Annotated in this window: 110 protein-coding genes, 5 tRNA genes and 1 pseudogene (2 of these 116 only partly in view); 46 read left to right on the top strand and 70 right to left on the bottom strand. The window is 61.2% G+C overall.

The features are described from left to right. From M2368_RS13065 to M2368_RS13050, 4 genes are all read right to left on the bottom strand, one after another. On the bottom strand, window positions 1-256 hold the 5' portion of the coding sequence (locus tag M2368_RS13065; RefSeq protein WP_498724562.1) for a hypothetical protein. The gene continues 194 nt to the left of window position 1, outside the view; only the first 256 of its 450 coding nucleotides appear in the window; the start codon lies at window positions 254-256; the stop codon falls past the left edge of the window. 152 nt (window positions 257-408) lie between these two features. Further along, the gene (locus tag M2368_RS13060; protein WP_498724561.1) at window positions 409-600 is read right to left on the bottom strand and encodes a YbdD/YjiX family protein; all 192 of its coding nucleotides are present in this window, start codon (window positions 598-600) and stop codon (window positions 409-411) included. A gap of 2 nt (window positions 601-602) precedes the next feature. Further along, window positions 603-2,837, bottom strand: a complete 2,235-nt coding sequence (locus M2368_RS13055) for a carbon starvation CstA family protein (protein ID WP_388024215.1) — start codon at window positions 2,835-2,837, stop codon at window positions 603-605. Window positions 2,838-2,946: 109 nt separating this feature from the next. Next, window positions 2,947-3,924 (bottom strand): NAD(P)H-quinone oxidoreductase, encoded by a 978-nt coding sequence (locus M2368_RS13050; RefSeq protein WP_402697434.1) that lies wholly within the window; start codon window positions 3,922-3,924, stop codon window positions 2,947-2,949. A gap of 62 nt (window positions 3,925-3,986) precedes the next feature. On the opposite strand from M2368_RS13050, the gene M2368_RS13045 reads away from it, so the two are divergent. Further along, window positions 3,987-4,074 (top strand) — tRNA-Ser (locus tag M2368_RS13045). Window positions 4,075-4,123: 49 nt separating this feature from the next. On the opposite strand, the gene M2368_RS13040 is transcribed toward M2368_RS13045, so the two are convergent. Next, complete coding sequence (locus tag M2368_RS13040; protein WP_332499007.1) at window positions 4,124-6,139, bottom strand: FAD/NAD(P)-binding protein; 2,016 nt, start codon at window positions 6,137-6,139, stop codon at window positions 4,124-4,126. Between the two features lie 56 nt (window positions 6,140-6,195). Here M2368_RS13040 and M2368_RS13035 point away from each other — a divergent pair, with 56 nt between their 5' ends. Further along, a complete protein-coding gene (locus tag M2368_RS13035) occupies window positions 6,196-8,283 on the top strand; it encodes a prolyl oligopeptidase family serine peptidase (protein WP_498724560.1) in 2,088 nt (695 codons plus the stop codon). Window positions 8,284-8,346: 63 nt separating this feature from the next. Beyond that, window positions 8,347-8,438 (top strand) — tRNA-Ser (locus tag M2368_RS13030). A gap of 144 nt (window positions 8,439-8,582) precedes the next feature. Here M2368_RS13030 and M2368_RS13025 read toward each other — a convergent pair. Together M2368_RS13025 and M2368_RS13020 are read right to left on the bottom strand one after the other, a co-directional pair. Beyond that, entirely contained in the window at window positions 8,583-9,500 is a 918-nt protein-coding gene (locus M2368_RS13025; protein ID WP_105658799.1) for a hypothetical protein, read from the bottom strand. Between the two features lie 30 nt (window positions 9,501-9,530). After that, window positions 9,531-11,651 carry a RecQ family ATP-dependent DNA helicase gene (locus M2368_RS13020; RefSeq protein WP_332498832.1) on the bottom strand — a complete coding sequence of 707 codons (2,121 nt, stop codon included), beginning with the start codon at window positions 11,649-11,651 and terminating at the stop codon, window positions 9,531-9,533. Between the two features lie 167 nt (window positions 11,652-11,818). Here M2368_RS13020 and M2368_RS13015 point away from each other — a divergent pair, with 167 nt between their 5' ends. The 4 genes from M2368_RS13015 (at window position 11,819) to M2368_RS13000 (ending at window position 15,594) form a co-directional block, all read left to right on the top strand. Beyond that, window positions 11,819-13,252, top strand: a complete 1,434-nt coding sequence (locus tag M2368_RS13015; RefSeq protein WP_166650881.1) for a phosphomannomutase/phosphoglucomutase — start codon at window positions 11,819-11,821, stop codon at window positions 13,250-13,252. A gap of 12 nt (window positions 13,253-13,264) precedes the next feature. Continuing rightward, complete coding sequence (locus M2368_RS13010) at window positions 13,265-13,735, top strand: hypothetical protein (protein ID WP_105658802.1); 471 nt, start codon at window positions 13,265-13,267, stop codon at window positions 13,733-13,735. Between the two features lie 77 nt (window positions 13,736-13,812). Further along, the gene (locus tag M2368_RS13005) at window positions 13,813-14,271 is read left to right on the top strand and encodes an RrF2 family transcriptional regulator (RefSeq protein ID WP_498724559.1); all 459 of its coding nucleotides are present in this window, start codon (window positions 13,813-13,815) and stop codon (window positions 14,269-14,271) included. A gap of 147 nt (window positions 14,272-14,418) precedes the next feature. Then, window positions 14,419-15,594 carry a globin domain-containing protein gene (locus tag M2368_RS13000; RefSeq protein ID WP_498724558.1) on the top strand — a complete coding sequence of 392 codons (1,176 nt, stop codon included), beginning with the start codon at window positions 14,419-14,421 and terminating at the stop codon, window positions 15,592-15,594. A gap of 67 nt (window positions 15,595-15,661) precedes the next feature. Here M2368_RS13000 and M2368_RS12995 read toward each other — a convergent pair whose 3' ends face one another. From M2368_RS12995 to M2368_RS12985, 3 genes are all read right to left on the bottom strand, one after another. Further along, window positions 15,662-16,744, bottom strand: a complete 1,083-nt coding sequence (locus tag M2368_RS12995; RefSeq protein WP_181148944.1) for an alpha/beta fold hydrolase — start codon at window positions 16,742-16,744, stop codon at window positions 15,662-15,664. Continuing rightward, window positions 16,741-17,268 (bottom strand): PadR family transcriptional regulator, encoded by a 528-nt coding sequence (locus M2368_RS12990; protein ID WP_105658806.1) that lies wholly within the window; start codon window positions 17,266-17,268, stop codon window positions 16,741-16,743. Before M2368_RS12990 ends, M2368_RS12995 begins: the two co-directional genes overlap by 4 nt. 168 nt (window positions 17,269-17,436) lie before the next feature. Then, window positions 17,437-19,269 carry a phosphoenolpyruvate carboxykinase (GTP) gene (locus M2368_RS12985; RefSeq protein ID WP_105658807.1) on the bottom strand — a complete coding sequence of 611 codons (1,833 nt, stop codon included), beginning with the start codon at window positions 19,267-19,269 and terminating at the stop codon, window positions 17,437-17,439. 317 nt (window positions 19,270-19,586) lie between these two features. Between M2368_RS12985 and M2368_RS12980 the strand changes: the two genes are divergently transcribed. The 3 genes from M2368_RS12980 to M2368_RS12970 all read left to right on the top strand — a co-directional run bounded on the left by M2368_RS12980 (window position 19,587) and on the right by M2368_RS12970 (window position 20,476). Continuing rightward, a tRNA-Arg gene (locus M2368_RS12980) sits at window positions 19,587-19,663 on the top strand. 59 nt (window positions 19,664-19,722) lie between these two features. Further along, window positions 19,723-20,298 carry a GNAT family N-acetyltransferase gene (locus M2368_RS12975; RefSeq protein WP_388024329.1) on the top strand — a complete coding sequence of 192 codons (576 nt, stop codon included), beginning with the start codon at window positions 19,723-19,725 and terminating at the stop codon, window positions 20,296-20,298. A gap of 101 nt (window positions 20,299-20,399) precedes the next feature. Beyond that, window positions 20,400-20,476: transfer RNA gene (locus tag M2368_RS12970), tRNA-Arg, on the top strand. Window positions 20,477-20,553: 77 nt separating this feature from the next. Here the strand turns inward: M2368_RS12970 and M2368_RS12965 are convergent. The 6 genes from M2368_RS12965 to M2368_RS12940 all read right to left on the bottom strand — a co-directional run bounded on the left by M2368_RS12965 (window position 20,554) and on the right by M2368_RS12940 (window position 28,798). Next, on the bottom strand, window positions 20,554-21,567 hold the full coding sequence (locus tag M2368_RS12965) for a LacI family DNA-binding transcriptional regulator (protein WP_286134377.1): 1,014 nt from the start codon (window positions 21,565-21,567) through the stop codon (window positions 20,554-20,556). A 100-nt stretch (window positions 21,568-21,667) separates the two neighbouring features. Next, a complete protein-coding gene (locus tag M2368_RS12960; RefSeq protein ID WP_498724557.1) occupies window positions 21,668-23,086 on the bottom strand; it encodes a GH1 family beta-glucosidase in 1,419 nt (472 codons plus the stop codon). After that, entirely contained in the window at window positions 23,086-23,973 is an 888-nt protein-coding gene (locus M2368_RS12955) for a carbohydrate ABC transporter permease (RefSeq protein WP_498724556.1), read from the bottom strand. The genes M2368_RS12960 and M2368_RS12955 overlap by 1 nt, the downstream gene beginning before the upstream one ends. Continuing rightward, window positions 23,966-25,129 carry a carbohydrate ABC transporter permease gene (locus tag M2368_RS12950; RefSeq protein WP_498724555.1) on the bottom strand — a complete coding sequence of 388 codons (1,164 nt, stop codon included), beginning with the start codon at window positions 25,127-25,129 and terminating at the stop codon, window positions 23,966-23,968. Before M2368_RS12950 ends, M2368_RS12955 begins: the two co-directional genes overlap by 8 nt. A gap of 96 nt (window positions 25,130-25,225) precedes the next feature. Next, complete coding sequence (locus M2368_RS12945) at window positions 25,226-26,554, bottom strand: ABC transporter substrate-binding protein (protein WP_133835076.1); 1,329 nt, start codon at window positions 26,552-26,554, stop codon at window positions 25,226-25,228. Between the two features lie 327 nt (window positions 26,555-26,881). Further along, window positions 26,882-28,798: an ExeM/NucH family extracellular endonuclease gene (locus M2368_RS12940; RefSeq protein ID WP_498724554.1), complete on the bottom strand. Its 1,917-nt coding sequence runs from the start codon at window positions 28,796-28,798 to the stop codon at window positions 26,882-26,884. A 221-nt stretch (window positions 28,799-29,019) separates the two neighbouring features. Here M2368_RS12940 and M2368_RS12935 point away from each other — a divergent pair, with 221 nt between their 5' ends. The 3 genes from M2368_RS12935 to M2368_RS12925 are packed head-to-tail and all read left to right on the top strand — an operon-like array spanning window position 29,020 to window position 32,744. After that, window positions 29,020-29,802 (top strand): ABC transporter ATP-binding protein, encoded by a 783-nt coding sequence (locus tag M2368_RS12935; protein ID WP_332503553.1) that lies wholly within the window; start codon window positions 29,020-29,022, stop codon window positions 29,800-29,802. Window positions 29,803-29,805: 3 nt separating this feature from the next. Beyond that, window positions 29,806-32,136: a YhgE/Pip family protein gene (locus tag M2368_RS12930; protein WP_498724553.1), complete on the top strand. Its 2,331-nt coding sequence runs from the start codon at window positions 29,806-29,808 to the stop codon at window positions 32,134-32,136. Next, complete coding sequence (locus tag M2368_RS12925; protein ID WP_332488299.1) at window positions 32,133-32,744, top strand: TetR/AcrR family transcriptional regulator; 612 nt, start codon at window positions 32,133-32,135, stop codon at window positions 32,742-32,744. The genes M2368_RS12930 and M2368_RS12925 overlap by 4 nt, the downstream gene beginning before the upstream one ends. On the opposite strand, the gene M2368_RS12920 is transcribed toward M2368_RS12925, so the two are convergent. From M2368_RS12920 to M2368_RS12905, 4 genes are all read right to left on the bottom strand, one after another. Then, window positions 32,741-34,354: an ABC transporter transmembrane domain-containing protein gene (locus M2368_RS12920; RefSeq protein ID WP_402697398.1), complete on the bottom strand. Its 1,614-nt coding sequence runs from the start codon at window positions 34,352-34,354 to the stop codon at window positions 32,741-32,743. The genes M2368_RS12925 and M2368_RS12920 overlap by 4 nt on opposite strands. A gap of 8 nt (window positions 34,355-34,362) precedes the next feature. Then, window positions 34,363-35,490: a DUF1611 domain-containing protein gene (locus M2368_RS12915; protein WP_105658817.1), complete on the bottom strand. Its 1,128-nt coding sequence runs from the start codon at window positions 35,488-35,490 to the stop codon at window positions 34,363-34,365. A 227-nt stretch (window positions 35,491-35,717) separates the two neighbouring features. Then, window positions 35,718-36,245: a SixA phosphatase family protein gene (locus M2368_RS12910; protein WP_105658818.1), complete on the bottom strand. Its 528-nt coding sequence runs from the start codon at window positions 36,243-36,245 to the stop codon at window positions 35,718-35,720. Window positions 36,246-36,314: 69 nt separating this feature from the next. Beyond that, window positions 36,315-37,100 (bottom strand): winged helix-turn-helix domain-containing protein, encoded by a 786-nt coding sequence (locus M2368_RS12905; protein ID WP_105658819.1) that lies wholly within the window; start codon window positions 37,098-37,100, stop codon window positions 36,315-36,317. A gap of 614 nt (window positions 37,101-37,714) precedes the next feature. On the opposite strand from M2368_RS12905, the gene M2368_RS12900 reads away from it, so the two are divergent. Together M2368_RS12900 and M2368_RS12895 are read left to right on the top strand one after the other, a co-directional pair. Next, a complete protein-coding gene (locus M2368_RS12900; RefSeq protein WP_105658820.1) occupies window positions 37,715-38,455 on the top strand; it encodes a response regulator transcription factor in 741 nt (246 codons plus the stop codon). Then, the gene (locus M2368_RS12895; protein ID WP_332498820.1) at window positions 38,452-39,963 is read left to right on the top strand and encodes a sensor histidine kinase; all 1,512 of its coding nucleotides are present in this window, start codon (window positions 38,452-38,454) and stop codon (window positions 39,961-39,963) included. The genes M2368_RS12900 and M2368_RS12895 overlap by 4 nt, the downstream gene beginning before the upstream one ends. Before the next feature lie 35 nt (window positions 39,964-39,998). On the opposite strand, the gene upp is transcribed toward M2368_RS12895, so the two are convergent. Further along, the gene (upp, locus tag M2368_RS12890) at window positions 39,999-40,646 is read right to left on the bottom strand and encodes a uracil phosphoribosyltransferase (RefSeq protein ID WP_105658822.1); all 648 of its coding nucleotides are present in this window, start codon (window positions 40,644-40,646) and stop codon (window positions 39,999-40,001) included. A gap of 169 nt (window positions 40,647-40,815) precedes the next feature. Here upp and tadA point away from each other — a divergent pair, with 169 nt between their 5' ends. After that, window positions 40,816-41,292, top strand: coding sequence for a tRNA adenosine(34) deaminase TadA (tadA, locus tag M2368_RS12885; protein WP_105658823.1), 477 nt, complete (start codon window positions 40,816-40,818; stop codon window positions 41,290-41,292). Window positions 41,293-41,386: 94 nt separating this feature from the next. Further along, a tRNA-Ser gene (locus M2368_RS12880) sits at window positions 41,387-41,477 on the top strand. 386 nt (window positions 41,478-41,863) lie between these two features. Here the strand turns inward: M2368_RS12880 and M2368_RS12875 are convergent. The 7 genes and pseudogenes from M2368_RS12875 to M2368_RS12845 form a co-directional block, all read right to left on the bottom strand. Further along, complete coding sequence (locus M2368_RS12875; protein WP_146112974.1) at window positions 41,864-42,079, bottom strand: hypothetical protein; 216 nt, start codon at window positions 42,077-42,079, stop codon at window positions 41,864-41,866. 21 nt (window positions 42,080-42,100) lie between these two features. Continuing rightward, window positions 42,101-42,793 (bottom strand): hypothetical protein, encoded by a 693-nt coding sequence (locus M2368_RS12870; RefSeq protein WP_332594996.1) that lies wholly within the window; start codon window positions 42,791-42,793, stop codon window positions 42,101-42,103. A 150-nt stretch (window positions 42,794-42,943) separates the two neighbouring features. Then, window positions 42,944-43,555, bottom strand: a complete 612-nt coding sequence (locus M2368_RS12865; protein ID WP_498724552.1) for a hypothetical protein — start codon at window positions 43,553-43,555, stop codon at window positions 42,944-42,946. Window positions 43,556-43,768: 213 nt separating this feature from the next. Then, a pseudogene (locus tag M2368_RS12860) lies at window positions 43,769-43,879 on the bottom strand (helix-turn-helix domain-containing protein); the annotation flags it as partial. 331 nt (window positions 43,880-44,210) lie between these two features. Beyond that, window positions 44,211-45,413, bottom strand: coding sequence for a glycerophosphodiester phosphodiesterase family protein (locus M2368_RS12855; RefSeq protein WP_426735596.1), 1,203 nt, complete (start codon window positions 45,411-45,413; stop codon window positions 44,211-44,213). 97 nt (window positions 45,414-45,510) lie between these two features. After that, window positions 45,511-46,053 (bottom strand): YaeQ family protein, encoded by a 543-nt coding sequence (locus M2368_RS12850; protein ID WP_332504557.1) that lies wholly within the window; start codon window positions 46,051-46,053, stop codon window positions 45,511-45,513. A 53-nt stretch (window positions 46,054-46,106) separates the two neighbouring features. Next, the gene (locus M2368_RS12845) at window positions 46,107-46,262 is read right to left on the bottom strand and encodes a hypothetical protein (protein WP_332504555.1); all 156 of its coding nucleotides are present in this window, start codon (window positions 46,260-46,262) and stop codon (window positions 46,107-46,109) included. A gap of 567 nt (window positions 46,263-46,829) precedes the next feature. Here M2368_RS12845 and M2368_RS12840 point away from each other — a divergent pair. The 3 genes from M2368_RS12840 (at window position 46,830) to M2368_RS12830 (ending at window position 49,402) form a co-directional block, all read left to right on the top strand. Continuing rightward, complete coding sequence (locus M2368_RS12840) at window positions 46,830-47,774, top strand: sensor histidine kinase (RefSeq protein WP_498724551.1); 945 nt, start codon at window positions 46,830-46,832, stop codon at window positions 47,772-47,774. Continuing rightward, complete coding sequence (locus M2368_RS12835; RefSeq protein ID WP_498724550.1) at window positions 47,771-48,454, top strand: response regulator; 684 nt, start codon at window positions 47,771-47,773, stop codon at window positions 48,452-48,454. The genes M2368_RS12840 and M2368_RS12835 overlap by 4 nt, the downstream gene beginning before the upstream one ends. 117 nt (window positions 48,455-48,571) lie before the next feature. Beyond that, window positions 48,572-49,402, top strand: a complete 831-nt coding sequence (locus M2368_RS12830) for a CPBP family intramembrane glutamic endopeptidase (RefSeq protein ID WP_332595196.1) — start codon at window positions 48,572-48,574, stop codon at window positions 49,400-49,402. 95 nt (window positions 49,403-49,497) lie between these two features. Here the strand turns inward: M2368_RS12830 and M2368_RS12825 are convergent, their stop codons facing one another. The 4 genes from M2368_RS12825 to M2368_RS12810 all read right to left on the bottom strand — a co-directional run bounded on the left by M2368_RS12825 (window position 49,498) and on the right by M2368_RS12810 (window position 52,655). Continuing rightward, window positions 49,498-50,007 carry an immunity protein CdiI family protein gene (locus tag M2368_RS12825; protein WP_332595197.1) on the bottom strand — a complete coding sequence of 170 codons (510 nt, stop codon included), beginning with the start codon at window positions 50,005-50,007 and terminating at the stop codon, window positions 49,498-49,500. Between the two features lie 36 nt (window positions 50,008-50,043). Next, on the bottom strand, window positions 50,044-50,496 hold the full coding sequence (locus tag M2368_RS12820) for an NUDIX domain-containing protein (protein WP_332489273.1): 453 nt from the start codon (window positions 50,494-50,496) through the stop codon (window positions 50,044-50,046). A gap of 283 nt (window positions 50,497-50,779) precedes the next feature. Next, on the bottom strand, window positions 50,780-51,367 hold the full coding sequence (locus M2368_RS12815; RefSeq protein ID WP_332489272.1) for a DinB family protein: 588 nt from the start codon (window positions 51,365-51,367) through the stop codon (window positions 50,780-50,782). Between the two features lie 337 nt (window positions 51,368-51,704). Continuing rightward, window positions 51,705-52,655, bottom strand: coding sequence for a DMT family transporter (locus tag M2368_RS12810; protein WP_332489271.1), 951 nt, complete (start codon window positions 52,653-52,655; stop codon window positions 51,705-51,707). A 71-nt stretch (window positions 52,656-52,726) separates the two neighbouring features. Between M2368_RS12810 and M2368_RS12805 the strand changes: the two genes are divergently transcribed. Continuing rightward, window positions 52,727-53,671 carry a LysR family transcriptional regulator gene (locus M2368_RS12805; protein ID WP_332489270.1) on the top strand — a complete coding sequence of 315 codons (945 nt, stop codon included), beginning with the start codon at window positions 52,727-52,729 and terminating at the stop codon, window positions 53,669-53,671. A gap of 285 nt (window positions 53,672-53,956) precedes the next feature. Here M2368_RS12805 and M2368_RS12800 read toward each other — a convergent pair whose 3' ends face one another. From M2368_RS12800 to modA, 5 genes are read right to left on the bottom strand one after another with little or no spacing between them, the layout of a single operon-like run. Continuing rightward, the gene (locus M2368_RS12800; RefSeq protein WP_332489269.1) at window positions 53,957-54,835 is read right to left on the bottom strand and encodes an NTP transferase domain-containing protein; all 879 of its coding nucleotides are present in this window, start codon (window positions 54,833-54,835) and stop codon (window positions 53,957-53,959) included. After that, complete coding sequence (locus tag M2368_RS12795) at window positions 54,832-56,079, bottom strand: molybdopterin molybdotransferase MoeA (protein ID WP_332489268.1); 1,248 nt, start codon at window positions 56,077-56,079, stop codon at window positions 54,832-54,834. The genes M2368_RS12800 and M2368_RS12795 overlap by 4 nt, the downstream gene beginning before the upstream one ends. Continuing rightward, window positions 56,076-56,828, bottom strand: coding sequence for an ATP-binding cassette domain-containing protein (locus M2368_RS12790; RefSeq protein ID WP_426735602.1), 753 nt, complete (start codon window positions 56,826-56,828; stop codon window positions 56,076-56,078). Before M2368_RS12790 ends, M2368_RS12795 begins: the two co-directional genes overlap by 4 nt. Beyond that, entirely contained in the window at window positions 56,825-57,631 is an 807-nt protein-coding gene (locus tag M2368_RS12785; RefSeq protein ID WP_426735604.1) for an ABC transporter permease, read from the bottom strand. The genes M2368_RS12790 and M2368_RS12785 overlap by 4 nt, the downstream gene beginning before the upstream one ends. Then, entirely contained in the window at window positions 57,624-58,403 is a 780-nt protein-coding gene (gene modA / locus M2368_RS12780) for a molybdate ABC transporter substrate-binding protein (protein WP_426735605.1), read from the bottom strand. Before modA ends, M2368_RS12785 begins: the two co-directional genes overlap by 8 nt. Before the next feature lie 137 nt (window positions 58,404-58,540). Between modA and moaA the strand changes: the two genes are divergently transcribed. After that, window positions 58,541-59,581 (top strand): GTP 3',8-cyclase MoaA, encoded by a 1,041-nt coding sequence (moaA, locus tag M2368_RS12775; protein WP_426735607.1) that lies wholly within the window; start codon window positions 58,541-58,543, stop codon window positions 59,579-59,581. Here the strand turns inward: moaA and M2368_RS12770 are convergent. Genes M2368_RS12770 through M2368_RS12760 form a run of 3 tightly spaced genes read right to left on the bottom strand, consistent with a single transcriptional unit; the run spans window position 59,578 to window position 61,334 of the window. Further along, window positions 59,578-60,138 carry a DUF6036 family nucleotidyltransferase gene (locus M2368_RS12770; RefSeq protein WP_133835083.1) on the bottom strand — a complete coding sequence of 187 codons (561 nt, stop codon included), beginning with the start codon at window positions 60,136-60,138 and terminating at the stop codon, window positions 59,578-59,580. The two genes, moaA and M2368_RS12770, sit on opposite strands and share 4 nt — an antisense overlap. Next, window positions 60,135-60,731, bottom strand: coding sequence for a helix-turn-helix domain-containing protein (locus M2368_RS12765; RefSeq protein ID WP_133835082.1), 597 nt, complete (start codon window positions 60,729-60,731; stop codon window positions 60,135-60,137). Before M2368_RS12765 ends, M2368_RS12770 begins: the two co-directional genes overlap by 4 nt. 57 nt (window positions 60,732-60,788) lie before the next feature. Then, on the bottom strand, window positions 60,789-61,334 hold the full coding sequence (locus M2368_RS12760; RefSeq protein ID WP_166650882.1) for a DinB family protein: 546 nt from the start codon (window positions 61,332-61,334) through the stop codon (window positions 60,789-60,791). A gap of 104 nt (window positions 61,335-61,438) precedes the next feature. Between M2368_RS12760 and M2368_RS12755 the strand changes: the two genes are divergently transcribed. The 4 genes from M2368_RS12755 (at window position 61,439) to M2368_RS12740 (ending at window position 67,372) form a co-directional block, all read left to right on the top strand. Next, on the top strand, window positions 61,439-62,395 hold the full coding sequence (locus M2368_RS12755) for a helix-turn-helix transcriptional regulator (protein WP_332595200.1): 957 nt from the start codon (window positions 61,439-61,441) through the stop codon (window positions 62,393-62,395). A gap of 494 nt (window positions 62,396-62,889) precedes the next feature. Beyond that, window positions 62,890-63,753: a hypothetical protein gene (locus tag M2368_RS12750; RefSeq protein WP_133835080.1), complete on the top strand. Its 864-nt coding sequence runs from the start codon at window positions 62,890-62,892 to the stop codon at window positions 63,751-63,753. Between the two features lie 417 nt (window positions 63,754-64,170). Continuing rightward, a complete protein-coding gene (locus M2368_RS12745; RefSeq protein ID WP_498724549.1) occupies window positions 64,171-65,367 on the top strand; it encodes an IS110 family RNA-guided transposase in 1,197 nt (398 codons plus the stop codon). An 811-nt stretch (window positions 65,368-66,178) separates the two neighbouring features. After that, the gene (locus M2368_RS12740) at window positions 66,179-67,372 is read left to right on the top strand and encodes a M20 metallopeptidase family protein (protein WP_426735618.1); all 1,194 of its coding nucleotides are present in this window, start codon (window positions 66,179-66,181) and stop codon (window positions 67,370-67,372) included. A 16-nt stretch (window positions 67,373-67,388) separates the two neighbouring features. Here M2368_RS12740 and M2368_RS12735 read toward each other — a convergent pair whose 3' ends face one another. The 4 genes from M2368_RS12735 to M2368_RS12720 all read right to left on the bottom strand — a co-directional run bounded on the left by M2368_RS12735 (window position 67,389) and on the right by M2368_RS12720 (window position 70,231). Then, window positions 67,389-68,096 (bottom strand): GNAT family N-acetyltransferase, encoded by a 708-nt coding sequence (locus M2368_RS12735; RefSeq protein ID WP_133834416.1) that lies wholly within the window; start codon window positions 68,094-68,096, stop codon window positions 67,389-67,391. 84 nt (window positions 68,097-68,180) lie between these two features. Beyond that, complete coding sequence (locus tag M2368_RS12730) at window positions 68,181-68,597, bottom strand: hypothetical protein (RefSeq protein ID WP_133834415.1); 417 nt, start codon at window positions 68,595-68,597, stop codon at window positions 68,181-68,183. Window positions 68,598-68,645: 48 nt separating this feature from the next. Beyond that, the gene (locus tag M2368_RS12725; RefSeq protein ID WP_133834414.1) at window positions 68,646-69,053 is read right to left on the bottom strand and encodes a molybdenum cofactor biosynthesis protein MoaE; all 408 of its coding nucleotides are present in this window, start codon (window positions 69,051-69,053) and stop codon (window positions 68,646-68,648) included. After that, window positions 69,050-70,231: a ThiF family adenylyltransferase gene (locus M2368_RS12720; protein ID WP_133834413.1), complete on the bottom strand. Its 1,182-nt coding sequence runs from the start codon at window positions 70,229-70,231 to the stop codon at window positions 69,050-69,052. Before M2368_RS12720 ends, M2368_RS12725 begins: the two co-directional genes overlap by 4 nt. A gap of 37 nt (window positions 70,232-70,268) precedes the next feature. On the opposite strand from M2368_RS12720, the gene M2368_RS12715 reads away from it, so the two are divergent. Genes M2368_RS12715 through M2368_RS12695 form a run of 5 tightly spaced genes read left to right on the top strand, consistent with a single transcriptional unit; the run spans window position 70,269 to window position 72,954 of the window. Beyond that, window positions 70,269-70,520: a MoaD/ThiS family protein gene (locus M2368_RS12715; RefSeq protein WP_133834412.1), complete on the top strand. Its 252-nt coding sequence runs from the start codon at window positions 70,269-70,271 to the stop codon at window positions 70,518-70,520. A gap of 3 nt (window positions 70,521-70,523) precedes the next feature. Continuing rightward, the gene (locus M2368_RS12710) at window positions 70,524-71,756 is read left to right on the top strand and encodes a molybdopterin molybdotransferase MoeA (RefSeq protein ID WP_426735622.1); all 1,233 of its coding nucleotides are present in this window, start codon (window positions 70,524-70,526) and stop codon (window positions 71,754-71,756) included. After that, window positions 71,749-72,225, top strand: a complete 477-nt coding sequence (gene moaC / locus M2368_RS12705) for a cyclic pyranopterin monophosphate synthase MoaC (protein WP_332487502.1) — start codon at window positions 71,749-71,751, stop codon at window positions 72,223-72,225. The genes M2368_RS12710 and moaC overlap by 8 nt, the downstream gene beginning before the upstream one ends. Next, the gene (locus tag M2368_RS12700) at window positions 72,215-72,706 is read left to right on the top strand and encodes a MogA/MoaB family molybdenum cofactor biosynthesis protein (RefSeq protein ID WP_133834409.1); all 492 of its coding nucleotides are present in this window, start codon (window positions 72,215-72,217) and stop codon (window positions 72,704-72,706) included. Before moaC ends, M2368_RS12700 begins: the two co-directional genes overlap by 11 nt. A gap of 38 nt (window positions 72,707-72,744) precedes the next feature. After that, the gene (locus M2368_RS12695) at window positions 72,745-72,954 is read left to right on the top strand and encodes a DUF1653 domain-containing protein (protein WP_013347838.1); all 210 of its coding nucleotides are present in this window, start codon (window positions 72,745-72,747) and stop codon (window positions 72,952-72,954) included. A 24-nt stretch (window positions 72,955-72,978) separates the two neighbouring features. Here M2368_RS12695 and M2368_RS12690 read toward each other — a convergent pair whose 3' ends face one another. Next, entirely contained in the window at window positions 72,979-73,410 is a 432-nt protein-coding gene (locus tag M2368_RS12690; RefSeq protein WP_133834408.1) for a MarR family winged helix-turn-helix transcriptional regulator, read from the bottom strand. 78 nt (window positions 73,411-73,488) lie between these two features. On the opposite strand from M2368_RS12690, the gene M2368_RS12685 reads away from it, so the two are divergent. Next, the gene (locus tag M2368_RS12685; protein WP_426735624.1) at window positions 73,489-74,589 is read left to right on the top strand and encodes a hypothetical protein; all 1,101 of its coding nucleotides are present in this window, start codon (window positions 73,489-73,491) and stop codon (window positions 74,587-74,589) included. 41 nt (window positions 74,590-74,630) lie between these two features. Here M2368_RS12685 and M2368_RS12680 read toward each other — a convergent pair whose 3' ends face one another. Next, on the bottom strand, window positions 74,631-74,924 hold the full coding sequence (locus M2368_RS12680) for a DUF6966 domain-containing protein (RefSeq protein WP_105658559.1): 294 nt from the start codon (window positions 74,922-74,924) through the stop codon (window positions 74,631-74,633). 49 nt (window positions 74,925-74,973) lie between these two features. Continuing rightward, window positions 74,974-75,624 (bottom strand): alpha/beta hydrolase, encoded by a 651-nt coding sequence (locus M2368_RS12675; protein ID WP_426735626.1) that lies wholly within the window; start codon window positions 75,622-75,624, stop codon window positions 74,974-74,976. 652 nt (window positions 75,625-76,276) lie between these two features. Between M2368_RS12675 and M2368_RS12670 the strand changes: the two genes are divergently transcribed. Beyond that, window positions 76,277-76,669, top strand: a complete 393-nt coding sequence (locus M2368_RS12670; RefSeq protein ID WP_105662458.1) for a VOC family protein — start codon at window positions 76,277-76,279, stop codon at window positions 76,667-76,669. Between the two features lie 88 nt (window positions 76,670-76,757). On the opposite strand, the gene M2368_RS12665 is transcribed toward M2368_RS12670, so the two are convergent. From M2368_RS12665 to M2368_RS12645, 5 genes are all read right to left on the bottom strand, one after another. Next, entirely contained in the window at window positions 76,758-77,540 is a 783-nt protein-coding gene (locus M2368_RS12665) for an IclR family transcriptional regulator domain-containing protein (protein ID WP_365943073.1), read from the bottom strand. Window positions 77,541-77,620: 80 nt separating this feature from the next. Next, on the bottom strand, window positions 77,621-78,277 hold the full coding sequence (locus M2368_RS12660) for a 3-oxoacid CoA-transferase subunit B (protein ID WP_105658562.1): 657 nt from the start codon (window positions 78,275-78,277) through the stop codon (window positions 77,621-77,623). Further along, window positions 78,277-78,948: a 3-oxoacid CoA-transferase subunit A gene (locus tag M2368_RS12655; RefSeq protein ID WP_105658563.1), complete on the bottom strand. Its 672-nt coding sequence runs from the start codon at window positions 78,946-78,948 to the stop codon at window positions 78,277-78,279. The genes M2368_RS12660 and M2368_RS12655 overlap by 1 nt, the downstream gene beginning before the upstream one ends. A 66-nt stretch (window positions 78,949-79,014) precedes the next feature. Further along, complete coding sequence (locus tag M2368_RS12650; RefSeq protein WP_498724548.1) at window positions 79,015-80,226, bottom strand: thiolase family protein; 1,212 nt, start codon at window positions 80,224-80,226, stop codon at window positions 79,015-79,017. 175 nt (window positions 80,227-80,401) lie between these two features. After that, complete coding sequence (locus tag M2368_RS12645) at window positions 80,402-81,070, bottom strand: DUF6318 family protein (RefSeq protein ID WP_426735631.1); 669 nt, start codon at window positions 81,068-81,070, stop codon at window positions 80,402-80,404. A 248-nt stretch (window positions 81,071-81,318) separates the two neighbouring features. Here M2368_RS12645 and M2368_RS12640 point away from each other — a divergent pair, with 248 nt between their 5' ends. Next, window positions 81,319-82,068: an IclR family transcriptional regulator gene (locus M2368_RS12640; RefSeq protein ID WP_133834397.1), complete on the top strand. Its 750-nt coding sequence runs from the start codon at window positions 81,319-81,321 to the stop codon at window positions 82,066-82,068. A gap of 830 nt (window positions 82,069-82,898) precedes the next feature. Here M2368_RS12640 and M2368_RS12635 read toward each other — a convergent pair. From M2368_RS12635 to M2368_RS12625, 3 genes are all read right to left on the bottom strand, one after another. Continuing rightward, complete coding sequence (locus tag M2368_RS12635) at window positions 82,899-84,224, bottom strand: MFS transporter (protein WP_426735633.1); 1,326 nt, start codon at window positions 84,222-84,224, stop codon at window positions 82,899-82,901. A 120-nt stretch (window positions 84,225-84,344) separates the two neighbouring features. Continuing rightward, window positions 84,345-85,358 carry a PDR/VanB family oxidoreductase gene (locus tag M2368_RS12630; RefSeq protein WP_332487471.1) on the bottom strand — a complete coding sequence of 338 codons (1,014 nt, stop codon included), beginning with the start codon at window positions 85,356-85,358 and terminating at the stop codon, window positions 84,345-84,347. A 40-nt stretch (window positions 85,359-85,398) separates the two neighbouring features. After that, on the bottom strand, window positions 85,399-86,493 hold the full coding sequence (locus M2368_RS12625; RefSeq protein ID WP_426735635.1) for an aromatic ring-hydroxylating oxygenase subunit alpha: 1,095 nt from the start codon (window positions 86,491-86,493) through the stop codon (window positions 85,399-85,401). Window positions 86,494-86,662: 169 nt separating this feature from the next. Here M2368_RS12625 and M2368_RS12620 point away from each other — a divergent pair, with 169 nt between their 5' ends. After that, window positions 86,663-87,244, top strand: a complete 582-nt coding sequence (locus M2368_RS12620; RefSeq protein WP_102598620.1) for a PadR family transcriptional regulator — start codon at window positions 86,663-86,665, stop codon at window positions 87,242-87,244. A gap of 56 nt (window positions 87,245-87,300) precedes the next feature. Here the strand turns inward: M2368_RS12620 and M2368_RS12615 are convergent, their stop codons facing one another. The 10 genes from M2368_RS12615 to M2368_RS12570 form a co-directional block, all read right to left on the bottom strand. Continuing rightward, a complete protein-coding gene (locus M2368_RS12615) occupies window positions 87,301-88,170 on the bottom strand; it encodes an ABC transporter ATP-binding protein (protein ID WP_102598621.1) in 870 nt (289 codons plus the stop codon). After that, a complete protein-coding gene (locus tag M2368_RS12610; RefSeq protein ID WP_402697430.1) occupies window positions 88,160-88,882 on the bottom strand; it encodes an ABC transporter permease in 723 nt (240 codons plus the stop codon). Before M2368_RS12610 ends, M2368_RS12615 begins: the two co-directional genes overlap by 11 nt. 47 nt (window positions 88,883-88,929) lie before the next feature. Next, window positions 88,930-89,766 (bottom strand): ABC transporter permease, encoded by an 837-nt coding sequence (locus M2368_RS12605; RefSeq protein WP_426735638.1) that lies wholly within the window; start codon window positions 89,764-89,766, stop codon window positions 88,930-88,932. Next, on the bottom strand, window positions 89,763-90,743 hold the full coding sequence (locus M2368_RS12600) for an ABC transporter substrate-binding protein (protein WP_426735640.1): 981 nt from the start codon (window positions 90,741-90,743) through the stop codon (window positions 89,763-89,765). Before M2368_RS12600 ends, M2368_RS12605 begins: the two co-directional genes overlap by 4 nt. Before the next feature lie 83 nt (window positions 90,744-90,826). Further along, window positions 90,827-91,825, bottom strand: coding sequence for an ABC transporter substrate-binding protein (locus M2368_RS12595; RefSeq protein WP_498724547.1), 999 nt, complete (start codon window positions 91,823-91,825; stop codon window positions 90,827-90,829). 200 nt (window positions 91,826-92,025) lie between these two features. Beyond that, window positions 92,026-93,543: an acyl-CoA synthetase gene (locus tag M2368_RS12590; RefSeq protein WP_426735643.1), complete on the bottom strand. Its 1,518-nt coding sequence runs from the start codon at window positions 93,541-93,543 to the stop codon at window positions 92,026-92,028. Between the two features lie 62 nt (window positions 93,544-93,605). Further along, a complete protein-coding gene (locus tag M2368_RS12585) occupies window positions 93,606-94,061 on the bottom strand; it encodes a MaoC family dehydratase (protein WP_105662444.1) in 456 nt (151 codons plus the stop codon). 53 nt (window positions 94,062-94,114) lie between these two features. Beyond that, window positions 94,115-95,305, bottom strand: a complete 1,191-nt coding sequence (locus tag M2368_RS12580; RefSeq protein WP_133834391.1) for an acyl-CoA dehydrogenase family protein — start codon at window positions 95,303-95,305, stop codon at window positions 94,115-94,117. Next, on the bottom strand, window positions 95,302-96,192 hold the full coding sequence (locus M2368_RS12575) for an amidohydrolase family protein (protein WP_402735311.1): 891 nt from the start codon (window positions 96,190-96,192) through the stop codon (window positions 95,302-95,304). The genes M2368_RS12580 and M2368_RS12575 overlap by 4 nt, the downstream gene beginning before the upstream one ends. 18 nt (window positions 96,193-96,210) lie before the next feature. Continuing rightward, window positions 96,211-97,140 carry an SDR family NAD(P)-dependent oxidoreductase gene (locus M2368_RS12570; protein ID WP_426735646.1) on the bottom strand — a complete coding sequence of 310 codons (930 nt, stop codon included), beginning with the start codon at window positions 97,138-97,140 and terminating at the stop codon, window positions 96,211-96,213. Between the two features lie 134 nt (window positions 97,141-97,274). Between M2368_RS12570 and M2368_RS12565 the strand changes: the two genes are divergently transcribed. The 7 genes from M2368_RS12565 to pcaC all read left to right on the top strand — a co-directional run bounded on the left by M2368_RS12565 (window position 97,275) and on the right by pcaC (window position 103,337). Then, entirely contained in the window at window positions 97,275-97,748 is a 474-nt protein-coding gene (locus M2368_RS12565; RefSeq protein WP_105662440.1) for a MarR family winged helix-turn-helix transcriptional regulator, read from the top strand. Between the two features lie 158 nt (window positions 97,749-97,906). Next, window positions 97,907-99,103, top strand: a complete 1,197-nt coding sequence (locus M2368_RS12560) for a 4-hydroxybenzoate 3-monooxygenase (RefSeq protein ID WP_498724546.1) — start codon at window positions 97,907-97,909, stop codon at window positions 99,101-99,103. Window positions 99,104-99,166: 63 nt separating this feature from the next. Then, window positions 99,167-100,000 carry a protocatechuate 3,4-dioxygenase subunit beta gene (gene pcaH, locus M2368_RS12555; protein ID WP_426735650.1) on the top strand — a complete coding sequence of 278 codons (834 nt, stop codon included), beginning with the start codon at window positions 99,167-99,169 and terminating at the stop codon, window positions 99,998-100,000. 1 nt (window position 100,001) lies between these two features. Further along, entirely contained in the window at window positions 100,002-100,580 is a 579-nt protein-coding gene (pcaG, locus tag M2368_RS12550; protein WP_426735651.1) for a protocatechuate 3,4-dioxygenase subunit alpha, read from the top strand. Between the two features lie 145 nt (window positions 100,581-100,725). Further along, window positions 100,726-102,132, top strand: a complete 1,407-nt coding sequence (locus tag M2368_RS12545) for a lyase family protein (RefSeq protein WP_426735652.1) — start codon at window positions 100,726-100,728, stop codon at window positions 102,130-102,132. Further along, window positions 102,114-102,911 carry an alpha/beta fold hydrolase gene (locus tag M2368_RS12540; RefSeq protein ID WP_426735654.1) on the top strand — a complete coding sequence of 266 codons (798 nt, stop codon included), beginning with the start codon at window positions 102,114-102,116 and terminating at the stop codon, window positions 102,909-102,911. The genes M2368_RS12545 and M2368_RS12540 overlap by 19 nt, the downstream gene beginning before the upstream one ends. An 18-nt stretch (window positions 102,912-102,929) precedes the next feature. Next, the gene (gene pcaC, locus M2368_RS12535) at window positions 102,930-103,337 is read left to right on the top strand and encodes a 4-carboxymuconolactone decarboxylase (RefSeq protein WP_426735655.1); all 408 of its coding nucleotides are present in this window, start codon (window positions 102,930-102,932) and stop codon (window positions 103,335-103,337) included. Window positions 103,338-103,353: 16 nt separating this feature from the next. Here the strand turns inward: pcaC and M2368_RS12530 are convergent, their stop codons facing one another. Together M2368_RS12530 and M2368_RS12525 are read right to left on the bottom strand one after the other, a co-directional pair. Then, window positions 103,354-104,145: an aspartate dehydrogenase domain-containing protein gene (locus tag M2368_RS12530; RefSeq protein ID WP_332595435.1), complete on the bottom strand. Its 792-nt coding sequence runs from the start codon at window positions 104,143-104,145 to the stop codon at window positions 103,354-103,356. Window positions 104,146-104,246: 101 nt separating this feature from the next. Continuing rightward, complete coding sequence (locus tag M2368_RS12525) at window positions 104,247-105,542, bottom strand: benzoate/H(+) symporter BenE family transporter (RefSeq protein WP_426735658.1); 1,296 nt, start codon at window positions 105,540-105,542, stop codon at window positions 104,247-104,249. A gap of 244 nt (window positions 105,543-105,786) precedes the next feature. On the opposite strand from M2368_RS12525, the gene M2368_RS12520 reads away from it, so the two are divergent. Then, the gene (locus M2368_RS12520) at window positions 105,787-106,638 is read left to right on the top strand and encodes a helix-turn-helix transcriptional regulator (RefSeq protein ID WP_133834382.1); all 852 of its coding nucleotides are present in this window, start codon (window positions 105,787-105,789) and stop codon (window positions 106,636-106,638) included. Here M2368_RS12520 and M2368_RS12515 read toward each other — a convergent pair. Both M2368_RS12515 and M2368_RS12510 read right to left on the bottom strand, forming a co-directional pair. Then, a complete protein-coding gene (locus M2368_RS12515; protein ID WP_013347817.1) occupies window positions 106,635-107,066 on the bottom strand; it encodes an acyl-CoA thioesterase in 432 nt (143 codons plus the stop codon). The two genes, M2368_RS12520 and M2368_RS12515, sit on opposite strands and share 4 nt — an antisense overlap. A 49-nt stretch (window positions 107,067-107,115) precedes the next feature. Continuing rightward, complete coding sequence (locus M2368_RS12510; protein WP_332487436.1) at window positions 107,116-108,243, bottom strand: hypothetical protein; 1,128 nt, start codon at window positions 108,241-108,243, stop codon at window positions 107,116-107,118. A gap of 179 nt (window positions 108,244-108,422) precedes the next feature. Between M2368_RS12510 and M2368_RS12505 the strand changes: the two genes are divergently transcribed. Together M2368_RS12505 and M2368_RS12500 are read left to right on the top strand one after the other, a co-directional pair. After that, window positions 108,423-110,270: a calcineurin-like phosphoesterase C-terminal domain-containing protein gene (locus M2368_RS12505; protein ID WP_426735662.1), complete on the top strand. Its 1,848-nt coding sequence runs from the start codon at window positions 108,423-108,425 to the stop codon at window positions 110,268-110,270. Window positions 110,271-110,420: 150 nt separating this feature from the next. After that, the gene (locus M2368_RS12500) at window positions 110,421-111,392 is read left to right on the top strand and encodes a D-2-hydroxyacid dehydrogenase family protein (RefSeq protein ID WP_498724545.1); all 972 of its coding nucleotides are present in this window, start codon (window positions 110,421-110,423) and stop codon (window positions 111,390-111,392) included. Here M2368_RS12500 and M2368_RS12495 read toward each other — a convergent pair. Next, on the bottom strand, window positions 111,361-112,074 hold the full coding sequence (locus M2368_RS12495) for a phosphatase PAP2 family protein (RefSeq protein WP_332727251.1): 714 nt from the start codon (window positions 112,072-112,074) through the stop codon (window positions 111,361-111,363). The genes M2368_RS12500 and M2368_RS12495 overlap by 32 nt on opposite strands. A gap of 63 nt (window positions 112,075-112,137) precedes the next feature. Here M2368_RS12495 and M2368_RS12490 point away from each other — a divergent pair, with 63 nt between their 5' ends. After that, window positions 112,138-112,549 carry the 5' portion of a 23S rRNA (pseudouridine(1915)-N(3))-methyltransferase RlmH gene (locus M2368_RS12490; protein WP_208294271.1) on the top strand. 47 nt of this gene lie beyond the right edge of the window, so the window shows 412 of its 459 coding nt (coding positions 1-412); its start codon is at window positions 112,138-112,140; its stop codon lies off the right edge, out of view.

Below are 112,549 nucleotides of genomic sequence, written 5' to 3'. Positions count from 1 at the left end.
GCGGGATCGTGTCGTCATTGCTCGGGGTGATCCGATGCGCCGCACAGCAAAGCTGGCGCACGGTCGGCAACAGCACAGCCATCTCATTGGCTTCTCGGACCAGCTGGTTGTAAACCTGGTCATCGTTGATGCCCTCTACCACCTGGAAGACCCGGTCCAATGACCGCTGGAAACGGTCATGGGCGCGACGCCAGACGCCCTCGCCAAGTTCGCGTGCAGCAGCACGCTCAGCGCGCAGTCGTGAAAAGAACGCCATTACACTTCTCTGCCGGTGGTTTCCGATGAATTACTGGTTCTAGCCTACCGGGATCACCGCAGTGTTCCCGGCAGCGGGGTCGACATAAAACGAAACCGGCCGCGAGCCCCATCCGCTTTCGCCAATGGTTCTCACGCCGGTACCAGTCGCGTTCAGCAGCAACGCCCTTCAGGATTCTTTTCCTGCCAGTCGGTGTAGTCCTTCCAGAATTGGCGCTCGGTCATTGGCTTGGAGCCAGGATGATTGCGTTCATGGTGTTCCAGGTAGTGCTGGTACTTGTCGGCCCCGAGCACCCCGTCGACAAACTTCTTGGCTTGCCCAAGGCGTTCCAACAGCGTCGCCATGGCTAGTGGCCGCCTCGCTGGACTTGGGCTTCGGCAGGGATTTGCTTCCAAGCCTTTTCAAGTTCCTTTTCGGCAGGCGACGAGATCAAGCCGGCGGGTGCGTACATCTTCGATGGCACGGCAGGATCCTCGGTGCTGTTGCCACCACCGCTCTGCTTGGCCTTGGCGGTTGCGACAACCGCCGAAACCAGCACGATGGCGGTCAGTACCAGGAAGACCACGGACAGCCAGCCCTGGACACCGGTGTTGCGGACCACGGCCTCCATGGCTTCGACGCTGCCCGCCGAGCCGAGGGAAGTCTCGCCATTGGCCAGAGCTTCCTTGTAGGCGTTGTGGTTGGCGAAGTAGCCCACCTTGGTATCTGCGGAGAAGATCTTCTGCCAGCTCGCGACGAAGGTGATCACCACGGTGAAGGCCAGCGGCAGAGCCACGACCCACAGGTACTTGAAGTTGTTCTGCTTGGCGATGATGGTCATCACCACGGCCAGCGCTATCGCAGCCAGCAGCTGATTGGCGATGCCGAACAGCGGGAAGAAGGTGTTGATGCCGCCCAGTGGATCTGTCACGCCGAGGATCAGGATGTAGCCCCAGCCGGCAACCATGATCAATGTGCACAGCCACACGCCCGGACGCCACGAGGTGTCCTTGAACTTCGGGAAGAAGTTGCCGATGGTGTCCTGCAGCATGAAGCGTGCAACACGGGTACCGGCGTCAACCGCGGTCAGGATGAACAGTGCTTCGAACATGATCGCGAAGTGGTACCAGAAGCCCATCATCGCGGTGCCGCCGAACCACTGGTGCATGATGTGCGCAATGCCCACAGCCAGGGTCGGAGCGCCACCGGTACGCGAGACAACCGAGCTCTCGCCCACGTTATTGGCAAGTTCGGTCAGCTGGTTTGGATCCAGGCTAACGCCGGCCAAACCCAGCGAGTTCACGAATGCCGCCGCGGTTTCCACCGTGCCACCGGTAGCGGCAGCCGAAGAGTTCATCGCGAAGTAGATGCCGCGGTCGATGGAAATCGCTGCAACCAGCGCCATGATGGCCACCATGGATTCCATGAGCATGCCGCCGTAGCCCAGGAAGCGGGTTTGCTTTTCCTTCTCGACCAGCTTCGGCGTGGTGCCCGAGGCGATCAGTGCGTGGAAGCCCGACAGCGCACCGCAGGCAATGGTCACGAACAGGAATGGGAAGATGTGCCCGGCAACGACCGGGCCATCGGCACGGCCAGCGAACTCGGAGAAGGCCGGAACATCGATTTCCGGGCGGACGACGATGATCGCCACGGCCAGCAGGCCGATGACGCCGATCTTCATGAACGTCGACAGATAGTCGCGAGGAGCCAGCAGCAGCCATACCGGGAGCACCGCGGCGATGATGCCGTAGATGATGATGGCCCAGGCGATGGTGGTGCGATCCAGGTGGAAGAACTCGGCACCCCACGCAGACTCGGCAATCCAGCGGCCGGAAATGATCGCGAACATCAGCAGCACGAAGCCGATGATGGAGATTTCCAGGACCTTGCCCGGGCGGATGAACCGCAGGTAGATGCCCATGAACAAGGCGATAGGGATGGTCAGGCCCACCGAGTAGACACCCCACGCGGACTCGCCCAGTGCATTGACGACCACCAGCGCCAAGATGGCGGTAATGATGATCATGATAGCCAGGGTGGCGATCAGGGCAGCGGTGCCGCCGATCAGGCCCAGCTCTTCGCGGGCCATCTGGCCCAGCGAGCGTCCGCCACGGCGCATGGAGAAGAACATGACGAGATAGTCCTGGACCGCTCCGGCCAGCACCACGCCCACGATAATCCAGATGGTGCCTGGCAAATAGCCCATCTGCGCTGCGAGGATCGGTCCAACCAGCGGACCGGCGCCTGCGATGGCGGCGAAGTGGTGGCCGAAGAGCACGCGGCGATCGGTGGGAACGAAGTCACGGCCGTTATTGACCGATTCGGCCGGGGTGGCCCGGAAATCATCCGGTTTGGCGATCTTGCGCTCGATGAACTTCGAGTAGAAGCGGTAGGCAATCAGGTAGGTCGCAACAGCGGCGAAGACGAACCAGATGGCATTGATGGTTTCCCCGCGCGAGAAGGCGAGAATCGACCATGCGATTCCGCCGACCAGCGCGATGGCAACCCAGATGGCGATCTTGGCGGGGGTCCAACGCTTTTCTTCGCGTTCGGCAACCTCAGGATCGACACCCGCTGGTGGCAAGGTATTTTGGGTACTCAAATCGAGCAACCTCCTAGGAACAGTGCAAGTGATGTGCGCGACCAGCGGTTATTAGGCTAGTCACGCATTAATGACTACTGAGTCACCTTACAACTGGTTTCCCGCTGCTTTAAACCTCTATGACAACTTTTCCCGTATGTTCACCGGAATCGAAGTATTCGTGGGCAGCGGCCAGCTCCGGGAATCCAAAGGCCTTGGTGACGTTCAGTGCCAGTTTCCCCTGTTCCAGCAGCGGCATCACGCGGGTAATGGTCTGGCGAACGATCTCCGCCTTCTCATGCAGCGGGCGGGAACGCAAAGTTGTGCCGATGATCCGCGCCCGCTTGCTCATCAGCAGCCCCAAGTTCAGTTCTCCCTTGGCTCCGCCTTGCAGTCCGATGACTACCATCCGTCCGCCGACGGCGAGCGCCTTGACGTTCTCCCCCAGGTATTTGGCGCCCACGACATCCAGGATCAGATCCACGCCCCTGGCGTCGGTCAGTTCCTTGACGCGTGCAGAAAAGTCCTCTTCCCGGTAGTTGATCCCCTCGTCGGCGCCGAGGGTACGGCAGTAGTCCAATTTCTCTGCCGAGGAAGCGGTGACGATGACGCGGGCGCCAGCGGCTTTGGCGAGCTGTATGGCCATGGAGCCGATGCCGCCGGCTCCGCCATGGATCAACAACGCCTGGTCTTGGCCCAGTCCGCCTTCGATGAAGAGGTTGGAGACCACGGTGGCGGCGACTTCCGGCAACCCGGCGGCTTCGATGCTCGAAACCGTTTCAGGGATTTCGATGAGCAGTTCTGCCGGAACATTGACGTACTGCGCATACCCGCCAGCAGCGAGCAGGGCGGCAACTCGCGCTCCCGGTTTCCATCCGCTGACGCCATCGCCGATCTCCACGATGCTGCCCGAGACTTCCAGCCCGGGGATATCGTTGGCTCCGGGAGGTGGCGGATACACTCCCTTGCGCTGCTGCACATCCGCGCGGTTCAGTCCGAAGGCCTCGACCTTGACCAGCACTTCCCCAGCTGCGGGGACCGGCATTGGCCGTTGGACCAGTTCAAGGACTTCTGGCCCACCGGCACCGTTGTAGATATAGGCGTTCATAACGTCGTTCATGTCCTTCAATTCCTTTCAACAGGGGTTCATGCCGTATACTTTTTCGGGTTGGATGGTTGTCCGAGCGGCCGAAGGAGCTGGTCTTGAAAACCAGTAGGCGGCAACCCCGTCTCATGGGTTCAAATCCCATACCATCCGCGCTTTTCGAGTTTGGCGGGCTGATCCTTGGATCAGCCCGCCAAACTGCTTAATACTGCTCCGCGCTTAATCTTTCGTTGGCGATCAGCCCCGCCAGGCGAGCCACTTCGTTCACTACGTTGGCTGCGTCTTGCAAGGTTCGGGCCGCGGGGTGGCGCAGGTCGCCCGCTTGCGCGGCAATAGCGGTCCCCCACTGCGCTGATGACAATTGCAATCCCAGCACGAATAGCCCGCGGTGCGCCAGCCCATCGCTGTTGACCAGACGGTATGGTTCACCGACCACGTCGAAACCGGATCCAGGCAGGCTTTCGCCTTCCGTGTTCTTCCAAGTGTGCACGCGCGCTACGTGATCTCCCAAGAGCTGCTTTATCAGCGCCGCGTTATTTTGCAGCACGCGGTTACTGGGCATCATCGCTTCGCACATGGTCTTCGCAGTGTGCACCTCCGCATCTACCCAGGGCGAGGATGCGGTGAATTGCTCGGAAACCTCGTCGAAGCCGAACTCCGGGTCCGGACCAAGGAAGGTTACTATCCCGGCGCGCGAAAGCGCCAGCAGCTGTTCAATGCGTTCCAGCGGCGGGCCTGAGGACAGTCCTTCGACCAGTGGCTCGAAGTGCGCTTGGATTTCTTCAATGCGCGACTGCTCGTCGATCACGCCGGAAGCAATCAGCTCCTTGACCAGCATGCGTCCGGCATTCATCGTCATGATGGCGCATGACAACGGGTCTTCTAGCCCGCCGGTGCTGTGCCGGGCATTGCCCACGAGGTAGTCGCGTACTGCCTGCTGGTATTGCTCATCGGAGCTGAACCCGAGTTCTTCAAATGGCCTTGCCAGCTTTGGCACATCGAGCCACTGCAATTGCGGGAACTGCCCGACGAACTTGCGCAGTTCGCTAAGCCACACTTGGCTTCCTTCATGGTGCTCCGCAGAGAGGATCGCTTCGAGCTGATCAACGAATTCTCGCTCATCGAGACCTTCCGGGGCACCATGCGCGCGAGCGCAGGTGCTGTAGTAGGCGAACAAGATGTCCCGGTGCAGTTTGGGCCAAATATGGCGTGAGAACACCAAGGAGGAGGCAGGGTTGGTGGCGCGTGCTTCGGCAAGGCGCCCGATGAGTTCCGGAGCGTCGAAGTAGCGTAGTTCAATTTCATCAGGAATGAACTGCTCCACTACTGGCTTGCCCCAGTAGGGGGTACCTCGGCGCGAAGCTACGATCAGTGCCGGCTCCCGGCCTGAGCCGATGTACTGCAGGCGATGCCCCGGCTCGGTGCTGGCCTCACGGAAAATCCCGCCGCGGCCTGCCGTCAGCTCGGCCATGCCGTCAAAGAAATTCAACCCCAACCCGCGGATCAACGCAGGCTGGCCCTCCTTGAACTGGGAGTAGTCGAGGTCCGCTGGAACATTCGGTGGCAGGTAGGTGGCCCCGGCTTGGGAGGCAGCTTCCTTGAGCTGCTTCTGCCATGGGTTCAGTTCTGCCGGCTGGTGGCCCAAGGCCAGCACCACAGCGTCAGCGGCCAGCTGACGGGTTTCGGCACCCTCCAGGTTACTGCGGAAATCGATCTGATAGGCGTTGCCGACGGGGCGGACCGCAACGACTTCTGCGGCTACATGTTCGATGCTGAAATTCTCGTGGGTGGCAAGTATCGCTGCGCTGCGCTCATACACGTGCTCGAGGTACTCGCCATAGATTGCGCGTGACGGATAGGAGCCGGGTTCAATTTGCCCGATCAGCTTGGCATGCTCATCGGTGAGCTTGCGTCCATCGCCGCGCAGTGCGACGAACTGGCGAAAGCTCAACCCCGGTTCATCGCCCAACCGTTCGGGGGCCACTGTCGGAAATGATGACGGGGTGTTCATCAGGAAATGCTCCGACTGTTTCGGGTTCCACACGTGGCCGGAGCCCGGAGGGAACGGATCAAAGACCGTAACTTTCAGAACGGTGCCTTGGGCCGGGAGTTTCAACGCCAAGTTAGCGAGTCTTTCAACCACGCTCGTGCCGCGTGGGCCTGCCCCGACAAGGGCCAGGCTGAACTCGTTCTTTGGTGTTGCTATCTCGCTGTTCACTCCTCTAGGTTATTACCTTTGGAACAGGGCATGGGCCAGACGCATAGACTATGGCCATGACTGAGCATGATTCTGAGGTTGCAAGCGCTGATCCGTATTCCTGGCTTGAAGGAATTCACGACGAAACGGCACTCGAATGGGTGCGGGATCAGACCCAGCGTACCGAGTCCGAGCTGTACGACGACTCGTTCCATGCCACTGCGGAGCGGATCAAAACGGTCCTGGATGCCCAAGACCGCATTCCCATGGTGACCAAGCGTGGCGATCACTACTACAACTTCTGGCGCGATTCCGCCCATCGTCTTGGACTTTGGCGTCGCACCACTTGGAATTCCTACCTCAGCGACGACCCGCAGTGGGAAATCCTATTGGATCTTGACCTGCATGCGCAGCTGGAAGGCCACGAATGGCATTTCGCTGGTTCAGCACTCCTGCGTCCAGCGGCCGGTGGCGCCTACCAGCGGGCGCTGCTTCGCTTGAGTCCTGACGGCGGCGACCAGGTGCGCATTCGCGAATTCGATCTGGCCTCCAAGAGCTTCGTTGCCGGCGGTTTCGACCTTCCCGTTGCGAAGACCCAAGCCTCGTGGATTGACCACGATACGTTGCTTGTCGGTTCCGCCAGCAGCGAGCAGTTCACAACCCGTTCGACCTACGCGAATACCTTGAGAAGGCTCAGCCGCGGCATGGAGATCGAAGAAGCGCCAATTCTCTTCCAAGTCGATAGAGAACATGTCGCAGCCTTCGGCTACTTCGATTCGACTCCGGGATTCGAACGCGTGGTCACCACTGATGCCATCGACTTCTACAATTCCACTGCCGGTGTCCTCATCGACGGGGAACACCATCTGATCGATGTTCCAACCGATGTGCAGGTCAGCCTGCACCGGCAGTGGGTCCTCTTTGCTCCCCAAACCAATTGGGAACACCAGGGCCAGAAGATCGCTGCGGGTTCATTGGCTATCGCCCGGCTGGATAGATTCCTCGAGTCCGGCAGCCTCGAGAAGGTTCTCTTCGTCCCGGATGCGCACACTGCGCTGGAATCACTGAGCTTTACCGCCAATTATCTGCTGCTCACCGTATTGCATGATGTGGCTTCGCAAGTGCGCATTATTGATCTCGCAGATCATTTCAGCCAGTCGGACATGCCGCTGATGGATCCAATGCTCAGCGTCTCGGTGGGAGCCGTTGATGATGAGGACCCGGAGCATGGCGATGACTATTGGATGACCATCACCGGATTCATTACCCCTACTACCTTGTTGCGCGGCACAGTTGGTTCGGCAGCAAAGGTCGTGAAGAAATCGCCGGATCGCTTTGATGCCGGTGGTTTTGAAGTCACCCAGCATTTTGCGTCCTCTGCGGACGGCACCAGGGTTCCATATTTCCAGGTCGCGGCATCCGACCTGGTCCACGATGGGAAGAACCCGGTGCTGATGGACGGCTACGGCGGTTTCCAGCACAGCATGACTCCTGGCTATGCAGCCGCCATGGGCACCGGTTGGTTATCGCGGCGTACCGTTGAGGGCCGCAAACCGGTATACGTCATGGCCAACATTCGCGGTGGTGGCGAGTACGGGCCAGATTGGCATCGTGCTGCCCTGCGCGAAAAGCGCCATCGTGCCTACGAGGATTTCGCGGCCATCGCCCAGGACCTGGTGGCTCGCCGGGTGACGTCCCGCGCGCATTTGGCCGCGACAGGGCGTTCTAACGGCGGGTTGCTCATGGGCAATATGATCTCTGGCTACCCGCACTTGTTCGGAGCAATTTCCTGCGGCGTCCCGCTATTGGACATGCAGCGCTACACGCAGCTAGCTGCCGGCCATTCCTGGATTGCCGAGTACGGCGACCCGCAGGTTCCCGGGGACTGGGACTTCCTGCGGACTTTCTCCCCCGTGCATCGACTCACCGACCAGCCTCATCCAGCCAATGACTATCCGGCCTCGTTGATTTGGACCACGACTTCTGATGACCGTGTCGGCCCTTCGCAGGCACGCATCATGGCAGCCAAAATGATGGATCTGGGCATTGCCAATGTGCGGTACCACGAGCCACAGGGCGGTGGCCATGCCGGGTCAACGGATAACGAGTCAACCGCCAAAATGCTGGCGACCAGCTACGAATTCCTGTGGCGACAGGTGCGTTAGCTCTCTCGTTTTGGAACACGCGCCCATCTTCGGGTAGGCTAGATTCTGCTGGAAACAGCGGATGGACACGTGCCAGAGCGGCCGAATGGACTTCACTGCTAATGAAGGGTCGGGCTAAAACTCGACCGGGGGTTCAAATCCCCCCGTGTCCGCCAAGAACCCCCTACTCAGGTAGGGGGTTTTTCGTTCATATGGCACTTTTTCGACGAGAACGTTCCGAATACGGAAAATCCCCCGGATTCACCGATTTTTCGGTGAATCCGGGGGATTTTCAAAACTCCAGGACAGCAGTTTCTCCGCTACTGGTCGTCGCGCTTAACGAAGGTCCGCAGCATGTTCTGCACGATATCCTCTGGCAACGAGGTGTGGCGAACAATGATTTCCGACATCCGGTCCAGATCGGTATCGGCGATTGCGTCGAAGAGCGCTTCGCGGTCAGCTTCTGGAAGTTCGGCAGCATCGAAATGCACTGGACCATCCGGGCCCTGGCCTTCAAAGCGGAAGTCTGCAATATTGCCGTTGGCGCTCGCGCCAGACATGGGAGACGTCGCGATCATGCGTTCCAGGTCTTCGACCGGCAGATCCGTATAGCCGTGCAGGATCTTTGCCGCTTCTTCAAAATTGGAATCCCGCAGCATGGAGAATAGCTGGTCGTATTCATTTGCCGGCAGTTGTTCGCTGGAAAATTCGCGGTTCTCGCCATCAAGTTCGAACGCCATCTTGAAGTGCGTAGCACTTGGTTCCTGAAGGGAACTGAACTGCTCGCTCCATTCCTGGGGTACAACCCAAGTGTCATCGGCAGGTGCTGGTGTGGCATCCTCTGCGGCAGTGGCGGCCGCTTCACGATCTTCGCGCTCAACTTGAGCTTCGAGTTTGTCGCTCAAAGCCTTGATCTCGGCATCATCATTCGGCAATTCCTTGGCAGGGGCTGTCTGCGGGTACTTGTCGAGGCTGCGTACGGCAATCACGCAATCCTTGACCGAGTCGCCAGTAGCAGCGCGGAAATCCTTGACCGCGCCCATGACGTCGCCCTTGGCCAGATTGCGGTACACCGAATTGCGTGAAGCATCATCCAGCCTCGCGTTTGCCGCCTGCGCTGCTTCACGGGAAATCGCCTGCGCGATTTGCGCAGTGTTCTTCTTGCGCAGCGCTTGCAGACCGAAGTAGCCCAGGGCAATCACTGCGATGAGGACAACGAGCCAGATGAGAAATTCCATACTTCCAGACTACTTTGTTTAACTGTGCGATTACCCGGCTACGCCCAAAGTGAAAGGCATGACACCCGGTGCGCCGGCGATGCGCAGGGCCCGCCCAGCCATCGCCATGGACCACCGGGAATCAACCAGATCATCAACTAGCAGCACCGGCCCTGGAGCGTCGGCAATGAGCTGTTCGAGCTGCGTTGGAAGTTCAAAAGCATCGGCAACCGCAGCCACACGGAAAGCGGAATTCCCGCCCGGGCCATTCTGTGGTCCAGCACCGCGATATTCGAGCTGCCCCAGGTAGCGCAACCGTCCCACCTCAGCTAGGCCCTGAGCAAGGGAGGTGATCAGCTGGGGACGCTTATTCGATGGCATGGCTACAACGCCCACTGGACGTTCCTCCCAATTCCATTCGGCAAGCACCTTGATGCACGCATCGAACATCGCCTTGTCGATAGGGGAATCGGTGGGGTCAGCAAAGAGCTGGCGCAATCGGTTGCCCCACCCCAGGTCGGTCAGGCGAGCCAGCGCCCGGCCCGTGGCCACCTGCTCGTCAATAGCGATTTTGCCCTTGAGCGTGTACCCCAGCCGGTCCAGTCCCGAAGGGTACAGCTTGCGCGGTTCAATAGGAACTCCCACCCGTCCAAGTGCCGCCTGCGCGCTGTCCTTCGAATCGTCAGGAATATGGTCGTCAAACCAAACGCCAGCGCAGTTGTCGCACCGGCCGCAGGGAGCAGACTGGGGATCATCCAAGGCGTCGGTCAGAAACTGCATGCGGCATCCGCGAGTGTTCTCGTAACTGACCATGAGGTTTTGTTCATGGATTCGGCTCTGCGCCACTCGCTTGTACCGATCGGCATCATAGGTCCATGGCATGTCGGTGCGCATCCAGCCGCCGGCAACACGCTCCACCGCACCATCCACGGCCAGCACCTTCAGCAACAGCTCAAGTGGCGAGCGGCGAAGGTTCACGGCGCTTTCCAGCGCCGGGACACTCATCGCACCGTCGGTCTTGGCCAAGGCCTCGAGCACCTGGGTGGCGCGCACCTGGTCCGGCATGGAGCTGGTGGCGAAGTATTCCCAAATTTCCGAGTCGTCGGGCCCGGGCAGCAGCAGGACATCTGCGTTGATGCTCCCACGCCCGGCACGGCCCACCTGCTGGTAGTAGGCCACGGGCGAGCTGGGGGCACCGATGTGCAAGACGAAACCGAGGTCTGGCTTGTCAAAGCCCATGCCCAAGGCGCTCGTGGCGATCAGCGCTTTCACTTCGTTATTCTTCAACGCTTGTTCAAGGCGTTCGCGTTCTTCCAAATCGGTGCGCCCGGTGTAGGCAGCAACTTCGTGCCCGGCATCCTTGAGCAGGCGAGCAATATCCTCGGCCGCAGAAACCGTCAGGGTGTAGATAATGCCCGAGCCCTTGAAGTCCTCGATGTGGCTGAGCAACCAGGCTAACTGCATGCGCGGCGAAGCCAGACGCAGGACACCTAGGCGCAGCGAGTCGCGAGCCAGGGTGCCGCGCAGCGTGAAGACCTCCTCGGTGCCGCCGGCCAGCTGTTCGGCAACGTCCTGGACTACTCGGCTGTTCGCTGTTGCAGTGGTCGCCAAAACCGGGAGGCCCTGAGGCAATCGGGCGATCAGGTCCCGGATGCGGCGGTAATCCGGGCGGAAATCGTGGCCCCAGTCCGAAATGCAGTGCGCCTCGTCGATGACCAGCAGGCCCAAGCGCTGCATCAGCATCGGCAGCTGCTGCTCGCGGAAGGATGGATTGTTCAAACGCTCCGGGGACACCAGCAGCACATCGAGCTCATTGCGTTGCAGCTTTTCGAGGATTTCACGCCATTCGAGCACATTGGCCGAATTGATGGCCGCAGCGCGGACTCCAGCACGCTCCGCGGCCGCAACCTGGTCGCGCATCAATGCCAGCAACGGGGAAACGATCAGTGTTGGCCCGTAGCCCTGTTCTCGCAGCAGCAGGGAAGCGATGAAGTACACGGCGGACTTGCCCCAGCCGGTACGCTGGACGACCAGTGCGCGGCGCCGCTCGGCCACCAGTGCGCTGATCGCTTCATACTGGCCATCATGGAACTGCGCGTCCGGGTTTTGCACCAGTGCGCGCAGTTTCTGCAGTGCCAGCGTTTTCAGATCCACTTGCGTTGAGCCATCCATGCCTCCAGTATTTCAGTTCCTGCCCACGATTTAGCCCGTGGCGTCCGCTAATTGTGGATGAGCTCTCGCAAGCTGCGGTGCCGGCAGGGGAAAATAGCTGAAATGTTAGGCATTTCCCATCCGCAATCGCCTAGTTCTCAATGATTTGAATCAGTCAAACCGGTAGGCTGAAAGGCGTGAGTGAAGAAATTGATCTTAATCAGAGCTTTAAGGCCTACGACGTACGCGGCGTAGTCGGCGAGAACCTGGATGCCGAAGCAATTGAAGCCATCGGCGCGGCCTTTGTCGACGTCCTGTCCCTGTCCGGCAAGGAAGTACTGGTTGGCGGTGACATGCGCCCGTCTTCCGCAGAATTCGCCCAAGCCTTCGCTCGTGGCGCCACCTACCGCGGCGCCAACGTGATCATGCTCGGATTGATCTCCACCGATGAGCTGTACTTCGCATCGGGCAAGCTCAATGCCGCCGGTGTTGTCTTCACCGCCAGCCACAATCCCGCCCAGTACAACGGCATTAAGATGTCCAAGTCTGGCGCCCGCCCGATTTCTTCGGCTACCGGTCTTTTCGACATTCGCGACCTGGCCCAGCAGTACCTTGACGAGGGACTGCCGGTCTCCGGTGACGCCCCGCAGGGCAGCATCAGCGAGCGCGACGTGCTGGCCGACTATGCAGCATACCTGCGAGAATTGGTGGACTTGTCGGGCATTCGTCCGCTGAAGATCGTGGTGGATGCCGGTAACGGCATGGGCGGCATGACTACCCCTGCAGTTCTTGGGGGTACGGTGCTCGCTGAGCTGCCGCTCGAAATTGTTCCGCTGTATTTCGAGCTGGATGGCACTTTCCCCAACCACCCGGCCAATCCGCTGGAACCGGAAAACCTCAAGGACCTGCAATCCGCAGTACTGGAGCACGGGGCCGATCTCGGCCTGGCTTTCGACGGCGATGCCGACCGCTGCTTCGTGATCGACGAGCGCGGACTGCCGCTGTCCCCTTCGGCTATCACCGCACTGGTCGCGGTGCGCGAAATCGCCCGTGTGCAGGCAGCTGGCGAAGAGTCCCCGGTGATCATCCACAACTTGATCACTTCCAAGGCGGTGCCTGAATTCGTCGCCAAGTCCGGTGGCGTCCCGGTGATGACCCGCGTAGGCCACTCCTTCATCAAGGCTGAAATGGCTTCGCAGGGCGCGGTCTTCGGCGGCGAGCATTCCGCCCACTACTACTTCCGCGACTTCTACAATGCCGATACCGGCATGCTCGCTGCCATGCATGTGCTGGCCGCCTTGGGCGAGCAGGAACTGCCGCTCTCCGAGCTGGGTGCCGAATACGAACCCTACGCTGCCACCGGTGAAATCAATTCAGAGGTCGAGGACAAGGCAGGTGCCACTGCCCGGGTCGTGTCGCATTTCCAAGACCAGCCAGTAGAAGTGATCACCATGGACGGCACGACCATTTCAGCGGCCGATGGCAGCTGGTGGATCAATCTCCGCCCATCGAACACCGAACCATTCCTGCGTTTCAACGGCGAAGGCCGGACCGCAGAAATCATTGAGCCCATCCGCGATGCCGTTCTGGCTATCGTGCGTGAAAAGAACGTCACCAACTAGCAAAGGGAAGACATGAACCTCGAAGAACTGGATGAGGGCGTCAAGGACGCGCTGAACAAGGTCTTGGGCACCGCCCTAGGCGTGGCCCGCGAACAGCTCGAAGAGCAGGGCGTGTTCCTGCCTTTTGCGATCGCGCTGGAGCCGAAGGAAGAGGAAGACGAGCCGGAGCTGCGCTTGATCGCTGTTCCGCCAACGGATGATCCTGAGGATCCGGAAGCCGACATCGACACCGAAGCCATGGTTGCGGACCTGATGCAGGTGCTGAACCAGCAGGGCACCCACTTCCAGGCGATCGCCGTCGCCTCGGATGTGCTGCTCCAGGAAAACGACCAGGATGCCATCCACATTGTGGCCGAGCACCGTGTCGGTGCGGCCTTGGCCATCGTGCAGCCGTACACCATGCCTGCAGAGCCAGGCGGCGAATGGATCTTCGACGAGCCAGCGGCAGAGTCGGCGGAAGCCATTTGGGCCAACGCGCTCTAGACCGCAGTTGGTGATTCCGGGGTCGGCATAGTCACTATGCTGACCCCGGAATGCTTTTCCCACGTAAAGTAGGAATCATGAAACTCAGTGCCTTCACCGACGTATGCTTGCGAACCGTCATGGTCCTTGCAACGCCCGGCACCGGGCAACTGACCAGCCGCCAGATCGCCGAGTCCGTGGGGGTTCCCTACAACCACGTTGCCAAAGCCGTCCTGGAACTGCGCACGCTGGGAATCCTGCAGGTCACCCGCGGCCGCAATGGCGGCGCGCAGCTGAGCGATGGAGCACTGGATTTTTCCCTCGGCTCACTGCTGCGCAAGTTGGACAAGCGCACCGATATTGTGGATTGCTCCGATCATGATGCGCAATCCAACTGCCCGCTTTCGAGCAACTGCCGCTTGCGGGCAGTCTTCCGGCAGGCCCGCGAAGCTTTCTACGCTTCACTGGACCCGCTGACCATCCAGGACATCTGCCCGGCACCATCCGCGATGCCCTTCACGGGGCTCCCCTTCCCGACGGTGCGCGCCCTTTCCTGATTCCCCTGCGTCCCCCCGGGGGTCGCATCGCCGATTTCTGTTACGAATACCGGCCGGTGGATTTGCAATCCTTTTCTACTAGGCGTAGAAATGAATCATAAATCTTGTATCTGGAATACAAGTTATCGCCTACTCCAAGGAGACCCGATGCTGTCCACGAAGTCCTTCCCGGTCGTTGAAGCCACGTTGCCAATCATCGCAGAGCGCATTTCCAGCATTACCCCGAACTTCTACAACCGCCTGTTCACCGCGCACCCGAAACTGCTCGACGGAATCTTCTCCCGTTCGAACCAGAAGAACGGCACCCAGCAGCAGGCCTTGGCGGGATCCATCGCAGTCTTCGCAACCTACTTGGTCAAGTACCCGGGCACCAGCCCGGAAACCATGCTCGCGCGCGTAGCCCACAAGCACGCTTCCCTCGGTGTCGCCGAGGAGCAGTACCCCATCGTCTACAAGCACCTCTTCGACGCCATCGCCGAAGACCTGGGCGAGGCGCTGACTCCGCAGATCGCCGAGGCCTGGACCGAGGTCTACTGGCTGATGGCCCACGCGCTGGTCAAGATCGAGAAAGGCTTGTACGCGCAGCAGGCCAACGCCAAGATCTACACCCCGTGGAAGCTTGTCGAGCGCATCGAAACCGGCGTTGATTCGGTCTGCTTCAGCTTCGAGCCAGCTGACCGGACCCCTGCCACCGTCGCCAAGCCGGGCCAATTCGTTTCGGTCCGCATGCCGATGGCCGACGGCCTGCGCCAGGTTCGCCAGTACACCTTGAGCGGCGACATCGAGCGAACCGACCGCCGCACCGTCACGGTCAAACTGGATGTGAACGGCGAATTCTCCCCCGTGATCCACCATGGCCTGAAACTCGGCGACGTGGTGGAACTATCGAATCCGTATGGCGACCTGGTCATCGATGACGATGGCTCGCCGCTGGTGATCGCCACCGCCGGAATCGGCTGCACCCCGAGTGCGGCCGCGTTGCAGACCCTGGCCGCACGCGGCTCCACCCGCAAGGTGACCGTGCTGCACGCAGACCAAACGGCCACCGCCTGGCCATTGCGTGAGCAGATGCTCGAATCCATCGGCAAGCTGCCAGAAGCCACCATCAGCACCTGGTTCGAACGCGGGGAATTGCCGGAGGGGCTGAACGCCACGTCCGGCTACATGGACCTCGCCGGCGCACTGACCGGGAATGCCCAGGTCTACTTGTGCGGCCCGCTGCCATTCATGCATGCAATGCGCAACCAGGCGCTGGAAGCCGGCATCCCGGCCGAGCGTATCCACTATGAAGTCTTCGGCCCGGATGTATGGCTCGCTGCCTAGCTTCCTGGTGACAGAGCCGTACTGCAGGTGGATCCATGGGGAATCCGCCTGCAGCACTTTTTTGCCTTTATTTTCCGGTATCCGCAGGAGAATCCGGCTTGCCACCCTGTTTCGGTGCCTTCTTCTTCAAATCGAACTTTTTCGGGTCCAGCTTTCGAGGATCGATTTTCCCGGCGAACCTGCCAGGCTTCTTCTGCCCGGCTTCTTGAGCTGGCAGCGTGGGCTCCCCGGCTTCCAGGTCCTGATTCGCCGGCGCTTCAGCGGCTTGTTCCACCGGTGTTGCTTTCGCGCCGGGTGCCGGCTTCGCAGCCTGCGGATCAACTAGGATCTGGTGCAGACCCGCATCGGAAATCCACTTGCGCAGCACCGAGTTGAACAGGATCGGGTTCTCGATATTCCATTGGTGGTGCATGCCCGGAACCACGCGCGTGATCACCTGCGGGAGCCTTGCGCGCAGCGCGTCAAAGGATTTCTGCACAACTTTGGGCTCTTTGGCTCCAGCGAGGGCCAGTACCGGGCCCCGGTAGGAGCCGAGCTTCTGCGGCAATCCCCCTGGGTCCATCTCGTCCATGATGGCCCGCATGTTCTCGGCTTTGAGCTTCACGCCGTGCTCGGTGAACAGCTCGCGCTCATCATCCACCATTCCGTAGGCACCAGCCTGGAAACGCCAGAACCACTCGCTGCCAATGAGCTTGAGCTGCATCCGTTGGAAAGCCCGGGCCGCCTGGCCCACACCGGTCACCGGAGTGCCGGTAATCAGCACGGAGTCAACGAGCTCCGGATGCCGTGCGGCCACGTGCAAAGCAATCACTCCGCCCAGGGAAATGCCAACCAGGTGCACGCCGCCTTCGGAAACCTCGTCGGCGATCAAGGCTGCGACATCATCGGCGGCGGATTCCAGGCCATCCCAGGTCTCCTCGAACCGGGCGCCAAAGGCCGGCAGGTGCAGAGTCAGGATGTTGCAGTCGCCAAAGGCCAGAACCTGCGGGTCCCAGCTCCAGTTGCCGACGTTTCCGCCGTGGAGGAAGACCAGGGTCTTCATCGACCGTTGCCCATCGTGATGCCGCCCGGGATGCACTTCCGGATAATCGGTGGCATCGCGCCCGGCACCGCTTGCAGGGGTCTTGTTCTGGTCTTTGGCTGCAGTCATGGCAAGTACTCCAATACCGCGTCGAGCCATTCCAGCTCCGCGGCTTGTTGTCGGATTGCATGGTCAAGTGTGGCAGCCATCAGGAAGCTGCGACGGTCCGCAGCGGCTCGCATGTCAATGCCTTCGCGCTGGGAGAGGTAGTCATCGAGGATGAACTGCGTGGCTTGGCGGCGTTCCTCCAGCAAGCTCTGGATATCATCGCGTTCGAGTTCGGCGGCGAAGAACACCTGCCCCATGAAGGGATCACGCTCGGGAGACTGCACCGCACCAGCAGAAAGCCACTGGGCCAGTGCCGCACGTCCCGTTTCCGTGATGTGGTGCTCCTGGCGGTCAGGGTAATTCGACTGCGCGACGGTGCGCACGGTGGCATACCCCTTGTCCACCAGCTGCGCCAAAGTGCGATAGATCTGCGCCTTGTCTGCGTTCCAGAAGTGGTTAATAGAGGAGTCAAAGTGCTTCTTGAGCTCGTAGCCAGTCATGGGCGACAAGCACAGCAGCCCGAGAATCAATCGTGCCAAAACCATAGAGCAATCTTTTCATAAATAGTTGATTTTGCACCCACTTTGCCCCGGCGTGTGGAAACTGTACCCGGATTGTGACAATTCCTCCGTGGCGCACGAGAACGCCCCGGCGACTGGAATTCCAGTCACCGGGGCGTTCCCATGTGCGGATCTGCTGGAGATCCTAGTCAACTATGCGTTCAGGCGATCCTTCAAGCCGTCGAGCTCTGCACGCAGCGAAGCCGGCAGCGCATCGCCGAACTTGGCGTACCACTCTTCGATGGCCTCGACTTCGGTAGCCCATTCATCCTTGTTGACGGCTACTGCCGCTTCAACGTCGGCTGGGGTGAACCCTTCAAGGCCAGCCAAATCCAGGGACTCGCCGGTCGGGACGTTTCCGATGATGGTTTCCCGGGCGTCCGCGGTGCCTTCGATACGCTCGACAGCCCACTTGAGCACACGCGAATTGTCGCCGAACCCTGGCCACGCGAAGCCACCGTCAGCCGTGCGGCGGAACCAGTTGACCAGGAAGATCTTCGGCATCTGCTCTGGGTTGAGCTTGTTCGAGATCTTGTCCCAGTGGTTCAGGTAGTCGCCTGCGTTGTAGCCGATGAATGGCAGCATCGCCATCGGGTCACGGCGAATCACTCCGGTCGCACCTGCAGCGGCTGCGGTGGTCTCGGAGGAAAGGGTCGAACCCATGAAGATGCCGTTGGTCCAGCTGCGGGCTTCGGTCACCAGCGGAATGGTGGTCTTGCGGCGGCCGCCGAAGAGGATCGCATCGATCTTCACGCCGTTAGGCGAGTAGTAGTCCTCGGAAAGCATGTCGACCTGGTCGATCGGGGTGCAGAAGCGCGAATTAGGGTGCGCTGCCGGACGACCGGATTCAGGAGTCCAGTCGTTGCCCAACCAGTCGGTCAGGTGCGCAGGAGCCTCGTCGGTCATGCCCTCCCACCAGACGCCGCCGTCATCGGTCAGCGCAACATTGGTGAAGATGTTGTTGCCCTTGGAGATGGCGCGCATCGCGTTCGGGTTGGTGGACCAGCCGGTGCCTGGCGCCACGCCGAACAGGCCGTATTCGGGGTTAACGCCGCGCAGCTCGCCGTCCTTGCCGATGCGCATCCAGTTGATGTCATCGCCCAGGGTCTCAGTCTTCCAGCCTTCAATGGTTGGATCCAGCAGCGCCAGGTTGGTCTTGCCGCAGGCCGACGGGAATGCCGCGGCAATATGGTACGACTTGTTCTGCGGGCTGGTCAGCTTCAGGATGAGCATGTGCTCTGCGAGCCAGCCTTCATCGCGGGCCATCGCCGAGGCGATGCGCAGCGAGTAGCACTTCTTGCCCAGCAGCGCGTTGCCGCCGTAGCCCGAACCGTAGGACATGATGGCGCGCTCTTCGGGGAAGTGCACGATCCACTTGTCTTCGTTGCATGGCCAGGCAACATCTTCCTGGCCCGGCTCCAGGGGTGCACCTACCGAGTGCAGCGCTGGAACGAAGAATGCGTCCTCGGCTTCCATCTTGCGCAGTACTTCATTGCCGATCTTGGCCATGATGCGCATCGAGGCAACGACGTAGGCGGAATCGGTGATTTCCACGCCGTAGGCAGGCACTTCCGCGTTCAGCGGGCCCATGACGAATGGGATGACGTACATGGTGCGTCCGCGCATCGAGCCATCGAACAGGCCGCTGAGCATGGACTTCATCTTGGTTGGGTCTTCCCAATTATTGGTGAAGCCTGCATCTTCTTCCTTTTCGGAGCAGATGAAGGTGCGCTCTTCGACTCGGGCCACATCCTTGGGGTCCGAGAAACCAGCGTAAGAGTTAGGGAAGTTCGGATCGGTCAGCTTGACCAAGGTGCCGGCTTCAACCAGCTCGGCAGTCAGGCGATCATTTTCTTCAGCTGACCCATCAACCCAATAAACACGATCCGGCTTCGTCAGTGCGGCAACTTCCTCAACCCAGGATGCCAACTTCTCGTGCGAAGTAGGTGCTGCGCTGATAACGTTCTGATCCGAGCTCGTGCTCATTATCCATTCCCTCCATTGGGCTGAACTTGCAATAAATCAAGGCTATTAGGTGCTCAACTCCAGCGCCGTGTGATCGAAACCTCATGAAAGTGAAACCCGGAGGACCAGAAGGAAAAAATTCCCGAAATTCCGGGGGTTGGTCTAAACGAATTGACTCGATTATGTGACGAAGGTCACGTAGACCGGTACCCTTTCAACGTCTTCACATAACCTTATGTTCATCTGGACCCACTAGCTTTGCCCGTCGATTTGTACAGCGCGAAATCGACCTGTATAGTTATTCGAGGTTCGTGAGAACAAGCCACACAAAAGAATATGCGCCCATAGCTCAGCTGGATAGAGCGTCTGTCTACGGAACAGAAGGTCAGGGGTTCGAATCCCTTTGGGCGCACCAAATGAAAAATTCCCACTCGCTCGAGTGGGAATTTTTTGTTTCCCCCAAAGGATTGCCCGATGACACAGCTTGCTCTAGGCGGCCAGCTCAGCCTGCGCCTGCTGGAAGTCGCCGACGCAAAGCAAGTCGCTGAGTCCTACCAGCGCAATCGACAGCACCTGGAGCCCTGGGAGCCGGCTCGCCCCGCAGAATTCTTCACCGAGACGCGGCAAGCGGCACACCTCGCAGCCGCCTCAGAAGCTCGCCGAAGCGGATTGGCCTTTCCCTTCGGGCTCTTCGAACGGGATGCGCTCATCGGACGCTTTAATATCAGCGGAGTGGCCCGTGGCGCATTCCAAAGCGCCAGCCTGGGCTACTGGATCGATCATGAACACACCGGTCGGGGCTTGGCTTCCCGAGCCGTGGCCACCTTGCGCACGGTGGCGCTCAACGATCTGGGCTTGCACCGGCTGGAAGCCAGTACGCTCCCCCACAATTACGGCTCGCAGCGCGTTCTTGAAAAGAACGGCTTCGTCCGAATTGGCATGGCGCCGAACTATCTGGAGATCGAAGGACGCTGGCAGAACCACAACCTCTACCAAGCGATCTTGCACGATCATTCGGCTTCCAATCCCAGTGATTCCGTAGTCGACTAGTTATTTTGTGAATCACGGCACTTTTTGCTGTTTTGGTTCTTGCTCCCCGGAAATCTCGTGTAAAGTTATTCAAGTCGTCAAGACGGCTAATAAATGAATATGCGCCCATAGCTCAGCTGGATAGAGCGTCTGTCTACGGAACAGAAGGTCAGGGGTTCGAATCCCTTTGGGCGCACCAACTGAAAATTCCCACTCGATCGAGTGGGAATTTTTTTGTTAAATCCCGGCGGGGAACGGCAGCGGTGCCGCAACAGACTAGTGCGAAGCGCGCAACACCAATTTCGTGTCCATGATGCTCCACTCGGGTACCTGTTCTCCGTTGATGCGTTTGATCAACAGTTCCGCCATGATTTCGCCCTGGCGCTCCGGGTTCTGCGCAATGGTCGTCAACGGCGGTGTCGAGCTTCGCGCGAAAGAGTCATCATCAACGGACGTTACCGAAATGTCCTCCGGCACTTTCACACCAGCTTCCCCTAGGGCCTGCAAAGCTCCGAAGCCCATCTGGGCACTGGCGGCAAACAGGCCGTCTACCGCAACATCCGCGTCCAGCAGCTGCTGCATGATGCGCCGTCCGCTAGCCGGGGTGAAGTCGCCGATCTCAATAGCCGCAGGCTCCAGGCCCGCGCGTTCAACTGCCTGCTTGAATCCCACCAAACGGTCCAGTCCCGCGCCCATGTCCTGTGGCCCGGCAATAATTGCCAGCTTGGTGCGCCCCTGGCCAAGGATGACCTCAGTCGCTTGCCTGGCGGCGGCGATGTTGTCGATATCGACAACATAAATGTCCTTTTGATCGGTGCTCATGGTGCGTCCGCCATAAACCATGGGCAACACAGTTCCGAGATCCGCATAGGAACGGTCATCCGCGTGGTGCGAAAGCACCAGCGCGCCATCCACATTGCTGCCTTGCAGGTAACGGGTAGTTTTCACCGGATCCGCTTCGGTGGACAGCAGCAAGGTGAGCATGAATTCGGTATCGGCCAGGTACTGGGCAGCGCCCTGGACGACCTTGGCGAAGTACGGGTCTGCGAAGAACTTCGCCGTGTTCTCGGGAACCACCAAGGCGATGGAATTGGTCCGGCCCTGCGCCAGGGAACGGGCGGCACGGTTAGGCACGTAGTTCAATTCGCGGATCGCCAATTCAACAGCCTTGCGAGCCCCCGGCTTCACCCGATCCGAGCCATTCACTACACGGGAGACCGTGGCCCGTGAGACACCTGCGCGTTCTGCCACCAACTCGAGGGTCGGTTTCGGGCTCCGCGCTTCGTGCATGATCATGATCTTTATCCAGGTGCCTTGCAGTAGTCCGTCGTTGAAACACGATGATGGTCCGCAGCACCATCGGCAGGCTGCGGACCATCATGCTCAGGTGTTATGCCATTGTACGGTTTGCGGCAATCAACCCTGCGTAGGCCTTGCCACTATTCTTAATCGTTCGCACCTGGGTCTGGTAATCGACGTGGATAATGCCAAAGCGCTTCGCGTAGCCCCAAGCCCATTCGAAATTGTCCAGCAAAGACCAGACAAAGTATCCGCGGACATCCACACCGTCTTCTATCGCGCGGGCCACAGCATCAAGGTGGTTGAGGATGTATTCCTCGCGTTCGGGATCTTCAACGGTTCCGGCCTCCGTCACCGTATCGGTGTAGGAAGCGCCGTTCTCCGTGATGTACAGCGACGGAAGGTTAGCGTAGTCCCGGTTCAACCGGTTCAACAGCACGCGCAGCCCTTCAGGATTCACTTCCCAGCCCATGGCCGTGCGCGGCAGGTCGCGTGCCGGGAAGGTCACATACTCGCTGCCGACAAAAGGCGAAGACTTCGGCGAATCGGTAGGCACCACGGGTTGCGGCTGGCCGGCGGGCAGCGGATGGCCTGAAACGTTGTCATCGTGGTAGTGGTTCACGCCCAAGAAGTCGATTGGCTGCGAGATGATCTCCAGGTCCCCTGCTTCAATGACTTCAGCCAGCCCCAAACCCCGGACATCTTCAAGCAGGTCTTCGGGATAGGAACCGCGCAGGACAGGGTCCAGGTACATGCGGTTCCACAATGCGTCGACGCGGCGCGCTGCTTCCAGATCCACCGGATCGCCGGGATTATTCGGAACCGCATTGGTCAGGTTCAGCGTGATGCCGATATGCTCCGCGCCCAGTTCGCGCAGTCGGGCGGTGGCCAACCCGTGGGCCAGATGCTGGTGGTGCACCGCTGCCAGCGCCGCTTGAGGTTCTTGGCGTCCCGGGGCATGCTCGCCGGCGGCGTAGCCAATCAGCGAAGAGCACAGCGGTTCGTTGAATGTCGTCCAGTGCTTCACGCGGTCGCCGAGCTTTTCATGCACAGTCTCCGCGTATTCGAGGAATTTGTAGGAGGTCTCGCGGTTGGTCCAGCCACCGCGCTCTTCCAATGCCTGCGGCAGATCCCAGTGGTAGAGCGTCAGCCACGGCAGGATGCCATTCTCCAGCAGCTCGTCGACCAGCCGGGAGTAGAAATCCAGGCCTTCGGGGTTCACGGTTCGGCCCCCGGGGACCACGCGAGCCCAGCTGGTGGAGAACCGGTAGGAGTCCAGGCCCAGTTCGCGCATGAGCTGCACATCTTCGCGGTAGCGGTGGTAGTGGTCCACTGCGACTTCGAGGTTCTCACCTCCTGCGATGGCCCCTTGCTTGCGGGCGAAGGCGTCCCAGACCGAATCTTCCTTGCCGTAGGAATGGCCAGCGCCTTCGATCTGGGCTGCTGCCGTAGCCGAGCCCCACAGGAATTCCTTAGGCCACGCGAATTTTTGGGATAGGTGGTTCATCATTAGCCCTTTACAGCTCCTGCCATAATTCCGGATACAAGTTGTTTGCCTGCAAGTATGAAGAGCACCAGCAGCGGGATCGTGGCCAGCAGGGCCCCGGTCATCACGATGGTGTAGTCAACGTATCGGGCAGACTGCAGTTGGCTCAACGCCACCTGCAAGGTTGGGTTCTGCGGTGCCACCAGCATGGGCCACAGGTAGTCGGTCCAGGCGGTCATGAAGGTGAACAGCGACAGGATCGCCATCGCCGGGCGAGCCGCTGGAACCCCGACATGCCAGAAGGTGCCGATCATGGAGGCGCCATCCACGCGGGCGGCCTCAATCAGTTCATCGGGGATGTTCTCCACCAGGTACTGGCGCATGAAGAATACGCCGAAGGCAGTGACCAGGGTCGGGATGATGATGGCTCCCAGCGAGCCGGTCCAGCCGAATTGCTTCATCATCATGAACATCGGGATGATGCCCAGCTGGGTGGGCACAGCCAAGGTGGCGATCACGAAGACCAGCAGGCCCTGGCGTCCGCGGAAGCGCAATTTGGCGAAAGCGTAGCCTGCCAGGGTGGAGAAGGAAACCACCGAGAAGGTGATCACCGAGGAGACGATGATGCTGTTGCCCAGGGCCGCCCAGAAATCGACGGAGTCCAGGACCTCGGCGACATTGGTCCAGAACTGGCCGCCTGGCAGCAGCGGCGGGTACGCCGAGGCGAACACCGCACCGGTGGAGGAACCGATGACGAACGAGTACCACAGCGGGTAGGTGCTGCCGATGAGGAAGGCCAGCAGGATTCCGTAGGTGAGGAAGCCAGGACGGCGGTCCATGGAGAAGTTCTTGACGCGGCGCTGGGGCGCACGGACCTGGCGCGCGGGGCGTTCCACTGTTGCATTACTCATTTGTTGCACTTCCGCTCTGCGTTCCGTTGGCCGGCTTTGCTGCTTTGGCTTGGGCTCGGGCAGCTGCCCGACGTGCCGCTCGGGTTCTGCCAGTGCTGCCGGCGCCCTTCTTGTCGGCCGAGGAAGCGATGGATCCGGAGATCAGGAAATTGATCACGCCGATCACGATGATGATCAGGAAGAGGATCCAGGCCACGGCCGAAGCGCGTCCGAAGTCCCCGCGATTGAAGGCCAGGTCCCAGAGGTAGAGCACCGTGGTCTGGTACTGGCGGTCCGGGCCGCCTGGAACCGAGCTGCTGGGGTTGAACAGCTTGGGTTCGGTGAAGATCTGCAGGCCGCCGATAGTGGCAGTGATGATCACGAAGATCATCGTGGGGCGGATGCTGGGCAAGGTAATCGAGAAGAAGCGGCGGATCACGCCGGCGCCGTCGATGGCCGCCGATTCATGCAGTTCGCGTGGCACCGCCTGCATGGCTGCCAGCAGGATCAGCGCGTTGTAGCCGGTCCAGCGCCAGTTCACCATGGTCGCAATAGCCATATGCGACGGGAAGACCTCGGTCTTCCACGCGATCGGGTCGATATTCACGGCGGCCAGCAGGTTGTTCAGCACGCCATACTGCTCGTCGAATGCCGAGGAGAAAATCAGTGTGACGGCCACCGGCGTGACCACGTAGGGAACCAGCACGCTCATGCGCCAGAAGGTCTTGGCGCGGATGTTCTGGTCCAGCATGGCCGCGATGAACGTCGCGATCACCAATTGCGGGATGGCCGAAAGCAGGAAGATGCTGAAGGTGTTGAACAGGGAATTCCAGAACAGCGGAGAGGTCAGTTCGGCTTTGTAGTTTTCCAGGCCGATCCAGGCTCCTGCTCCGCCGAGCAGATCCCAGTCATTGATCGAGACGACGAACGTGTAGATCAGGGGGAACAGGCCCACCAGGCCGAAGAGGATGAAGAAAGGCGAGATGTAGAGATATGGGGAGTACTTGAAATCCCACCGCCCGCGAAGGTGCCGGCGGCGCGTCTTGCGCTCGTCCCTGGTCTCGGCCGGCTTAGCCCCGGCCGGAGCATTGTTCCCCTTGTTCCAACGCTGGGGCTGCGGACTGGGCGCGCTGGCGTCCCGGTCTTGTTCCGGGGCATCGTGTGTTGTGGTGCTCATCAGTGGCATCTTTCCTGCTGCAGTAGCTGTCCAGGCATGGGCCGCAACCTCGTTGCGTGCCGCGGCCCTTGCCTGGATTCGAAGCGGGCTACGGGATTACTTGATTTCCAGTTCCTGCAGGGTGGAGAGGGCCTTGTTCCAGGCGGTCTCGCTGTCGCTGCCAGCATCGATCGCCTTGATAGCCGGGCCGAAGACCTGCTCCTGGATCACCGAATCCTGAGGGCCCTTGTACTGGGCCTGGACGCCGTTGGCGCGGTTGCCCAGGATTTCGCCCACCGGTGCGTTATTGAAGAATTCGCTCATCTCATTCGTGCCGGTCACTGCATCGGACTTCTGCGCTTCCAGGTTCGAAGGGAACGTGCCGGCTTCCTCGAATGAGGTCGCCTGCGACGATGCGCTGGTCAGGTACTGGGCGAGCTTCGCAGCCTCGGCCGGGTGCTCGGAGGTGGTCGGCACGGTCAGGAACGAGCCGCCCCAGTTGGCCGCGCCGCCCGGGAAGACATCTGCGAAGTCCCAGCCTGCGCTGGAGTCTCCGCCGGCACCCTCAACCTGGCCCTTGACCGTGCCAAGCATCCAGCCCGGGCAAGGCATGACGGCGAAGGAACCGTCAACGAAGGCCTGGCCCTTGCCCCAGTCCCACTGGGTCTGGTTGGCCGACAGCCCCTTGGACGCAGCATCGGAGAGCAGGTCCCAGCGCTCGCGCAGTTCGGCGTTGCCCTCGATATTCAGTGATCCGTCAGCCTTGTAGTAGCCCTCGTCGAGCTGATTGACCATGGAATTCCAGACGAAACCGGACTGGTCGTAGAAGGCCTTGTCGGTCTTCTTCACATACTCGTTGCCTGCCTTGAAGAAATCTTCCCAGGTTGCGTCGTCGCCACCAAGCAGCTCGGCAACTTCTTCGCGCTCGCTGGGCATGCCAGCGTCCTTGAACAGCTTGGCATTGAAGCAGATGCCCATCGGCCCAATGTCCGTACCGTAGCCAATGACGCGGCCTTCTGGGTCGGTGGCCTGCTTGACCTTCCAGTCAACCCAATCCCCCGCTACCTCATTGGCACCGAACTCGCGCAGATCGGTGAAGGAATCTGCAACCGACATCACCTGGCCCAGCCAGCCTTCTTCCACTGCTTGGACATCTGGCAGGCCAGCACCCGCAGCCTGCTTGGTCTTCCAGTCGGTCAACGCGTTGCCACCGGTGTCGATGTTGGTGGCTTCGATGGTGATTCCAGGGTTTTCCTTCTGGTACTTCTCGTACAGCGGGTCCAGTCCCTGGGTGCCGAAGGTCGTCACGGTCAGCGTGACCGGGTTATCAGCCGAGGCCGGCTGGGCATCCTTGCTTGCGTCGGCTGCGCAGCCGGTTGCTACCAGGGCGATGCTTCCGGCAACGGCCGTGGCCAGTGCCAGTGGGGATTTGCGTGAGGGTTTCACGGTGACTCCATTTCGGATATGAATCGTGCGAGCGGGCGAGCGCCAACAAGTTTGAGAGCGCTCTCAAAATACGGCAAAAAAGAAAATTCCTGCGATTTCCTGGATGCCTGAAACGATGAAAGCGACTCTGCCAAACATTTTGTGAGCGCTCTCACAAATCTTCTCCAACAATTCTCCACGATGGAAGTTTTCTGTCAAGCCTTTTCCCCAAAGAATTCTCCGCCCCGCAGCCAGCACCCCTTTGGGTTCCCCAAAGCGGGTTAAAAGAAGGTGGCCAGGCGCTCTTCAGGGAAGAAGAGCGCCCGGCCACCGCGCAGGCGGGAAAAGTCAGTTTTTCTTATCCAGCTGCAGTCCGACGAGCACCGGGTCGTGATCCGAGGAACGGTACTGGTCAGCCGCGAACAGGTTAGTGATGTTGTTGTTGTAGCGGCTGTATTCGTAGCCCACGGATTCAAGGGCGTTGATGTTCCAGATGTCTTCTCCAGTCACCTTGCCCGCCAGCTTCTCCGAAGCGAAGATGTGGTCCAGCGAGCCCACCAAGCCGTCGTAGAGGTAGCTCTGGGAATCGGCTGCGGCGCCCAGGTCCACGTAACCGGCTTCAACCAGAACCTGCATCGGATCTTCAGCCGAATAGGAGTTGAAGTCCCCCGCCAGCAGCACCTGGTCGGTATTGCGCGATTTCTTCAGCTCGTCCGCGAAGCCAACCAGCGCTTCCGCTTGGCCGACACGGGCTTCGTTCCAAGCGCCCTGGCCATCGCCGCTGTCGGCATTGCCCGATCCATCAGCAGGATCCGAGCCCTTGGACTTGAAGTGGTTGGCAACGACCAGGAAGCGGGTGTTCTGGTTTCCGCCAACACGCTGGAAAGCCTGGGCCAATGGATCCCGGGCGTTCACGAATGCTGGATCGTCGAGGATGACCGACTCGTCGATGGGCTTCACTGACTTGTCGCGGTAGATGATCGCGGTGCGGATAACATCTTCGTCAGCGGGCACAACGGACGGGGTCGGGACATAGCTCCAAACCTTCTGGCCAGCTTCCTGGTTCAACTCGTTGACCAAGTGAGCCAGGGCGGCATCGCGGTTCTGTCCGAAGCGTGCCGAGTTCTCGATTTCTTCCAGGACCACCACGTCTGCGGTGAACTTGCCCAGTGCGGCAACGATCTTGGACTGCTGGCGCTCAAAGCTTTCAGCGGTCGCCGCGCCGCGCGCATCGCAACCACCGCGGACATTGATCGGATTGCCCTCGCGGTCGGTGTAGTACGAGCACCCATCGAGCATGTCGCCGGTAGTGGTGAAGTAGTTCAGCACGTTGAAGCTGCCAACGCTGACATTGCCGCCCACCTCTTGCGGAGCGTCGTTGTCGACCTGCTCGAAGTTCACGGCGATATCGGCATCATCGGCGCCGACCACCTGGCCCTGCGGCTGCAAACGCCACATATCGTAGCGGTAGTCCAAAATGACCGGTGCGATGAAGAATGCGTCAGCGCCTACGGTGACGCGCTGCTGCGCGTCGATGTACGGCAGGGCGATCTGCTTGTTCTTGCTGGTGGAGAAGTTCAGCGTGGCCCCGTCATCGACCACGATCGAGCGCTGCTCGTTTTCCGCCGCGAGAGCCTTGGCCTGGGCACTGCCCGGCTTGAAGACATCGGTTGGCTGGCGCAGCAGCCGTTCGCCGGGCAGGATCTCGCTGGTGCCCATGGCCAGGCTCAGCTCGCCGTACTGGTTCAGCGAGTAATTGTCCGAGACGGTGAACTCGCCCTGCGGCTCGATCAGCATGGATTCAAAGCGCTCGCGCTCGGCATCGCTGCTCGGCAGCGAAATCGCCAGCGGCTTGACGCCCTGCGCCGGTTCATCGAGCACCTCGACGCTGCCGGCCTTGAGCTGGGTCAAGCCATAGTATTCGGACACTTCGCCAGAAACCTGGACATGGTCGCCGACGCTCACCGAGGAAACCTCGTCCGGCGCGTACACGAAGATCGCCGAGCTCGCCTGGCCCGAGGCATCTACGCCGCTGCCAGCGCTCTGCAGATAGAAACCGCGGAATCCGCCGTCGGCGTAGGCTCCGGTGACAACACCGCGCACAGTTGCGTCCTGGCCAGCCATGGGTGAGCTGTCGCCGGTCCCCTGGATCTGTTCGATGGGGGTGATTTCGGCAGTATCGGCGTGCGCCGCCGAGAAGCTCGAAACCGCAAGCGCGGTTCCCAGCACCGCGGCAGCGATGCGAGTGGGACGTCTATTGATCATGTTTTTCCCTAGGTAGATATTCAAGCAGCGGCGGCCCTGCCGCGTGCATGGGCCTGGTTCCAAGGTAAGCAAAGCCCGATTAACTGCACCTGAACTCTGCCCCGCTTTTTCGTGACGTACCCAACAACCATCAAAGGTCATCAAACGCTTTACGTCCAGTAGTGATTAAAGGAATCTTTTCACTAATTGAACTGACTGGTCAGTTCAATTAGTCTTTAACTGTGCTTACCGCAGATTCCATTACCGTCAAGGGACGCCACGACCAGCTCGTGGGGCCCACCTCCGTGCAACTGCAAAGAGGTGAACTGCAGCTGCTGGTATCCGAGCCGCAGATTTCCCGGACCGCGCTGGCCCTTGTACTGAGCGGACGCATGGCACCCAGCTCCGGGACGGTGGTGTGGAATGCGGATCCGAAGCTGCGAACCCTGCGCAAGCACAGCGCTCTGGTCGATTCGCCGGGGATCAATGAACCCGAATCCCACTTGAAGGTTTGCGATCTTGTCGCAGAAGATCTGGGGCTGATCCCGGGGCCAAGCTGGCGCAAGCCCGGCGCCAGGAAGTGGATGGCGCAGCATGGATTCGACGATATCGCCAGCTGCTGGAGCGATGCCATCGATCCGGGGCGCCTCTTCGAGCTCCAGCTCCTGCTGGCTGCCGAGAATCCCCGTCTTGAATTGCTCATCGTCGATTCACCGGACCGGCACGATCTGGAAGACGAGCATTGGCTCGAGACCCTGGAGAACTTCGCTTCCTCTCATCGGGAATTCGCAGTCCTGGCTATCGTCAGCCGGCTGCCCCAGTGCTGGCAGCAGCAAACCGGGCAGGCCGCCGACCCGGAACCCGCAGTGCTCCCGCTGCCCGATCCATCCACCGGGTTCATCCAAGGCGAACTCGATCTGGGCCTGGATCATCTGGCCAAGGCCAAGGGCATCGCGGACAACCACGACTTCTTCCTCCCAGCCGACGAACTTGCTGACGCTGTTCAGTGCGAAGCAAAGGAATAGACCATGACAACTTTGCGACTTGCCCTCTCCGAGCTCAAGCGGATGAGCCGCGGCACCTTGCCCAAACTGGCGCTCATCGCGGTCACCTGCGTTCCGCTGCTCTATGGCGCGCTCTACCTCTACGCCAACTGGGACCCCCAGGGAAACCTCGACAAGGTCACGGCCGCCGTGGTCAATCTGGATGAAGGCGCCGAACAGAACGGCGAGAAAACCCGAGTCGGCGACGACGTCGTCGAGGAATTGGAAGACGACGGCACCTTCAGCTGGGCGCACGTGGATTCCAAGGCGGAAGCCGAGCAGGCCGTGGCCACCGGCCAGTACGCCTTTGCGCTGATCCTGCCCGAGGACTTTTCCTCGGCCCTGGTCTCGCCGGGCGATTTCGATGATGCCGAACAGGCCAACATCGAGCTGCTGACCAACGATGCCAATAACTTCATGGTGTCCAACTTCGCCAAAACGCTGGCTACCACGGTGCGCACCTCGGTCGCCCAGGAAGTGGGAACCGAAACGGCTTCGGCGATGATCGCCGGATTCGTGGACATCCACGATTCGATGGGCGAAGCCGCAGACGGCGCCGGGAAGCTCTACGATGGCACCCTGCGACTGGGCGATGGCGTGGTCACCTTGGCCGATGGCACCACCAAGCTCGTCGATGGCAGCACCGAGCTGAACTCGGGCACCAAGACCCTGAAGAATGGCACCGCCGACCTGTCGGGAGGGTTGGGCCAACTGGTCGACGGCCAAACCCGGCTGCGCGACGGCAGCACCGAACTGGCCGACGGCACCGCGCAGCTGGCCGACGGCAGCAAAGAGCTGAGCGACGGTCTGCACACCTTGAAGACGCAGACCAAAGCGCTGCCCGGTTCCGTCTCGAAGCTGGATCAAGGCGCCGCCAGCGCGAAAGAAGCCGCCGACCAGCTTGCTGCCGGTTCACAGCAGGTCGCAGACGGCAACCAGCAGCTGGCCAGCACGGCAGATGAGGCCATCGCGGTAATCGACCAGCTGCAGGCCAACACGAAAACGCAGCTGGATAGCGTCAAGGAAGATACGCAGCAGCGCCTGGACGAGTTGGTCAGCAGTGGCGTGCTCACCCAGGACCAGGCTGATTCCATCCAGAGCACGGTCAGCCAAAGCGTGCAGAATTCTACGCTCGGCAATGCCTTGGATACCAAAGTGACCCAGGTCAATACCGAGTTATCTACCCTGCAAACGCAGCTGCACACCCTCGCCGACGGATCGGCGCAGGTAGCCGAAGGAAACCAGCAGCTGGCCACCGGCCTGGGCACCCTCGCGGATGGCACCAAGGCGTTGGATGACGCCATGCCTGCACTCGCGAAGGGCATCGGCTCGGCAGCCCAAGGCTCGGCGAAGCTCGCCTCCGGCGCCGCCGAAGCCCACACCGGGGCAAAGACCCTGGCCGAGGGCCAGCAGTCCGCATTGAATGGCGCCACCGACGCGGCTGACGGCGCAAGCCAACTGGATCAGGGTGCCGGCACGCTGCTCGCCGGCACCGGAGCCCTGCACAACGGACTGGTGCAGCTCTCCTCTGGAGTCGGCGAGCTCTCGGACGGCACCGAAGAACTGCAAGACGGTTCAGATGAATTGGCCGCCGGCCTGGAGGACGGCACCGGGAAGGTGCCGAACCCCGATAAGTCCACCAGCGGGCAACTGGCCGAAGTCATGGGCAATCCGGTAGCTGTCTCCAATAGCAAGCAGGCCGAAGCGCAGGCTTACGGCGAAGGCCTTGCCCCCTTCTTCATGACCCTGGCGACCTTTATCGGCGTGCTGATCCTGACCCAGGTGATGCGCCCGATGACCAAGCGCGCGCTGGCTTCCAACGGCAGCAACTGGAAAATTTCCATCGGCGGCTGGTTGCCCTTCGCCGCCATCGCAGTGCTGCAAACCAGCCTGCTCTACGCGGTGGTGCGATTCGGGCTGGGACTGCATGCCGCCCACCCGTGGCTGATCTGGGCTTTGCTGGCCGGTTCTGCCTTATGCTTCAGTGCGCTGATCCAGGGGTGCTTCGCGCTGCTGGGCACCGCTGGAAAGTTCGTGGTGCTGGTACTGATGGTCCTGCAACTGGTCACCTCAGGCGGCACCTTCCCCTGGGAGACCTTGCCTGATTCGCTGCACCTGCTGCACCGGATCCTGCCCATGAGCAATGTGGTGATCGGCATGCGCCACCTGATGTACGGCGCGGATCTGGGAGTGCTGCCATCGGTTGCCGGTTCGTTGCTGCTCTACACCGCCATTGGACTAGTCTTGAGTATGCTTGCGGTACGCAAGAACAAGACCTGGAGCTTGAAAACACTGCAACCGGAGCTGAAAGAATGACAACGCCAACGGGCCAACGCCGCCGTGTGCGGGCCACGGATTCGAAGGAGAAGCTCTTCGAAGCGGCCATGCAGCTGCTCGGTTCGCGCTCCCCCGAGTCCGTCTCGGTGGACGAGATCGCGGCCGCGGCCGGCGTTTCCAAGGGCACGGTCTACTACAATTTCGGTTCCAAAGACGAGCTGGTCAGCCAGATCCTCAGCTACGGCGCGCACAAGCTCATGGGCGAACTGGCACGTGCGGCCTCCGGGGAAGACCCCTACCTTGCGCTGAGGCAGATGGTGGAATTCTCCATGGACTTCGTCGCCAGCTACCCCTCCTTTGCCCATCTGTGGATGCAGGAGCAGCTGAGCGCGGACACCGCCAATGCGTTCGCCAGCACCCCGCTGCACACGCAGGTGACCGGGCTGATCATCGAGGTGCTCGAACGCCTGGTCGTGCTCGAGCCCGACCAGAAGCTCTCGGTAGCCACCAGCATTTTCGGTGCCGCCTTGTTTACCGCCCGGATGCGCGCCTCGGGACAGACCGGCCTGGATCGCGGGCAAACGGTGCGCGCCGTGCTGCTCACCGTGGACGGGCTTCGCGCTACCCGTCCGGCGGCCGGCTCCTAGGCCTGCGCGTCCCAGCTGGCGGTTTCCCTGATGCCAGGCAGTCCGGCGCTGAAGAGCAGCACCCCGGGATAGCCGTTGAGCAGTTCGGCCACGTCTCCGTAGGCTCCATCGGGCAAGCGGGTCAGCAGCGAATCGACCACCAGCAATGGCGGTTCGCGCAACAGCGCCCGTGCCACCAGCAACGATGCTTGCTGCCCGGAACTAAGCGGTTCGCCGCCCCGGCGCAAGCGGGCTTCCGCCCCACCGGGCAAATCGGCCATCTTCAAACCGCAGGTTTCAGCCAGCGCCACGGCCTTGCGCAGCGAAGCGCCCGGATGGCGATACCGCAGCGCACGGGCGACACTTCCGCGCTCGGGAACCATGGATTCCAATGCGGAGCCCACGAGCTTGCGGCGGCCGGCAGCAGGCAGATCCTCGCTGCGCCCCTCGGCGATCCACACCCCGGCCTGCGGGTCGGCGCCGTGCACCAGCGCGCCGGTAGCAATGGCCGAAAGCAGCGCCGCGCATTGGCCCTGGCTTCCACGCAGCGCAATTCGCTCCCCGGGCTGTGCCCGCAGGGTGGAAAACTGGTCGGCCATCCCTGCGGGCACCTGGATGCGCACCGAGGAAGGCTGGAGCATCAGCTCCTTGGCATCGCGGGTGCTTGCCGAAGATTCTTCGCGGGCCCGCCAGCGTTCCTGCTCGGCCAGCAGCGGCGCGATGATTCGCCGGCCCGCCTTGTAATTCTGCCGGTACTCCACCACGCGGCCCCACTCGCCCAGGGTTCCTGCGCAAATTCCCATCAGCGTCAGGGCGGTCGCCACGGCAGCTGGCGGAAGCTGCGCCATCGAGGCCGCTGCCACAACCAGCGCGGTACCCAGCAGCGGAATGGCCAGCGCCCCGCCACGCAGGGCGGCGGCGAACCGGGCGCGATGCACCGAAGCATCGATCACCTTCTGCGAGGAGTCCTGCACCCTTTGCACTTCACGTTCCACGCCGCCGCCGGCCGCAATAGCTGTCCGCGCCGCGACGGTATCGGCAATGCGCGAGGCCAGGCTCCCACGGTGCCGGCGCAAGGTCCTGGCGCTCAGGAAAGTACCCCCGGCCAAGGCCGCCAGCAGGACGCCCTCGAGCACCAGGGTCGCGGCCAAGCTCAGGGCCAGGAGCGGATGCAGGAACCACAGGCCCGCACCGCTGACAATCAGCAATGGCAAGCCGGCGACCAGCGGGACCATGCCCTGCACAATCCAGTTGCGGATCGAGGACAGGTCGTTGGTGGAACGGGCGATGGTGATGCCCATGGACGGACCGCGTGCACTGCGCAAAGCGTGCGTGACCAGCCCGCGGCGCAGCTGGGCCACATAATGCTGGCCGAGCTTCTCGGCCAGCACCCGTTCAGCGTACTTGGCCAGGAAGAAGCATCCCACCAAGCCCAGGACCGCGCCAAGAGCTGCCCAGCTGATGCGGGTCGAGAGCTGTCCGATCAGCCAGCCGATGGCAATCGAGAGCAAGCCGGCGAGAATGCCCAGGCTGAGCAATCCGGCCAGCAGCATCCGCCGCCCGGGCGCTACCAGGGCCGGCAGGCGCCCAGGCTGCGCCGGCTGCTCAACGGCGATCTTCTGGTCCAGCATCTTGGCTCCTAGCGGGTTGGCAGCAGGGCGGCGGCAACCTCTGCCTGGCACAGGTCGAAGGTCCCGATGACCGGGGTGGACAGCTGCGCCTGGGCTTCCATCGCGGCCAGCGGGGAGGCCGTGAGCACCCCGGAAACCGCGGCAACATCCAGGCCTGCTTCGCGCAGGATTCGCTCTCCGGCCTGGGCACCCAAAGCGTCCTGGGCGCTGAACAGCACGCGGTCTACATGCTCGGCGAAAATCGGGTCGCGCAGCAAGCGGGAAGTTTCGCCCTGGAACAGCCCGTCGGCGATCTCGATGACCACTGCGTCTGCGCCGGTGGCGCTTTGCTCGCGGATCATCGCCACCAGCAGGTCGCGCACGGTTTCGTAGTCCAAGCGGTAGGTGGTTGGGAAGCCGAAGTCGGTGAAGTCGCAGACGCTGAAGGCGCCGGCATCGGTGAACAGGTTCGGATCATTGCCGGCACCCGTGCCGGTGGCCTTGCCTGCGGCAACTTCCATGCCGGAGTTGACCAGTCCGTTGACCAGGCATCCCAGGGTGGTGGACTTGCCGGAGTTCATCGAGGTGCCCAGCACTGCGATCACCGGCGGGCGCGGCGCGGCAACCTGCGCTGCGCGCGGCGATGCGTTCTCGATGCCCAGTGGAGCGAAGTCCACCAGGTTCACGACCTTGCCGTGGCGCATCAGCAGGCCTGCGGGCTGCAGCTGTGTCGCCATATCGATCGAGGCGTGCTGTTCGATGACTTCGCTGGCGACACCGCCGCCTGCAACCAGCTGGCATGGACCCAGGTTATCCGGCACATGGGCCAGGAACTGGTCTGGTGCGTAGCGGTGGCCGTAGGCGACCATGATTTCCTGTCCGACGAACATCAGCTGGCGTCGGGAAACCGGGGACTGCAGGCGCGTGTGCTTGCCTAGCTCGGTCACAGCCGCGATGACGACGTCACCGGCACGCGGCACCATGTTTGCGCGGCGCACGATCTCGAAATCCTGCGGATTGCGCTGCAGCTCGGCTGCAACGAAGCGGGTGGTGTAGGCAGCGCGGATGGTGCGGGCGCGCTGTGCATCGATCTGCTGCTGCACTTCATTGCGCGCTGCGGGGGTCTGCGTTGGAAGTGATTCTGCGATGATGGCCATCTGCCTATTCCTCTTTCAGTGTTTCCGGCCCGCCGTTGCGGTTTGCCGGTGCTGGCCGTGCTGCCAACGATTCCCAGTGAAACGAGCAATGGTTAACTGAAAGTGAACGGTTCATGAGGCGGCGAGGTGTATTCGATGAGAGGCCTATCATCTGCTTCTCATAAAGGCAGATCACCGCTTATTTACGGGCTGACTAGTGCATTAGAAAAAACTTGATGAGACTTCTCTCATGCGGGCCGCGGTGCGGTGAAATGCGTGACGCGCGCATCACGGGCATCCAGGTGCGAGTACGGATGCTTGGTTTCCAACACCGTGGTTCCCAGGGTCGGATAGTTCATCGCCAGCTCGTAAACGGCTTCTTCATCCGAGTCCATTGCCGCCAAGCGCAGCGCCAATTCCTGGAGCACCGGCTGGTGCCCGATCACCAGCAGGTTGCTGACCGTATCGGGAACTTCATTGATGATGGAGCACAGCTGCGAGACTCCTGCGGTGAAAATGCGCGAATCGACATAGGGGGTCGGGCCCTTCTCGCCGAGTTCGGAAAGCACCCAGGCGCAGGTGGAGCGCGCACGCAGCGCGTCGGAGCAGATGATGTAGTCCGGTATCAGGCCATTCTCCACAAGCCAGGCTCCGGCGGCCGGGGCTTCGCGGTGCCCGCGGGCCGCCAGCGGCCGGTCGTGATCCGCGACGCCCAGCGGGTAGTCGGCTTTGGCGTGGCGCATCAGCATGAGCTTGCGGGAATGCATGGTGTTCATTGTTCCAGCTTAAGACAGCAGTGGCGGGCAAACCGAACCCGGTTTGCCCGCCACTGCTGCCAGCTGATGCTAGATGGAGTATTCCGGAGCTGCCCAGACAACAACTTCTGGGTGCTCGTAGAAGCGGTAGCCCTGGCCACGTACGGTGCGCACGGTATTGGCCAGGCGTCCCAGCTTGGAACGCAGACGACGGATATGCACGTCGATGGTGCGTTCGTTAGGGACTTCTTCGGCATTGCGCCACAGGTTTTCCAGCAGCTCTTCGCGGCCTACGGTGCGGGTGCCGTTTTCCACGAGGAAGTTCAGCAGCTCGAATTCCTTGAAGGTCAGGTTCAGGGTTTCGCCATCCAGGTAGACTTCGCGGCGCGAGAGGTCGATCAGCACGCCAGATGGGCGCGGGGTGGATGGACGGGCTTCAGCGCGTGGCCGGCGGGAAATCGTCGGATCGCCCAAAGCCTGGCGAACTACATCGATGGGCTCACCCTGGGCGCTAGTTGGAGCCAGTGCCACGGCGGCATGGGTCTGCGCTTGCGGCGACAAGGTGGCCAGGAAGGCGCGGACCTGGGTGGCCAGCTTGCCCAGCGAGGTGCCCTGCGCCTGGGCGGCAGTTTCATCCAGGCCCACGTAGAGCACGAAGCCGCGTGCGGAGGTGTCGGCGCTTGGCTGGCCTGTTGACTGCACTGGAGTGCTAGCCGGCTGATGCGATGCATCACGTGTTTCATGAACATTGGAAACCGCGCGCAGCGGACGGTAACCCGCTGGTGCATAGCTGCCAGAAGCTGAACGCTGCGCAGCTGCTGCGCGGTTCTGCGCATTGCGAATTGAAACGTGGACGTATCCGGAACCAGCCGACATAATCTTTTCCTCTTTTAGTGCGAAGGCCAAGTGGTTTGGCGCTCATGCTTCGGGTTTTGCTTGCGCTGTTCGCGGCCTTCGTCCACGTTCAGCAGTTGGGTTTCCCGTCAATAACTCCCAAAATCGGATTACAAATCACTCATAATTCGGCTTGGAGGCCATGGACGCCGAGCATTCGTTGAGGACGATCTTGGGCAACTCGATGTTGGAATCCGAGGTGCTTTTACCGTCCTGCGCCGTACTCACACCTCTAGTTTCCTCGTAACATTGGCAACTTGCAAGTAACAATGAACACCTGCGTCCACATAGTGAGACGAATGTTTCCAAACGTGACGCACAACACTTTAGACAATTCTAGGCTACCTAAGCGCTTAACTAAACAATATGGTCAACATATCAATAGAACTTCGTCATTATGTCCGGTCCATTCATAGGCCTGAATATTCATTCATCACTATGGTCCGTCCACGCTTCAATCATTCGTCGTTCTTGGGGGTTGACCAAATTAACCACTATCGGTTCGGGTTTTCCCCGCATAAAATCGACTTATAGTCATAGCTGACACACAGCAAAAACATATTCTCGGCCCATGGCAATAGGACAAGCTGATTAACATGAATGAATCACGATTCTCCCCTTCGCAATTGCCCCGGCTGACTCACCCTGATGGCACGGCAATCAAAGTTCTCGTGGTCGATGATGAACCTTCATTGGCGGAATTGGTCGCCATGGGAACCCGCATGCTCGGCTGGGAAGCCACGATGGCCCACGATGGGCCCGAAGCAGTAGCCACCGCTCGCTCCCTAGCGCCGGACGTACTGGTTCTCGACTGGATGCTGCCTGGGTTCGACGGCCCCGAGGTGTTGCGCAAGGTGCGCACCCACTTCCCTGAAATCCCCGTACTTTTCCTCACTGCCAAGGACGCGGTTGAAGACCGTATCGAGGGCCTGGGGGCCGGTGCAGACGACTACGTCGCCAAGCCCTTCAGCCTCGAAGAGGTCCTGATCCGATTGCACCGACTCGTGGAACGTTCCGGTGCGGCCACTGCGGATTCCGCTGAATTGGTCGTCGGCGATCTGGTGCTGAACATGGACTCGCACGACGTATCCCGCGCAGGCCGCGAAATTTCGCTGACCGCCACCGAATTCGACCTGCTCAGCTACCTGATGAACAACGCCCGCCGCGTGGTATCCAAGTCGCAGATCCTGGACAACGTCTGGCACTACGATTTCGACGGCCAGGCGAACATCGTCGAACTGTACATCTCGTACCTGCGCAAGAAGATTGACGTTGACGCGGAGCCGATGATCCACACCGTGCGTGGCGTTGGCTACGTGCTGAAGCCGGCTGCATGAGTTTCTTTTCCCCGAACACCAGGGTGAGCTCGCCGCACGCGCTGCAGCGCAAACTGCTGCTCATCCTGCTGACCTCGGTCACCGCCGTATCTGTCTTGCTCGGCCTGCTCTATAACGCGGGCATGCGCCAGACCTTGATGGACCAGCTCAACAGCCAGCTGCGGCTCACCACCGAACGCGCGCTGAATTATTCGCAGGGTGCACCAGCGGTGAACTCCCGGCTTGATGCCCCCGGCCAGTCCGCCGGCACGCTGACCGCGCGGTTCGTCGACAAATACGTCTTCAACGGCGGTGTGCTGGACGAACGCACCGGCGTGCTGAAGCAGCTGAGCCAGGAAGATGCCATCCCGATGGTGGATCTGGAGCTGAGCACGTTGCGTGCCGGCGGGCAGTTCAAGCCGGTACGTGCCCACCTGACTGTGGGCGACTATTACCTCGTCGCAGTCAAGGACTCTGGATCCAACGGCATCCTGATTGTCGGTTTGCCCCTGCACAGCACCGATCTGGCGTTGCGCGGTATGGCCTGGCTGACGCTGTTCATCGCCTTGATCCTGATCGCCGGTGCGGGCCTGGCCGGTTCGTGGCTGATCTCCCGCTCGCTTGCCTCGCTGAAGCGCGTGGCCACCGTGGCTGCTTCGGTTGCCGCCGAAGAGCTTGATTCAGGAAAGGTGGACCTGACCCAGCGCGTCCCGGCGCAAGATGCAGTCCCCGGTACCGAGGTGGGCAATGTCGGCAATGCGCTGAACGCGATGATCAGCAACGTCTCCACCGCACTGACCGCCCGCGAGAAGTCCCAGGCCCAGATGCGCCAATTTGTCGCCGATGCCTCGCACGAACTGCGCACTCCGCTCTCGGCGATCCGCGGCTACACCGAGCTGCTCTCGGCCACTGAGCATTTCTCCCCGGACGGGCAGCGCTCGGTGGACCGCGTTCTGCAGCAAAGCAGCCGAATGAGCTCACTGGTTGAGAATCTGCTGCTCCTGGCTCGGCTGGATGAGGAGAATGCGTTCAAGCGCAGCGAAATTGACCTGTGCTCGCTGACATCGGATATCACCGAGGACTTCAAGCTCACCGCGAACGACCACCATTGGGAGTTCGACTGCCAGGCGCCGCAGACCATTGTCAATGGCGACTCGGCCTCGCTTCGCCGGGTGATCACCAACCTCTTGGCCAACGCCCGCAAGCACACGACGGCCGGAAACACCGTCACCGTTTCGGTGGACCAAGACGAAGACACCGATGAAGCCATCATCCGGGTTCACGACACCGGTGAGGGCATTGCCCCAGAATTCCTGCCTCGGGTCTTCGAACGTTTCACCCGCGCCGACAAGGCGCGTTCTGGCTCCGATGGCACGACCGGGCTGGGCCTGCCGATCGCCAAGAGCATCGTCGAAGCCCACGGGGGCACTGTCACGGTCACCTCCCAGCCAGGAGATACCGTCTTCGAGGTCCGGCTTCCGTTGGACACGCCCGAAACCGGTGAAGAAACGCCGAAGGCTGCGGTGTAGTCACCGCAGCCTTCGGGCACATCGCTTAGCTGGAACTAGGCAATGGGCGGGGTCACGCCATACAGGCGGTCGCCGGCATCGCCCAGGCCTGGGATGATGTAGGACTTCTCGTCCAGCTTTTCGTCCATCGCTGCCAGCACGATGTGCACGCGATGATCGCCACCGTGGATTTCCTTCAGACGCTCGATGCCCTCAGGGGCAGCGATCAGGCAAATGCAGGTAACGGATTCTGCGCCGCGTTCGAAGATGAACTTGATGGCCTCGGCCAGGGTGCCGCCGGTGGCCAGCATCGGATCCAGCACGAACACTTGGCGGCCGGCCAAGTCATTTGGCACGCGGTCAGCGTAGGTGATGATGTCCAGGGTTGCCTCGTTGCGGGCCATGCCCAGGAAGCCGACCTCAGCGGTCGGAACCAGGCGGGTCATGCCTTCGAGCATGCCCAGGCCGGCGCGCAGGATGGGGACAACCAGCGGGGTCGGCTTGGCAATGGAGGTACCGGTGGTGGTGGCGACCGGGGTCTGCACCTCAACGTTTTCGGTTTTCACCTCGCGGGTTGCCTCATAAGCCAGCAGGGTGACCAGTTCGTCGGTCAGCTGGCGGAAAATCGAGGATGGGGTGTTCTTATCACGAAGAACCGAAACCTTGTGTGCCACCAGTGGGTGGTCGACTACCTGTACGCGCATAAGTAGAAATCTATCAGCACCGACTCAGGCAAATCGAGAGATATCCCCGATTTCCCGCCGTTAAAGCACTTTGGTGTGCCCAAGGAAACAGCAAACTTCAGTGCAGTGCGCAGTGCACCACACTCCGGGCGCCCGGCTACCGTCCCAAAACACGTAAAGTGAAAGCACTATGGTGCACGAATTTGATGCTTGGATGGACCTCGCCTTGGCTGAAGCGCGCGAAGCGCTGGCCACTGATGACGTACCCATCGGCGCCGTCATCCTCTCCCCCGAAGGCGAAGTCCTGGCCACCGGACGCAACGAGCGCGAGGCCATCAAGGACCCCACGGCGCATGCCGAGGTGGTCGCCATTCGCAATGCGGTCAAGGCCTTGGAAGCCAAGGGACAAGATGATGGCTGGCGCTTATCCGACTGCACCCTGGTGGTGACCCTTGAGCCCTGCGCCATGTGCGCCGGGGCAATAGTCCTTTCGCGCATTCCCAAATTGGTCTTCGGGGCCTGGGACGAGAAGGCCGGCGCGTGCGGCTCGGTCTTCGATATCGTCCGTGAACCGCGATTGAACCATTGGGTCGAGGTGTACTCGCGGGTCAAGGAAGAAGAATGCGGTGACCTGTTGCGTGAATTCTTCCGGAGCAAGCGCGGCTAGAAACCGACGTTGATGTGTTTCGGAACACTTCAGGCCAAAAACAGCGCTCTCGTTTTTGTTTTCGCCTGATGTTCGTTATAGAGTTATCAGGTCTGGTGACGTGTCCGAGCGGCCGAAGGTGCAACACTCGAAATGTTGTGTACGGTAACCCCGTACCGTGGGTTCAAATCCCACCGTCACCGCCAATGAAAACCCCTGGTCAGCCAGGGGTTTTCTTCTTTTAAAGATCTGACATGGTGCACTTATGGTGCATATTTCACCGGAGGGTAGTTACGACATGCCCATCCTTCGTTGTGAACACGGCTACCACCACCATGCAGGCCCGCACGCCTGCGACTGGGTGAACCACAACGAAGATTGACCATACTGGGCATCGCGCAAGCAGGACGAAAAAGATCTCTAGCCTCCCGCCGGCTGCCGCACCTGCTGCGCGCGCTTGCCTTCAGGAAGCCGGGCACAGAGAAAGGTCCCCCTGCTGCTGTATGCGGCAAGGGGATCTCTTCGGGTTAGGCTCAGCGGATCTGGACATTGCTCGTCTCGGCTCATTCGACGAACGAGCCGGCGTTACCTACTATCGTGAAGTGCTGGTCTTTGAGTGGTGGCGGTAGTTGGTGAACGCCAGGATCAGCGCTGCTAGCAGCAGTACTCCGCCAACAGCCCATCCAACCACGGCGTAGCCGGTAAGCTGAGGGACCCGTGGCAGGTTGATCGCGGCTACCGCAAGGAACAGAAGCACCACTACGGTGCTCTTCCTGGCGGCAGACGAATTGCTAGGTTGCTTTGTCATTTGCCGTTTCCTTTCTCGTGCCTAGCTGGCACCGCTCAGGCACTGTCCTACGGATGCGCCAGCAACAGCGGTGAAACCAGCCACGCAGATGATGCAGCCTGTTCCCACGGTAACAGCACAGAACGCCGCACAGGTGGAGATGATCACGAGCGCCGCCATGGTGGAGATGCCCAGCGCGTTGAGGCACTTGATCACACCTTCGTTGCCAGCGGCCGCAACGCCCACCGACGAGCCTTCAGGAGACATGGCGCTCAAGGCTTTCGCAGCCTGAGCTTCAGCTTCGGGAGTAGCTTCAACAGTCCACTGCTTGAGCAAACTCCCATCGACCCACTGCTTCACCTCGGCAGTGCTGTCGCTGGTGTACGTGGCTTGAACCTGTGCGAAGCTCTGGACAACGTCTCCAGCAGCGTCAACGACGGCAACGGCGAAGGAGCCCTCGTCGTGGCCGTCCCCAGACGTAGCCGCTGCCACCATCAGCGAACTGGAGCCATTGATCCGGGCGACGTTTGCCTGCTTGATATCGACTTCTGCACCGTTTCGCAGCTGAGCATCGAAACTCGGTTCGGCACTTGAGATCGCCCGCTCGACAGCTGACTCCGAAAGCGGCTCGTTGTTTAGGAACGAACCTTCGGAAGCGTTGACCGGACTAGCAACCGCGAAGAGCATCGCCCAGCCTGCAACCATCGCGATGATTGCTTTCGAGATCTTTTTCATGTTGACCACTTCCTATTTCTGGGCCTGGTCGATGCAATATCCTACCTGACCGCCCCATACGCCCGCGGCTGCGGCGATGCGACCCACGCAGCCGAGCCCAACAGTTCCTACGCAGACCGCCGCGCAGGCGATAGAGATGGCGGTAATAACTCAGCTAGGGATGCCCGCGTTGGCAAGGCAGATGTTGAGCTTGTCCCAGAAACCGGCATATGTGGTGACGTTGTTTTCCGCGCCAGCTGTGGTCAATTGCTTGCCCATGGTCAGATTTCCGTCGACCCACATGCGGGCATGACCAGATACGTCGTCGCCAATGAAAGCCATCTCTGTGCGCTGCGCAACGTTGCCAGACTTATCAAGCAGCGCACCGACTGTGGCGAGCTGAACGCCGTCGCCAACGAGCGGGTAACTGACATACGATGTCCCGTCGGACATCGACCATGCTTGAACGCCTGAACGATCGACCTTCAGGCCTGAGAGCGACTCCGTTGGAAGATCAGCGCTGTTGGCCAACTGAACAGCCTCGGACTTTGGCAGACTCTCGGCATTCTCGCCAAAGCTGGCAATGCTGGTCACGGCCGGAGACGAAGCGGCCGCCGCTGGCTTCGTCAATGCAGTACTCAGAGTCAGGACCAGAGAAGCGATTGCCACGAACGCGATCGCAAGGTACGTGACCCCGGAGCGGAATTGTTGTCTTGATGTTGGGATTGGAATGCAGTGGTCGTCATTTGACCGGACCGCAATCGAGTGAAGTTTAAGCTTCACGACTATCACCTTTTGAATGAATCGAAATCTACATCCTCGTAAAGATCGGCGCATCATCTGCCGTGCCAAGCGGGGGTCGACCGGAATCGCGCCACCGAATCAAAAGTCCTCGCTCTGGATCGGATCTCCCCAGAAACGAGCACGTTTAATAATCATCATTAAATAAGAACGGCGTAAATACTACTTCAGTAGGAGGGCAAAACCCGCCTCGGATTACTCGATGGTCGACAGAAGGGCAGATGGATGCTCGCCGAGACCACTGGCAATCTTCACGATGATGTCCAAGGTGGGATTCCTGCGACCACGCTCGATTCCGCTGACATAAGTCCGGTCGAGTTCAGGATGGTTGGCAAAGGCTCCTTGCGACGTAAACCCTTGGCTTTCCTCAACTCTCGGACCCGGTCGCCAAACGCGCGTCGATGCTCAGGAATGTTCATATATCAAGCTTTTTGATTATGATGACCATGAGACAACGGACTATGAGTCACATGCACGAACATCTACGCTAGGAAGCCATGGCATCGATCACCATGCCGACAAAACGAATCCGAGCCCTGAGAGTACTCTCACGGACTGCTAAAGGTTTCAAATCCCACAGTCACCGCCAGAAAAACCCCGGGAATCAATGATCCCCGGGGTTTTGCTGTGCCTAGAGCTAGTTCGCGAAGGTATCGGTGAGCTTGCCCTTGGCATCCCACAGCGCCAGCGAGTCGCCACCGTTGTTCAGGATTCCCGGTCCGTCCACGTAGTAGGCTTCTTCGCTGTTGGTACCCGGACCCGAGTACACGCGCAGCTGATCGCCTGTCTCCAGCTCGTATCCTTCGCCAATTTCCAGGATGTTGTTAGCGGCATCGCGAATGATGTAGCCGCTGACATCGATGGTGCGCTTTCCGGTGTTCTCCAGGATCACGTGCTCGCCATTTTCTGGGGCGATGTCATCTCCCGGCACGTCATTGATCGCGTTGGCAATCACCACGCCATTGTTGGCAGGGAAATCCTTCTGGCCAGCGATGTGGCGGTTCACCTGTGCTGGGAAGTCGCCGGTGATTCGCTCGACACCCAGGGCCAGTGCAGCATCGGCTGCTTCGACGGCGTTGACGGTGTAGACGCCCAGGCCCAAGCCTGCGTCCTTCACGCGCTGCGCACCGGCGGCGTCAAGGGTGCGGTAGCTAGTGCCGAAAGAATCCGCGTAGGTCGCGTAGGTTGCCAGTTCCGCCGCAGAAGGCACGGTTCCGGTCAGCTGCTGCAGTGGTACTTCAGGTGCCAGTTGGGCAAAGATCTGGTTGGATGCTGCGTCGAAGCTGAGGACCTCGATCTTGTTGGCCTCTGCCAGTGCCTTCCATTCAGGATCCTCAGCCAGCGCGTCGGCTACCAGCTTCTCCACGCCAGGGGACTTGGCTGGATCTTTGATTTCGATGAATACTCCCGTGCCACCGGTCAGTGCACCTGGAACCTCATCGAAATGGGGAATTTTCGTTCCCTCGAACTCGTCTGAGAAGTAGGAACCCGCATCGAGCTGCTGCAGTTCTTCCCAGGTAAATGACGTGATGGGGTCATTGACGCGGTCAGGGAAAACCTCTGCCACGTTCGTGGTGCGGGAAGGCGTTCCGTCATGGAAGATGAACGGTACTCCGTCCTTGGACAGCTGCACATCGATCTCGATGAATTCGGCGCCGGACTGGCTGCCTGCCTTGATGGCCGCCAAGGTGTTCTCCGGTGCCACACCTGCGGCTCCGCGGTGGCCGATAATCAGTGGATCAGATCCAGTCGGTTCAATCTGAGCAGCTCCGGCAGGAGCGGCCAGGGTGACGGCCAAAGCCAGAGTTGCCGTGCCAAGGGTGATATTGCGCAGTTTCATGGAGCACTTCCGTTGGTGTCATTGGTGTACACCGGCCATGTTTCCGCGCGCTGATGACAGCGACCCCACACTGAGCTGAATCAGAGATTAAGCTTTTCTACTCAATCTCATGCGTGCTGAACTGGGTTTCCAGATTCGTCCCGTTCAATTCAAGGTAGATTTGCCCCTCAGTCACCGAGACGGACATGGTATTGCGGCGGGTCAATGCTTGGCCCGCTGCATCAATGAACTTGGGGTCGAAGGAGCGCACCATGATCTCTTGCGACTGGTGGATCGTCTTGCCACGCCAAGAAGCCAGAAGCTTGGCAGGATCGCGGTGCGTGTAGACGGCGGTGCGGTCTGCCCGCTTGCTGCCCAAATGCAGGCGCTGGGCATCAGGGGCGCCCACTTCAATCCACGCGGTAATGAGCCCGGTCAGGTCCTTGACCAAAATGGCTGGCTCTTCTCCGGTGGATACGCCTCCGGCCGAGAAGGCAATACCGTCTTCATATTCGAGGCAGTAGGCCAGTACACGAGTGACCAGGTAGGCATCGGTTTCGGAAGGATGCTGCGCCACTCGCAGCGAAAGATCCCCGTAAACCCCGCGATCCACATCAGCAAGTTGAATTTCAAAGGTGTGCATAGTCGCGCCGATAGCCATAGTTCACGAGTTTACCGTGAACACCATGGCCTGATCGACGCGCGGCTAGCTGGCTAGGCTTTCGCCTCGCGGCTTCGAGCCACGAAGAAACCTGCCAGCGATGACAAGCTGGCCACGGCCGCAAAGATGCCAACCATCGGATTCCCGCTAAAGGAAAGTACCGAAAACGCAGCAAAAAGAATGGCAGAAACAACGAACAGGGTCTTCATAACTAAATCCTATTTGATACAGCTCACGAATAAAAGATTTATTCAGCGGGTGGCAGCTTTCCGCTCACCCCCTTGGCCACGGGCAAAAGAGTTCAACAGTATTGGGCATGCAGCTACCGGAACTACGCTCAGTTTCATCTGACAGCCCACTTTGCACTATCCACCGTCGAGGATCGAAAGGCCCCGTACGAGGTGCGCGCATACCGCGTGGTGCGCTTATCCCAAGCACACGGACCGGCTGCCGACGCCACGGTTCCCCCCTTGGCTTCACGTCCCGCCGGCATGGTCTTCTTTAAAGCCCACCGGCCACCTGCTGGAGATCCGGCGCCGGAGAGTTGCTGGATAATCTTTCGCCCGTGGCAACGCTGGGCGCACGTGTACGATTCTGGGGTGAAGACTGTGCATTGGCCGCTGGCCGGATTCAAGTGGGACGCCGTATCCGCTGCGGTGCTCATCGGCTTGTCATTCGTCCCCGGGGTGGCACGGTAGGGCCTTGAGCTGGCGGACTCCCCCGATCACCCGCTGAATCTGCTTGGCATAGCGCTCATAGGGCTCCAGGGCGGCTCGGTGGCGGTACTGCGCCGCTGGCCGCATTGGTCTTTGGCCCTCGCCTTTTCGTCTTTTGCCGCTTACCAATTGCTCGGGTTCCCCACCACGTTCGCGGCGCTCGGCCTGCTGGTGGCCCTGGTAGGCGCCGGCGCGCTGGCGCAACGGCACCGGCCGCTGACCGTATCGCTGCTCCTAGCCAGCTACGTCCTGCTTGTCGCGGCCCTGATTCGGATTGACCCCACGCTCACGGTACCCGACGCCTTCGCCTTCGGAGCGATGCTGGCGGCGCTGTGGATCTTCGGTTCCTGGCTTCGCTCGCAGTCCGCGATGCGCCGGCGCCACGCCGAAATGCTGGAAAGGGAGATCATCCTGGCCGAGCGGACGCGCATCGCGCACGAGCTGCATGATGTGGTCACGCACCATGTCACGGCGATGGTGGTGCAGGCCGAGGCCGGAGGGTTCCACCCGCAGCTCGATGCCAAGACGCAGCAGCTGCTGGCTTCCATCGCCGACGGGGGCCGGAAAACGCTGGCGGACTTGCGCAGCCTGCTCGGGGCACTGGACGGGAAAGCGGAAAAGTCACGGGTACCCGCCGAGCAGCAGGCCGCCGAGGTCATCGCCCGGGCACGGGCTTCCGGCCAGAATGTGGAATTCGCGGAGCAAGGCGAGCCCTACCCGCTCACCGGGGCTACGGGACTGGTGGTTGTCCGGGTAGTCCAGGAAAGCATGACCAACGCGCTGAAGCATGCGCTCGATGGCGCCGCAACGGTAGGCATCAGCTACGGCAAGGATGAGATCATGGTCGAGGTGGCCAGTTCCGGCCGCCGTGCCAGGGGCTCGGCATCGAACTCTGGAGGCCGGGGGATCATCGGGATGCGAGAACGCGTGGAACTGGCCGGTGGCCAATTGCAGGTCGAACAGCTCGCTGAGCAGTTCGTGGTCAAAGCGAGGATCCCTCGATGACCTCCACTCCAGCGAACACGCCAATCCGCGTGGTCATCTGCGATGACCACGAACTTGTGCGCACCGGATTTTCCACCATCATCAACGCCCAACCCGATCTCGTGGTTGTCGGCGAGGCGGCGGACGGAGAGGAAGCGGTACGAGTCACCCGCCGTGAGCGCCCGGATGTCGTGGTGATGGATATCCGCATGCCGCTGCTGGACGGAATCGAAGCGACCCGGAGAATTGCCGGGCCGCAGGCCTCCGACGCGGCGCGAGTCATGGTGGTGACGACCTTTTCCCTGGACGGCCTGGTGTATGACGCACTGCGCGCCGGCGCGAGCGGCTTCCTGCTCAAGGATGCCCGGCCCGCGGAACTGGCCGCGGCCATCCGGAGCATTGCCGCCGGTGACTCGCTTATCGCCCCGGCGCTGACCCGCTCCTTGATCGGACGCTTCGGCGACCGGCTGCGGCCCTCGGCAAAGGACGCCGCCATCTTCGAGGCGCTGACCGCGCGCGAACGCGAAGTGCTGCAGCTGATCGCCGAAGGCCTGTCCAACGCGGAGATCGCAGCGCAACTGGTGATCAGTCCCGAAACGGTGAAAACCTATGTGTCTCGCATCTTGTCGAAGCTGCAGGTGCGCGACCGGGTGCAAGCTGTCGTGCTCGCCCACAATACGGGATTCGCCGACTGGTCCTGACGCGCCGGTCCCCCGAACGGGGGATCCCAAGTGCCTGCCCGCGGGTGATTTGCCCCGCGCCCCAACGCCGTAGCGTCTTGTTCACACCCACTATCGGGTAGCGAACAAGGAGCAAGAATGACAGAAGCTACGCAGAAATCGCCCTCCCTCAGGCATAAAACCTGGATCTCCACAACCCTGATGGTCACTGGAATGGCCATCGCAATGCTGATGGCCAATGCCCTGGCCGCGTGGCCGCGCAATCCGGTGGCAGCCTTGATCATCGGACCCATCCTGGCCGTGGCAATGATCGGCCTGTTCAGCATTGCGGGACAACGAGTCGAACGCCGTAAGGCAGAAGAATTCCCGAGGCGCAACGCCGTCCGCCATGTGCTGGTCGGAACGGGGCTCGGGGTGCTGATGTCCGGGGCCACAGTGGGCCTCCTTGCCCTCTTCGGCGCGTACACGATCACCGGCTGGGGCTCCGTTTCCGGAATGCTGGCCGTCGCCGGAATGATGTGCGCGGTTGCGGTGTCGGAGGAAGTGTTCTTCCGCGGCGTGGTCTTCCGCCTGCTGCGTGGCCGTTGGGGTACCACGGTGGCGCTGAGCGTCTCGTCAATCCTCTTCGGGCTCGTCCACCTGGTGAATCCGGACGCGTCGCTGTGGGGTGCCTTCGCCATCATGATCGAAGCTGGAATCATGCTCGGCGCCGCCTACCTTGCCACCGGATCGCTTTGGCTGGCGATCGGCGTGCACTTCGGCTGGAACTTCGCGACCACCGGCCTTTTCGGCTCGGTCACCTCGGGATCCGAGGCGCGCGATTCGCTGGTCACCGCAGTGATCAGCGGACCGGACTGGCTGTCCGGAGGAGCCTTTGGACCCGAAGCCAGCATCGTGGCAATCGTGGTCTGCTCGGTGGCAACCCTCGTGTTCTTCGCAGTCGCCCGTCGCCGTGCCGCAACCGTCTGAAGATTCCCGGCCTGCACCCCAATGCGCGTCACGCATTCGGGCTGCAGCCGAGAATCCACCCGTACAGATCAAGCTGGCTCGGGACAGCCTGAGGGCTACTTGCGCTCGGGATTTTGCGGATCAAACACCGTTTGCGACAGCGGCGCATAGGCGTACCAACCAGGATGCTCCCCACGCAGAGCCCTTTCCCGGGCTTCGGCAACGTCCGCTTGGAACCGGTTGTTTTCCACGACAAAAGCCTCGAAAGCTTCGGCAGCCTGCGGATTCTGAGCTGTACCGCTCGCCTGGAAGCTGCGCGCAGGGCAGTCATCGTCTTGAGCGCTCAAATCGATGATGAACTTGTTGCCGAGTTCATCGGCTACACGCTGTGCCAGCAGTAATCCTTGGGCATAGAACTCGCGACCGAGCTCCGCTGAGTTCCATTCGTAGTCACGGTCCAGGCCTTCATAGAAGAGCTCTTCCCATCCGGCAAGATCGGCTGCCAGTTCGGGCGACAGCCCTGCCGCGTCATAGGGAACCGGGTCTGGAAACCATAAAACTGTATCCGCATGGTCCGGAAACATTCGGACCGTGCGGGACTCGGATTCGTCCATGGAACTGTTCATGGATAGATCATACCGATGACGATGCGGCGTTCCTGCTCAGCTGAGGACAGGGTTCGACTCGTCGCTGAGTTTCCCGAGCATGGCACCGAGCCCGGCTGCCAGGACGTGCGCCTGTGCCAGTGGTAGCCACCAGCATTCCCAGGACTCGGGTGTGCCGCCATGCGAGGGATCTTGTTCACCGGCTATCCAACGCCGTGAAAGATCTTGCCGGGGAACACTGAGTTCGAAGAAGTGCCGGTTAGCAATTTCGTCTCTCATGGGCCGTAAGTCATAGGCCATCGTTCCAAGGTCTCGTGTAACGAAGCCTTCTATTCCAGTCTCCTCGAAGAGCTCACGTACGGCCGCTCGACCGGGGGTTTCACCCGGCTGGAGGGTTCCAGCCGGCACTTGGACTCCGGTGACACGCATAGGGTGCTGCAAATGCGTGAAGACCAGCAGGTGATCGTCTTGGACGACGTAGCAAACTGCTTGTTCTATCACGCTCGGCATTGCTTGATAATACCAACAGCAGCGGCTGGCCTGGCCGGGAGCACAGTCCGTTCCTCATCGGTTTCGCGCCAGGAGCCATGCATTCGGCATCGGGCATTGCCGCTAGCGCTAGGTCGATGTTGGGTTTGAGCTGCACGTGGTTCCCCACCATTGCAGCCGCTCAATCGACGAACTGAAGTGCCGGGGAGTCACAGGTCCCTTATTTCAAAATGTCCAGCAGGGTTCTGGTTCGGGGATCTCCGCCGCAAGCCTGCCGGACGACAGAATCAACACGCCGGAAGAACTAGGCGTTCTCGGCTAGCTTTTTCATCTGCAAGCGTTGTTCTTCCCACTGGTCGGCAGTGAGCTCTGGCAAGTTAGGTGCCGATGGCCGTAGACCGACGAAACCGTCCAGCTGCTCCCGGACGATATCCAAGTGCCCGGCATGCCGGTGCGACTCTGCGATCATATGCACCAGGAGCCGTTCCACCGTGGTGTGCCGATGCTTTCCCCACCATGGCACTACAGCCGGTGAACCCAGCTCCAGCTCGTCAAGCACTCCATCGGCTGCGGCAATCGCTTCCTTGTAGAACATGACTGCATCATTCAGAGTCATCCCCGGTGGCGGGAGGAAGTCTGCTTGCGCGTCATCGGAATCGGAGATGCTCCGGATAATCGGATTCTGAATTTCGCGGCCCAGGCATTCGATGAAATACCCGGATTCGGTGACGGCCAGGTGAAGCAGCAGCCCCATGGCGTGGGTACCTGTCGAGGTCATGGGCGTTCGCGCTTGGGCATCGCTCAGGCCTTCGCATTTCCACAAGATGGCTTCGCGGGCATCGTTGAGATATTCGCGCAGCAGCGCGCCGCGGTCACTTTTATCAATTGGCATGAGCCGAGTCTAATGCCGCGATGGAAACAGGAAAATAGGCCGCTGCAGGACGGTGCACAGCAGTGACCGCTCGCTCTGACGCCTAGGTAACAAGCCCGAGCATCAAGGTGACGTTCGCAGGACGGTTTCAGGGAAATCCGGCTACTTGCAAGATCGAAAGGTGGGGACATTACGCCATTATTCAGTCCGGCCTCGGGTGCAGGTCCAAGGAGAGCCGTGGTTTCCCCCGTAACGGCGGCTACAGGTTGCACGCGCAAACGCAGAATACGAATAGGAGTACATCCCGTATGTGCAGCATTCGCAGCTCCCGGGACAGGATGGATATCGCCTTGCCGGGTCAGTTGCCGTCAGCTGGCCCAATCACCGGTGCCAAGCCTTCCTTGGCCGTTGGGCCGCTTCCGCGCCAGCGTTGTTCAGCACGCGCACCCCACCACGTGGCCCCCAGGAGTACAGCGGCGCCCGCATATCCGAGTGCGCCTATCGGATCTGAGGCCAGGAGCACTCCTGCCAGCAGTGCCCATCCTGGTTCTGTGCCAAGAAGCATGCCCGCACGTGACGCCGAGGTGTGCTTAGTGGCCCACAGCTGCCCGAGAAAAGCGAAGATGGTGCAGCCCAGGCACAGATAGGCGATGGTGAGCCAATTTTCGATGCTGAAACCCGGAAGATGCTCCAGCAACGAATTGCCGCCCCACGCGGCGAAGATCGCAGCTCCGAACACTATCTCGACCGTGGTTAGTCCCAGCACATCAGCGTTCCTGCCAATGGTAAACCGTGCCTCGGCAACACCGAGCAGGGCCCGGGTTACCGCCGCAAGGAGCATCAGGCCATCACCCAGATTGGCCCCGGAAAATCCCTGCCCACCCACGAGCAGCGTGATTCCGACCAGTGCAAGAAGAACACTGGAGACCAGAGACGGGGAAAGCCGTCTTCTCGTGAGTGCGGATTCGAGCAACGGGGTGAAGAGAATGGAAAGGGCTATGATAAGTCCGGCATTGGTAGCACTTGTGAGCGTGACACCAATGGTTTCCAAAGCGATAGTCGCCGCTCGCATGGTCCCGAGCAGGACTCCGGGCAAAGTCGAGTCCCGGAGCCGCATGTTGGAGCGGGCGAGATTCACGCAGAGCAAGATTGCCGCTGCGGGCAGGAAACGGGCGCACATCACCGCGGCAGCAGACGAGGCCATCGCGAGATCTTGGGTTGCCAGGTAGCTCCCGCCCCACATGATTGCGATGATCATCAGGATTATATCGGGAAGAAAGCGATGGGTCGCACGGGGATTTTCTGGCATGCTTTCACTTTAGGAAGGCAAACCATGCAGAACAACGGCCAGTGTCTTCACTATCCCGTAAGCTAAGCTTCATGGAAGTGCATCACCTGCGAACCCTGCGCGAGCTCAGGGACCGGGGCTCGGTAACTGCAGTAGCCCAGGCTCTGCACCTTTCGCCGTCTGCCGTATCCCAGCAGCTTGCAGCGCTGCAACGCGGGATGCCAGTTGCCCTGACCGAGCCGCGCGGCCGCGTGCTGGTGCTCACCCCCGCTGGGGAGCGGTTGGCCGACGCCGGCGGAGAAGTACTGGAGTCTCTCGCACGCGCAGAGAATTCCGTCTCCGAATACCTGCTGGCACGTCAAGAGCCCGTTTCGGTCACCGCTTTCCACAGTGCCGGACTGGCCTGGTTTCCGCCGCTCATCGCCAGCAGCCTGAGCGATCCAGACGGCCCCATGGTGCATTGCCGGGACGAAGACGTGTCTATCAACGGGTTCGTCGATCTGGTCGGGAACCATGATCTGGTCATCGCCCACCGCCCGCTGGCCTCAGCTGCATGGCCGGGCAACAGGGTGCACGTCACGCCCGTCCTACAAGAGCCGATCGACGTGGCACTCCACCGGGAACACCCGTTAGCTCAGCAGGAAACGGTGCGCTTGGCCGATTTGGTGGGCGAAACCTGGGTCGCAGCACACGAGGGATTCGCACTGGAACCGTTGCTGGTCCAAGCGATGTTTGCCAGTGCCGGAAACCCGATTCAGATCGCGCATCGCGTCAATGAGTTCAACCTGGTGGCGGCGATCATCGCCGAAACCCGCATGCTTGGGTTGCTGCCTCGATATACGGGGCTGACCCCATATTTCCGCGAGCACGTAGTGCTGCGTCCCCTGGCAGACCTCTCCCTCGGCCGCCATATCGACATCTTGACCAGGCCCGAAGCACGGACTCGGGTGAGCACACGCACCGTGATTGACCGGATCATCAAGATTGCCGACCGGACTCGCCTCCACGCGGAGGAAGCGTTGCCGAAAGTCCACTAGCGCCCCTGCAAGCAAATGGCGCATTCTGGTCGTCTGCTCGTCCTGCGAGACAATCGCGACCAGGAATCGGGCGATTACTGAATCCCCGGTATTCAAATTAACGAAGCTTCCTTGATTTCCTGCCTAAGTCAGGGCTCGGTGAAAAGGCGCACGCCTCGAAGCACTCCCAGGATCTGCAATTAGCGGTCAGTCCGGCAACAAATCGAAAAGGGCCACTCTTCAATTCGCTCCAACCTTGCGCACAATTTCACTGGTATTGCACTGCGGTCTCAAGGGATTCATGGCTTACGCTGTTCCTTCAGGATGCTCATCGGCCCAGCGGTGGGCACGAGAAACCAACTGCTCCGACAGCCCGGACAAGTCTCCCTTGCCGCTGCCCATGGCGAGGCCGAGCAGGAAGGTGCTCAGGGGTGCCGCTGGTCGGGCCACCTCGTGAGCTACATGCTTGGCAACATCAAGCACGGTAGCGATATCCACTTCGCTGGAGTCCAAGCCCAATTCCTTGGCGGCTGCTTCCAGCCAATCATTCAGTGCTTCTGGCGGTAGATGCTGTGCCATGGCTTTCCTTCGATTTTGGCGGGCGCTTTCCAACGCCTGCGGGGTATCAATATCACTGCTGGTTTCATCATCCACCGGCACCCGCGCCAGCTGCAGCTGATTCAAGGCTCGGCGCACCGGGGCATTGACCAGGTTCTCGCCCAGCTCTGCGCAGACCGAACCCAGTGCCGAGGTGCGATAGATTCCTGCCAGCCACTGGGCATGGCCTTCAGCGTCAACCAGCAACAGGCCGTCATCTGCACGTTGTCCAAAGCCACCGATTAATGCGCTGGCCACGGCAACCGGCCGTTGCAGGTCGCAGGCCAGCACCATGGTCCATTCCCCATTGCCGCTGGCGGCAAGCTCGGCAAGCCCGGCGGCGATTCCCGCCAACGGACCGGCAAATGGCGGGTCTTCCCGGATGACAGCGTCAGCCTTGGTACCAGTGGATTCCGGGCCGACCACCACTACCCGTCGTGCGCCGGTCTTGCGGGCCGCGGTGACCACGCGGTCAACCAGGCGCTTGCCGTGCAGCTCAATTTCGGCTTTGCCGTCGCCACCGAGTCGGGTCCCCCTGCCGCCAGCCAGTACCAGGGCATCGAAGCCGGCGAGCTCCAGCGTGTTCATGGAATCATCCTCAGCACTTCGACCGCATCGCCCGGGTTGACCCGCTCGATGCCAGGCGGGACCAGCGCGTAGCCTTGGGCGGCGCCGAAGCCGCCCACCGAATGGGAAATGCTGCTGGCTTGGACCGCCGGGGCGCACCGCAGTTGTTCCCCATGCTCGAAGACTACCGGGATGACCTGCATGCGTCCGGCTGCGGCTTTCCATCCCACCGCGGCGATGGCGCGCAAAGTTGGGCGCAGCACCTCGCGGTGGCCTTGCATGGCCCGCAGGCAGGGGCGCACGAACAGCTCGAAGCTGACCGCCGCGCTGACCGGGTTGCCCGGCAGGGCGAAGACCATCGCGCCGCCCTCCAAGCGGCCTGCGCACTGCGGCTGCCCGGGGCGGATCTTCACCCGGGTTGCCTGCACCTCAGGTTCTGCTTCCAGCACTTGGCGCATCACATCATAGGCACCGGGACCAACTCCCCCGGTGCTCAGGACGACATCATGGGTTGCTCCAAGCAGGTCCAGCTGTTCGCGGACCGCTTGAGTGTCATCCACGCAGTGCACCACGGTAGCTGCCTGGATGCCGGATTCAGCCAGGAGCCCTGCCATGAGCAGCGAATTGGTTTCCGGGATTTGCCCGCGCGACAGCGTTTTCCCGGGCGATAGCAATTCCGCCCCGGTGACCAGCACGGCCACCTTGGGCTGTGTGCGCACCGACAGCTTGCTGGCACCGGCTGCCGCCAAGGCGGAAAGACGGGCCGCGGTGAGCTGCTCGCCGGCATAGGCCACCAGGTCACCGGCGGCCTTGTCCTCGCCGCTGCGGCGGATGTCCTTGCCTGCTGGCACCGGTCCATGGATCTGCACGGTGGCGGCATCCCAGCCATCTGCAGCGGCTGAAGTATCCTCGATGCGCACCACGGCATCGGCATCCGTCGGGATCGGAGCACCGGTCATGATCTTCACGCACTGGCCCGGTTCCAGCTTCGGGTCCCAGCCGCTGCCCGCGGGCACTTCGCCGACGACTTCCAGGGCAATTGGCGCCTCAGCGGTATCCTCGGAGCGCACCGCATAGCCGTCCATCGCCGAGTTGTCCCACAGCGGCAACGGGTGCGTGGAGGTGGCATCCTCGGCCAGCACCGCGCCGTGCAGGAGGGCGAAACCGCCTGCCACCTCGATCTGCTGCGGGGCCAACGGCACGACCTGCGACAGCAGCCGCGCGCGGTGCACTTCAAGTTCCACGGGTTCATTGACGGTACTCATGGCTGCTCTCCCTGGATGCTCCTGGGGTGCTGCGCTGGCAAGGTAGCCACCACTGCGCGCACAAAACGGTTGGCCGGATCGGCGAAGACCTGCTCGACGGTTCCCTGCGCAATGATGTTTCCCCGTTCCAGCACCAGCAGGTCATCGGCGAGCGCCAAGGTGTCGGCGGCCGAATGCGAGACGACGATGGCGCTGGTGGCGGTGCGTTCCAGCTCTTCGCGCACCAATGCGCGCATGTCCATGGCGGCTTCGACATCCAGCGAGGCGAAGGGCTCGTCGATCAGCAGGATCTTGGGCTGGGCGGCCAAGGCCCGGGCCAGCGCAATGCGTTGGCGCTGCCCGCCGGAGAGGGCCTCGGGCCGGTGGGTGGCGATTTCTTCCAGTCCCAGCCGCCCGATCCATTCGGCGGCCACGGCCTTGGCGGCAGCCTTGTCCAGTCCCCCGGCCCGGGCGCCAAAGGCGATATTCTTCAGCGCATCCAGGTGCGGGAACAGGTGCGGGTCTTGGCCCAGCAGGCCTACCTCGCGCAGGTGCGGCGGGCGGTGCTGCTTCGCGTCGGCCAGCAGGGAACCGGAAAGCTCGATGCGCCCCTCGGCAATCTTCTGGATCCCGGCAATCGCATGCACAATGGTGGACTTGCCCGAGCCGCTGGGACCCATCATCGCCAGCGTGCTTCCGGCAGGCACCTGGAATTCGACGTCTACGTCGAATCCGGTACGCGGCACGCGCAGCGCAACCTTCAATGTCATTTCAAGGCTCCCGGACGCCAGGCGCGCACTAGCAGCAGCACCACTACCGCGGTGGCCAGAAGCAGGATCGATAGGGCTACTGCCGAGTCGCGTCCGGTTCCGGCCCCGTTGAACGCGGTGTAGATGGCCAGCGGCATGGTCTGGGTAACCCCCGGCGCATTGCCGGCGAACAGCGCGGTGGCCCCGAATTCGCCGATGGCCCGCGCGAAGCACAGGATCACCCCGGCCACCAGGCCCGGAGCGGCCAGCGGCAAGGTGATGCGGGTGAGCACCATCCAGCGCCCGGCGCCCAGGGTGGCGGCGGCCTGTTCGTACCCGGCGCCGGCGGCACGCAGCGATCCTTCCACGGAGAGCACCAGGAAGGGCAGAGCCACGAAGCTCTGGGCAATGACCACCGCGGCGGTGGAAAAAGGCAGGGTAATCCCCCACATGGAATCGATGAATTGTCCGATGGGGCTGGTGCGCCCGAAGAGGAAGAGCAGGGCCACGCCGCCGACCATGGGCGGAAGCACCAGCGGGACGGCGATCAAGGCCCGCAATAGCTGGGCCACCCGGGCCGAGCTGCGCGCCATCAGCACCGCCAGCGGCACGCCGAGCAGCACGCACAGGGCGGTGGCCGCCACCCCGGTGCGCAAGCTCAGCCAGAGCGCCGAGAGGGCTTGAGGGCTGGTGGCATCGGCCACCAGCGTGGACCAGCTGGCACGGGTGAGAAGCGCCAGCAGCGGCAGCACCAGCAATCCCACGCCCAGCAAGGCCGGGGCAATGACGAAGCCGGGAACCCGCACCCCGGTATCGCTAGCCATTGGCCTGCGCAGCCCCGGTGCCGAAACCGTGCTCTGCCAGGATTTGCTGGCCGCGCTCGCTGATCACGAAGTCCACGAAGCCCTGTGCGCCGGGGTTCTCGCCCAGCGTGGCGATCGGATAGGTGTTCACTACCTCGTCGGCTCCTTCCGGAACGATCGCGGCGACGTTTTCGTCACCCAGCACATCGGTGGCGTAGACCAGTCCGGCATCCGCTTCGCCGGCGGCCACCTTCTGCAGCACCGCGGTGACATTCTGCTCCTCGCTGGCTGGGACCACTTCGACGCCCTGGGCCTGGAGCAGCTGGTGTGAGGCCGAGCCGCACGGCACCTGCTGCGCGCACAGCACCGTGGTGGCCCCGGCAAGGTCTTCCAGCGAATCGATATCCGCCGGGTTCTCCTGCGGCACCGCGATCACCATGGTGTTGCTGGCGAAGATCACCGGCTCGTGGCCGAACCCGGCCTCGGTCACCTCCAGCATGTTGCGTTCATCTGCCGAGGCGAAGACATCCACGTTTGAGCCTTCAAGGATCTGCGTGGCCAGGGTCGAAGAGCCGTCATAGGAGATGCTGGCAATCTGCACCTCCGGATGTTCTGCGGTGAACTCCTCGGAGATCTGTTCGAAGGCGCTCTGCAAGGAGGCTGCCGCGGAGATGGTGATGGGTTCGGACGCGGCCTGATCGGAAGAGCCGCTGGCCGAACAGCCCGCCAAAGCCAGCACGGCCGCCGCGAGCCCGGCAAGGGCTCGGAACCGTGGAAACGGGCGGTGCTGCATGGGATCTCCTTGAAATCGGGGGCTGGTGCCAATGCTACCGTCGAGCCAACCGGAGCCGATCCATTTTGCGTACTTGATTTGTTACTTTCAGGTTAACCGTCTTCCACGCAACGGTGCCGGGGGCTACTGTGGAGTGTATGAAAGCACAAGCGGCCGGCACCCTGGGCGATGCCCGTGGACGGCCCCTGCATGACCTGCGGATTTCGGTGACAGACCGCTGCAATTTCCGCTGCGTCTACTGCATGCCCAAGGAGATCTTCGGCCGCGACTTCGTTTTCCGCGAGCGCTCCGAGCTGCTCAGCTTCGAGGAGATCGAGCGGCTGGCCCGCGTCAGCGTTTCGCTGGGGGTCACCAAGCTGCGGTTGACCGGCGGCGAGCCGCTGCTGCGCCGCGGCATCGTGGACCTGGTGGGCATGCTCGCCAAGCTGCGCACCCCCGAGGGCCAGCCGGTGGATCTGGCAATGACCACCAACGGGTCGGCGCTACCGGTGCTCGCACCTGCGTTGAAGGAAGCCGGGATGAACCGCGTGACCATCTCCCTGGATTCCTTGGATGACGAGAAGTTCAAGGCCATCAACGACGTGGACTTCCCGGTCTCCCGGGTACTGCACGCCATCGACGTGGCCCGTGAAGTGGGCCTGGGCCCGGTGAAGATCAATACCGTGGTCAAGCGCGGGGTCAATGACTCGGAGATCCTGTCGCTGGCCGAGCACTTCCGCGGCACTGGGGCGATCCTGCGCTTCATCGAATACATGGATGTGGGCACCACCAACGGCTGGAAGCTGGATGAGGTGCTGCCCTCCTCCGAGGTCGTGGCCATGGTCAATAAGCGCTGGGCGCTGGAACCGGTGACCAAAACCGAACCGGGTGAAACGGCCAACCGGTGGCGCTACCAGGACGGAGCCGGGGAGATCGGCGTGATATCCAGCGTCACCAATGCCTTCTGCGGCAATTGCTCGCGCGCCCGGGTCTCGGCCGAAGGCCAGCTGTACACCTGCCTGTTTGCCGGCTCGGGCTATGACCTGCGCCAGCTGATGCGCGACGGGATCAGCGACGAGGATCTTGCCAAGGCGCTGACCGGGCATTGGCGCAAGCGCGATGACAATTATTCCGAGCTGCGTGCGGCGCTGACCCCGGGCAACCGCAAGCGCATCGAAATGTCCTACATCGGGGGCTAGGGGTTCTTGTTGCTTCTTAGACGCCGTGCGACGGTTATGGCCTCTTCTGCGACAATCTCATAATTTTGCCGACTCCCAGACAAAGGAATTGAGTCTTCTCCATACTTGTCATAGGCGAGTTCAAGTAATTCGCTGGTGTCGCTGAGTCTTAAAGCGTTGACCAGGTGCCCTAAATCAAGAATGTCTTTGTCGCGCTCCGCCGCCAGCTTCATGGCGGTCAAAGTCGGCAAATCAGCAACTTCGACTGCGGAAAGAATAGAGTCCGGCGCGGGAGCCCAAGAGGCATTGTCGGGGATGAAAGCGGCTGCACTAGAGTTCAACCACTTTTTAGGCAAACCGTGTTCGGCCGCCATCGCCTCTATGATTTTTTCGACTTCTGTCCGATGCGAGTAGTAAGCATCGATATCTTCCGTAGCACGATCAATCAGGCCGTGAAGAAGCATAGCCGAGCCCCCGACGACTCTAATTCTCACGTTGAGTCCCTGTTCGTTCAGGCGCCGTTCGAGTTCTGCGAGCAGGTCAACGACTCTGTTTCTTCCCAAGCCCGTTCTACTCATGCTGTTCCCAAGCTCCGTTGTCGAATCCACACATTCAGTTCTTGAAGTGCTGGAGGCGTCTCAGCGCGAATTAGCTCCTTCATCTTCTCCCCTACCGGATACAACTTTTCCGAGAGGAACACGGGTTCCGTTGGTCGCACAATGTCCGAGGTCCACTGCGGGACTGGCGTATTGGTCTGGCCCGCAATCCACTTAGTTATGGCCGCCAGAGCCACTTGGTATTGCGAGTCCTCCAATTCAGGCGACTGTGCCAAGAGTGGACGCCCGGCTTCAAGAGATTCAGTCGAATATTCACTGATGAGACGCAGTGCGAACTCGAAATTTTTGGCTTCCAGGGTCTGTCGGAAGTCCTCAGCTATTTCAGCGCCCCTGTCATTAATAATGCGTAGCCCAGGCTCCTCAAACCCAAGTCTCTTCAGAACCCTAAGCACTAATCCCAGAGCCACCGTTTCTTTCCCTGCTTCCAAGTCAACGATGAACTTACGCGAAACCCCTACCGAATTTGCCAAGGCAGCTTGGGTCAGCCCTAGGAAACCACGTTGGGTCCGGATCTTATCCGCCAGGCTTCCGACAGTGAACGATGGGGTTTTCATATTCAAATGATGTCACCGTACGGTGACTTTGTCTAGAAGTTTGATTGCCGCCTGTTGTTATCCCATGGTCTTCTGCCCATCCAGGGATTCGCGGATGATGTCCGCATGCCCTGAATGCTGGGTGGTCTCGGCGATGATGTGCAGCAAGGTGCGGCGCACCGACCAGTGGATATCGACAAACCATGGGGCCGAAGGCAACTCGTGCACGGTGTCCAGATCCAGCTCAGCCAGCAGCGCATCGGTGCGGTCGGCAATCAAAGCGTAGTTTTCCAGCACCGCGTCGAGAGTATCTCCTGGCTGCATATGGAATTCGTTATGGAATGCTTCGATCGCTTCGGGTGGCATCTGGCTGAAATCCGCACCGTCCCACGCCATGGCTGCCCGGCCTTTGACCATGAATTCCTGCCACTGTTTTTCGACTGCGCTGACATGTTTGATCAACCCGCCGAGGGTCAGCTCGCTCACGGTGGTTCGCTGCTCCGCCTGCTCATCGCTCAAGCCTTGGACCGTAAAACGCAAAAAATGCCTCGCGTTGGCCAGGGTCTGGAACAGGTCGGCGCGTTCTCCGGTGAGCTTGGTGTTGGTGATGGCCATGGTGCTCATGATTGCCTCCTGGCATAAGCTGCAGCCGGTATTTCCAGCTGGTAGTAACCAGAATAGAAGTGAAACGTGCCAGTTTTTGTCCTAAATCAAGGCAGACTTATCGTATGAGTACCAGTACCAGATTCTTGCGCTTACTCTCGCTACTGCAGACCCATCGCTATTGGTCCGGAGACGAGCTCGCAGAACGCCTTGACGTCAGCCTGCGCACCGTTCGCCGGGACATCGACCGGTTGCGTGACTTGGGCTACCCAGTGCAGGCCGATCGCGGTGTGGGAGGTGGTTATCAGTTAGCCTCCGGCACCGCGTTGCCTCCCCTGGTGCTCGACGATGAGGAAGCGGTGGCACTGGTGGCGTCGCTGCAATCCACCGTGCATGGCGGGTCCTCCGCTCTGGCTGAAGCGGCGCTGCGAGCATTGGGGAAAGTGGTACCCGTGCTGCCGGCCAGGCTGCGTAAACGGGCACAGGCCTTGACCGCGAGCACCATCCCGCTCAATTCCCAGTCTTCCGCCTCGGATCCCGTGGATCCGGCAGTATTAGTGGCCTTCGCCCAAGCCTGCCGTGATCATGAACGAATCGCTTTCGACTACAAGGATGCCAAGGGAGCAGCAACTTCACGCCGGGTAGAACCGGTCCAGTTGGTGAATGTTGGCAACCGCTACTATCTCGTGGCTTTTGATCTGGACCGCGATGATTGGCGCAGCTTCCGCGTGGACCGCGCACAGAACCCAACACCCAGGGCCTTGCGCTACACACCCCGACAGGTGCCAGGTGGCGATGCATCAAGCTTCGTTCGTGCTGGACTGCGTGGCAGCGGACAACCAGATGTGAGTGCGCGGGTGCATGCCAGCGCAGAACAACTGGAGCCGCTGATCGGCCGCTGGTTCCAGATCGAAGAAATCGACGACGGCAACAGCCTGGTGAGCACCGAGAATATGAACCTTAACTGGGCCGCGTTCGGGCTGGCGATGAGTCAGGCCAAAGTCAGCGCTGTTCAGCCGACAGAACTGCGAGAGCTACTCGATTCGTGGATAGCGAACCTTTCGTCAGAGCCCTGTCGCTAAAACCAAGCTCCGGAGGATCTCTGTACAACGCACGCAGGCCGTTAGCCCTTACGCTCATGAAATCGTAGTTATATCCCCTCCCGAACTATGACATTCGCGTGGATGATGCACCCGGTCAGTGTTCGAACGTGGAAGAAAACCCAATGAATCCGAAAGCAAGTCTCCAGATATCTTATTGATCCACTGGACACGCAATCCGGCGGAACTTGCGCGCTCTCTCTCGAATTCCAACGAGACGAGCGCCGATAATAGACGGTCACAAACACGTCACTCAAAAAATCAACACCGGCTGCAATGATTTCCGGGGGCTTCAAATGACTACACAGCTAATCTGCACGAACGGTCACAATCGTTCAACATCCACTACGTTGGCCAATCCGAGCTAAATCGAATGGAGCCTTTGAAACTTGATACCGATCAACGGCAAAACTGGGACTAGTAACTCCTCCGGGTCATCTCCCCCGCAAACAGGTCCGACCATAGATACTCATTATTTGACAAAGCTCGCAACGGGCACCTTCTTGAAACGTATCCAAAGACCATCGGCCCGTTTGACCAAATTATGGGTGATCGCTCGTCAAAAATTTCATCCTCTAGTTTCAATTGTGCATAATGACTCCAAGACAGGAGATAAATTGACAGAGATTATCACGACAACAGTTGCTCTTGTTGGTCTATTCGTAACAGCAGCACAGTTCACGGCGGCCGCCAGGGCACGGAAAGCGGCCGATTTCTGGGGAGACCAGATCGAAAAAACCGCCTCCTTGCGATCCGAGGAAGATGAGACGATATCCGATCACTACCAGAATGCCTTGTCGCTGGTTTACGCCGTTGAGCGAGTCCCTGGATGGAAGTTCGCTCTACCAGTTGGTTCTCTTTGCTTTCTAACTCTATGGCTATTCGCAACAAGCGTTCTTTTCAAAGGATTCATACTTAGTCCAGTGTCAGCGGAGGGGCAGTTGGTGGCATTTACAGGCGTCTACGCTCTTGCGGCCACATTTGGAATTTTTGCTACATTGCAAAAACTATTGACCCTTCAGGTTCACCGCACAAAGACCAAGATCGGATTCAAAGTCGAAGAATTTTACGACCCGGCACTCTTCGAAGTAAGACTATTTAAACATGTAAAGAAGTGTCTTGCCCTTGCCACTGCTGGGATCTTGTTGGCTTCTTTCGCGGTTGCTTGTTTCTCCGGCTTTCCGGTTCTCACTCAAAATAATGATGAAATCCTCGCCGCGGGCTTCCTTAGCAGCATTATTGCAGCCATAACCTTATGGTTTTCCATTCACAAGTTCACCTCAATCTACAGGAACCCGCTTGACGAAAATAACCTGGTAGTCACTCTTAAAGCCCATTGATCTACGAATAAAGGATCGCCGCCTTACCCGAATCTAGTCAGCATCCGAAGACGAAATCCCCTCCCAGTACGACCCCAAGGGAACGCCTAAGTAGATTCACTGATGGCTGGAAATGCTATTGCATTCCGCATCAGCCCGCGAGCGGTCCGCATGAAGCCATGCCCCGTTATCTTTTTGATAGTCCCTAAAAAGAGGATCATAGGGACTGTCGGCCGACCAATCTCGGCATGGTGTCTTGCCTCTATCTAACCAATGATCATAGGGGGTGTTGCCACCGAGATTGGGATGGCAGCGTGGTGATTGCTGATTAGGGGCGCGGCGCCAAGACACTGGACGCCTGTCATAACGTGGATGTAAGACTTCGCTACCGACGGTTGGTCGACCTTGAACAAGAACTAGTTCAAAGGAGCACTAGTCATGATCACCGCGGATATCGATATTTTCCTCGGCCTGGACGTAGGGAAAACCGACCACTGGGCCTGCGCCGTCACCAAGGACGGCACCAAAATATGGAACAAGACCCTGCCCAACGACGAAGCCAAACTCGTCTCGGTCTACCAGAATCTCAGTGCCAAAGGCACCGTCCTGGTCGTCGTGGATCAGCCAGCTACCATCGGAGCCCTCGCTGTTGCCGTCGCCCAGCACCTCGGTATTCCGGTGGCCTATCTGCCCGGATTATCGATGCGGCGTATCGCAGATAGGTATCCTGGCACGGCGAAAACCGACGAAAAAGACTCGTTCATCATCGCGGACGCGGCCCGCACCATGACGCACACGCTGCGCAGCATCCAGGTCTCTGATGAGGATGAAGCCACCCTGGGCATGCTCACCGAATTTGATCTGGATCTAGCCAGGCAGATCACCCAAACCAGCAACAGGATCCGCGGGCTATTCACCCAAATCCACCCGCCACTCGAACGTATCCTCGGCCCGTGGCTGGAACACGACGCCGTCCTTGAAGTCCTCGCTATCTGGCCCACTCCAGCGCAACTGAAGCATGCTGGCAAAGTGCGGATCGATGCGAAGTTGAAGAAATATAGTGCTCGCCGGCACACCGCCTGGGCTTCAACCATCATTGACGCTTTGGAGGAGCAGAGCGTCATCGTGGTCGGCACTGAGGCCGCGGGGCTGGCGATCCCTCACCTCGCCCGGCAGCTGGTCTCGTTGCATGCCCAACACGTAGACGTGGCCACGCACTTGGAAACCATGGTGGAGGCCCACACTCTTTACCCGGTCCTGACATCCATGCCAGGGGTTTCCGTCAGGACCGCTGCGATCATCATCGCCGAGACCTCCGGCAAGACCTTCACCAGCGCCGCCGCACTGTCCTCCTACACCGGATTGGCTCCGACCACGCGCCAGTCGGGAACGTCTATCAAGTCTAAGCGCGTCAGCCATTCAGGGAACAAGCGCTTGAAACGAGCACTGTTCCTCTCGGCGTTCGCGTCCATCCGCTTTGATCCGACCAGCCGGAACTATTATGACCGGAAACGAGCTCAAGGTAAACGCCATAACCAAGCGCTCATCGCTTTGGCCCACCGACGGCTCACGGTCCTGTTTGCGATGCTCCGGGATGGCTCACTCTATGATGTTCCGGAGTTGAAAATAGCTTGACACAGAACATAGGGGCACCCCCAGGTCTCGGTATCCATAACCAATGCATCAACCTGATCGACACTACCCGTTACCGAACGAGAAGATTAGGTTACCGGTCCGTTTCCATCTTTAACTCCCTATGCGCACTACTCAGTAATGCAAAGAGCCTTTTTGGACATTGACACCTCTAATTTGCAATAAGAAGTTAACTGCAAAACGTGGACGAGCAGGCATGCCGGCGGCGCTAATTCTTCGTTGAGCCTGCCCCGCCCCCGACACCATTCAAATTGAATCTCAAGTACTGTCTTGGCTCTACACTCAACGAACATCATCGAGAAATACGAATAATGATTCTTTAACGCAGTGTTCTTCGTGCGGCTCACCGAGCCTTATGCCCCCGTAACCGCCCCATAATTGAATGCGGCATCACAGAAGTAAACAGCGATAGTTTTCGCGACGTTCACGCTGATCAAGCGAGAGGTTCCACTAAAAGTACCGCATTGGCTTCTAGAAAAACTTCACATCATTTCACCCTTGGCCAAAGTCAGCGACGTCCACCCGGCAGAACTGCGAGACCTACTCGATTCTTGGACGGAGAATCTCGGCTCCTGATTGCGAAAGTTGTGAGATGCAACAAAAAGCGTCTTGAGAGCTTGACGGCGACACAACCGCGAGGCGTATAGTCACTCGCGTGCTAACAACATTCAAATCGTTCGGAGTAAATGCTTTGATTAGTAATTACTTAAAGTTTGAATCATCGGCATAGTCATCTCTACGTACCCTGAGGCTCTCCGCCCGTCTGTCGACGACGCCTACGAAAGGCTGATTCATGTCCATTGCCGACTTTACCGCTGATGCACAAACCATACTTCCCGATCTGATTAAACTGCGCCGTGAGTTGCATGCGGACCCCGAGCTCGGACTTAATCTGCCCCGCACTCAGCAGAAGGTGCTCGACGCGCTTGAGGGGTTGCCGCTGGAAATCACTACCGGCACCCGCACCAGTTCGGTCACTGCAGTGCTTCGCGGAGAACTGCCCGGCCCGACAGTCCTGCTCCGCGGCGATATGGACGCTTTGCCGATTCTCGAAGCGACCAATCTGGACTTCGCCTCTGCCAACGGCAATATGCACGCCTGCGGCCACGACCTGCATACCGCGGGACTGGTGGGCGCAGCCAAGGTGCTGTCGGCTCATCAAAGTGAACTACATGGCTCGGTCATCTTCATGTTCCAGCCAGGCGAAGAAGGCCACGGCGGAGCGAAGATCATGCTTGAAGAGGGACTACTCGCCGCAGCCGGAGACCCTCCAGTTGCTGCCTACGCGATCCATGTGGGACCCGGCCCACGAGGAGTCTTCGCAACACGAGGTGGTCCAGTAGCTGCTGGCTCGAACCAGCTGACAGTGAAGCTGAAAGGGCGCGGTGGACACGGTTCGCAGCCTCACCAGACCCTGGATCCAGTTCCTGCCGCGGCCGAACTCGTCCTGGCCTTGCAAAGCTTCGTGACTCGACGATTCAATGCCTTCGACCCGGTGGTACTCTCGATCACCCGGCTGTCCACCGGAGACGGTGCAATCAACGTCATCCCGGAGAGCGTCGAGCTGGCGGCCACTATCCGCACCATGTCTCATGAATCGCTGGCTGTCCTGGAAGAAGGACTGCCACGAGTCATCAACGGTGTGGCGGCAGCCCATGAACTCACTGCTGATGTGAGCTTTGAAACGCTCTACCCGGTGACCGTGAACGATCCCGCCGAGACGGAGGCGGCGCTGACAACGATGCGCGAAATCTATGGTGAACAGCGCGTGGCTGTAATGCCTTCGCCAATGATGGGCTCGGAGGATTTCGCGTTTGTGCTCGACGAAGTACCCGGCACGTTCATCGCATTGCTGACCACTCCACCGGAAATGACCGCCGAGGAGGCCGAGTGGAATCACTCACCACGGGTGGTCTTTGATGAGTCGGTGCTCTCAGATCAAGCTGTAGCCCTGGCAGCGATCGCTTTTAAGCGAACCGCCAGCTGAACTTCGGAGCTGCGCGCTAATTCTCGAGAATTACGGTGGTTTGGGTCCCCACATACTCAAACCCAGCGCGCAGCGCCGTTCTGATTGACGCGGCATTATCAACGTGCGCGCGCCACTGAAGAATCAGCCCGGCATCCATTGCATGCTTTTGAGCAATGCCGACAGCTTGAGAACCGAGTCCACTGCGCCGACTGGCAGGTGATACGAGCGCGCCAAGGTGGGCCAGTTTTTCTTCCCACACGTCATAACCAGCACCTGCCAAAGGTCGCGGCTGGTGCTCAGAATCGCTGAGCAAGATAAAGGTATTCTCCATCTCGCTCAAGCCGACTTCTGCAGCGTCTTCGGCTGGGCAGGCTGTTTCAAGATCAACAGCGTGCACTCGCGCATGACTTACCTTGGCGTTGGAGCCAGACACCATTGGCGCTGAATCACTAAAGTACAGCTTCGCTTCCCCGAGAGCCCGCCCACCATAAGGAGCACTGAGTTCTAAAAGTTTCTCGTGGCTGGCTAGTTCCGAGTCGGGTAGCTCTCGACCAGCTTCTATTGCCCACGAGGGGCCGACCAAAATCCCGGTGCCAAAGAATGATACGAACATAAGCACGGCGCTATCGTTCTTCTCGCGATAAACGCGATCTTCTCCTCGTGCCAATGCTTCTACCGAAACACCGAGGATCGATGCCCAGGATTGTCGGATGGTCGCGATGGTGTCGGGTTGAAGCGTCATGCCGAAAGACTATCGGAATTCAAATTATCTGTGTCTGCCAAACAGACCGAAAACTCGCGAAGCAAGCCTTTAGTCCAAACGGATCTAACGTTCCAGAGATTCTAACAATGCAACAGCATTGGTATTTTCAAGCCAAAAATACGCATGAATCGCCAACAAGACGTCGTCTATTGACTGTTCAATTGCCGGCCCACTCCACAGGGCAACGACCGCACTCGCGACATTCGAAATCGCCGAGTTTTGACTGGCCCTGCCGAGCTCAACGCCGCGAAGCACCAGCAGGTAGTCGAGAGCCAAGTTGCGTAAATCTTGATTGGAAAGCATCTTCCGCGTCGAATACCCCAGAGCTCGTTGCATCGTCGAGATCGATGAATCCACGTCCGGAAGCGGCAAACATTGTTGTTGAAGCCTGGACAACAGGAATTCACCGCGAGGGACGTCTCCCGGCATCACTTCCTTGTAATCGGTCCTGCTCCCTGAGCCGGGACGATACTCAGTCAAAACGTAACTTCCGTTCCTCACTAGACGTATTCGCTAGGTAGGTCCGGCCTACAGTCCAACCCACTCGGAGCTGCCGGAAGTGAAGTGTTGCTTCTTCCAGATCGGAACTTCGGCTTTGATGCGTTCAACCAGGTTCTCAATGGCATCGAAGGCTTCCTTGCGGTGCGCTGCTGCCGAGGCAGCCACCAAAGCGGCATCACCAATCTTCAGCGGACCCACACGATGCACAGCCGAAAGCTTCAAGCCCGTGCGCTCTTCTTCCTCGGCGATGATCTTCTCCAGGAAGTCCTGCGCCTGCGGGTGATGCGAGTAGTCCAGGGAATTCACCGACTGCCCACCATCGTGGTTGCGAATGATTCCGTGGAAAAGCACCACAGCACCGGCGGTATCAGACTGCACGGCATCGCGGACTGTGGCCTCATCGATTGGTTCCTCGGTGATCAACGCGTAGCTCATGAGCGGGTTCCTTCGGTTGTTGCGGGTTCGGCCAGTAGTTGCGGCGCCACCGCGGCCAGTGCGGGAAGCCCGCCTTCAAGATAGTTTGTTTTGATGCCCCGGCCAGCGAGCAAGGCGGCCGCGCGTTGCGAGCGAGGACCGCGTGCGCAGTAGACCGTTACCTGTGCCGGGATCTGCTTCAGATCTGTGCCGGATTCAACAGCTGCTTCCAGCTCAGGAAGGGGCAGATGCAAGGCACCGGCGATGTGCTGTTGTGCGCGTTCGTCATCATTGCGCACATCCAACAAGACAGGTGCTGCACCACCAGTTAGGGCTTCGGCGAGCGCCTCGGCGCCGATGCCTTCAGCTTCAGGCAGCGTTCCCGAGCAAAAAAGCACATAATCGATCAGCTCGGTGACTTCAGCGCCTCGGGGGTCCCGGGAGAATTCGAGGGTGCGGGTGCTGGCAGCCAGCGCATCGTAGATCAGCACCTTTCCCACCAGCGGGGCACCGATTCCGGCGATCAGCTTCAAGGCTTCAGTAGCCAGCAGCGAACCGACGGTTCCGCACAATCCGGGCAGCACGCCCCCGGCGGCGCAATCCGGCACGGTGCCCGGGGCAGGCGGGACCGGGAACAGGTCGCGGTAACCCGGGCCGTGCTCATGCCAGGCCACGGAAACTTGTCCATGATGCTGCAGGATCGATCCCCAGATTAGCGGGATGCCCGTGAGCTGCGCGGCGTCATTGGACAGGTACCGCGTCGGGAAGTTGTCGCTGCCATCGATGACGAGGTCATAATTCGCAAAGATCTGAAGCGCGTTCGATGAATCCAGGCGCAGGTTGTGCTCGATAATCTTCACATTGGGGTCCAGCGCCGTGGCGGCCTGCGCCAGGGAAGCGGTCTTGGCCAAGCCGATATTAGCGGTGGTGTGCGTGACTTGGCGGTGCAGGTTGGATAGCTCCACCACGTCATCATCCACGATGCCGATGGTGCCTACTCCCGCTCCGACCAGATACGGGACGCTGGCGCTGCCTAGTCCGCCCGCGCCGATAACCAGTACCCGGGCGGCAGCCAGCCTGCGCTGCGCAGTGTCATCAAATCCGGGCAACGAGAGTTGGCGTGCAGCTCGTGCAGCCTGTTCGCCGCTCAGTGGCGGCCCGGGGGCCACAAGCGCGGGAAAATCGCGTTCGCTTTTCATCGTGCTCCTTATCGCCTAGGCGCGATAGCATGAAGTCATGTCGAAGATTACGATACGCTACTTCGCTGCCGCGGCGGCAGCAGCGGGCTGCGAGCAGGAGAGCTGGGAACGCCCCGATACACTCGCCGGGCTGCGTAGCGAACTGATCGATTCCTACGGACCTGAAATGGCCCAGGTTTTGCGCGCCGGAAGTTTCCTGATCAACGGCGTGGTGCGCCGCGATGCCGGCGAGCTGGGCACTGCCGACGATCTGACCGTGGATGTCCTGCCGCCGTTCGCAGGCGGATAGTCCATGTCCTGCACTCTGGAAAGCCATCGCACGGAACTTGAAGAGCTGCTGTCCCCGGTCTTCGCCTGTCTGGACAGAGAAGTGCTGCCCGTCGATAGCCCTGAGGCCAGCGATCGAATCCTCAGCGAGGACCAGTACGCCCTTTTGCCCATCCCTGCGTTCACCAACTCGCAGATGGATGGCTACGCTGCGCGCAGTGCGGACTTGGCAACAGCCTCGCCTAACTCCCCCATCTCTTTGCCATTGGGTTTCACCGCTGCCGCCGGCGACCGGCAAATACCCCTGGCTGAAGGCACAATCAGTCCGGTGATGACCGGTGCGATGATCCCGCTGGGTGCTGACACTGTCATCCCCATCGAGGAAAGCGGCTCTGGCGCTTTCCCGGAATTGGTTCGTGCCGGCTTTGGCACCCCCAGCGGCCACGCGGAATTCTCGGCCCCCAGCGCCGTGGGCCGCTTCATCCGCCCCGCCGGTGTTGATCTCGAAACCGGCGCTTTGGTGGCCAAGGCCGGAACCCGGCTGACCCCGACCATGATTGCCGCACTGGTTTCCAGCGGGCTGCGTGAAATACCGGTGCGCCGGGCCTTGAAGGTGGCCGTGTGCACTACCGGTGATGAGCTCAGCGATGGGCAGCGATCCCAGGGCCAGATCCCGGACTCGAATTCCCCTATGCTCGCAGCCTGGCTGCGCCGCTACCAGGTGCAGGTGCGCACCTTGCAGCTGCCCGATGATCCGCAGCGCTTCGCCCTGGCCATCGATGCCTTGCAGGAACAGGTTGACCTGATCGTGACCGTGGGCGGCATCAGCGCTGGAGCCTATGAGGTGGTCCGCCAAGCGCTGTCGCCGCTAGGCGGGGTTTTCCATCATGTGGCCATCCAGCCCGGCGGCCCGCAAGGCTTCGCCCGACTGGCCAAGGCAGCGGTACTGTGTTTCCCGGGCAACCCGGTCAGTGCCCTGCTATCGGCAGAACTGTTCCTGGCCCCGCTGCTGCGACAGCTCAATGCCCTGCCAGAGCCCTTGCCCAGGCACTACCCGCTGGCAGCCGATGCCAGTTCCCCCGAGCACAAGCACCAGGTGCGCCGAGCGCTGATCCGCGATGGCCAGGTCACCATCCTGGATCCGGGATCCCACCTGGTCCACGATCTGGCCCGCGCCGATGCGCTGGTGCATATTCCGGTAGGCGTCAGCCAGTTGGCTGCCGGCCAAAGCATCGAAACTTGGAGCATGAATGTCTGAGAAACTCACCCACCTGCGCGAAGACGGCAGCGCCCATATGGTCGATGTCAGCGACAAGGCCGTCACCAAGCGCGTGGCCACCGCAGAAGCCATCTTCGCCACCCGCCCGGATGTTGTCCCGATGCTGATGACCGGGCAGTTGCCCAAGGGCGAGGCGTTGGGCACCGCAAGGGTCGCTGGCATCATGGCGGCCAAGCGCACCTGGGAACTGATTCCGCTGTGCCACCCGCTGCCGATTTCCAAGGTGTCCATCGATTTCACCGCCGAGGAATCCGCCGTGCGCGTCACCGCCCAGGTCACCACCAAGGGCGTCACCGGGGTGGAGATGGAAGCATTGACCGCGGCCAGCGTTGCGGCCCTGACCCTCTACGACATGGTCAAGGCCGTGGACAAGCACGCCGAGGTCCGCTCGGTGAAGGTTTTGGCGAAGTCCGGCGGCAAGAGCGGTGACTGGGTTCGTGGAGACTAGCCGCACGGCGGCCGTGGTGGTCGCTTCGACCACCGCCGCAGCAGGCTCCGCCGAAGACAAGACCGGCCCGCTGATCACCCGGTGGCTGTCCGAGCGCGGCTTCGAGACTGGCGAGCCGACGGTGGTGGCCGACGGACAGCCGGTGCGTTTTGCCGTGGACGACCTGCTGGCCAATGACGCGCAGGTCGTGATCGTGACCGGCGGGACCGGGGTCTCACCCGATGACCAGTCCCCCGAAATGGTTGCCCCGCTGCTGGATGTCCAGCTGCCCGGAATCATCGAGGCCATCCGCCGGCGCGGAGAAGCGACCACCGCACTGTCCATCATTACCCGCGGGGTTGCAGGATTCTCCGGTAACAGCTTCGTCATCACGTTGCCCGGGTCCACCGGCGGAGTGAAAGACGGGCTGGCCGTCCTGGATCCGATCCTGGAGCACCTGCTGGTCCAGCGCAGCGGCGGCACCGGGCACGGCCCGCGGTAAGTTCTCTAGCACCATCATTGATCAGAAAGGCCACCAGGTTGAGCATCGAACCCGGAATCTACCAGCACTTCAAGGGCCAGCGCTACGAGGTGCTGGCCGTGGGGAAGCACAGCGAAACCGAAGAGCCGCTGGTCTTCTACCGCAAGCTCTACGACGACTACAGCTTCTGGGCTCGGCCGCTGGAGATGTTTGCGGAACACGTTGAACGCGATGGCTACAACGGCCCGCGTTTCGCCAGGATCGCCTAGGGCAAGTTGCAGATTTCCCTGGACCTACTGCGAGTCGGCAACGTTATAGCGTTCCAAGGCTTCGGCAAAGGCCGAGATCTGCTCTTCGCTCCAGCCCTCTAGACGATCGGTTACCGCAGCGCGGTGCACGGCGGCGGAAGCCTGAAGCCGCTCGCGGCCCACGCCGGTCAGTTCCACTACGCGACCGCGCCCGGATTCCGCATCGTCATAGGCGATATATCCCAAGTCCAGCAGCGTGCCTACCTGCCGGGAGACTGTCGAGCGGTTCAGCGAGAACGCCTCGGCAATGTCGGTGGCCCGGGTTCCGGGAGTATCGGCAATGAAGCGCAGCAGGGAATGCTCCACGAGTGTCAGCGGCTCGGCCAGCTGGCGTGAGCGCGTATTGGCACGTCGGGTAATCATTTGCATGTGATGGAAGATCGATTGGATATCGGCTTCCCGCTGTTCCTTGCCCATGTTCCGAGTCTAGTACGCAGGGCTTTGCCGGGCACTCAATGTTGCATCATGCAACATTAAGCGTATTCTTTAATGCTGATGACTCTCACCGACAACGCCCCGCGCCAATCCCCCGCTTCCAAGCATGCCGATAATCCGGCCATGAAGAAGTCCCCCGCAGCCAAGCCGGCACCACTGGGCTGGGGAAAGCTCGTGTTGACCATGCTGATCCCGTTCTTCCTGTGCGCCATCATGGGCTTGTTCTATCTGGGGGCCTTCCACGCGCCCAGTCCGCACAACGTGCAGGTGGCGGTGGTGGGCGATTCCGCGCAATCCAAGGTTTTCGCCCAGACCCTGCAGGATGGGTCCGACGGTGCATTGAATGTGCGCACCGTCGCCGATGCGGACCAGGCCCGGAAACTGGTAGAGCAGCGCGAGCTCGTGGCCGCCTACGAAACCAGCGGCGGCACGGCAACGCTCTACAGCTCTAGCGCCGCGTCGGAAACCTCGGCGAATATCGCCCAGAAAGTCTTCTTGGACGTGGCCTACGAACAAGGCCAGCCATTGCGCATCGAAGATGTCGTGCCCACCGGCGAGCAGGACACCACCGGGCAGGGGCTGTTCTTCCTGCTGGTCGCCTTGAGCATTGGCGGCTACGCCAGCGCCGTGCCGCTGGCCGGGTTCATGGGCAAGGTCAAGCTGCCCGTGCGCTTCGCCATGGCGGCGGTTGCCGCAGCGGTGGTTGCCACAATCGCGGTGCTGATCGCGGGCCCGGTCTACCGGATCATCGAGGATCATTACGCGGGCATCTGGCTGATTTCCTGGGTTTACGCCGCCGGCATCACCCTGCTGGGCCTGGGCCTGCATCCACTGCTGCGCCACTGGACCACCCCGACGCTGACCTTGTGCTTCGTCGCACTGAATTTCACCAGTTCCGGCGGGATCTTCCAGCCGCAAATGCAGCCGGGATTCTACGGTGCACTCAATACCTTCTGGAATGGCGCCGGGTGGCTGCACGCAGTGCAGACCCTCGTCTACTTCCCCGGGCAGTCCATCGGCATGGATCTCCTGCGGCTAATCCTCTGGCTGATCCCCGGCATCCTGCTGGTCATCCTGACCCACGCGTGGAGCGTGCGCAAAACCCGCGTGGCCGATGAAAATGCCAGGATCCGGGACGTCGAGGAAACCGTCGCCGCGTAGCGGCACGCGCCGCGGGGATTGCTCCCTGCCAGATGCCGCTCCTAGCTGCGCAAGAGCCAGGAGCGCGCGGAGCCCAAGGCTCGGCGCAGTCCGCTCACCGCGTCATCCATGACCGCGGTTCCCACATCCTGGAAGGACCCCATGCCGCCGCGGTAGAGTTCCAAGGCCTTCCGGGAAGCCTCTCGCAGTTGCTCTCGGCTTTCGATATCCTCAAAGAGGCCATCAAGCCAGCGAGCCGCATGGGCGCGTTGCGCGTCATGGTCCTGGGCCGCTGCGAGGTGCAGCTTCTCGATAGCCGCGCGGATTCTGCCCAGTGCTTGCTCAACATTGTCCATGGCACAAGGTTATCCCGGCCGGCGGGCCCTGCTGCCCGCCAGCCGCGCTTCAGGACTTGCCCAGCGGTATCAGGTCAAGTTGCGCGGTGATATGGCTGCGGACGTCGTTCAGTTCATCCATGTTGATCCCGTGGGCCAACCCCGAGTAGGTGCGGGCGGTCAGGGTCGAATGCTCGGGCAGGAACTTGGTGGTGCGTTCAATGGCGACCGGGGCAATGACCCGGTCTTCGGTGCCACGGCCCCAGAACACTGCTGGACGCTGCGCGGCGATGATTTCATCGGCTGACTGGGTGCCGCCTAAGACGAATCCGCCCAGGATCGTGGTGGCCAGCACCCGCTCGGGCCGGGTGCGCAGCAGCTGGCTGGCCATCAGCCCGCCCTGGGAGAAACCGACTGGAATGATCTTGGTGGCGGTGTCTACATTTGCATCGATCCAGGCCCAGATCGCCGCGGTGGCCGCTTGCACCGGCGCCGCGTCGGGGACGCCCGGAGTGGTGATCTGGAACCAGGCGGCCCCGCCGTGGCCCAATTCCAGCGGAGCGCGCAGCGAAGCCCAAGGCAGATCCAATCCCAGCGGTTCGGCGAGCGAGCCCAGGTCGTGTTCATTGGAGCCGAAGCCATGCAGGAAGACCAACACGGCACCGGATTCCGGGGTGCTGCTCCAATTGGCGGAACGCACATCGCTCAACAGGTTGCTCATAGCAGGCCAACTCCTCATAAGTTGTTTGCGGGCGGTTCCCGATGGTGGAATCGCAGCCTTCCGGCGGCGTTCCCAACAAGGTTCAATAAGCCAAGCATACCGTAATTGATTGAAGATACAAGTAAATTCCATTACCGCGATCCGTCACAGTACCCCGGGCGCCACCCGCTCAGAAAATCTGAAGCGAAGCGCACCCAAGTCCCGCTCGCCCTTCTGCCGGCCACCACATGCGAGCCTCAAAAACCAGCTAGTCACCTCGGATAACTCCGGCCTAAAGCAGGCTTCAAGCTAGTGCGAAGGCTTGCGGGCATTCCATGGAAAATTCGCGCAATCTGGCGGGAACGCATCCTACTTCACGCAAAACCTTGTCGCCAGAAAACCCTAGACAGAAACCAAAATTACTGTGATCATTTCGTGTTACTACCGGCCAGTAGCAAGTGTCTCCCATCTTTTACTCGAAGGACCACCATGATCCTGTAGTCCACCGCTGGGTGCTCAACGCCCTGAACACGGATGGTCCGGCCGATCCAGGCTACCGCCCTTCCTGCTACCTGTAAGCGGGAATCGGCGCATCCTGGCGTGCGTGCCGATGCCGGGATGCGCCTTGGCTCGCACCTAGGCAGAGCGCCTGCCAGCTATTAGATTGGTGGCCATGGACGTTCTTTCCAGCAGGGTGCTGCTGCGGCCAATTGACCTGGCCGCAACCCAGCAGTTCTATCGAGATGTGCTGCAACTAGCCGTGGCCCGGGAATTCGGTCCGGCACAGCAGCCGGGCTTGGTGTTCTTCCTGGGCAATGGCCTGCTGGAAGTCTCCGGGCACCGGCCGCCAGGGATGCCGTCCACGCTGGTGCTGTGGGTGCAGGTGCGCGATGTGCAGGCAGAGCTGGAACAGTTGGCGGCCTGCGGTGCGACGGTGCAGCGCGAGGCGCGCAAGGAGGACTGGGGCCTGATCGAAGCATGGATCCAGGATCCCGACGGCACCAGAATCGTGCTGGTGCAGGTACCCGAAGGGCACCCGATCCGCCGGGACGTGCGCGAGCCCTAGCAACTGGTGCTGGCCTGCGCGGCTCGCCGCGATCACCACGTGTGCTGGCATCGAATGGGATCCGGCCACCGCCTGACCCCCGCGGGTACTAGCGGCTGGCGGCGAGGGCTTCGCGTACCTGCGCGGCAGCTTCGAGCAGCTGCGGCAAGACCACCTCGGCTGCCTGTTCGGCGCTCTGCGTAGTATCGGGACGCACGCTCATCGACACGTTCATCGCGGCGACCACGGTGCCATCGGCACTGAATACCGGCACCGCCACCGAGCGCAGGCCGATCTCCAATTCCTGGTCTACCACCGCATAGCCCTGGGTACGGATCCGCTGAAGTTCAACGCGTAGCGGATCCGGGCGATCGATCCCCAGCCCTGTCACCGAGTGCACGCCGGCGGCGATCACCGCCTCGCTGATTTCTTCGGGCTGGTAGGCCAGCAACACCCGGCCCATGGAGGTGTTGGCCGCCGGGAAGCGGGTGCCCACCGAAATGCCCACGCGCATGATCGAACGGGTATGCACCCGGGCGATGTAGACGATCTGCGATCCGTCCAGGATGGAAGCGGAGGCCGATTCATGCACAGCAGCCGAGAGTTCCTCAAGCACCGGTTCGATCAGCTGCGGCAAGGTGGCGCTGGACAGGTACGAGTACCCCAGCTGCAGGACCTTGCTGGTCAGCTCGAAATGCTTGCCGTCGGTGCGCACATAGCCCAGCTCCACCAGGGTCAGCAGGAACCGCCGGGCGGTGGCCCGGGACAGGGCAGTGCGTGCGGCGACCTCGGAGAGGGTCATCGACGCGTGATCGGCATCGAAGCTGCTGATGACCGCCAAGCCGCGGGCCAGGGACTGGACCGATGTGGTTGTTGCTGCCTGCTCGCTCACCGTGCTCCTTGCGCGCTGGAAATGATTGCGGGGCGCACTTCCAAGACTCGGATGCGCACCCCACTAATCTACTGGGTCTTCTAGGCCTGGGTCAGTTCCACCGGGACCTTGGCGGCCAGCTCCTCGAAGCTGATGCCATGGGTGGAGCGCACGAAGACCTTGGCATCGCGCAGCTCGAAGACGGCCACTTCGGTGTAGATCCGCGAGACGCAGCCCAGCCCGGTGACCGGATAGCTCAGCGTTTCAACCAGCTTGGATTCCCCGGCCTTGGTGAACAAGCTCATCATCACCCAGGTCGCCTTGGCGCCGATAGCCAGGTCCATGGCGCCGCCCACAGCAGGGATGGCACCTTCGGCACCGGTGTGCCAGTTGGCCAAATCGCCATCCTTGGAGATCTGGAAGGCACCGAGCACGCATACATCCAGGTGGCCGCCGCGCATCATCGCGAAGGAATCCGCGTGATGGAAGAAGGAGGCGCCGGGCAGCTGCGTGACCGGGATCTTGCCTGCATTGATCAGATCCGGGTCGATGTCCTCGCCGGTGGCGACCGGGCCCATGCCCAGCATGCCGTTCTCGGTGTGCAGGGTGACGCCCTGTTCCTTGGTGAGGTAGTTCGAGACGTTGGTCGGCTGGCCGATTCCCAGGTTCACGAATGCTCCGGCCGGGATGTCCGCGGCAACGAGCTGCGCCATTTCATCGCGGGTGAGCTTTGCTTCGGTGGTGGTCATTGCGCTCATTACTTTTCCCCTCCCAGTTCCACCACGGTATCCACGAAGATGCCCGGGGTGATGACGTTTTCCGGATCGATGGAACCGGCCTGGACGACCTCGTCCACCTGCACGATGGCCGACTTGGCCGCGGTGGCCATGATCGGGCCGAAGTTCCGCGCGGTCTTGCGGTACACCAGGTTGCCCAGCGTGTCGGCCTTCAGTGCCTTGATCAGCGCGAAATCGGCGTGGATCGGGGTTTCCAGCACATAGCCCTTGCCATCGATCACGCGGGTTTCCTTGCCCTCGGCCAGCAGCGTGCCGTAGCCGGTGGGGGTGAAGAACCCGCCGATGCCGGCGCCGGCGGCGCGGATGCGCTCGGCCAGGTTGCCCTGCGGAACCAGCTCCAGCTCGATTTCCCCGGCCCGGTAGGCCTCATCGAAGTGCCAGGAGTCGGACTGGCGCGGGAAGGAGCAGATGATCTTCTTGACCCGGCGTTCCTTGATCAGCAGGGCCAGGCCGGCGTCGGCCTGCCCGGCGTTGTTGTTCACGACCGTCAGGTCCTTCGCGCCGCAGTCCAGGAGCGCGTCGATCAGTTCCATCGGCTGGCCGGCGTTGCCGAAGCCGCCGATCAGGACGGTGGCGCCGTCGGTGATCTCGGCGACGGCGTCCGCGGCCGAGGTGGCAATGCGTGGTGCCATGATGCTGCCTTTCTAGATTCAAGATGTCGTGGGACCGGAGGTTCAAATCCCCCCGTCGTCCAGCTGCTACTTGGTTGCGTTCATGTTCTCGACGACGACGGCCAGGCCCTGGCCGACGCCGATGCAGATCGCGGCAAGCCCGTAGCGCTCGCCGGATTCTGCCAGGCGGCGGGCGACGGTACCCAGGATGCGCAGGCCCGAGGCTCCCAGCGGGTGGCCGATGGAGATGGCCCCGCCCCAGGCATTGACGATGGCCGGGTCGATGTCCCAGGCCCGGATGCAGGCCAGGGACTGGGCCGCGAATGCCTCGTTCAGCTCGACCGCGGCGATATCCGACCACTTCAGGCCGGCCTTGGCCAGAGCCTTGTTGGCGGCTTCCACCGGGGCGAAGCCGAAGAACTGCGGATCCAGCGCGGCAGCGCCGTTGGAGACGATGCGGGCGATCGGATCGGCGCCCAGCAATTCGCCGCCGCGCTCGGAACCGATGAAGGCCGCCGAGGCGCCGTCGCTCATCGGCGAGGCGTTGCCAGCGGTCACCGTGGCATTCTCCCCGGTGCGGAACACGGTGCGCAGCTTGGCGAGGGTTTCTGCGGTGGAATCAGCACGGATGGTCTCATCGCGGGTGACTTGGGTGCCGCGCTTGTTCGCCGGCGGAACCGGAACTACCAAGTTGTCGTACTTTCCGGCCTCCCAGGCGGCCGCGGCCTGCTGGTGCGATGCCGCGGAGAATTCATCCTGGTCTTCGCGGGAGATGCCGTGCTTCTCGCGCAGCTGCTCGGTGGCCTCGCCCAGCGATACCGTCCATTCCCCCGGCATGGCCGGGTTGACCAGGCGCCAGCCCAGGGTGGTGTTGGCCAGTTCCAGATTGCTCATCGGGAAAGGACGCTCGGTCTTGGGAAGCACCCATGGAGCACGGCTCATCGATTCGACGCCGCCAACCAGGACCAGGTCCGCGTCGCCGGTGGCGATCTGGCGGGAAGCCGCGATCGAGGCATCCAGCGAGGAGCCGCACAGGCGGTTCATCGTGGTGCCCGGCAGCGAGGTCGGCAACCCGGCGAGCAGGGTGGCCATGCGGGCCACATTGCGGTTTTCCTCGCCGGCGCCGTTGGCGTTGCCGAAGATCGACTCGTCGATATCCGCGACATCCAGCTGCGGCGCCCGTGCGACCAGCTCGCGCACCACGTGGGCGGCCAGGTCATCGGGGCGGTGGCTGGACAGCGCGCCGCCGATCTTGCCGAAGGGGGTGCGGATTGCGTCGTATAGGTAGGCCTGCTGCATCGTCTCACTGCTCCATCGCTGCGGTATGTTCACATCGTGAACTTAAGTTCGTACAATGAACTTTAGCAGTTGATATCCGTACCTTCAATAGATTTCCGTTGCGGTCCGCCCGGTTCCCTGCACAAAAATGCCCCGGCTGCCGAAGCAGCCAGGGCATTCTCCAAGTCACATATTGCTATTGCGCGTTAACCGCGACATTCAGCGGCTGCCATCCGGAAGACTCGTCGAACGCCGGATCCTGCACAGCTAGCGAGCAAATGGATCCAATGAAGTTTCCATCCTCGTCATAAGCGATCTCATCCCAATTTTCTTCAAAATCCATGCAGGAAACCGGCTCAATTTCGCTGGTCGCCTTTCCATCTGCACCGAGTACTAGGCCAGCGGCTCGCTCTATTCCAAAGCTGGCAAACATAACCTTGGGCTCGCCCGGCGATGCTTGATACTTGTCCAAGGTGCTCATGGTTTCAATAACCCTGAATTCGCCTTCGCCAATACTTCCACCATTGGCATAGGCCTGGTCAGTCTGGGCGATTAGCTCCTGGCATAAGGTGCAGTCCGCTGCCGAGAAGCCTTTGAGTGCGGCGGTGTCACCGCTCGCCACCGCATAATTCAGCAGCTGCACCCAATACTCCACGGCACCTTCCAGCCCTTCCTCGGATTTCTCGCTGAGGACCGCCGGGCGCTGCGGAACTTCAGCATTTTGCTCCGGGGAGCTCGGCGTGGGCGACACCGTGCCAGCAGAAGGATCACCGGCCCCTCCCTGGGATGCACTGACGCAACCGCTGGCTGCCAGCGTCAATGCAGCCATCAAAGCTGCAAGCTTTATTTGATGATTTCGAACCATTGCCGCCGCCTTCGTGGAGTTTTTTCCGCGTTCAAAAACGACATTACATCAAGCATTTCGATAATACGACCACTATTCAAATAACGTTTTGGCTACTCTTTTCAATGAGAATCGCTGGAAAAATTCCACGTTAACTCTGGCCGAACAAGGGAAATTCGGCGCGATAGCGAACCCTGCTTGCACTAAAGCGCAGAGCCGCTCACCTGGATGCAGGAGAAGCGAAGCAGCCACTGCCCTAAAATAGTTCCATGGCCAATTCGCCCAGTGGGGACTCTATGCTGGACCGCTTGGTTCGGATCCTGAATTCCTTTGATCTCAACAATCAGTCGCTCAGCGTCAGCAGCCTGGCCCGGCGTGCCGACATCCCCAAAGCAACCATGTACAGGTTGCTCGATGAATTGGTATCCCATGACTTGCTGGCACGAGACGGGTCTGGCCAGGTGCGGCTGGGTTTGCGCCTTTGGGAATTAGCCAATCGAAGCGCTGCCACCCAGGACCTTCGCACCGCGGCATTGCCGTTCATGGAGGACATCAACCAGCTGCTGGGGCAAAATACCCAGCTCTCGGTACTGCACCAGGATGAGGTGCTGATCATCGAGCGTCTCTCGCGGCCCGGCTCTGTTGTCAATCAGGCGAATGTCGCCGGACGCATGCCTGTGCACCGAACTTCGATGGGCATGGCACTTTTGGCCTTTTCGCGGCCGGAAACCATTCACGGGTTCCTGGAACGCCACCACGAACTGATGACCGCCACCCATCCTGAACTCCGCGCAGAAATGGCGGAGATCCGTCGCAACGGATTCGCCTCGTTCGACGGATTCATCGACCCGGAAACCACCGGTGCCGCCGCCCCGATCCTCGACGAGGCGGGCTATCAGGTTGCGGTTATCTCGGTGGTTGTTCCCCGCGACTCTGGAACACTGCAGTCCGCAGCTCTGGCGCTACGCACCGCAGCCCGGGGCATTTCCCGTGCAATGCATTTGGGCGACAACCGCTAGGCGTAATCAGGATCCCGCTGTTCGATACACGCGCTACATCCACTGGCAATGCAAGCAGTCAATAGCTTCCGAGACCATCGCACTTCTCTGAACTCCTTGTGGAGTTGATGCCACCAATGAATTGGTCTGCGTTTCTTCCGACAACGGGCGGAAAACAAGTGGTTGGTTGCTCTCCGATCTCGGTTTCGAGCGAGATAACGAGGTAGCTCCAGATCAAGTAACGTGTTGAGATCTTCCGGGATGAAAATGTCGTAGCCAGGGCCATTCTGGTTTCCACCATCCAACGGCACGGACTACTTCAGTTCCCGACTCATCCGCGGGTGCACTATCCGAAAAGCACTCAGCCCAGGCGCATTTCGTGCATCATCACCGCCAGGCAGACCTGGCCGGCCGCTCTTGCCGCCAAGCAACCGGACACTGCCTTGCCCAAACAGGCAGGTTTCATCCCCGAGCTCTTCCTGAGGCGCGGCTCGTCCCCAGAGTCCAAGAGCGGATCTGTTCATGATGAAGCGCCAAGCCGGCTTCGTCTCGATGGCAAGCCCGCCAGTGTTGTCCACGTGCGACCGAGAATTTCGCTTGAACCCGGACGCCGCACACCATCCACGTGCCGGCCATGATTGGATGGGATCCATCGTGGTCCTTCTAATTCGTTTGCCTTCTGGAACCAGGACCTCCCAAGTCACTGCCTGCAGCGCCATTCCTTGGCCAGTACCCGCCCAGATCCGAGGTGGCCACTGCGAATCAAAGACTGACCGCTCCCCGACTAAACGCGCCATTAAAACGCTGAAGGGGCGAAGCCCGTTGGCGCCGCCCCTCCGCTGAGAAATGTCCTAGCTGGCGGAATTCGTGCTTGCCGAATCCGAAGTTTCCTTCTCCGGGGCGTGAGGCGACGCGCCGCCGCGCAGCATCATTAACGCAACTGCCGCGCACAGCACCACAATGCCTACGCCCAGGTACAACTGGGCGGCGGTCCACGAGGCGTCAAGCAGGCTGCCGGCAGCCAGTGGAGCCAGGATCGCGCCGAAACGGCCGATGCCAATAGCCCAGCCAACGCCGGTTCCACGTGACTGCGGTGCATAGGAGGACGGCGTCAACGTGTAGAGGCCGGCTACGCAACCGTTAATGAGCATGCCAACCAGAACACCCAGGACGAAGGCCAGTGCAAGGATGCCTGCCGCCGAGATGAACACCACCATGAGCACTGAGGAAAGTACAGTGAACGCAATGAGCACCTTGCGAACGGCCCACTTGGTGGTCAAAGCGCCGAAGAGCAGGGAACCGAAGGTGCCACCGAGGGTCAGCATCAGGCCGCCGACCACACCTTGGCTTTCGGTCATGCCCGCGGTTACCAGCAGCTTCGGGGTCCAGCTGTTCACGAAGTAGAAGCCGAACATCACCGCGAAGAAGGCCACCCAGATCACCGCGGTCACCCGGCGTGTATCCGGTGAGAAGAGCGCAAGGACTGCGTTGCGGCTTCGGCCAGATGCGGAGCTGCCCTGTTCTGGCAGGGCCACGTTCTCGGCACCCAGGTGCATTTTGCGTGCCAGCTTGCTCAGCTTCTCGGCGGTTCGCGCAGTACGCCGGGTCAGCAGGAAGTCAACGGATTCGGGGACGACGGCCAGCAAAGCCAGGAAGGCGACCATCGTCAGCACTCCTCCGAAAATGAAGACCGAGCGCCAACCGTAATGGGCCTGCAGCGAGACCGCCGCCATGCCGCCCAAGGTGGCGCCGACTCCGTAGCCGGCGGTGTAGATGCTGACCGCCATGCCTCGCCAGCGTCCATTGGAGTATTCGCTGGTGATCACGTTGGTGCACGCCAGAATGCCGCCGACTCCCAGGCCGGTGACGATACGCCAGATGGCAAGGCTCGCCATGGAATCCGCGGTGGCTGAGAGGAACATGCCCAGCGATGCCAGCGCGGTGGTTCCCAAGAGCATCGGACGGCGTCCGAACAGGTCGGCGAATGGAGCCAGGAACAATGAGCCGGCAGCCATGCCAAAGAGGCCTGAGCTGAGCAGTACGCCCAGCTGGGCGCCGTTCAACGAGAATTCTTCGGAAACCTGATTTGAGGTAAAGGCCATGGCCAACACATCAAAACCGTCGAGGGCGTTCAAGAAGGTGCAGACTGCGACGACGAGCCATTGAAAGGCCGACATCGGTGAATCTTCAATTCTCTGTTTGATGTCCATGGGGAACTATCTCCAGTTTTAGGGTGCACCAAGCCGCCCGCGAAACCGTTTCGGTCCGCCGGCGAGGGTGCCAAGATGGGAAATTTGCTAGTTCGGTTCGATGGTGACCACGGCGGGTCCGCCGGTGCGGGCGGCATCGGCCTTGGCACCGGTCTGGGAGGTAATGGCTCGCGAAACGCAGCAGTTCATCTTGCTCGACTGGCGTTTCTGCCGTTCGGAGTAGAACACGTCGCGGTGGTCAATCCGTCCGGTGATTTCGGTAATGCGCACCTCGCACAAACCGCATTCGCCCTTGCGGCAGTCGGACATCATGTCCGCACCGGCGTCCTCCAAGGCCTCGAGCATGGAGCGCCCTTGGGGAACGGTCACTTCCAGGTTCAGCTTGGGAACCCGGACAATGAATTCCTCCGGGTCGTACCAGCCCGAGTTGCCAAAGGTTTCATAGCGCAGCGCCGATGGATCCAGCTCGAGTTCTGCCCAGCCACGGCGAACTGCATCCATCAACCGGATCGGCCCGCACATGTACAGTTCGGTTTCCTCGCCGGCACGTTCCAGCAGCTCGTTGACCGACAGGGACGTGCCTTCATCGTCCACGTGCACTTCCAGCCGAGAACCGTGTTCCGCCTCCAGCTGTGCCAAGTAGGCCATGGCCGAACGCTTGCGGCCGGCAAACACCAGTGTGTAGTCGGCATTCAAACGCTTGAGCACTGAAGCCATATTCGCCATGGCGGTAATGCCGACACCGCCAGCCAAGAGGATGTAGTGCTTGGCACCCACGCGCAGCGGGAAGTTCTGCAATGGCTGGGTGATCTGCAAACGGTCTCCCACTGCCAGCTCGTGCATATAGGTCGATCCTCCACGGGAGAGCGGAGCCTTGAGCACGCTGATCACCAGCGTTGTTCCGTCAGCGCTCGACTCGACCACAGAGTAGGAGCGCTTGGCATCCTCTGCGTTGATTTGCACCTTCAAATCTATGTGCGAGCCAGGCTCGGCTCGCTTTGGCAGCTGCGGGGCAAGCTCGATGCGCTTGATCCCATCGGCCACGTCTGCGATGCCGGTGACTTCCGCTTCCTGCCAGACTTCAATATTTGTCGCTGCCATTGCGTTGGCACCAACCTTTCAGTTTGAACGCGGGAGCCGGCTAGGCGCGGACGGACTGGCTGGCTTCGGCGGCGAGCATGCCGTCAAGAATGCGGCGAACCCACATGCCGCCGGCATCGATGTTCAGGTTGTAGAACTCGTAGTCCGGGTTGGCATCAATGGCTTTCTGCTGGGCCTTGAGCATCGCCTCGTCTTCGCCGAAGACCCCATGCACCCCATCACGCAGCTGGGTGGTGATCAGCTGGCTGTCCAGGCAGTAGTTGCGCATGAACGCCCAGAAGTAATGCGAGGAACGATCAGTTTCCGGGGTGATCGTGTTCATGACGAATCCATTGACTCCTTGGCTGCGGTCGCCTTCAGGCGCACCGGTTCCAGCCTTGGCTACGCCGACGTCAATGGTAATCGTTGCCGGCGCTTCGAAGTGGATGATCTGCCAGCGGTCCACCTTGCCTTCGAAACCCGGGAACTTGTCGCGCATGTTCTTCAGCCAGAATGGCGGTGCGTCGATATTGTGCATCCAGCGTGTGACGGTGACCTTGTTGCCTACATGAGTGGTGATGAATTCCGAGTCGCTCAGCTCATCTTGGCCGATCGAGGAGGAATGCACGAATTCCTCATGGGTCAGGTCCATCAGGTTGTCCAGGATCAGCTGGTAGTTGCAATCGGCGGCAATGGTCATGCCGTCGCCTGCCCATTGTTCGGAAGACATCTGGTGCATGTCCGGGACCAGCTCCGGGTCGGCCAAGGTGGGGTCGCCCATCCAGATCCAGACATAGCGGTAGCGCTCAACAATAGGGAAGGAAGGAACAGTAGCCGAAGGATTGATGGTTTCCTGGGCCGGCATCGAGACGCACCGGCCAGCGGAGTTGTAGACGATGCCGTGGTATGGGCACTGCAACCCGTCCTTTCCCACGGTCTTGCCCATGGATAGCGGAGCCAAGCGGTGCCAGCAGGAGTCAGCCAGTGCAACGGCCTTGCCAACTTCGGTGCGATACAGGGCAACCGGGCGCTTGGCAATGGTGCGCGACATCGGCTTGCGGGTGACCTCGTGATCCCAGGCGGCTACGTACCAGGCATTCAGCGGATGGTCCATGATCTTGGCGGTGGTGGTGCTCTTGGCGGCAACCTCGGTCATGACGGTCCTCTCGATTGCGGACCCGGCAGTGCTCGGCGATGGCGGATCCAATATGTGGTTTGCCCAAAGGCGGAATATGAGAAACTATCTATGCACATAGATAGTTCGCATGCCATTAGACTAGCTATATAGATAGTGATACGCAACACATTTCTGGAAAGGGGCGGTTTTGAGTCTTCGCAACGCGCTGCTTTCACTGCTGACAGTTGAACCAATGACCGGCTATGACCTGTACAAAGTCTTCGAATCGTCGGTCGGGCACGTCTGGCACGCCCCGGATTCGCAGATCTACCCCGAGCTGAAACGCATGGAATCCGAAGGTCTCATTGCAGGGCAGGATGTGCCTTGGGGTCCACGCGGAAAGAAACGGCAATACACCATCACCCGGGATGGCGTCACCCAATTCAAGGATTGGATGAACACGCCCCTGGAGTACGCACGCACCCGCGATCCCGCGCATCTCAAGGCTGCCTACCTGGAATGGGCGGAACCCGAGGCCGCGCGCGAGCAGATGCGCGGGCATATCGCTCATCACCGGTCATTGCTCAACCAATGGCAAGAACGCATCGCGGAATTGGAGCAAGGCAGCAACTCCATGCTCACCAAGCGCTTGAAGAACACGCCGCGCGAGGAGTGGGAAGCCACTGTTGCCTACAAACGATTCACCTATGAAGGCCTGATCGCCCGGGCAGAAGCTGAAATCCAGTGGGCTACGCGCGGGCTGGAACTCATCGACCTGCTGAACCCCTAGGCTGCCGGCCGGCGCAATAAAGCCGCCGACCCGGCACGGATCGGCGGCTCAGAGCGCTACTTGGGATTCGTCAAGAACTTCGTCTTGGCCTCTTCGGGGCGATGCCCTTGCTTGGCCTTCTGGATTTCCGCGTAGACATGGTGGCGAAGCTCGGTGAATCGCGGCAGCGACCGGGTTTCCAGCTGGTCGCGCTCCGCCGGCAGATCGATCAGGATATCCTCCTGCACCACGGTTGGCGAAGAAGACAAGATGATCACGCGCTGGCCCAGGTAGATCGACTCGTCGATGTCGTGGGTTACGAACAGCACGGTGACCCCCAGCTTCTTCCAGACATTGCGGATCAGGTCCTCGAGGTCTGCGCGGGTCTGCGCATCAACGGCCGCGAATGGCTCATCCATCAGCAATACCTCTGGCTGGTAGGCCACCGCGCGGGCGATCGCCACGCGCTGCTGCATGCCGCCGGAGAGCTGCCACGGGTAGGACTTGGGCACATGGCTCAGCCCCACGGCTTCCAGCGCATCGTCCACCAATTTCTTGCGTTCGGCCTTCGGGACGCCGGCGTTCTTCAGCGGCAGTTCGACATTGTCCGCCACGCGCAGCCACGGGAACAGCGACCGGCCGTATTCTTGGAAGACCACGGCCATTTTCTTCGGCGGTCCGGTGACTTTCTGCCCGTCCAGCAGCACCTCGCCGCTGGTGGCGCCCAGCAAGCCGGCAATGCACTTGAGCAATGTGGTCTTGCCCGAACCGGAAGGACCGACCAGGCACACCAGCTCGCCATGCCCCAGGTCAAAGGTGAGGTCCCGGACCGCTTCGATATCGCCGCCGTCGGTGTGGTAGACCTTCTTCAGCCCCCGGACCGAGAGCAGCGCTTCGCCTTCTGGCAGGGTGCGCCCGCCGGCGGTTCCATTCTGGCTAGACAGCATTTTCAACCTCTTTCAGACCGTTGTACCAGCGCAGGACGCGGCGTTCGATCCACTGGAATATAAATGACATGATGACCCCGATCAGGCCCAGCACCACGATGCCGGACCACATTTCCGGTACGGCGAAGGAACGCTGGAACTGGACGATCGCGAAGCCCAGCCCGGAGGAGGATGCGAACATCTCGGAGATGACCATAAGGATCAGCCCGATCGACAAGCACTGGCGGATGCCAGCCATGATGGTCGGGGTGGCGCTTGGCAGCACCTGGTAGCGAATCCGGGCTAAACCGCTGATGCCATAGGAGCGGCTGGTTTCGTTCTGCACCGGATCGATGGCGCGAACGCCCTCAATGGTGTTCAGCAGCACCGGCCAAATCGCGCCGGAGATGATCACCGCGATCTTCATGCCGTCGTTAATGCCAACCAAGAGCATCAGCACCGGAATCAGCACCGGCGGCGGCAAAGCACGGAAGAACTCGAACACCGGTTCGGTAATCGCCCGGGCGGTGCGGTTCATGCCGACGAGCAACCCGAGCAGCACACCGAGCACAATGGCCCCGAGCACGCCGAGAACCAGGCGCTGGACGCTTGGCAGGACGTCGGTGAACATGCGTTCGCCAACCCAGGTCTCGATGAAGGTCTTGCCCAAGTCTGCCGGGGTAGGAACGAAGAAGCTCGCTCCACCAAGGGTTGCCGCGACCCACCAGAGGATGAGCAGAACCGGCAATGCCAGAATGAAGGAAATCGACTTCAGGAGTTTCATGCGGCGTTCTCTCCCCGGACTGAGGCGTGCCAGGAAAGCACGCGCTTTTCGATGATGCGCATGCACAGGTTGATTGCCACGCCCAGCAGGCCGGTGGCAACAATCAGCGCGTACATTCCGGCGATTGCGCCGCCTGACTGCGCCAGCTGGATTTCCTTGCCCAGACCCGGTGCGCCGATGATCAGTTCCGCAGTAATCGCCAGGATCAGTGCCACGGCAGCGCCCAGCCGGATGCCAGTCATCAGGTAAGGGAGCATGGTCGGGAAGATGACGTCGCGGATGCGCTGGATCCGGGAGAATCTATAGGATCTCGCGGTCTGCATCGCCACATTATCCACGTCTGCAACTCCATAGAGCACCTGGATCAGCACCTGCCAGAAGCAGGCATAGATGATCAGCATCAGCGAGGATTCGATTTTCGTGCCGAACAAAAGCACCGCGAGCGGGATCAATGCCACCGACGGAATTGGACGCAGGAACTCGATGGTGGAGTTGGTCGCACGACGCAGGAAGCTCGACATGCCGATTACCAAGCCCAGTACCAGCGCCAGCAGCACCGCTGCGGCCAGGCCGATGAACCATGCCAGCATGGTTTCCCCCACCGCGACCCAGAAGGCGGTCAAGGCAAGATCAGCGAACAGCGTCATCAGCACTTCGGAGGCGGGCGGCAGGTAAGCCGCCTCGACAATTCCAAGAGCCGGGACCAGTTCCCAGATCCCCAGGAAGGTCACGATGCCAATCAATCCCCAAAAGCCATTGGGGAATTTCGAGCCCGATTTCCTGCGCTTGGCTTGGCGCGCCTCAGCCGGCGCTGTGCTAGTGATGGCACTCATGGCAGGAGCTTCTCCAGGTCGACTGGCTTGGACAGGGTGCCATAGCTCAGTGCCGCATCGCCGAGTTCTTGCACGGCCTCGCGGTTGAAGTCAGGGCGGAAGCGCGGCAGCACCATATCGGCGCGGACCTCCTCGCTGATCTTGGTGTAGGTTCCGACAACTTCGCGGACCTCGTCAGGGTTCTCCTGCGCATACTGAAGCGACTTGTCCATCGCCTTGGTGAACTTCTCGGTCACCTCGGGATTTTCCTGGGCGTACTGCGCAGAAGTGAAGTAGCCGGCAACATCCAGCTCCGGATCGAATTCGGCGAAGTTCGCAGAGAGCATTTTCGCTCCGGCGTCCAAGGCCGAACTCTGGAACGGCTCCAGGATCCAGGCGGCATCGACGATGCCGCTTTCCAGTGCAGCAGGAGCATCGGGGAAAGGAACCTCGACGAACTCGATGCTTGCCGGGTCTCCCCCGTCTTCTTCGACAATTGACTTGATGGTGGTATCGCCGATGTTCGACAGGTTATTGACCGAGACCTTCTTGCCGGCCAACTCCTTGGGCGAAGAAATCTTGGAATCATTTTTGACCAGCACGGACCCGACGTCGGATTTCACATCACCTGTGGTGGAGATGCCATTGGCGACGAACTTCATGTCCAGTCCCTTGTCGTTGGCGACCATTACCGAGATCAGATTGGAGAAGGCGAAGTCATAGCTCCCGGATTGGATGCCCGGGACGATAGCCGAACCGCCAGTTGCGGTTTCGATTTCCAAGTCCAGGCCTTCTTCAGCGAAGAAGCCCTTGGATTCTCCCAGCCAGATTGGTGCGGTATCGACGATGGGGATTACCCCGACGGTGATTTTTTCCAGCGAGCCATCTGATCCTGCAGCATCTTCCCCGGCCGAGCCGCCGCTAGGCGAACCGGAGCTGCAGGCAGCAAGCGCGAGGACTGATAGCGAAGCGAGTGCGAGCTTGAGCGAGTGTTTCATGGCAACTACCCCCAATTGAGTGTCATTGCTGCTGCGGCGTCCGGAATCTGGAACCGCAGCAGCAATAGCGTGAAGTTGTGGAATTACTTGGCGATGAGGTTGTTCATGTCTGGGGCCTTCTCCAGGAATTCGAACTTGGCGGCCAGATCTCCGAGCTTTGCCAGTTCCTCAATTGGGGTTTCCGCTTCCCAGGTTTCCATGAGCAAGCCTTCGGCTACCTTGGCATCCATATTGATGAAGTCTGGCAACATGGCCCTGGCGGCATCCGGATCACTATCGGAGGCCGGCAGTACTTCCGCCATAGCTGCCTTCCACTTGGAAATGACTTCCGGATTCTCTTCAGCGAACTGGCCGCTGGTGAACGTCACCATGGTTGGCAGCCCCGGAATTGCTTCTTGGTTTGGATAGCCAAGCAGTTCGTTGTCCTTATCGCCCAAAGCACGCGAGAGGAACGGCTCTGAAAGCCAGACGGCGTCAACGTTGCCGCGATCCAGCTGCGCCTCCATGTCCGGGAAAGGCATTTCGCTGAACTTCAGGTCTTTCGGATTGGCTCCAGCCATTTCTGCGGATTCCATAATCGTCAGGTCGCCCTGGGTACGCAACGCGTTGACCGATGTGGTTTTTCCAGCCAGATCTTCCCAGCCGCCGATGCCCGAGTCCTTGCGCACAACTACTCCATTGACATCCTCCCCATCAGCCTTGGAAGCGGAATAGCCGGTGACGATCTTCATGTCCAGGCCTTTGTCCGCAGCGGTCATCACCGATAGCGGATTGCCCACGGCAATGGCCAATTCTCCGGTGGATACCGCTGGGAGCATCGCCGCACCGGCGTTGGAAGTGCTCAGTTCTACATCCAGGCCATGCTTTTCAAAGGTCCCGGCGTCGATACCCTGCTGCACTGCAACCGACGGTGCGATTGGCAGAATGCCTACGGTGATTTTGGTGAGCGAGCCATCCTCGGCGGCGGCGGATGTGCTTCCCTCTGATTCTGTCGAGCCGGACAGCGAACCTCCGCCACAGCCCACCAGGCCGAGTGACAGGACCGCTGCGCCTGCAAGCAGTGTAGACCAGCGCTTTTTCATATTTCCCCCTAGAAAGCCATTGCCGCAACCCCGAGTGGCGGGTCGAAGAAAGTGTGTGATTTGAACCACAATTCAAGACTAAGCCAACTATTGAGAATGTCAATGGTTGATTTTATGATGATTTATTCTCTGCGTATGGGCGGTATCTTGCACTTATGCAAACGTGAGGCCACGGAATCCGCCACGAAGCCGTGGAGCGCTCAGCTGAACTGCTTGCGCAAGTCGGCTTTGCGTATCTTGCCGCTTGCGGTGCGCGGCAACTCATCCAGGAAGACCGAGGTGCGCGGTATCTTGTAGCGCGCCAAGCGTCCGTCGAGATACGCCACAACATCCTCTTCGCCCAGAGAGCTACCGGACTTCAGCACAATGACTGCACGCGGGACTTCGCCCCACTTCTCGTCAGGGACGCCAATCACTGCCACCGATTCAATTTCAGGTAGTCCCATAATGGCTTGCTCGACTTCGGCAGGATAGATGTTCTCCCCGCCGGAAATGATCATGTCCTTAAGCCTGTCCGAGATGAACAGGAAGCCTTCTTCATCCACGTGGCCGATATCCCCGGAACGGAACCAGCCAGATTCATGGAACGCCCCTGAGGTAGCCTCGGGACGGCCCCAATACTCCTTGATCACGTTGGGGCCGCTGATCAGGATCTCGCCAACCTCGCCGGCTGGCACCTCATTGCCCAGCGAGTCCGCGATGCGAATGTCGGTGAAGAAATGGGGCAGGCCGGCCGAACCCATTTTCGGTCGGGAGTACATTGCCTGGAGCATGGTGGCGCCGGGCGCAGTTTCGGTCAGGCCATAGCCGCCACTAAATCCGAGCCCACGCGCTTCATAGGCTTCAAGGACACGTAGCGGCACAGCGGAGCCTCCGCAGGTGAGCATCTCCAATGAAGACAAATCCGTTTCCTCCCATTTTTCATGCTCGGCTAGCAATTGGAAGGTCGTTGGGACGCCCGAGAGCTGGGTGACCTGGTAGCGCTCCACCGCATCCAGCACGGCAGCGGGATCAAAACGCTCCTGGAGGACCACTGTTCCTCCCTTGAGCAGCATCGGCAAGGCGCCCATGCCCAGCGCCGCTACATGGAAGAGCGGTGCAATGAGCAAAACAACAGATCTGCTGGTGACATCGTAGTCAACGATGACATTGTAGGAATTCCACGTCATGTTGGCATGCGTGAGCACCGCGCCCTTCGGCGTTCCGGTAGTGCCCGACGTATAGAGGATGATGGCTGGATCCTCTAACTCGACGGCGATATCGTCGTGACCGCTGCGCCCTGCCTGAAGGGCCCGTTCATAGGATGAGTCCGCGCACGGAACCGAAGCGACTTCCCAGGCGATACTGACCGGGCTGCCTTCGATGGATGCATGCGCTTCGCTGGCGAAGTTCTCGACATAGATCAGCACCTCGCTGCCTGAATCGCGCAGCGCAAAGTTCAGTTCCCGCGGCGCCAGACGCACATTGAGAGGAACGAACAACGCCCCAAGCTGGGTAACGGCGAACATGGTTTCCAGGTACGCAGCATGGTTGGCGCCAAGGAACGCTACACGGCTACCGCGGGCGACTCCGCTGGCCGCCAAGGCACTGCTGAGCTTGTCGATGCGTTCTGCCAGCTGCGCGTAGCTCAAGCCGACTCCCGCATGAATCACCGCAACCTGCTGCGCGGATTTCATCCGACGCCGGTGAATCCAGTTGCCAAACCCCTTATTCAACATCTGCCACTCTTTTCATTAGGTCGTACGTTGCCGTTGCGGCTCTAGCTCAGCTGGCTCTTTACCTAGGCGTAGAAGCGGTAGAGGCCCCGGGAGACCACGGCCGGCTTCGTGCCGCCTTCGACTTCGATGACCTGGTCCACTGCAATCTGGTATCCGCCCTTGACCTCTTCCACCTCGGCGATAACCGCCTTCATGCGGATCTTGGAACCCACCGGTACGGGCGAAGGGAATCGAACTTTTTCCAGGCCGTAGTTCACCTTGGTCTTCACACCGGTGACATCGAAAAGCTCGGTCCAGAACGCAATCTGCAGGCTCAAGGTAAGGTAGCCGTGGGCAATCGGGCCGCCGAAAGGGCCCTCCTTGGCCTTCTGCGGATCGGTGTGGATCCACTGGTGATCATCAGTGGCGTCAGCGAAGGTGTTGATTTGTTCCTGTGTGACCACGCGGTATTCGCTGTAGCCCAGGTCCTTGCCCTGGGCGCTGGCGAGGTCTGCGTAATCCAAAACGGTTGGTGCCATGATATTTCTCCTCTAGATGGGTTCTTTGGTTGCTCGAGTTCGCGAATGCCGCTTTAGCGGAATGCGCTGACGCCGGTAATCGCGCGTCCGATAATCAGTGAATTGATCTCGTGTGTGCCTTCGTACGAGTAGATCGCTTCGGCGTCGGCATGGTGGCGCGCTACGTTGTTCTCCAGCAAGATGCCGTTGCCGCCGCAGACCTCTCGGGCGAGGGCTGCCGTTTCGCGTAGCATGCGTGCGGTGAACATCTTGGCCATGGCCGAGTTTTCATCGCGGTAGATGCCCGCTTCCTGCTGCTGGGTCAGCCGCACCACCAAAGCCAGGCTCGCGGTGGCGTTGGAGAGCATATGCGCCAGCTTTTCCTGGATCAGCTGGAATGAACCCAGCGGCTTGCCGAATTGGCTACGGCTGGCAACGTAGTCGCGAGCCGATTCGTACGCGCCGAAGCAAACGCCTGTGGCAATCCAGGCGACGTCCGAGCGCATGTTGCGCAGGCAGGCCGCTACGTCGGCAAAGGAGTTGATCTTGGCCAGTCGCCCGCTGGCTGGCACCCAGACATTCCCCAGCTCGATGTCGGCGTTCTGCATAATGCGCAGGCTGGTCTTTCCCGGAATTTTCCTGATTTCCATGCCCGGCGCGTCCGTTGGAACCAAGAAGCATTTGATCTGCGAATCGGCTGCGTCGCGGGCAAATACTGCCAGCACGTCCGCTTGGCTCGCGCCCCCGATCCAGCGCTTCTGCCCATTGATCACCCAGCCAGCCACACCATCGCGTTGCTCCTGCTTGGCCGAGGTGGCTAGCCCTCCGGCAATATCCGAACCGTGTTCTGGCTCGGTCAGGGCGAACACTCCCTTGCAGGCAAAAGATGTGATCCGCGGCTCAAGCACGGCTACCTGCTCCGCACTTCCACCCAGGTTGACGGTGGTCCGGAATAGGCCGGACTGCGCGTTGTAGTAAGTCGCTACGGAGGCATCCATGCGTCCCAGCTCGAAATTGCGGAAGCCCGAGTAAAGCGCGGAAGGCTTCTGGCCCGTGGCAAGCACTTCGGCCGGGTTCATCAGATCAGCATCGATCAGCGGTGCCACGATCTGTTCCGGGAATTCTCCGCGTTCCCAATAGTCATCGACTATCGGACCCACATGTTCTGCCAAAAGGGAACGCAAACGGTCCAGGGCCGCACGCTCAGCGTCGGTGAGCAGGTCCTTGAATCCATAGAAATCACTAGTTGCTGCCGGTTGGATCATTCTTCTATCCCCAACACGCGCAGTGCATTGCCCTTCAGGATTCCCGGTCTCACCGAGTCCTTCAACTCCAATTCTGCAAAGGCCCCCAGCCACTTCTCCGGGGTAATCAAGGGAAAGTCCGTGCCGAACAACAGCTTGCGCGACAGCACGTTATTGCCCATCTTCACCAAGGAGCTGGGGAAATACTTGGGGCTCCAACCGGATAAATCGATGTAGACATTGGCCTTGTGCGTGGCAATGGAGTTCGCTTCATCCTGCCATGGAACCGAGGGGTGAGCCATGATGATGACCAGGTTCGGGAAGTCCGCGGCCACATCGTCGAGCAGCAGCGGATTGGAGTAACGCAGCTTAATGCCCCGACCGCCAGGCAGCCCTGCTCCCATGCCGTTCTGCCCTGTGTGGAAAATGCATGGGAGGCCTAGCTCCTGGAGCTTTTCCCATAGCGGGTAGAACGCTTCATCGCTGGGATCGAATCCCTGGAGCGAGGGGTGGAATTTGAAGCCGCGCACTCCGAGCTGTTCAGCCTGGTACTGCGCATCGCCGATGGCTTCGGCTCCTCGGCGGGGATCGACCGAGCCAAAGGGAATAAGCACGTCATTATTTCGGGCGCAGCCCTGGACCAAGTCCTCAATGGAGTTCGGATCATGCCCGAGCGCGGTGCGTGCATCAACGGTGAACACCACGGCAGCCATGTTCGACTCGCGATAAAGCTGCGCAATGCGATCAATGGAGGGTGTACGCTCCGATGATTTGAAATACGCTGCCGACGCTTCGAAAAGATCCTCCGGCATTGCCTTGTGGCCGCATTCGTCGACTTCAAGGTGCACATGCATGTCGATGGCTTCAAGCGAAGCGAAATCGATGCCCAGTTCATAACGCAAAGTCATAATGATTCCCCCAGTTCCCTACTTGGCTGGTTCCGGGCGCAGTTCTTCCGGAAGTTCCGGGAACTTCTCCCCAACGGACTGCTGGTGGGATCCGAAGCGCGCAGGGAATTCATTGGCCAGCGTTTCATAGTCCCATCCGCCGTCGTGCAGCTCGGTGACCACAGCTTCAGGGTGGCTCCAGACCTGCAGGCGGTCCCCGCCGACTCCAATGGCCTGGCCGTTGATCTCTGCAGCCGCGTCCGAGGCCAGGTAGGCGATCAGGCCGGCCACATCATCTGCGGTGCCAAAGCCCAGATCCTTGCGGAAGAAGTCCGGCATCGCTTCGCCGCGCTCGTCGGCTTCCACGGCAGCTGCAAAGAATGGAACGGTTTTGGTCATTTCGGTGGCTGCCACCGGGATCACTGCGTTGGCAGTAACCCCGGCTCGTTTCATTTCCAGAGCCCAGGTGCGCACCATGCCGACAATGCCGGCCTTTGCCGCCGCGTAATTGCTCTGGCCGAAGTTGCCGCGCTGGCCGGTCGGCGAACCAATTGCGATGATGCGTCCGGAGACATTGTTTTCCTTGAAATACCCGTAGGCCTCACGCACGCAGGTGAAAGTGCCGCGCAAGTGGACGTTGATCACCAGATCAAAATCTTCGTCGGTCATCTTCAGCAGGGACTTGTCACGCAGCACACCCGCATTGGTGACCAGAATATCCAGGCGACCGAAGTTCTCGACAGCGCCGGCAACCAGCACCTTCGCGGCCTCAGTCGTACCTACCGCCGCCGCAACTCCCGCCGCCGTGCCACCGGCTTCGGTAATGGAAGCAACCGCAGCATGCACGGCCGCAGGATCGACATCATTGACAATCACCGAGGCTCCCTGACGCGCCAGTTCTTGCGCATAGCTCAGGCCCAGTCCGCGTCCGCTTCCGGACACGATGGCAACTTTTCCTGCTAGGGACATGAGAACTCCAATTCGGTGAGGTGTTTCAATTGCTCCACTTGGAAGAAAAGTGGGAACCTTGACTACATACATAAGAACTTTAATCCTTGAGAAAGTCAATGGTTTATTTTTTCATGAAAAGTGGGGACAATGAGATGACTAGCAAAATCACCGCCAAATCAGCGAAGGAAGAACTGTTCATGAAATGCGACCTCGTTCAGGAGCTGAACTTCCTAGTGGCGCGCATGCGCTCCCTGGGTTCGACTCGGGCCAACCATGCGCTGAAGCCACTCGGCCTCAAGGTGCGTTCCTACTCGGTACTTTCCTTGGCGTGCAGCGACATCACCCCCACCCAACGCGATCTCGCTGAATTTCTCGCGCTCGATCCAAGCCAGATCGTGCCACTAGTGGACGGGCTGGAAACCAGTGGACTAGTCTCCCGAATTCCAGATCCCAGCGACCGCCGCTCCAAGGTGATAGTAGCCACCGCGGCCGGCCGGAAGCTCTACGCGCAGGCGCGCAAGATCACCAGGCAAAACGAGGACGAGACCTTGGAAGCGCTAACCCCGCAGGAGCGGCTGCAGCTGCGCGATCTGCTATCCCGGGTAGCGCTGGCTGACGCGGAGTAGCACCCCATTTTTCTCATTCATTGAGAACCCGGCTGTCTGCCCGATCACATGCGCCGCATCATGAGGGAAGTTCTTATTACTTCCTTAGACCAGATGCATCGGTCCGGCAACGCAGCCGGCAGCGCGGCTCTGGTCCAGACGCTAGCGAGGCAGGTCCCATGGCTCAGAATCCGCGCATTCTCAAGACCAAGGTCGGCATCATCGGCGGCGGTCCAGCAGGGCTCATGCTCTCCCACCTGCTGGCCGCATCCGGCATCGAGAACATCGTCGTGGAAATGCGCGACCACGAGGCCATCCGCAACACCCACCGCGCGGGCATCCTCGAAGCCCAGGCTGTCAAGATGCTCACCGAGTCCGGCGTGGATGGACGGGTCCTGACCCACGGCGACGAGCACGCCGGCATCGACCTGCGCTTCAACGGCGAATCCCACCCGCTGGACTTCCGCGATCTGGTCGACGCCACCGTCACCCTGTACGCGCAGAACGAGGTCTTCGTTGACCTGGCCGCGGCGCGCCAGCGCGACCAGGGCGACGTGCGGTACTCCTGCGAAGTCACCGAGATCCTGGACATGGAGACCTCCACCCCGAAGTTCCGCTTCACCGATGAGCAGGGCAACCTCTTCGAGGTGCACGCCGATGTGATCGTCGGCGCCGACGGCTCGCGCTCCTTCGCCCGCCGCCAAATGCCCGAAACGCTGCGCAAGGATTTCAAGGTCGCCTACCCCTTCGCCTGGTTCGGCATCCTCACCGAGGCGCCGAAGTCCGCGCCGGAACTGGTCTACGCGAACTCCCCGCACGGCTTCGCGCTGATCTCCCAGCGCAGCGAAACGGTGCAGCGCATGTACTTCCAATGCGACCCGAACGAAGACGTGAATGCCTGGAGCGATGACCGTATCTGGGCCGAGCTGCAAAAACGCGTGGACGGGCCGGATAATTTCCAGCTGAAAACCGGCGAGATCTTCGACAAGACCGTGCTGGGCTTCCGCTCCTTCGTGCGCGAACCCCTCTCCCACGGGCGGATGTTCCTGATCGGCGATGCCGGGCACACCGTCCCGCCCACCGGAGCCAAGGGCCTGAACCTGGCATTCGCCGATGTGAAGGTGCTCTTCGAGGCCCTGGACTCCTACTTCTCCACCGGCAGCGAGCAGCTGCTGGACGGCTATTCGGACCTGGCGCTGAAGCGCGTGTGGAAGGCGCAGAACTTCTCCTACTGGATGACCTCCATGCTGCACACCCCGGTAGGCGGGGACCCTTTCATGGCCAAGCGCGCCCTGGGCGAACTGGAAACGGTCACCTCCTCGCGCTTCGGCCAGCAGTACCTGGCCGAGTCCTACACCGGCTGGCCCCACGCTTAGCCTTCGCTCTTGCCAAGCATTTCCTCCACCACGCCCGTACGCCCCCTTCGAAAGGAGCACGCAGTGAGCACCGAAACCACAGCTAACGAGTCGTTCAGCGATTCCCCCGTGCTGGACCCCGCAGCCACGACGCTCTCGCAAGAATCCATCAGCCAGGAAATCGCCGATATCCATGCGGCCTACCGCCAGTCGGTGGTCGAGGGCAAGAAAGCCGAGACCCAGCCGCGCATCGACTTCGCGCCCTACCGTTCCTCGCTGCTGCGCCACCCGACCAAGAACCTGCGCCATGTGGACCCGGAAACCATTGAGCTGCACTCCCCGGCCTTCGGCCAGCGCGACGTGCACGCGCTGGAATCGGATCTGACGATCCAGCACAACGGCGAGCCGATCGGCGAGCGCATCGTGGTCGCCGGCCGCGTGCTCGATGGCGACGGCCGCCCGGTGGCCGGGCAGCTGGTGGAAATCTGGCAGGCCAATGCCGCCGGACGCTACATCCACAAGCGCGACCAGCATCCGGCCCCGATCGATCCGAACTTCACCGGCGTGGGACGCGCCATCACCGGCCCGAACGGAGAATACTCCTTCACCACCATCAAGCCGGCACCCTACCCGTGGAAGAACCACCACAACGCCTGGCGCCCGGCGCACATCCATTTCTCGCTGTTCGGCACCGACTTCACCCAGCGCATGATCACCCAGATGTACTTCCCGGGCGACCCGCTGTTCAGCCTCGACCCGATCTACCAGGCGATCACCGACAAGGAAGCGCGCGACCGCCTGGTCGCCAGCTACGACCATTCGCTGACGTCCCATGAATGGGCTACCGGATACAACTGGGACATCGTACTCACCGGCTCCAACCGCACCTGGATGGAAGATGAAGAGGGAGACCACTAGCATGGCTCAGGCACCAGAACTGAAGCTGGCCCCCACACCGGGCCAGACCATCGGCCCGTTCTACGGCTACGCATTGCCCTATGAGAAGGGCAATGAGCTGATCAGCCAGGCCCATCCCCGCTCGGTGCGCCTGCACGGGATGGTCTATGACGGCAACGGCGAGGCCATTCCGGACGCCCTGCTGGAAATCTGGCAGGCCGACGAGAACGGCAATGTCGTTTCCCGCGATGGCTCGCTGGTCCGCGACGGCTACATCTTCACCGGGTGGGGACGGGCGGCGGTGGATAACGCCGGGCACTACACCTTCACCACCGTGAACCCGGGCGCTACCGAAGAGGGCAAGGCCCCGTTCATCATGCTCGCGGTTTTCGCCCGCGGCCTGCTCAATCGCCTGTTCACCCGCATCTACCTGCCGGAGGACACCGAAGCGCTGGCTAGAGACCCGTTGCTGTCATCGCTGGGCGAAGCAGAACGCGCAACGCTGATTGCTGCTCGCGAAGACGACGGCTCGCTGCGCTTCGATATCCGCCTGCAAGGCGGGAACGAAACGGTGTTCCTCTCCTACCCGCGCGAGAGCTAGTTGCCACCGCGACACCCCGCTGGATTGCCCCAGCGCCCGCACTGTTACGGGCGTTGGAGCGCCCGGCGGGGTGTTGCCCGTTGCCGGGCACTACAGTTCTAGATAGACGGCTTATACGCTCAACAGCTAAGAATCGAGGCACCGAATGGATGGCGCAGACTACGGCGTGCTGGCCCCCGCCTGGGCAGGAACTGCGGCCGCGGCCTTGGCCAGCGATGCGTCTTTCGTCCAAGCCATGCTGGATGCCGAAGCCGGATGGGTGCAGGTCCAGGCGGATGCCGGCCTGTGCAGCGTCCAGGATGCGCAGGCCGTGCGCGAGGTGGCCAGCGTGGACCGCTACGACCTGGCCTTGCTGGCCTCCCGGACACCGGATGGGGCCAATGCGCTCATCCCGCTGCTGGGCATGATGCGCGACCTGCTCAAGCACGACGGGGCCGCGGCAACTGCGGGCACCGCGTTGCACCGCGGTGCCACCAGCCAGGACATCATCGACACAGCGCTGATGCTGGTCCTGTCCAAGACGCTCACGCTCACGCTGGCAGATCTGCGCAGCACCGCTGGCGGGTTGGCTGCCCTGGCGCAGGCCCACCGCGGGACCGTGTGCATTGCCCGCTCGCTGACCCAGCATGCGCTGCCCACCACCTTGGGCTGGAAAGCGGCCAGCTGGCTCTCGGCCGTGCTGGATGCCGAGCAGCAGCTGGATGCCGCGGCGCGGCAGCTGCGCTTGCAATGGGGCGGTGCGGTGGGCACGCTCGCCTCCCTGGAGCAGCTGCTCTCCGGCCAGCCGGAGACAACGGCCACAAGCCAGTCGCTGTCCTCGGATCTGGCGGCCCTGCTGGGCCTGGAGGATCCGGGAACGCCCTGGCACACCAACCGCATGCCGATTCTCCAGCTTGGCTCCGCACTGGGTGCGGCCATTGCCGCGCTGGGGACCCTGGGCGCTGATGTGCTCACCGCCTCCCGTCCGGAAATCGGCGAGCTGTCCGAACCTCGCGAGGCCGGCAAGGGCGGCTCCTCGGCTATGCCGCAGAAGCAGAACCCGGTGCGCTCGGTACTGCTGCGCAATGCGGCATTCAGCGCCCCCGGATTGCTCTCCACCCTGTTCACTGCTGCCGGCACCGCGGTGGATGAACGCCCCGATGGCGGCTGGCACGCCGAATGGAGTGCCCTGCGCGAACTGGCCCGGCTGGCATCAGGGGCGGCATTCCACGCTTCGTTCCTGGCCAACGGCCTGGGAGTGGATCGCGCTGCCATCGAGCGGAACCTCGCCCTGGGCGGAGATGCCGTGCTCTCCGAACGACTCGCTGCCGCCCTGGCTGATCTGGTGGTCGGCGGAAAACCGGCCATCCAGGCCTTGGTGCGCCGCAGCCTCGACGAGGGCATTTCCCTGCGCGATCTGCTGCGCCTGGAAATCTCCGTGCATGCCTTGAACGACCAGGACCTCTACGAATTATTCGATCCAGCTGGCTACCTCGGTGCCGCGGATCGCTTCACCGAAACCGTACTCGCCGATTACTCGGCACGGAAGGAATCATGGCAGTCCCGCAACTAACCCCCTCCTTGCTGCACACCGACAAGGCACTTCCCACCCTCATCGTCGGCCCCTCGCTGGGCACTGCGGCCCTGCCGCTGTGGGCTCCGGCCTTGCCTTACCTCAAGGACAAGTTCCAGGTCATCGCCTGGGACCTGCCGGGGCACGGCGAAAGCAAGCCGTCCACCGAAGCCTTCTCGCTGGCCGAACTGGCTACCGGCGTCACCAAGGCCGTCGAGGCGCTGCGTGCCGACGGCGTCATCTCCGAGGGCAGCAAGCTGTACTACGCCGGAGTGTCGATCGGCGGGGCCACCGCCCTGCAGCTGGCCGTGGACCACGCCGGCTTCTTCAATGCGTTGTCCTCCATCTGCTCTGCGGCGAAGATCGGTACCCCCGAAGGATGGACCGACCGTGCCGAGCTGGTCGCCAAGGCCGGCACCCCGACCATGGTCGCCGGTTCTGCAGAGCGCTGGTTCGCACCGGGATTCATCGAGAAGGAGCCGGTGATCAGCACCGAGCTGCTGCACAGCCTGCAGAACGCTGACCGCTTCGCCTACGCCCACGCCTGCGGCGCCTTGGCAGGATTCGACGTGCGCGGGCAGCTGGCTTCAACCAGCGACCCGATCATTGCCATCAACGGCGCACAGGACCAGGTGTGCCCTCCGGCAGACGCGGAGTTCATCGCCGAAAATGCACCCCGCGGAACCATGGCGGTCATCGATTCGGCCGCCCACCTGGCCCCGGCCGAAGCACCCGAAGAGACCGCGGCCTTGCTGGCCGAGTTCTTGCTGGCCAACTAGAAGCGAGGACCTGCAGAAATGGCTGATTCACCGCGCCTTCCCGGCGATACCTACGATGCCGGCATGGAAGTACGCCGCCAGGTGCTGGGCAACGAGCACGTTGAGCGTTCCACCAGGAACTCGAATGAGTTCACCGACGAATTCCAGGAAATGATCACCCGCTACGCATGGGGCACCATCTGGACCCGCGACGGCCTGCCGCGCACTACCCGCAGCGCCATCACGCTGACCGCAATGATCGCCGGCGGCTACTGGGAAGAACTGGAAATGCATGTGCACGCGGCCCTGCGCAACGGCATGACTCCCGAAGAAATCAAGGAAGTCTTCTTGCAATGCGCCATCTACTGTTCCGTTCCGGCGGCGAACGTGGCGTTCAAGATCGGCAAGAAGGTGCTGGAGGAGTACCCGGCAGCCGAAGGCCAATAGCCGTGGCACCGCGCCGCTAGCGGCGCGCCGCCGCGGCTTGCCGGATCGAGTGCAGCAGGGCCCACGGGACGATGCCGCTGGTGCGCGGGTTGCGTGGCGAGGGGTGGTTCTTGATCGAGAAGCTGTACTCGCCGGCTGGGCCGCGCGCCTCGATGCGGTGCTCGGTCAGGCCTGCCTCCGGATCGGCGATCAATCTGGCTGTCACCGCATCCCAATCCCCCACAGCCAACGCCACCGCCGCGGCCACATTCAATGACTTCGGGAAGTCCTGGGCCGCTGCCGCGGCTGGACCGCGAAATACCTCTACCGGTCCGGCGGCCTGCTCCAATTCACCGCGCCGCTGCGCATCCATCCACGGCTGCACCAAGGTGGCCGGCAGCTTGCGCGTCGTCACCAGCACCTGGTCGATGCCGCCCATCCGGGCAGCCGCGCCCAGCAGGTCCAATCCGCCGATGGCCCCGGCAGTGCTGGACAAGCGTCCTGGTCCGGCGGCCTGCACTTGCGCGGCGAACTCCGGGTCAGCCAGCGCTCCCATGGAACTGGCCAGCAGGTCAACCCCGGAGGCCAGGATGCGCACCGCATTCTCGCGCAGGGCTTGCTGGCCCGCGCATTCGACCACCAGGTCGCAGCGCTCCAGGGCCGACTCCCAGCTCAGCTGCTCATGCTCCAGCCCGGTTTGCGGACGGCGAAGGATCACCCCTTCGAGCTGGGCACCGTGCACCGTCCCGGCTGCCAGTTGCTCCGCCACCACGGAGCCGATCGCCCCGTGGCCCAGTACTCCCACCCGATACATGCTGCCCGTGGCCATGCCCGTCCTGTCCGAAAAGATCGATGTAAGCTACCGCCAGCTTAGGCCAGCTCGCAGGCTCGGCACGAACTGCCAGCTGGCCAGGGTGAGGGCCATTGCCGCTAGTGCCCGGAAGCGGCCGAATGGTCCGTGCGTTCCATGAGCCGGGAGACGCCATATCCGATGAGGATGCCCCAGAAGGCGGCGTGGATGTTGAACAGGTCCAGGCCGGAAATGGTCACCACGAACGTCACGAGGGCGCCCAGGGTGAATTTGGTGGCGAAGGCCGTCACAAAGGCCTGCTGCAGGGCCTTGAGCATGGCGATGCCTCCCAAGGCCAGCACGAAAGCCTCAGGGGTGGCCAGCATGAAGCGCGTCAGCGTTGGAGCGAACAGGGCGAAGAGCAGGGACAGGAAGCCATAGACCACCGCTGCGGTGTACTGGCGGTGCTTTTCGCCAGATGATGTGAGCAACGCGTTGGTTGGCCCGGTGACGCAGGCGGACACCGCGCCGAAGCAGGCATTAAGGATCGAGAACCCGCCCGAGGCCAGCGCAAAGGCATTGACCGGGGGCCGGTGCCCGGCAGAGCGCAGCACCGCGACACCCTGGCCATTCTGCACGATCAGCACGATGATGGCCAACGGCACCACCAGTTCCAGCTGCGCAGCCCAGGTGAATTCCGGAGCGGTGAACACCGGGGTGGCCAGCACGGGCCCGCCAGCTGCGTCCAACGCGAACTGGCCACTGGCGGCCACCGCGATGACCCCGGCGATCAGCGTGCCCAGCACCGGGGGAATTCTTCTGCCCAGCGCCGGCACCGCAGCGAGCAGGACGAAGACCAGCACCATGGGGCCGGCCACCACCGGGTTGGCTTGGGTGGACGAGACGATATCGGTGCCGAAGCGCAAGAAGACCGCGGCCACCATGGCCATCACAATCGGCATGGGAATGGCCGCCATGATCCGGCGCACCACCCCGGTAGCGCCCAAGGCCAGGACCAGCACCCCGGAGACGAAGAACGCCCCGACCACCTCGGGGAAGGACAGGTGCTGCAGCGAAGGACCCAGCAGCACCGTGCCGGGGATGGACCAGGCGAATCCCAGCGGCTGGCGGTAGAGCAGGGACATCACGATGGTCGCCAACCCGGCGGAGAGGAAGATCCCGCAGACCCAGGAAGCCATCTCGGCCTGGGACAGCCCGCCAGCGGCACCCACCGCAAGGGTGACCGCGATGGGGCCCGAAGCGGAGAAGACCAGCCCGATCACGCCATTGCTGGCATACACCCCGCCCACGTCGCGCAGCAGGTCGCGAATTCCGGCAGGCCGCTGCGCGGCCCGCTCCAGCAGCGGTTCGCGCGGTGCTCCCGCAGCTGCTGGAGTCGATTCGCGGGTCGGCAGGTCATTGGCTGGTTTGGGCATGTGCGCTCCTGGGCGATGGTGGCAGTGTCATTGGCAGTGGCAGTGGCAGTGGCAGTGGCAGTGGCAGTGGCATTGGCATTGGCATTAATAGTCCACCACCATTGCACGGTCCCAGGGGCCGTAGGGCGTGGCGTATTGATCCGGGGTATGGCATTCCTAGGATAGTTCTGGCTGCAGATCCCAAGGTACGCAGGGCTAGGATAAGACCGGGGCGATGCGGCCCGCGGATGAAAGGAATACAGGGATGAATTCCAATACCGAGCTCGGCGAATTCCTCAAGGCCCGGCGGGCCCTGGTCAGCCCGGCAGGCGATGGCGGCCCCCGGCGGCGCGTGCCTGGGCTGCGCCGCGAAGAGGTCGCGGTCCTGGCCGGTGTGAGCACCGACTACTACACCCGGCTGGAACAGGGCCGGCACAAGCGCCCCTCCGAATCCGTGCTCGGCGCGTTGGCCAAGGCCCTGGAACTGGATGAGACGGCCGCCGGGCATTTATTCAACCTGGCCCGCTCGGTGTCCGGCTCCGGGCGCAACAGCCCGTCGAGCAGCATCCAGCGGGTACGCCCCTCATTGCATCAGCTGCTGGATTCCTTCACCGGGCATCCGGCCTTCATCCGCGGACGGCGTACCGAGGTGCTGGGCATGAATGCGCTGGCCGCCAGCCTGCTCACCGACTTCCTCGCCAAGCCGGTGCGCCACCGCAGCCTGATCCGCTGGGCCTTCCTGGATCCCGAAGCCAGGCAGCGCTACGCCGACTGGGAGCAGATCGCCGCCTCGATGGTCGGCACCTTGCGCCTGGATGCCGGGCGCCATCCGCATGATCCGCTGCTCGCGCAGCTGGTCGGAGAGCTGTCCATGAACAGCGAAGAATTCCGCACCTGGTGGGCCGATCACCGGGTGGTCGAGCGGCGGGACGGGATCAAGCGGTTCAACCATCCCCAGGTGGGCTATCTGGAGGTCAACTACGAGGCCTTGGACGTGACCGGGGCACCAGACCAGACCCTGTTCATCTACACCACCGAGCCGGGCTCGGACTCCGAAGCGAAGCTGCGCGATCTGGCCGCGCTGCTCAACGGCCAGGGACCGGTGCCCAAAGCCTAGCTGCGTGCTGGGATCAGCGATTTGCCGAGCCAGCTGCGCTCCAGCTCGTTGAGCGGGCGCGACGAGATGCCATCGGCTGCCAGCGGCACCATGACCGTGGTCGAGTCGAATACCGGCTGCCCGTCCTGGTAACCGATGCCCCGCACGGTGAAGGACTTGTTGCCCAGCCGGCTGATGCCCATGCGGATGAGCATCTCGGGCTGGTAGTACAGCGGGCGCAGGTAGTCGATCTGGATCGATGCCACCACGGTGCCGAATTCGAAACGGCCTGTTGTCCCGTCCTCGCGCGTCCAGCGGATGCGGGCTTCTTCCATCAGGGTCACGATGCGCGCATTGTTCACATGGCCCAGGGCGTCCTGGTCCGACCAGCGCAGCTGCAAGATGACTTCGGTAGCCGCGGCCAGTTCATCGTTTGTCGTTTCGCTCATGGAACCCATTGCACCAGAAACCCGGGCTGGCTACTGCGCCCGTGACGGCTCATGAACTTGGGCCATCGCCGGAAGGCACCCAGCGTGCATCCTCGTCGTTGGCGTCCTTGCAGATCCATTCCCGGGCCGACCCGTAGCACCGCAGCTCATCGGTGAACCAGAACGCCTGGTCCGGGTCCCACCCGGCAATCACGCTGGCGTATTCTTCATCGATGTCGAGGCATTGCCCGGCGAGCGCCAGATAGGCGCCGATACCCAGATGCACCCCGTCGTAATCGCGCGCCACGGCCAGCCAGTCGGGGATCTTCCATGCGCCGTCGCGCCCGGTGGACAGGTACCAGTCGTGGCGCTTGTGCGCGGTGACCTCGATGCCGTGCTCGCGGCAGAGCCGGATCCAGTCCTCGGCCGTGGCGATCTCCAGCACCTTGGCTGCGGGAGGCACGCTCGTGAACCTGACGCTGGCTTGCTCCCATCCAAAACCGTCTTCCACGCAGCTCAGGCCCACTGGCTCCCGGTCTGGGAACACACCGGTAGTGGAGGGCAGGCGGCTGCTGGGCTTGGACCACCATTCCCCGCTGAAGCTGCCCAGCGGGGTGCTGCTCATTTCGGCGGCATCGCGGGCTTCGGTCGCCAGGATGCCGGCCCTCCACTCCTGCAGTAGGCCCAGGGCATTGCTGCCGGGAGCCTGCGTCCTGCCCTGCGGGTCATGCTGGTCGAATTCGACCTGGAATTGGTTGCGCAGATCCACGGGATCCAGCCACCAGGCCGCGAGCCCGCTGTCCGCCAGGTGCCGGGCCACGCGCTCAAGCGGCGCGGCCAGTTCCGGCAACGCCAGCAGGGTGTCTTCCCCATCCGGTTCCTGCCAATAGCGGGCACTGTCGACCGAGCGGACCAGCGCTTGCTGCAGCAGCGCTGCGGTGGCCGGAACCAAAGTGGTGCCGTCCAGGCGCCGGGCGATCTGCTGGACACTGGTTTCGGGCATGCTGGATTCATCCGCGCCAAACAGGCCAACGCTTTCGCCGCGTTCTACCGCCACGTGATACGCGGCGTAGAACATCGCCGCATGCAGCGGATGCTCCCCGAACGCCGGTAGCAGCTTCTCTTCGCTGGCAGTGGCGAACTCCCACAGCATCCTGCGCCCGCGTGCGCCTGCCATGAGCGCCTGCACTAGTTCCATCCGCGCCACTTCATTTCACTGGTTCGAAAACAGTAAATCCCGCCAAGACAGTCGATAACTATTTACGGGATCGATTATTAGACATTACCTGAGCAGGGGTTGCAATTCACCTGCCATTGGCACCGTGGAAGACGGCCGGCCAAGGGGCCGGCAGATTGTCCCCACCCGGAGGAACGTTCGTGAAAATCTTCGCTCGACCCGGCAAAACCAATCATCTCACCCCACTGCATCTCACCGCCGGAAGCCTAGTTGCCATTGCAGCTTCCACCGCATTCATCGGCGCCACCCCGGAACTCGAGGCAGTGCCGGCAGCCAAGTCCGCCGCGGACTGGAGCTCCTCGGCCTACCGCGGGTCAGTCGAGGTGATCCCGGCAGGAACTGGCCGCAGCGGCACCGCGCAAGAGACGCTCGACGGAGTGGTCTTCGAGGATCGCAACAAGAACTCCACGCAGGATGCCAACGAGCCTGGCCTACCGAACGTCACGGTTTCCAACGGCCGCGACGTCGTGGCCACCGATGGGCAGGGACGCTACGAACTTCCGGCATACAACAACATGACCGCGTTCGTCACCCAGCCCCGGGGCTTCCAGGTTCCGGTCGACGACGACAACGTCGCCCAATTCTTCTACACCCACCTGCCTGAAGGCTCCCCGGACCTGAAGTACGACGGCATCGCCCCGACCGGGCCGCTGCCCGAGGCAGTCAACTTCCCGCTGGTGGCCAGCAGCGCCACGCAATCGCCCGAGCAGAGCTGCGTCATCGGTGCGGATGTGCAGACCTATACCCAGCAGGAAGTCGAGTACGCCAGGGAAGGCGCTTTCGCCGATCTGGCGGCCCGCACCGACTACACCGGCTGCGGCGCCTTGTTCATCGGCGACCTCGTGGGCGATGACCTGAACTTCTTCCACCAGACCCGAGAACTGTCCTCCATGCTCAACGGTCCGGCCCGGTTCCTGCCGGGCAACCACGACATCGACTACGACTCGCTGGACGGGCAGCACGAGTACGATTCCTTCCGCGCCCAGTTCGGTCCGGAGTACTACTCCTACGACACGGGCAAGACTCACGTCATCGCCCTGAGCACCATCGATTACCCGACTGCGGTTCCGGCCAAGAAGAGCGACTACACCTACGATCTGGGCAAGCGCCAGCTGCAGTGGCTGCGCGCGGACCTGGCCGAGGTACCCGAGAACAAGGCCATCGTCCTGGCCGGGCACAGCCCCCTGCTGGAGTTCTTCTACAGCGACGAGCATTCCACCAAGCAGGTCCGGGAGATCTACGAATTGCTGGAAGGACGCGAGGTCGTTTCCCTGGGCGGGCACACCCACATGTCAGAGAACCTGCGCGCCGGGGACCTGATGGATGGCTGGCGCGACGAGGTCGGCGAGGCAGGCCTGCCGTTCACGCACTTGACTGTCCCGGCCATTTCCGGGCAGTGGTATGACGGACGGGTTATCGAGAACGGCTACCCGACTTCCATCCAGCGCGACGGGACCCCTCCGGGAGTGCTCACCTTGGACATCAAGAACACCAGGATCACCGAGCGCTTCACCGTGACCGGCGGGGATGCCAGCAAGCAGATGTCCCTGGGCTTGAACACCCCGGCGTACCGGCAGTGGTACGAGGAGAATCTGGAAAAGGAGCGCGGCACGGTTCCGGCCCTGGATGACCCGTTGGCGGTGAGCCGGCAGGGACTGGCCGAGGACACCTGGCTGACCACGAACTTCTGGATGGGCAGCACCGGCTCCGCTGTCGAGGTCTCCATCGACGGACAGGACCCGGTTGCGGCCGAGCGGACGCAGAAAATGGCCGGCGAACGCCCGCTGTCAGGCGCCGAGTACTCGGATCCGGCGGCCATCGCCGAGCAATTCGTCCATGGCGGCGGCTTCGCCGAGAAGACCAGCCACTTGTGGCGCTTGGAACTGCCAGATGATCTCTCCGTCGGGGCGCACACCGCCACGGTGACTGCCACCGACGTGCATGGGCGTTCTTTCACCGAGGAATTGGATTTCACGGTCATCGGGTAGCGTCATCCTTCGTGCGTGCATGAAAAACTCCCCAAAAGTTGTTGTGACTTTTTCAGTCCAACTTTTGGGGAGCAGTTCAATGAGCAGGCACCAGCTTTTTGTTACGCCCACAGTGGGACAGCATCGGCTGAAGGTGCCTAGGATGAATCCATGCGCATAGCAATCCTGGATGATTACCACAACGTGGCCCGCTCGCTGGCCGATTTCGACGGCCTCGCCGTCGCCCTGGACGCCGAAGTCACTGTCTTCACCGAGCACCTGGGCCACGAGGACAGCACCGTCGTCCAGGCGCTGCAGCCCTTCGACGCCATCGTCGCCATGCGCGAACGCACGCCTTTCCCGGCCGCCCGGCTCAATGCCCTGCCCAACCTGAAGCTGCTGGTCACCACCGGCCGCCGCAACGGATCCATCGACCTGCAGGCTGCCAAGAACCAGGGCATCGTGGTCAGCCACACCGGCTATGTGGCTACCGATGCCGCCGAGCACACCTGGGCGCTGATCCTCAGCGCCGCGCGCCGACTGGACGTGGAGCTGTTTTCCGCGGACCGCCCGCTGGCGGCTGGCTCGGGCTGGCAGACCACTTTCGGACTGGGCCTGTCCGGCAAGACCCTGGGCGTCTACGGCCTGGGAAATCTGGGAGCGAAGGTTGCGAAGGTCGGCTTGGCCTTCGGCATGCGGGTCATCGCCTACAGCCAGAATCTCACCAAGGCCCGCGCCACCGAAGTGGGCGTGGAGCTGGTCTCCGAAGCCGAGCTGTTTTCCACCAGCGACATCGTCACCGTGCACCTGAAGCTCTCGGAGCGCAGCACCGGGGTCATCGGACCCAAGCAGCTGGCTTGGATGCGTCCCGATTCCATCCTGGTCAACACCTCGCGCAGCAGGATCGTGCAGACCGACGCGCTCATCGACGCGCTGGACAGCCGGCAGTTGCACCTGGCCGCGGTGGATGTCTTCGACGTGGAACCGCTGCCGGCCAAGGACCGGCTGGCCGCTACCCGGGGCGTGATTGCCACCCCGCATATCGGCTATGTGACCATCGAGCAGTTCGAGATGTTCTACCGCGACTCGGTGGAAGACATCCGCGCGTGGGCTAGCGGCGCACCGATCCGGGTGCTGGCCTAGGGACCTGCGGCCGCGGCACGAAGTAGTAGTGCAGGATCGCCACGACGGCGGCCCATGCGGCCCCGATCAGCAACCCCACCAGCACGTCAGAGACCCAGTGGTGCCCGATGTAGATTCGGGAAGCTCCCATCGCCAGGACGAATAGCGCCGCGACGATGGAGATCAGGTACGCGTAGCGGCGCAGCCCGTAGATGATCGCCAGGTAGCTGGCGATGCCGATCAGCGCGGCCGAGTTCAGCGTGTGCCCGCTGGGGAACGAAAAGGTCTGCGGCGGCGCCGGGCCTCCGGGAACGCCTTGGGGACGCGGCACCTGGAGGCTTGTCTTGAGAATAACGGTCAGCAGGACCGAGACCAGTGCAGTGAACGCGATGGCCGCCAACGGCCACGCGCTGCGGGTTTTCCAGCACAGCAATGAGGTGATCACCAGCATGATCATGGTCATTCCCGGTGTGGATCCCCAGAAGTACAGGAAGTCGGAGACCGCAAACAGGAACGGCGACTGGTGCTCCAGTGCCCATTGGTAGGCTGGGGCGTCCAGATCCTTGGCCCATCCGCCCGCGTGCAGGGAGACCAGCACCCTGCGGGTGAAGTAGAACATGGCGACGACCAGCCCGAAAATGATCCATAGCACCTGTGCGCCGCGGGAACGTTGGCCTTGCCGGAAATACCATGAGGATCGCATGGCTTCCATCGTATCGGGATGGGCGCGAAGCGCTGAACTCGATCGATGCGGAACAATGGAAGCATGACGATCAAGGTGCTGGCAGTTGGCAAGAAACACGAATCCTGGGTGGACGAGGGTATTTCCCGCTACGGGAAGCGGCTGAAGAAGCCCTTCGACCTCACCTGGCAGCTGCTGAGCCACTCCTCGCGCGAGAACGACGCGGCCCGCACCGAGGAGTCGGCCCGCATCTTGGCGAAAATCGATGACCGCGACTTCGTGGTTCTGCTCGATGAGCGCGGAAAGAACGTGGACTCCCCTGCGCTGGCCAACACCCTGCGCACGCCGATCGATGCTTCGCGCAATGTCGTGATCATCATCGGCGGTGCCTACGGAGTGGACGCATCCGTGCATGCGCGGGCCAATTTCACCTGGTCGCTTTCGAAGCTGGTCTTCCCGCACCAGCTGGTGCGCTTGATCCTCACCGAGCAGCTGT

This window comes from Arthrobacter sp. JUb119, from assembly GCF_024807995.1.
GTDB lineage: Bacteria > Actinomycetota > Actinomycetes > Actinomycetales > Micrococcaceae > Glutamicibacter.
The sequence above is the reverse complement of the archived record's forward strand: the minus strand, read 5'-3'. Positions and strand labels throughout refer to the sequence as shown.

Coding starts and splice junctions, on each gene's coding strand:
- M2368_RS12770 (WP_133835083.1), bottom strand. CDS start 60,138: ATGAGTAGAACGGGCTTGGGAAGAAACAGAGTCGTTGACCTGCTCGCA.
- M2368_RS12590 (WP_426735643.1), bottom strand. CDS start 93,543: ATGTTGAATAAGGGGTTTGGCAACTGGATTCACCGGCGTCGGATGAAA.
- M2368_RS12830 (WP_332595196.1), top strand. CDS start 48,572: ATGACAGAAGCTACGCAGAAATCGCCCTCCCTCAGGCATAAAACCTGG.
- M2368_RS12645 (WP_426735631.1), bottom strand. CDS start 81,070: ATGGTTCGAAATCATCAAATAAAGCTTGCAGCTTTGATGGCTGCATTG.
- M2368_RS12940 (WP_498724554.1), bottom strand. CDS start 28,798: ATGATCAATAGACGTCCCACTCGCATCGCTGCCGCGGTGCTGGGAACC.
- M2368_RS12650 (WP_498724548.1), bottom strand. CDS start 80,226: ATGCAGCAGGCCTACCTATACGACGCAATCCGCACCCCCTTCGGCAAG.
- M2368_RS12685 (WP_426735624.1), top strand. CDS start 73,489: ATGACTCTCACCGACAACGCCCCGCGCCAATCCCCCGCTTCCAAGCAT.
- M2368_RS12640 (WP_133834397.1), top strand. CDS start 81,319: ATGGCCAATTCGCCCAGTGGGGACTCTATGCTGGACCGCTTGGTTCGG.
- M2368_RS12835 (WP_498724550.1), top strand. CDS start 47,771: ATGACCTCCACTCCAGCGAACACGCCAATCCGCGTGGTCATCTGCGAT.
- M2368_RS12740 (WP_426735618.1), top strand. CDS start 66,179: ATGTCCATTGCCGACTTTACCGCTGATGCACAAACCATACTTCCCGAT.
- M2368_RS13025 (WP_105658799.1), bottom strand. CDS start 9,500: ATGGAATTTCTCATCTGGCTCGTTGTCCTCATCGCAGTGATTGCCCTG.
- M2368_RS12950 (WP_498724555.1), bottom strand. CDS start 25,129: ATGAGCACCACAACACACGATGCCCCGGAACAAGACCGGGACGCCAGC.
- M2368_RS12810 (WP_332489271.1), bottom strand. CDS start 52,655: ATGCCAGAAAATCCCCGTGCGACCCATCGCTTTCTTCCCGATATAATC.
- M2368_RS13005 (WP_498724559.1), top strand. CDS start 13,813: ATGAAACTCAGTGCCTTCACCGACGTATGCTTGCGAACCGTCATGGTC.
- M2368_RS12605 (WP_426735638.1), bottom strand. CDS start 89,766: ATGAGTGCCATCACTAGCACAGCGCCGGCTGAGGCGCGCCAAGCCAAG.
- M2368_RS12795 (WP_332489268.1), bottom strand. CDS start 56,079: ATGAGTACCGTCAATGAACCCGTGGAACTTGAAGTGCACCGCGCGCGG.
- M2368_RS12690 (WP_133834408.1), bottom strand. CDS start 73,410: ATGGGCAAGGAACAGCGGGAAGCCGATATCCAATCGATCTTCCATCAC.
- M2368_RS12910 (WP_105658818.1), bottom strand. CDS start 36,245: ATGAACACCATGCATTCCCGCAAGCTCATGCTGATGCGCCACGCCAAA.
- M2368_RS12925 (WP_332488299.1), top strand. CDS start 32,133: ATGACAACGCCAACGGGCCAACGCCGCCGTGTGCGGGCCACGGATTCG.
- M2368_RS12930 (WP_498724553.1), top strand. CDS start 29,806: ATGACAACTTTGCGACTTGCCCTCTCCGAGCTCAAGCGGATGAGCCGC.
- M2368_RS12790 (WP_426735602.1), bottom strand. CDS start 56,828: ATGACATTGAAGGTTGCGCTGCGCGTGCCGCGTACCGGATTCGACGTA.
- M2368_RS12540 (WP_426735654.1), top strand. CDS start 102,114: ATGGCAGTCCCGCAACTAACCCCCTCCTTGCTGCACACCGACAAGGCA.
- moaA (WP_426735607.1), top strand. CDS start 58,541: ATGAAAGCACAAGCGGCCGGCACCCTGGGCGATGCCCGTGGACGGCCC.
- M2368_RS12785 (WP_426735604.1), bottom strand. CDS start 57,631: ATGGCTAGCGATACCGGGGTGCGGGTTCCCGGCTTCGTCATTGCCCCG.
- M2368_RS12800 (WP_332489269.1), bottom strand. CDS start 54,835: ATGAACACGCTGGAGCTCGCCGGCTTCGATGCCCTGGTACTGGCTGGC.
- upp (WP_105658822.1), bottom strand. CDS start 40,646: ATGCGCGTACAGGTAGTCGACCACCCACTGGTGGCACACAAGGTTTCG.
- M2368_RS12655 (WP_105658563.1), bottom strand. CDS start 78,948: ATGGCACCACGCATTGCCACCTCGGCCGCGGACGCCGTCGCCGAGATC.
- M2368_RS12500 (WP_498724545.1), top strand. CDS start 110,421: ATGCGCATAGCAATCCTGGATGATTACCACAACGTGGCCCGCTCGCTG.
- pcaG (WP_426735651.1), top strand. CDS start 100,002: ATGGCTCAGGCACCAGAACTGAAGCTGGCCCCCACACCGGGCCAGACC.
- M2368_RS13000 (WP_498724558.1), top strand. CDS start 14,419: ATGCTGTCCACGAAGTCCTTCCCGGTCGTTGAAGCCACGTTGCCAATC.
- M2368_RS12615 (WP_102598621.1), bottom strand. CDS start 88,170: ATGCTGTCTAGCCAGAATGGAACCGCCGGCGGGCGCACCCTGCCAGAA.
- M2368_RS12570 (WP_426735646.1), bottom strand. CDS start 97,140: ATGTCCCTAGCAGGAAAAGTTGCCATCGTGTCCGGAAGCGGACGCGGA.
- M2368_RS12625 (WP_426735635.1), bottom strand. CDS start 86,493: ATGACCGAGGTTGCCGCCAAGAGCACCACCACCGCCAAGATCATGGAC.
- M2368_RS12710 (WP_426735622.1), top strand. CDS start 70,524: ATGTCCTGCACTCTGGAAAGCCATCGCACGGAACTTGAAGAGCTGCTG.
- M2368_RS12975 (WP_388024329.1), top strand. CDS start 19,723: ATGACACAGCTTGCTCTAGGCGGCCAGCTCAGCCTGCGCCTGCTGGAA.
- M2368_RS12960 (WP_498724557.1), bottom strand. CDS start 23,086: ATGATGAACCACCTATCCCAAAAATTCGCGTGGCCTAAGGAATTCCTG.
- moaC (WP_332487502.1), top strand. CDS start 71,749: ATGTCTGAGAAACTCACCCACCTGCGCGAAGACGGCAGCGCCCATATG.
- M2368_RS12905 (WP_105658819.1), bottom strand. CDS start 37,100: ATGTCGGCTGGTTCCGGATACGTCCACGTTTCAATTCGCAATGCGCAG.
- M2368_RS12630 (WP_332487471.1), bottom strand. CDS start 85,358: ATGGCAGCGACAAATATTGAAGTCTGGCAGGAAGCGGAAGTCACCGGC.
- M2368_RS12675 (WP_426735626.1), bottom strand. CDS start 75,624: ATGAGCAACCTGTTGAGCGATGTGCGTTCCGCCAATTGGAGCAGCACC.
- M2368_RS12965 (WP_286134377.1), bottom strand. CDS start 21,567: ATGCACGAAGCGCGGAGCCCGAAACCGACCCTCGAGTTGGTGGCAGAA.
- M2368_RS12755 (WP_332595200.1), top strand. CDS start 61,439: ATGAGTACCAGTACCAGATTCTTGCGCTTACTCTCGCTACTGCAGACC.
- M2368_RS12920 (WP_402697398.1), bottom strand. CDS start 34,354: ATGCTGGACCAGAAGATCGCCGTTGAGCAGCCGGCGCAGCCTGGGCGC.
- M2368_RS12760 (WP_166650882.1), bottom strand. CDS start 61,334: ATGAGCACCATGGCCATCACCAACACCAAGCTCACCGGAGAACGCGCC.
- M2368_RS13035 (WP_498724560.1), top strand. CDS start 6,196: ATGACTGAGCATGATTCTGAGGTTGCAAGCGCTGATCCGTATTCCTGG.
- M2368_RS12990 (WP_105658806.1), bottom strand. CDS start 17,268: ATGGTTTTGGCACGATTGATTCTCGGGCTGCTGTGCTTGTCGCCCATG.
- tadA (WP_105658823.1), top strand. CDS start 40,816: ATGGTGCACGAATTTGATGCTTGGATGGACCTCGCCTTGGCTGAAGCG.
- M2368_RS12820 (WP_332489273.1), bottom strand. CDS start 50,496: ATGCCGAGCGTGATAGAACAAGCAGTTTGCTACGTCGTCCAAGACGAT.
- M2368_RS13060 (WP_498724561.1), bottom strand. CDS start 600: ATGGCGACGCTGTTGGAACGCCTTGGGCAAGCCAAGAAGTTTGTCGAC.
- M2368_RS12515 (WP_013347817.1), bottom strand. CDS start 107,066: ATGAGCGAAACGACAAACGATGAACTGGCCGCGGCTACCGAAGTCATC.
- M2368_RS12720 (WP_133834413.1), bottom strand. CDS start 70,231: ATGAAAAGCGAACGCGATTTTCCCGCGCTTGTGGCCCCCGGGCCGCCA.
- M2368_RS12575 (WP_402735311.1), bottom strand. CDS start 96,192: ATGACTTTGCGTTATGAACTGGGCATCGATTTCGCTTCGCTTGAAGCC.
- M2368_RS12825 (WP_332595197.1), bottom strand. CDS start 50,007: ATGAACAGTTCCATGGACGAATCCGAGTCCCGCACGGTCCGAATGTTT.
- M2368_RS12875 (WP_146112974.1), bottom strand. CDS start 42,079: ATGACAAAGCAACCTAGCAATTCGTCTGCCGCCAGGAAGAGCACCGTA.
- M2368_RS12805 (WP_332489270.1), top strand. CDS start 52,727: ATGGAAGTGCATCACCTGCGAACCCTGCGCGAGCTCAGGGACCGGGGC.
- modA (WP_426735605.1), bottom strand. CDS start 58,403: ATGCAGCACCGCCCGTTTCCACGGTTCCGAGCCCTTGCCGGGCTCGCG.
- M2368_RS13010 (WP_105658802.1), top strand. CDS start 13,265: ATGAACCTCGAAGAACTGGATGAGGGCGTCAAGGACGCGCTGAACAAG.
- M2368_RS12855 (WP_426735596.1), bottom strand. CDS start 45,413: ATGAAACTGCGCAATATCACCCTTGGCACGGCAACTCTGGCTTTGGCC.
- M2368_RS12510 (WP_332487436.1), bottom strand. CDS start 108,243: ATGGAACTAGTGCAGGCGCTCATGGCAGGCGCACGCGGGCGCAGGATG.
- M2368_RS12895 (WP_332498820.1), top strand. CDS start 38,452: ATGAGTTTCTTTTCCCCGAACACCAGGGTGAGCTCGCCGCACGCGCTG.
- M2368_RS12900 (WP_105658820.1), top strand. CDS start 37,715: ATGAATGAATCACGATTCTCCCCTTCGCAATTGCCCCGGCTGACTCAC.
- M2368_RS12745 (WP_498724549.1), top strand. CDS start 64,171: ATGATCACCGCGGATATCGATATTTTCCTCGGCCTGGACGTAGGGAAA.
- M2368_RS12715 (WP_133834412.1), top strand. CDS start 70,269: ATGTCGAAGATTACGATACGCTACTTCGCTGCCGCGGCGGCAGCAGCG.
- M2368_RS13050 (WP_402697434.1), bottom strand. CDS start 3,924: ATGAACGCCTATATCTACAACGGTGCCGGTGGGCCAGAAGTCCTTGAA.
- M2368_RS12815 (WP_332489272.1), bottom strand. CDS start 51,367: ATGCCAATTGATAAAAGTGACCGCGGCGCGCTGCTGCGCGAATATCTC.
- M2368_RS12595 (WP_498724547.1), bottom strand. CDS start 91,825: ATGAAAAAGCGCTGGTCTACACTGCTTGCAGGCGCAGCGGTCCTGTCA.
- M2368_RS12995 (WP_181148944.1), bottom strand. CDS start 16,744: ATGACTGCAGCCAAAGACCAGAACAAGACCCCTGCAAGCGGTGCCGGG.
- M2368_RS12845 (WP_332504555.1), bottom strand. CDS start 46,262: ATGAAGACCCTGTTCGTTGTTTCTGCCATTCTTTTTGCTGCGTTTTCG.
- M2368_RS12725 (WP_133834414.1), bottom strand. CDS start 69,053: ATGAGCTACGCGTTGATCACCGAGGAACCAATCGATGAGGCCACAGTC.
- M2368_RS12585 (WP_105662444.1), bottom strand. CDS start 94,061: ATGGCACCAACCGTTTTGGATTACGCAGACCTCGCCAGCGCCCAGGGC.
- M2368_RS12850 (WP_332504557.1), bottom strand. CDS start 46,053: ATGGCTATCGGCGCGACTATGCACACCTTTGAAATTCAACTTGCTGAT.
- M2368_RS12985 (WP_105658807.1), bottom strand. CDS start 19,269: ATGAGCACGAGCTCGGATCAGAACGTTATCAGCGCAGCACCTACTTCG.
- M2368_RS12670 (WP_105662458.1), top strand. CDS start 76,277: ATGGACGTTCTTTCCAGCAGGGTGCTGCTGCGGCCAATTGACCTGGCC.
- M2368_RS12580 (WP_133834391.1), bottom strand. CDS start 95,305: ATGATCCAACCGGCAGCAACTAGTGATTTCTATGGATTCAAGGACCTG.
- M2368_RS12735 (WP_133834416.1), bottom strand. CDS start 68,096: ATGACGCTTCAACCCGACACCATCGCGACCATCCGACAATCCTGGGCA.
- M2368_RS12525 (WP_426735658.1), bottom strand. CDS start 105,542: ATGCCCAAACCAGCCAATGACCTGCCGACCCGCGAATCGACTCCAGCA.
- M2368_RS12765 (WP_133835082.1), bottom strand. CDS start 60,731: ATGAAAACCCCATCGTTCACTGTCGGAAGCCTGGCGGATAAGATCCGG.
- M2368_RS12530 (WP_332595435.1), bottom strand. CDS start 104,145: ATGGCCACGGGCAGCATGTATCGGGTGGGAGTACTGGGCCACGGGGCG.
- M2368_RS13020 (WP_332498832.1), bottom strand. CDS start 11,651: ATGGATGGCTCAACGCAAGTGGATCTGAAAACGCTGGCACTGCAGAAA.
- pcaC (WP_426735655.1), top strand. CDS start 102,930: ATGGCTGATTCACCGCGCCTTCCCGGCGATACCTACGATGCCGGCATG.
- M2368_RS12560 (WP_498724546.1), top strand. CDS start 97,907: ATGGCTCAGAATCCGCGCATTCTCAAGACCAAGGTCGGCATCATCGGC.
- M2368_RS12600 (WP_426735640.1), bottom strand. CDS start 90,743: ATGAAACACTCGCTCAAGCTCGCACTCGCTTCGCTATCAGTCCTCGCG.
- M2368_RS12565 (WP_105662440.1), top strand. CDS start 97,275: ATGACTAGCAAAATCACCGCCAAATCAGCGAAGGAAGAACTGTTCATG.
- M2368_RS12520 (WP_133834382.1), top strand. CDS start 105,787: ATGAATTCCAATACCGAGCTCGGCGAATTCCTCAAGGCCCGGCGGGCC.
- M2368_RS12955 (WP_498724556.1), bottom strand. CDS start 23,973: ATGAGTAATGCAACAGTGGAACGCCCCGCGCGCCAGGTCCGTGCGCCC.
- M2368_RS12495 (WP_332727251.1), bottom strand. CDS start 112,074: ATGCGATCCTCATGGTATTTCCGGCAAGGCCAACGTTCCCGCGGCGCA.
- M2368_RS12545 (WP_426735652.1), top strand. CDS start 100,726: ATGGATGGCGCAGACTACGGCGTGCTGGCCCCCGCCTGGGCAGGAACT.
- M2368_RS12660 (WP_105658562.1), bottom strand. CDS start 78,277: ATGAGCGCAATGACCACCACCGAAGCAAAGCTCACCCGCGATGAAATG.
- M2368_RS12915 (WP_105658817.1), bottom strand. CDS start 35,490: ATGGCCATCATCGCAGAATCACTTCCAACGCAGACCCCCGCAGCGCGC.
- M2368_RS12635 (WP_426735633.1), bottom strand. CDS start 84,224: ATGTCGGCCTTTCAATGGCTCGTCGTCGCAGTCTGCACCTTCTTGAAC.
- M2368_RS12870 (WP_332594996.1), bottom strand. CDS start 42,793: ATGAAAAAGATCTCGAAAGCAATCATCGCGATGGTTGCAGGCTGGGCG.
- M2368_RS12680 (WP_105658559.1), bottom strand. CDS start 74,924: ATGGACAATGTTGAGCAAGCACTGGGCAGAATCCGCGCGGCTATCGAG.